92 protein-coding genes (1 of these 92 running past the window's edge) are annotated in these 103,682 nt (G+C 53.5%); 63 read left to right on the plus strand and 29 right to left on the minus strand.

Translation table 11 applies throughout. The features are described 5' to 3' along the window. Positions 1-360, plus strand: partial view of a phosphodiesterase gene (gene yfcE, locus ACLJZ5_RS18485; RefSeq protein WP_000772458.1) — the 3' portion only. It extends 192 nt beyond the left edge of the window; 360 of the gene's 552 nt are visible here — the last part of the coding sequence; its start codon lies beyond the left edge, outside the window; its stop codon occupies positions 358-360. A gap of 56 nt (positions 361-416) precedes the next feature. Continuing rightward, positions 417-971, plus strand: coding sequence for an NUDIX hydrolase YfcD (gene yfcD / locus ACLJZ5_RS18490; RefSeq protein ID WP_031617859.1), 555 nt, complete (start codon positions 417-419; stop codon positions 969-971). A gap of 5 nt (positions 972-976) precedes the next feature. Here yfcD and ACLJZ5_RS18495 read toward each other — a convergent pair whose 3' ends face one another. Next, positions 977-1,996, minus strand: a complete 1,020-nt coding sequence (locus ACLJZ5_RS18495; protein ID WP_000026949.1) for a LacI family DNA-binding transcriptional regulator — start codon at positions 1,994-1,996, stop codon at positions 977-979. A gap of 252 nt (positions 1,997-2,248) precedes the next feature. On the opposite strand from ACLJZ5_RS18495, the gene ACLJZ5_RS18500 reads away from it, so the two are divergent. The 5 genes from ACLJZ5_RS18500 (at position 2,249) to ACLJZ5_RS18520 (ending at position 6,230) form a co-directional block, all read left to right on the plus strand. After that, positions 2,249-2,692, plus strand: a complete 444-nt coding sequence (locus tag ACLJZ5_RS18500) for a PTS sugar transporter subunit IIA (RefSeq protein WP_024798164.1) — start codon at positions 2,249-2,251, stop codon at positions 2,690-2,692. An 80-nt stretch (positions 2,693-2,772) separates the two neighbouring features. Then, positions 2,773-3,045 (plus strand): PTS sugar transporter subunit IIB, encoded by a 273-nt coding sequence (locus ACLJZ5_RS18505; RefSeq protein ID WP_000699818.1) that lies wholly within the window; start codon positions 2,773-2,775, stop codon positions 3,043-3,045. Between the two features lie 20 nt (positions 3,046-3,065). Further along, positions 3,066-4,457, plus strand: coding sequence for a PTS ascorbate transporter subunit IIC (locus tag ACLJZ5_RS18510; RefSeq protein WP_001522266.1), 1,392 nt, complete (start codon positions 3,066-3,068; stop codon positions 4,455-4,457). Continuing rightward, positions 4,454-5,284 carry a transketolase gene (locus ACLJZ5_RS18515; RefSeq protein WP_024798165.1) on the plus strand — a complete coding sequence of 277 codons (831 nt, stop codon included), beginning with the start codon at positions 4,454-4,456 and terminating at the stop codon, positions 5,282-5,284. Before ACLJZ5_RS18510 ends, ACLJZ5_RS18515 begins: the two co-directional genes overlap by 4 nt. Continuing rightward, positions 5,277-6,230: a transketolase family protein gene (locus tag ACLJZ5_RS18520; RefSeq protein ID WP_410959003.1), complete on the plus strand. Its 954-nt coding sequence runs from the start codon at positions 5,277-5,279 to the stop codon at positions 6,228-6,230. Before ACLJZ5_RS18515 ends, ACLJZ5_RS18520 begins: the two co-directional genes overlap by 8 nt. 48 nt (positions 6,231-6,278) lie before the next feature. Here the strand turns inward: ACLJZ5_RS18520 and yfcC are convergent, their stop codons facing one another. From yfcC to ackA, 3 genes are all read right to left on the minus strand, one after another. Beyond that, a complete protein-coding gene (gene yfcC, locus ACLJZ5_RS18525) occupies positions 6,279-7,799 on the minus strand; it encodes a putative basic amino acid antiporter YfcC (RefSeq protein ID WP_031617860.1) in 1,521 nt (506 codons plus the stop codon). A gap of 217 nt (positions 7,800-8,016) precedes the next feature. Beyond that, positions 8,017-10,161 (minus strand): phosphate acetyltransferase, encoded by a 2,145-nt coding sequence (pta, locus tag ACLJZ5_RS18530; protein WP_000086692.1) that lies wholly within the window; start codon positions 10,159-10,161, stop codon positions 8,017-8,019. Positions 10,162-10,237: 76 nt separating this feature from the next. Beyond that, a complete protein-coding gene (ackA, locus tag ACLJZ5_RS18535; RefSeq protein ID WP_000095692.1) occupies positions 10,238-11,440 on the minus strand; it encodes an acetate kinase in 1,203 nt (400 codons plus the stop codon). A 339-nt stretch (positions 11,441-11,779) separates the two neighbouring features. Between ackA and yfbV the strand changes: the two genes are divergently transcribed. From yfbV to ACLJZ5_RS18555, 4 genes are all read left to right on the plus strand, one after another. After that, positions 11,780-12,235: a terminus macrodomain insulation protein YfbV gene (gene yfbV / locus ACLJZ5_RS18540; protein WP_000106617.1), complete on the plus strand. Its 456-nt coding sequence runs from the start codon at positions 11,780-11,782 to the stop codon at positions 12,233-12,235. 82 nt (positions 12,236-12,317) lie between these two features. Further along, entirely contained in the window at positions 12,318-12,812 is a 495-nt protein-coding gene (locus ACLJZ5_RS18545) for a YfbU family protein (RefSeq protein WP_023196166.1), read from the plus strand. Beyond that, on the plus strand, positions 12,805-13,482 hold the full coding sequence (locus tag ACLJZ5_RS18550; RefSeq protein ID WP_001555201.1) for a sugar phosphatase: 678 nt from the start codon (positions 12,805-12,807) through the stop codon (positions 13,480-13,482). The genes ACLJZ5_RS18545 and ACLJZ5_RS18550 overlap by 8 nt, the downstream gene beginning before the upstream one ends. A gap of 76 nt (positions 13,483-13,558) precedes the next feature. Continuing rightward, positions 13,559-15,385, plus strand: a complete 1,827-nt coding sequence (locus ACLJZ5_RS18555; protein ID WP_001012857.1) for an SLC13 family permease — start codon at positions 13,559-13,561, stop codon at positions 15,383-15,385. A 91-nt stretch (positions 15,386-15,476) separates the two neighbouring features. Here the strand turns inward: ACLJZ5_RS18555 and yfbR are convergent, their stop codons facing one another. Then, positions 15,477-16,076, minus strand: coding sequence for a 5'-deoxynucleotidase (yfbR, locus tag ACLJZ5_RS18560; protein ID WP_000813882.1), 600 nt, complete (start codon positions 16,074-16,076; stop codon positions 15,477-15,479). A 93-nt stretch (positions 16,077-16,169) separates the two neighbouring features. Beyond that, on the minus strand, positions 16,170-17,384 hold the full coding sequence (gene alaA / locus ACLJZ5_RS18565) for an alanine transaminase AlaA (protein ID WP_000074540.1): 1,215 nt from the start codon (positions 17,382-17,384) through the stop codon (positions 16,170-16,172). 931 nt (positions 17,385-18,315) lie between these two features. Between alaA and lrhA the strand changes: the two genes are divergently transcribed. The 15 genes from lrhA (at position 18,316) to nuoN (ending at position 35,025) form a co-directional block, all read left to right on the plus strand. Beyond that, positions 18,316-19,254, plus strand: coding sequence for a transcriptional regulator LrhA (gene lrhA / locus ACLJZ5_RS18570; RefSeq protein WP_000606288.1), 939 nt, complete (start codon positions 18,316-18,318; stop codon positions 19,252-19,254). A 79-nt stretch (positions 19,255-19,333) separates the two neighbouring features. Continuing rightward, positions 19,334-19,486 (plus strand): hypothetical protein, encoded by a 153-nt coding sequence (locus tag ACLJZ5_RS18575; protein WP_031617861.1) that lies wholly within the window; start codon positions 19,334-19,336, stop codon positions 19,484-19,486. A 394-nt stretch (positions 19,487-19,880) separates the two neighbouring features. Beyond that, on the plus strand, positions 19,881-20,324 hold the full coding sequence (gene nuoA / locus ACLJZ5_RS18580; protein ID WP_000062993.1) for an NADH-quinone oxidoreductase subunit NuoA: 444 nt from the start codon (positions 19,881-19,883) through the stop codon (positions 20,322-20,324). 15 nt (positions 20,325-20,339) lie between these two features. Beyond that, positions 20,340-21,002 (plus strand): NADH-quinone oxidoreductase subunit NuoB, encoded by a 663-nt coding sequence (gene nuoB, locus ACLJZ5_RS18585; protein ID WP_000386728.1) that lies wholly within the window; start codon positions 20,340-20,342, stop codon positions 21,000-21,002. Positions 21,003-21,088: 86 nt separating this feature from the next. After that, positions 21,089-22,891, plus strand: a complete 1,803-nt coding sequence (gene nuoC, locus ACLJZ5_RS18590) for an NADH-quinone oxidoreductase subunit C/D (RefSeq protein WP_000247855.1) — start codon at positions 21,089-21,091, stop codon at positions 22,889-22,891. A 2-nt stretch (positions 22,892-22,893) separates the two neighbouring features. Next, a complete protein-coding gene (gene nuoE / locus ACLJZ5_RS18595; protein WP_000545038.1) occupies positions 22,894-23,394 on the plus strand; it encodes an NADH-quinone oxidoreductase subunit NuoE in 501 nt (166 codons plus the stop codon). Further along, entirely contained in the window at positions 23,391-24,728 is a 1,338-nt protein-coding gene (gene nuoF / locus ACLJZ5_RS18600; protein WP_000800048.1) for an NADH-quinone oxidoreductase subunit NuoF, read from the plus strand. The genes nuoE and nuoF overlap by 4 nt, the downstream gene beginning before the upstream one ends. Positions 24,729-24,758: 30 nt before the next feature. After that, on the plus strand, positions 24,759-27,485 hold the full coding sequence (gene nuoG, locus ACLJZ5_RS18605) for an NADH-quinone oxidoreductase subunit NuoG (protein WP_001518099.1): 2,727 nt from the start codon (positions 24,759-24,761) through the stop codon (positions 27,483-27,485). Then, a complete protein-coding gene (nuoH, locus tag ACLJZ5_RS18610; protein WP_000118515.1) occupies positions 27,482-28,459 on the plus strand; it encodes an NADH-quinone oxidoreductase subunit NuoH in 978 nt (325 codons plus the stop codon). Before nuoG ends, nuoH begins: the two co-directional genes overlap by 4 nt. A gap of 14 nt (positions 28,460-28,473) precedes the next feature. Next, entirely contained in the window at positions 28,474-29,016 is a 543-nt protein-coding gene (gene nuoI / locus ACLJZ5_RS18615) for an NADH-quinone oxidoreductase subunit NuoI (RefSeq protein WP_000172747.1), read from the plus strand. A gap of 10 nt (positions 29,017-29,026) precedes the next feature. Continuing rightward, positions 29,027-29,581, plus strand: a complete 555-nt coding sequence (gene nuoJ, locus ACLJZ5_RS18620) for an NADH-quinone oxidoreductase subunit J (protein ID WP_000393522.1) — start codon at positions 29,027-29,029, stop codon at positions 29,579-29,581. Further along, positions 29,578-29,880 (plus strand): NADH-quinone oxidoreductase subunit NuoK, encoded by a 303-nt coding sequence (gene nuoK, locus ACLJZ5_RS18625; protein ID WP_000612687.1) that lies wholly within the window; start codon positions 29,578-29,580, stop codon positions 29,878-29,880. The genes nuoJ and nuoK overlap by 4 nt, the downstream gene beginning before the upstream one ends. After that, entirely contained in the window at positions 29,877-31,718 is a 1,842-nt protein-coding gene (gene nuoL / locus ACLJZ5_RS18630; protein WP_001056582.1) for an NADH-quinone oxidoreductase subunit L, read from the plus strand. Before nuoK ends, nuoL begins: the two co-directional genes overlap by 4 nt. Before the next feature lie 313 nt (positions 31,719-32,031). Continuing rightward, positions 32,032-33,561, plus strand: a complete 1,530-nt coding sequence (gene nuoM / locus ACLJZ5_RS18635; RefSeq protein WP_000926428.1) for an NADH-quinone oxidoreductase subunit M — start codon at positions 32,032-32,034, stop codon at positions 33,559-33,561. Positions 33,562-33,567: 6 nt separating this feature from the next. Then, entirely contained in the window at positions 33,568-35,025 is a 1,458-nt protein-coding gene (gene nuoN / locus ACLJZ5_RS18640) for an NADH-quinone oxidoreductase subunit NuoN (protein ID WP_000156669.1), read from the plus strand. Between the two features lie 140 nt (positions 35,026-35,165). Here nuoN and ACLJZ5_RS18645 read toward each other — a convergent pair whose 3' ends face one another. Together ACLJZ5_RS18645 and rbn are read right to left on the minus strand one after the other, a co-directional pair. Further along, complete coding sequence (locus tag ACLJZ5_RS18645; protein ID WP_000368564.1) at positions 35,166-36,170, minus strand: chemotaxis protein; 1,005 nt, start codon at positions 36,168-36,170, stop codon at positions 35,166-35,168. Between the two features lie 65 nt (positions 36,171-36,235). Next, positions 36,236-37,153: a ribonuclease BN gene (rbn, locus tag ACLJZ5_RS18650; RefSeq protein ID WP_024798231.1), complete on the minus strand. Its 918-nt coding sequence runs from the start codon at positions 37,151-37,153 to the stop codon at positions 36,236-36,238. Positions 37,154-37,213: 60 nt separating this feature from the next. Here rbn and ACLJZ5_RS18655 point away from each other — a divergent pair, with 60 nt between their 5' ends. The 9 genes from ACLJZ5_RS18655 (at position 37,214) to pmrD (ending at position 45,495) form a co-directional block, all read left to right on the plus strand. Further along, entirely contained in the window at positions 37,214-37,675 is a 462-nt protein-coding gene (locus ACLJZ5_RS18655; RefSeq protein WP_000568156.1) for a GNAT family N-acetyltransferase, read from the plus strand. Positions 37,676-37,729: 54 nt separating this feature from the next. Then, complete coding sequence (gene elaB, locus ACLJZ5_RS18660) at positions 37,730-38,035, plus strand: stress response protein ElaB (RefSeq protein WP_001522308.1); 306 nt, start codon at positions 37,730-37,732, stop codon at positions 38,033-38,035. Positions 38,036-38,135: 100 nt separating this feature from the next. Then, entirely contained in the window at positions 38,136-39,431 is a 1,296-nt protein-coding gene (gene menF / locus ACLJZ5_RS18665; RefSeq protein WP_000555674.1) for an isochorismate synthase MenF, read from the plus strand. Between the two features lie 85 nt (positions 39,432-39,516). Then, positions 39,517-41,187 (plus strand): 2-succinyl-5-enolpyruvyl-6-hydroxy-3-cyclohexene-1-carboxylic-acid synthase, encoded by a 1,671-nt coding sequence (gene menD, locus ACLJZ5_RS18670; protein ID WP_000116395.1) that lies wholly within the window; start codon positions 39,517-39,519, stop codon positions 41,185-41,187. Then, positions 41,184-41,942, plus strand: a complete 759-nt coding sequence (menH, locus tag ACLJZ5_RS18675; protein WP_024798232.1) for a 2-succinyl-6-hydroxy-2,4-cyclohexadiene-1-carboxylate synthase — start codon at positions 41,184-41,186, stop codon at positions 41,940-41,942. Before menD ends, menH begins: the two co-directional genes overlap by 4 nt. 14 nt (positions 41,943-41,956) lie before the next feature. Beyond that, entirely contained in the window at positions 41,957-42,814 is an 858-nt protein-coding gene (gene menB, locus ACLJZ5_RS18680; protein WP_000640013.1) for a 1,4-dihydroxy-2-naphthoyl-CoA synthase, read from the plus strand. Continuing rightward, the gene (menC, locus tag ACLJZ5_RS18685; protein WP_001255563.1) at positions 42,814-43,776 is read left to right on the plus strand and encodes an o-succinylbenzoate synthase; all 963 of its coding nucleotides are present in this window, start codon (positions 42,814-42,816) and stop codon (positions 43,774-43,776) included. Before menB ends, menC begins: the two co-directional genes overlap by 1 nt. After that, positions 43,773-45,140 carry an o-succinylbenzoate--CoA ligase gene (gene menE, locus ACLJZ5_RS18690; RefSeq protein WP_024798233.1) on the plus strand — a complete coding sequence of 456 codons (1,368 nt, stop codon included), beginning with the start codon at positions 43,773-43,775 and terminating at the stop codon, positions 45,138-45,140. The genes menC and menE overlap by 4 nt, the downstream gene beginning before the upstream one ends. A gap of 97 nt (positions 45,141-45,237) precedes the next feature. Next, positions 45,238-45,495 carry a signal transduction protein PmrD gene (pmrD, locus tag ACLJZ5_RS18695; RefSeq protein ID WP_000455132.1) on the plus strand — a complete coding sequence of 86 codons (258 nt, stop codon included), beginning with the start codon at positions 45,238-45,240 and terminating at the stop codon, positions 45,493-45,495. On the opposite strand, the gene arnF is transcribed toward pmrD, so the two are convergent. Genes arnF through arnB form a run of 7 tightly spaced genes read right to left on the minus strand, consistent with a single transcriptional unit; the run spans position 45,490 to position 52,842 of the window. Next, positions 45,490-45,867, minus strand: a complete 378-nt coding sequence (gene arnF / locus ACLJZ5_RS18700) for a 4-amino-4-deoxy-L-arabinose-phosphoundecaprenol flippase subunit ArnF (protein ID WP_000538692.1) — start codon at positions 45,865-45,867, stop codon at positions 45,490-45,492. The genes pmrD and arnF overlap by 6 nt on opposite strands. Beyond that, the gene (arnE, locus tag ACLJZ5_RS18705) at positions 45,867-46,202 is read right to left on the minus strand and encodes a 4-amino-4-deoxy-L-arabinose-phosphoundecaprenol flippase subunit ArnE (protein ID WP_000580685.1); all 336 of its coding nucleotides are present in this window, start codon (positions 46,200-46,202) and stop codon (positions 45,867-45,869) included. Before arnE ends, arnF begins: the two co-directional genes overlap by 1 nt. Continuing rightward, positions 46,199-47,845, minus strand: a complete 1,647-nt coding sequence (arnT, locus tag ACLJZ5_RS18710) for a lipid IV(A) 4-amino-4-deoxy-L-arabinosyltransferase (RefSeq protein WP_031617862.1) — start codon at positions 47,843-47,845, stop codon at positions 46,199-46,201. Before arnT ends, arnE begins: the two co-directional genes overlap by 4 nt. After that, on the minus strand, positions 47,842-48,741 hold the full coding sequence (gene arnD / locus ACLJZ5_RS18715; RefSeq protein ID WP_024798133.1) for a 4-deoxy-4-formamido-L-arabinose-phosphoundecaprenol deformylase: 900 nt from the start codon (positions 48,739-48,741) through the stop codon (positions 47,842-47,844). Before arnD ends, arnT begins: the two co-directional genes overlap by 4 nt. Next, complete coding sequence (arnA, locus tag ACLJZ5_RS18720; protein WP_024798551.1) at positions 48,738-50,720, minus strand: bifunctional UDP-4-amino-4-deoxy-L-arabinose formyltransferase/UDP-glucuronic acid oxidase ArnA; 1,983 nt, start codon at positions 50,718-50,720, stop codon at positions 48,738-48,740. Before arnA ends, arnD begins: the two co-directional genes overlap by 4 nt. Then, a complete protein-coding gene (arnC, locus tag ACLJZ5_RS18725) occupies positions 50,717-51,700 on the minus strand; it encodes an undecaprenyl-phosphate 4-deoxy-4-formamido-L-arabinose transferase (RefSeq protein WP_000458893.1) in 984 nt (327 codons plus the stop codon). Before arnC ends, arnA begins: the two co-directional genes overlap by 4 nt. Positions 51,701-51,702: 2 nt before the next feature. Continuing rightward, a complete protein-coding gene (gene arnB, locus ACLJZ5_RS18730; protein WP_001279284.1) occupies positions 51,703-52,842 on the minus strand; it encodes a UDP-4-amino-4-deoxy-L-arabinose aminotransferase in 1,140 nt (379 codons plus the stop codon). A gap of 298 nt (positions 52,843-53,140) precedes the next feature. Here arnB and pmrG point away from each other — a divergent pair, with 298 nt between their 5' ends. Further along, the gene (gene pmrG / locus ACLJZ5_RS18735) at positions 53,141-53,746 is read left to right on the plus strand and encodes a lipopolysaccharide core heptose(II)-phosphate phosphatase PmrG (protein WP_000879258.1); all 606 of its coding nucleotides are present in this window, start codon (positions 53,141-53,143) and stop codon (positions 53,744-53,746) included. 44 nt (positions 53,747-53,790) lie between these two features. Here pmrG and nudI read toward each other — a convergent pair whose 3' ends face one another. After that, on the minus strand, positions 53,791-54,216 hold the full coding sequence (gene nudI / locus ACLJZ5_RS18740; protein WP_024797703.1) for a nucleoside triphosphatase NudI: 426 nt from the start codon (positions 54,214-54,216) through the stop codon (positions 53,791-53,793). Between the two features lie 278 nt (positions 54,217-54,494). Between nudI and ACLJZ5_RS18745 the strand changes: the two genes are divergently transcribed. The 7 genes from ACLJZ5_RS18745 to ACLJZ5_RS18775 all read left to right on the plus strand — a co-directional run bounded on the left by ACLJZ5_RS18745 (position 54,495) and on the right by ACLJZ5_RS18775 (position 60,955). Beyond that, on the plus strand, positions 54,495-55,037 hold the full coding sequence (locus ACLJZ5_RS18745; protein WP_001670658.1) for a YfaZ family protein: 543 nt from the start codon (positions 54,495-54,497) through the stop codon (positions 55,035-55,037). Between the two features lie 114 nt (positions 55,038-55,151). Continuing rightward, positions 55,152-56,348 (plus strand): nicotinamide mononucleotide deamidase-related protein YfaY, encoded by a 1,197-nt coding sequence (locus ACLJZ5_RS18750; protein ID WP_024797704.1) that lies wholly within the window; start codon positions 55,152-55,154, stop codon positions 56,346-56,348. Positions 56,349-56,597: 249 nt separating this feature from the next. Continuing rightward, the gene (locus tag ACLJZ5_RS18755) at positions 56,598-57,380 is read left to right on the plus strand and encodes an IclR family transcriptional regulator (RefSeq protein ID WP_000894173.1); all 783 of its coding nucleotides are present in this window, start codon (positions 56,598-56,600) and stop codon (positions 57,378-57,380) included. Between the two features lie 13 nt (positions 57,381-57,393). Continuing rightward, on the plus strand, positions 57,394-58,599 hold the full coding sequence (gene rhmD, locus ACLJZ5_RS18760; RefSeq protein ID WP_001530644.1) for an L-rhamnonate dehydratase: 1,206 nt from the start codon (positions 57,394-57,396) through the stop codon (positions 58,597-58,599). 55 nt (positions 58,600-58,654) lie between these two features. Next, positions 58,655-59,944, plus strand: coding sequence for an MFS transporter (locus tag ACLJZ5_RS18765; protein WP_024797705.1), 1,290 nt, complete (start codon positions 58,655-58,657; stop codon positions 59,942-59,944). 25 nt (positions 59,945-59,969) lie between these two features. After that, positions 59,970-60,773: a 2-keto-3-deoxy-L-rhamnonate aldolase gene (yfaU, locus tag ACLJZ5_RS18770; RefSeq protein WP_024797706.1), complete on the plus strand. Its 804-nt coding sequence runs from the start codon at positions 59,970-59,972 to the stop codon at positions 60,771-60,773. A 5-nt stretch (positions 60,774-60,778) separates the two neighbouring features. Beyond that, positions 60,779-60,955 (plus strand): hypothetical protein, encoded by a 177-nt coding sequence (locus ACLJZ5_RS18775; RefSeq protein ID WP_001112765.1) that lies wholly within the window; start codon positions 60,779-60,781, stop codon positions 60,953-60,955. Positions 60,956-61,064: 109 nt separating this feature from the next. Here ACLJZ5_RS18775 and sseL read toward each other — a convergent pair whose 3' ends face one another. The 4 genes from sseL to glpA all read right to left on the minus strand — a co-directional run bounded on the left by sseL (position 61,065) and on the right by glpA (position 66,577). Further along, a complete protein-coding gene (gene sseL, locus ACLJZ5_RS18780) occupies positions 61,065-62,087 on the minus strand; it encodes an SPI-2 type III secretion system effector deubiquitinase SseL (protein ID WP_024797707.1) in 1,023 nt (340 codons plus the stop codon). Between the two features lie 425 nt (positions 62,088-62,512). Further along, positions 62,513-63,703 (minus strand): anaerobic glycerol-3-phosphate dehydrogenase subunit GlpC, encoded by a 1,191-nt coding sequence (gene glpC / locus ACLJZ5_RS18785; protein WP_001285726.1) that lies wholly within the window; start codon positions 63,701-63,703, stop codon positions 62,513-62,515. Further along, positions 63,700-64,959 (minus strand): glycerol-3-phosphate dehydrogenase subunit GlpB, encoded by a 1,260-nt coding sequence (gene glpB / locus ACLJZ5_RS18790; RefSeq protein ID WP_000667152.1) that lies wholly within the window; start codon positions 64,957-64,959, stop codon positions 63,700-63,702. The genes glpC and glpB overlap by 4 nt, the downstream gene beginning before the upstream one ends. Beyond that, positions 64,949-66,577, minus strand: a complete 1,629-nt coding sequence (gene glpA / locus ACLJZ5_RS18795) for an anaerobic glycerol-3-phosphate dehydrogenase subunit A (protein WP_000857205.1) — start codon at positions 66,575-66,577, stop codon at positions 64,949-64,951. Before glpA ends, glpB begins: the two co-directional genes overlap by 11 nt. A gap of 272 nt (positions 66,578-66,849) precedes the next feature. On the opposite strand from glpA, the gene glpT reads away from it, so the two are divergent. Beyond that, the gene (gene glpT, locus ACLJZ5_RS18800) at positions 66,850-68,208 is read left to right on the plus strand and encodes a glycerol-3-phosphate transporter (RefSeq protein WP_000948739.1); all 1,359 of its coding nucleotides are present in this window, start codon (positions 66,850-66,852) and stop codon (positions 68,206-68,208) included. A gap of 4 nt (positions 68,209-68,212) precedes the next feature. Then, positions 68,213-69,283 carry a glycerophosphodiester phosphodiesterase gene (gene glpQ / locus ACLJZ5_RS18805; protein ID WP_000858952.1) on the plus strand — a complete coding sequence of 357 codons (1,071 nt, stop codon included), beginning with the start codon at positions 68,213-68,215 and terminating at the stop codon, positions 69,281-69,283. 115 nt (positions 69,284-69,398) lie between these two features. Here the strand turns inward: glpQ and ACLJZ5_RS18810 are convergent, their stop codons facing one another. Then, positions 69,399-70,277: a LysR family transcriptional regulator gene (locus ACLJZ5_RS18810; protein WP_000176719.1), complete on the minus strand. Its 879-nt coding sequence runs from the start codon at positions 70,275-70,277 to the stop codon at positions 69,399-69,401. Positions 70,278-70,438: 161 nt separating this feature from the next. Here ACLJZ5_RS18810 and ACLJZ5_RS18815 point away from each other — a divergent pair, with 161 nt between their 5' ends. Then, positions 70,439-71,629, plus strand: coding sequence for an MFS transporter (locus ACLJZ5_RS18815; RefSeq protein WP_000660247.1), 1,191 nt, complete (start codon positions 70,439-70,441; stop codon positions 71,627-71,629). Between the two features lies 1 nt (position 71,630). On the opposite strand, the gene yfaE is transcribed toward ACLJZ5_RS18815, so the two are convergent. The 5 genes from yfaE to ACLJZ5_RS18840 form a co-directional block, all read right to left on the minus strand. Next, positions 71,631-71,885, minus strand: coding sequence for a ferredoxin-like diferric-tyrosyl radical cofactor maintenance protein YfaE (gene yfaE / locus ACLJZ5_RS18820; RefSeq protein WP_000533921.1), 255 nt, complete (start codon positions 71,883-71,885; stop codon positions 71,631-71,633). After that, complete coding sequence (nrdB, locus tag ACLJZ5_RS18825) at positions 71,885-73,015, minus strand: class Ia ribonucleoside-diphosphate reductase subunit beta (RefSeq protein WP_000332026.1); 1,131 nt, start codon at positions 73,013-73,015, stop codon at positions 71,885-71,887. The genes yfaE and nrdB overlap by 1 nt, the downstream gene beginning before the upstream one ends. 112 nt (positions 73,016-73,127) lie before the next feature. Further along, positions 73,128-75,413, minus strand: a complete 2,286-nt coding sequence (gene nrdA, locus ACLJZ5_RS18830; protein ID WP_001076491.1) for a class 1a ribonucleoside-diphosphate reductase subunit alpha — start codon at positions 75,411-75,413, stop codon at positions 73,128-73,130. Between the two features lie 355 nt (positions 75,414-75,768). Continuing rightward, on the minus strand, positions 75,769-76,497 hold the full coding sequence (ubiG, locus tag ACLJZ5_RS18835; RefSeq protein WP_024798085.1) for a bifunctional 2-polyprenyl-6-hydroxyphenol methylase/3-demethylubiquinol 3-O-methyltransferase UbiG: 729 nt from the start codon (positions 76,495-76,497) through the stop codon (positions 75,769-75,771). 82 nt (positions 76,498-76,579) lie between these two features. Next, complete coding sequence (locus tag ACLJZ5_RS18840; RefSeq protein ID WP_000944714.1) at positions 76,580-77,464, minus strand: GntR family transcriptional regulator; 885 nt, start codon at positions 77,462-77,464, stop codon at positions 76,580-76,582. Between the two features lie 49 nt (positions 77,465-77,513). On the opposite strand from ACLJZ5_RS18840, the gene ACLJZ5_RS18845 reads away from it, so the two are divergent. From ACLJZ5_RS18845 to rcsC, 4 genes are all read left to right on the plus strand, one after another. Beyond that, positions 77,514-78,839 (plus strand): MFS transporter, encoded by a 1,326-nt coding sequence (locus tag ACLJZ5_RS18845; RefSeq protein ID WP_024798086.1) that lies wholly within the window; start codon positions 77,514-77,516, stop codon positions 78,837-78,839. A gap of 14 nt (positions 78,840-78,853) precedes the next feature. Continuing rightward, positions 78,854-80,056 (plus strand): mandelate racemase/muconate lactonizing enzyme family protein, encoded by a 1,203-nt coding sequence (locus tag ACLJZ5_RS18850; protein WP_000705581.1) that lies wholly within the window; start codon positions 78,854-78,856, stop codon positions 80,054-80,056. Between the two features lie 399 nt (positions 80,057-80,455). Then, positions 80,456-83,092, plus strand: a complete 2,637-nt coding sequence (gyrA, locus tag ACLJZ5_RS18855; protein ID WP_001281271.1) for a DNA topoisomerase (ATP-hydrolyzing) subunit A — start codon at positions 80,456-80,458, stop codon at positions 83,090-83,092. Between the two features lie 117 nt (positions 83,093-83,209). Continuing rightward, positions 83,210-86,056, plus strand: a complete 2,847-nt coding sequence (rcsC, locus tag ACLJZ5_RS18860) for a two-component system sensor histidine kinase RcsC (protein WP_000876084.1) — start codon at positions 83,210-83,212, stop codon at positions 86,054-86,056. Between the two features lie 102 nt (positions 86,057-86,158). Here rcsC and rcsB read toward each other — a convergent pair whose 3' ends face one another. Continuing rightward, a complete protein-coding gene (gene rcsB / locus ACLJZ5_RS18865; RefSeq protein WP_001061919.1) occupies positions 86,159-86,809 on the minus strand; it encodes a response regulator transcription factor RcsB in 651 nt (216 codons plus the stop codon). A gap of 16 nt (positions 86,810-86,825) precedes the next feature. Further along, on the minus strand, positions 86,826-89,495 hold the full coding sequence (gene rcsD, locus ACLJZ5_RS18870) for a phosphotransferase RcsD (protein WP_000083205.1): 2,670 nt from the start codon (positions 89,493-89,495) through the stop codon (positions 86,826-86,828). 728 nt (positions 89,496-90,223) lie between these two features. Between rcsD and ACLJZ5_RS18875 the strand changes: the two genes are divergently transcribed. The 5 genes from ACLJZ5_RS18875 to ACLJZ5_RS18895 all read left to right on the plus strand — a co-directional run bounded on the left by ACLJZ5_RS18875 (position 90,224) and on the right by ACLJZ5_RS18895 (position 96,041). Continuing rightward, positions 90,224-91,360, plus strand: coding sequence for a porin OmpC (locus ACLJZ5_RS18875; protein WP_000865526.1), 1,137 nt, complete (start codon positions 90,224-90,226; stop codon positions 91,358-91,360). Between the two features lie 114 nt (positions 91,361-91,474). After that, on the plus strand, positions 91,475-92,527 hold the full coding sequence (apbE, locus tag ACLJZ5_RS18880; protein ID WP_000784313.1) for an FAD:protein FMN transferase ApbE: 1,053 nt from the start codon (positions 91,475-91,477) through the stop codon (positions 92,525-92,527). Positions 92,528-92,607: 80 nt separating this feature from the next. Continuing rightward, a complete protein-coding gene (gene ada / locus ACLJZ5_RS18885) occupies positions 92,608-93,669 on the plus strand; it encodes a bifunctional DNA-binding transcriptional regulator/O6-methylguanine-DNA methyltransferase Ada (protein WP_000975970.1) in 1,062 nt (353 codons plus the stop codon). A 2-nt stretch (positions 93,670-93,671) separates the two neighbouring features. After that, the gene (gene alkB, locus ACLJZ5_RS18890; RefSeq protein WP_000884991.1) at positions 93,672-94,322 is read left to right on the plus strand and encodes a DNA oxidative demethylase AlkB; all 651 of its coding nucleotides are present in this window, start codon (positions 93,672-93,674) and stop codon (positions 94,320-94,322) included. Positions 94,323-94,397: 75 nt separating this feature from the next. Next, the gene (locus ACLJZ5_RS18895) at positions 94,398-96,041 is read left to right on the plus strand and encodes a multidrug ABC transporter permease/ATP-binding protein (protein ID WP_024798088.1); all 1,644 of its coding nucleotides are present in this window, start codon (positions 94,398-94,400) and stop codon (positions 96,039-96,041) included. 208 nt (positions 96,042-96,249) lie between these two features. Here ACLJZ5_RS18895 and eco read toward each other — a convergent pair whose 3' ends face one another. After that, positions 96,250-96,744, minus strand: a complete 495-nt coding sequence (gene eco / locus ACLJZ5_RS18900) for a serine protease inhibitor ecotin (protein ID WP_023138044.1) — start codon at positions 96,742-96,744, stop codon at positions 96,250-96,252. A gap of 413 nt (positions 96,745-97,157) precedes the next feature. On the opposite strand from eco, the gene napF reads away from it, so the two are divergent. From napF to ccmA, 8 genes are all read left to right on the plus strand, one after another. Further along, positions 97,158-97,649, plus strand: a complete 492-nt coding sequence (gene napF / locus ACLJZ5_RS18905; RefSeq protein WP_000228070.1) for a ferredoxin-type protein NapF — start codon at positions 97,158-97,160, stop codon at positions 97,647-97,649. Then, positions 97,639-97,902 (plus strand): chaperone NapD, encoded by a 264-nt coding sequence (gene napD, locus ACLJZ5_RS18910; protein WP_023218378.1) that lies wholly within the window; start codon positions 97,639-97,641, stop codon positions 97,900-97,902. The genes napF and napD overlap by 11 nt, the downstream gene beginning before the upstream one ends. Then, positions 97,899-100,385 carry a nitrate reductase catalytic subunit NapA gene (gene napA, locus ACLJZ5_RS18915; protein ID WP_000778097.1) on the plus strand — a complete coding sequence of 829 codons (2,487 nt, stop codon included), beginning with the start codon at positions 97,899-97,901 and terminating at the stop codon, positions 100,383-100,385. Before napD ends, napA begins: the two co-directional genes overlap by 4 nt. Before the next feature lie 6 nt (positions 100,386-100,391). Continuing rightward, positions 100,392-101,087, plus strand: a complete 696-nt coding sequence (napG, locus tag ACLJZ5_RS18920; RefSeq protein WP_024798089.1) for a ferredoxin-type protein NapG — start codon at positions 100,392-100,394, stop codon at positions 101,085-101,087. Further along, the gene (gene napH, locus ACLJZ5_RS18925) at positions 101,074-101,943 is read left to right on the plus strand and encodes a quinol dehydrogenase ferredoxin subunit NapH (RefSeq protein WP_001727140.1); all 870 of its coding nucleotides are present in this window, start codon (positions 101,074-101,076) and stop codon (positions 101,941-101,943) included. Before napG ends, napH begins: the two co-directional genes overlap by 14 nt. Positions 101,944-102,058: 115 nt before the next feature. Beyond that, positions 102,059-102,508 carry a nitrate reductase cytochrome c-type subunit gene (gene napB / locus ACLJZ5_RS18930; protein ID WP_000835182.1) on the plus strand — a complete coding sequence of 150 codons (450 nt, stop codon included), beginning with the start codon at positions 102,059-102,061 and terminating at the stop codon, positions 102,506-102,508. 9 nt (positions 102,509-102,517) lie between these two features. Further along, complete coding sequence (gene napC / locus ACLJZ5_RS18935) at positions 102,518-103,120, plus strand: cytochrome c-type protein NapC (RefSeq protein WP_000431778.1); 603 nt, start codon at positions 102,518-102,520, stop codon at positions 103,118-103,120. Between the two features lie 20 nt (positions 103,121-103,140). Beyond that, positions 103,141-103,682 (plus strand): cytochrome c biogenesis heme-transporting ATPase CcmA (gene ccmA / locus ACLJZ5_RS18940; RefSeq protein WP_410959006.1); only part of this gene is annotated, 542 nt, incomplete at its 3' end.

The following is a 103,682-nucleotide window of genomic DNA, read 5'->3' on the forward strand; positions in this document are numbered from 1 at the left end:
CAAATCATTGCCGTGCGCGGCAACTGCGATAGCGAAGTGGATCAGATGCTGCTGCATTTTCCGATAACTGCGCCGTGGCAGCAAATATTGACGCAAGAGAGGCGGCTATTTTTAACGCATGGGCACCTCTTCGGGCCGACGAATCTGCCCGCTCTGCATACTGGCGATGTGTTGGTCTATGGTCATACGCATCTGCCGGTGGCGCAACAGCAGGAAGGACTGTATCACTTTAATCCTGGGTCAGTGAGCATCCCGAAAGGCGGGTATGCGGCAAGCTACGGTATTCTGGATGATAATGTGTTGAGCGTAATCGCACTCAATGATCAAAGTATCATTGCGCAGGTTGCAATTAACTCGTAATTTACCTCACAAACGTAAATGCGCCGTAAGAGCGCCAGAAATAAGAAGGTTTCCTGATGGTGGAACAGCGTCGTTTGGCAAGTACGGAATGGGTGGATATTGTGAATGAAGACAATGAAGTCATTGCACAGTCCAGCCGGGAACAGATGCGTGCGCAACGCTTACGGCATCGTGCGACGTATATCGTCGTTCATGATGGTATGGGTAAAATTCTGGTGCAGCGTCGTACCGAAACAAAAGATTTTTTGCCCGGTATGTTAGATGCTACCGCAGGCGGCGTGGTCCTGGCTGATGAGCAGCTACTGGAATCTGCCCGCCGCGAAGCGGAAGAAGAGTTGGGTATTGCAGGCGTGCCGTTTGCCGAACACGGTCTGTTTTACTTTGAAGACCCACATTGCCGGGTTTGGGGCGCGCTGTTTAGCTGCGTTTCCCACGGGCCTTTCGCGCTTCAGGAAGATGAAGTCAGCGAAGTGTGTTGGCTGACCCCGGAGGAGATCACCGCGCGCTGTGATGAATTTACGCCGGACTCGCTCAAAGCGCTGGCGCTGTGGATGACCCGCAACGCCAAAAACGAAGCCGCGCTCCAGGAGAAACCGGAAGAGACGGAATAAGCGTTTTAGCAGCTTTCCCGCATACATAAACTGGAGGCGATGGATTTTCGATCGCTCCAGTTTCCCTGATTTAACCTTTCCAACAGCGCCCGTCCGGCTTCACTGCCAATCTTACGGTGCGGTACGGCCATTGTGGTTAACGGCGGCTGGCAGACCCGGCTGACATCGCTATCGCCAAACCCGACCACCGCTAAATCGTCCGGAACTTTGATCCGCCGTCGTTGGCACTCGTATAACGCGCCGCAGGCCAGCTCATCCGATACGCATACCAGCGCGTCCAGCTCCGGCCACGCCAGTAAAAACTCCGGCAGCTGCGACGCGCCGGTAGAAAAATTGGGCGGCAAGGCGGCATTAATCACCCGGTTTGGCGACATATGGTGGCGAAGCATCGCTTTGTACCACCCGTGCAGATGTTGCTGAAAAATCCACTGCTCCTGATTGGCGCATAGCAGCCCGATATTCTGATAACCGCGCTGAATCAGCATTTCCGTCAGCTCATACATTGCCGCAACGTTATCAATACCGATATTCATATCAATAGGATCGCTGCGAATCGCGCCCATCTCCATCACCGGGATAGAGGCATTTTTCAGCCACTGGCGCACGGTAGTGCTATGTTCGACGCTAAGCAGAATCGCCGCGGCAATGTTGGAGGCCAGCAGCGTTTCGAGCAGCTTCTCCTCTTGTTCCACGCGATGCTGCGATTCCGCCAGCATAATCTGGTAGCCAGCGGGCTGTAAAATTTGTTGCAGCCCGGCGAACATTTCAGAACACCCCGCTTCCGCAAGGTTCGGTACGACCATTGCGATGGTGTGCGAGGAGGCAGACGCCAGCGCGCTGGCGGCGAGATTAGGCATATAGCCCAGCTCATGCACTGCCGCTTCGATTTTTTCCCGGAGTTTATCAGAGACCTGTTCCGGCGTGCGTAAGGCTCGTGATACGGTCATCGTGCCTACACCGGCAAGTTGGGCTACATCGGCGATAGTCACTTTACCGGTACTGCGCCGTTTACGGGGTATCGACATACAAATTCCTGCGTCATTACAACATGTTGAGATGCTTTTTTATTGTCGTTCTTTGCTTCGCATGACTGGCAGTATACGCCTTAAATCCGCTTTTTTGCTGTGATTTCACACCATGATTTTAATTTGATAGCGCTATCACAATTCTGAGTAATAGTCGCTGGTAGCGCTATCTTTGTGATAACGATCGCAGCTAATATCGAATGGCTTGAATAAAGTTTGTTCATAATTTCATACACCGTGGGGGCGAATAACATGCTGGGAACCTGGTTATCTGACGCAACCATCACGCTACGGGAGAGCGTGGAAACGTGGCCGCAGGCGCTGGAAATTTGCGGCAAACCCCTGCTGGACGCAGGTGTTATCGCACCGGAATACCTTACGGCGATTGTTCAGCAGCACCAAAAGCTTGGGCCGTATTATGTATTAGCGCCAGGGTTAGCGATGCCGCATGCGAGGCCGGAAGAGGGGGCGAAAGGGTTAGGTTTATCGTTACTGAAACTACAGCGCGGCGTTTCATTTGGCGCAGACGAATTTGATCCGGTTGACATCATTATTATGCTGGCGGCGCCTGATAAGCACAGTCATATCGAAATGATATCGGCGCTGGCGGAATTATTTTCCAGTGATGTAGATATGGAAAAATTACATCAGGCAAAAAACCTGGAGGACATTAAAGCGATTATTGACCGTTTTTGATTTTATTCCATTTTCTTGCGGTAAATAACATTACGCCCGTGCGTGATGCAGACCAACTCTACTTTTAAAAGGTGATAATAATGAAAATCATGGCAATTTGCGGTTCCGGCCTGGGTAGTAGTTTTATGGTAGAAATGAACATTAAAAAAGTATTAAAGAAACTCAATATTGACGCTGAAGTGGAACACTCCGATCTCTCATCGGCCACGCCCGGGGCCGCCGATCTTTTTGTAATGGCCAAAGATATTGCGGCCAGCGCCAGCGTGCCGGAAAGCCAACTGGTGGTGATCAATAACATCATCGACATCAACGAACTGGAAACGCAGCTGCGCGCATGGTTCGCTAAACAATAATTATTGCTGGCGAGGTGGATATGTTTATCCTTGAAACGCTGAATTTTGTTGTTGATATTTTAAAAGTGCCATCGGTGCTTGTAGGATTAATTGCGCTGATTGGTCTGGTGGCGCAGAAAAAAGCGTTTTCCGATGTGGTAAAAGGCACGATTAAAACCATTTTAGGTTTTATTGTGCTTGGCGGCGGCGCAACCGTACTGGTGGGTTCATTAAACCCGCTAGGGGGTATGTTTGAACACGCTTTTAATATTCAGGGCATTATTCCTAATAATGAAGCGATAGTTTCAATCGCGCTGGAGAAATATGGCGCGTCCACGGCGTTAATTATGGCATTTGGTATGGTGGCCAATATTGTCGTGGCGCGCTTTACGCGTCTTAAATATATCTTTTTGACCGGGCATCACACCTTTTACATGGCCTGTATGATTGGCGTAATCCTGACCGTGGCGGGGTTTGAGGGCGTAGGGCTGGTCTTCACCGGATCGCTAATCCTGGGACTGGTGATGGCCTTCTTCCCGGCGTTGGCCCAACGTTATATGAGGCGGATTACCGGTACCGATGACATTGCGTTTGGTCACTTCGGTACCCTGGGATATGTGCTTTCCGGCTGGATTGGCAGCCTGTGTGGTAAAGGCTCCCGCTCCACGGAAGAGATGAACCTGCCGAAAAACCTCAGTTTTTTACGCGACAGTTCTATCTCGATTTCGCTGACCATGATGATTATCTATCTGATCATGGCAGTCAGCGCAGGGCGTGAGTATGTCGAAGCGACGTTTAGCGGCGGGCAAAACTATCTGGTGTACGCCATCATCATGGCAATCACCTTCGCCGCCGGCGTATTCATCATTCTGCAAGGCGTCCGTCTGATTCTGGCGGAAATTGTTCCGGCCTTTACCGGCTTTTCAGAAAAACTGGTGCCAAACGCGCGTCCGGCGCTGGACTGCCCGGTGGTGTATCCCTATGCCCCTAACGCGGTACTGATTGGCTTCCTGTTCAGTTTTCTCGGTGGGCTGGTGGGTCTGTTCCTGCTTGGACAGATGAAGCTTGTGTTGATCCTGCCAGGCGTTGTGCCGCACTTCTTTACCGGCGCGACCGCAGGCGTCTTTGGCAATGCCACCGGCGGTCGCCGCGGGGCGATGATCGGCGCATTTGCTAATGGTCTATTAATCACTTTCCTGCCAGTGCTGTTACTGCCGGTTCTCGGCGCGATCGGCTTCGCCAATACCACGTTCTCGGATGCTGACTTTGGCGTAATCGGTATTTTGCTGGGTAACCTGGCGCGTTATCTGTCGCCGATGGCTATCACGGGGCTGGTGGTGGCGCTATTCGCGCTACTGGTGGCGTACAACGTGTTGGCCAAAAACAAAAAAGCGACTGCCGAAGTGCAGGAAAATAGCGGAGCGAAAGAATGAACGTAACCGAAATCACCCAACTGGCGCGCGACATTCGCGTCGCCACGCTCAAATCCTTAAACCATCTTGGCTTTGGTCATTATGGCGGCAGCATGTCGGTAGTGGAAACGCTGGCGGTTCTGTACGGCGCGGTGATGAAAATCGACCCTGCCGACCCGGACTGGCCGGAGCGCGATTACTTCGTGCTGTCGAAAGGCCATGCGGGCCCCGCGTTGTACAGTACCCTGGCGATTAAAGGCTATTTCCCGCTCGAAGAGCTGAATACGCTTAACCAGAACGGCACCCGTCTTCCCAGCCATCCGGATCGGCTAAAAACGCGCGGCGTGGACGCCACGACCGGCTCACTGGGACAGGGCATCTCTATTGCGGGCGGAATGGCTTTGTCGCATAAACTGGCGCGGCGATCCAACCGGGTATTTTGCATTGTCGGCGATGGCGAGCTGAATGAAGGGCAGTGCTGGGAGGCGTTTCAGTTTATTGCCCACCACCGCCTGAATAATCTGACCGTTTTCATTGACTGGAACAAACAGCAGCTTGACGGTGAGCTGGAGGAGATTATCAATCCGTTCGATCTGGAAGGGAAATTCCGCGCGTTTGGTTTCGATGTCGTCACCGTCAAAGGCGATGATATCGCCGGACTACTGGCGGTGGTTCAGCCTGTGCCGCCCGCCGATGCCCAGCCACGGGTAGTGATCCTTGACAGCATTAAAGGGCAGGGGGTGCCATGCCTGGAGCAGTTAACGAATTCTCACCACTTACGCCTGACGGATGGCATGAAGCAGACGCTCAATGAGGCCATTCATCAACTGGAGGTCATGCATGATTAAGCTTGCGCCCGCAGGGCTTAAAGACGATATCGAAATGCGCAAAGTTTACGCCGGTTTTGTCGCTGGGCAGATTGAGGCCGGAAGCCCAATTATTGCGCTTGAGGCTGATTTAATGAGCTCAATGGCGATGGACAGCGTGGCGCGTGACTACCCGCAGCATGTCATTAACTGCGGTATTATGGAGGCGAATGTGATTGGCACTGCGGCGGGGCTGGCGCTGACCGGTCGCAAACCGTTTGTGCATACTTTTACCGCTTTTGCCAGCCGTCGCTGTTTTGATCAGCTCTTCATGGCGCTGGATTATCAGCGTAACAACGTCAAAGTGATCGCCTCCGATGCCGGAGTGACGGCGTGCCATAACGGCGGCACCCATATGTCTTTTGAAGATATGGGGATTGTTCGCGGGCTGGCGCACTCCGTAGTACTGGAGGTGACGGATGCGGTGATGTTCGCGGATATTTTACGCCAGCTAATGGATCTGGACGGTTTTTACTGGCTGCGTACCATCCGTAAGCAGGCGCGGAGTATCTATGCGCCAGGCTCTACCTTTACCATTGGCAAGGGCAACGTACTGCGTGAGGGCGGTGATATTACGCTTATCGCCAACGGCATTATGGTGGTGGAGGCGCTGGAGGCGGCGCGCCAACTGGAGCAGGAAGGTGTGAGCGCCGCGGTCATTGATATGTTCACCTTAAAGCCTATCGATCGCATGTTGGTGAAAAACTATGCGGAAAAAACGCGGCGTATCGTCACGTGTGAAAACCACAGCATCCATAATGGACTAGGGTCAGCGGTGGCGGAAGTGCTGGTGGAAAACTGCCCGGTGCCGATGCGCCGTGTTGGCGTCAAAGAGCGTTATGGGCAGGTAGGAACGCAGAATTTCTTACAACAAGAGTACGGACTCACCGCCGAAGCGATTGTAGAAGCCGCGAAATCACTGCTTTAATCATGGAGATATTGCCGGATGGCGCTGATGCTCATCCGGCATTTTGGATCAATGATATCCCATCATCTGCGCGCCAATGACGACCACGCTGGACATAATAAACAGTAGCCCCAGCAGCGACGCCCCCACTTTCAGCCAGTTGCGAAAATCGACCCGGCACACGCCCAGCGTGGCCATCAGCGAGGCCGATGTCGGATAGATAATATGGCTGAAGCCATCGCCAAACTGGAAGGCCAGAACAGTCACCTGACGGTTAACGCCGACCAGATCGCCGAGCGGCGCCAGTAATGGCATGGTTAACGCCGCCTGACCCGAACCGGACGTGACAAAGAAATTAAATACCGCCTGGAAGAGCAGCATAAACCAGGCGGCGATAGCATTATTAAGCCCGCTGATGCCATGAGCGATACTGTTAAGCAACGTATTGAGCACGCTGGGTTCCCCGGCTTCGCCGTTGCCGACCAGCAGCAGAATGCCTTTGGCAAAACCCACCAGCAAGGCGGGCGCGATCATCATCCTCGCCCCTTCGGTGAATGAGGACGCCATCACGTTGATCGTCATACCGTTGAGGCGGAAGATAACGCCGATGAGGCCGATCACCACGCCCATGGTGAAAAACTGGCTGGCGATCTCCGGAATAAACCAGGCGTGGACAATCACGCCCCAGACGACCCAAATCATTACGCCGGTCAGGACCAGCAGTACCAGCCAGTCGCCGAAGGTGAAAGGGCGCTGGACGACTTCATCCTGCTGTTCGCGGAAATAGCGATCGGATTCGTGGACGCGGGACAGCAGCGGATTCTTTTTCACGCGTGAGGCGTAGACCAGCGTAAAAACCAGCCCAATCAGCGTGGCGACAATCCAGACCACAATACGCAGCCCGGAGCCGGAAAGTACCGGCACGCCGGCAATCCCCTGGGCGACGACTACGCAGAAAGGGTTCATCCACGAACTGGCAAAGCCAATTTGGGTGGCGATATAGGTCACCAGGACGGTGGTAATGCTGTCATAGCCCAGCCTGACCATCAGCGGGGCTATGATAATTGCAAAGGCGACCGCCTCTTCGCCCATGCCAAATACGGCGCCCCCTAACGAAAAGAGGACAAATAGCACCGGAATAAACAGGACTTCGTTGCCCCGCGTGTGGCGAATAAGCGCCAGAATGCCGTTATCCACGGTGCCGGTACGCATCACGATGCCGAATGCGCCGCCAATCACCAACATAAACATAATGATGCCGACGGCAGTGCCGAATTTCGATCCGGATGTTAACCCTTCAAACGGAAAATTCATCAGCCCTGGTCTTTCATCGCCGGTAGTGAAAAATTGTACGCGATGATACTGCGCTTCCCCGGCCTCATTGGTCACAATGCGAAAAGAGTGCGGGTCGACGACCTTGCGGGTTTTTGTCTGACCATCGACCTGATACTGCACTTCCTGGCTATCAAACATCCCAACGGGGACGACCCAGGTGGCGATACAGGTTAAAATGGCGACAAAAAAGATGATGACCAGCGTATCGGGCATTGCCCATTTTCTGGCTGTTTTTGATTCTGTAACGACAGACATGACAGACTATCCCTGTTGCAAAGCAAAGAGGCTAAGTATGAGAAGAAGGGAATAGTTATTCATTGATGCAGCGCAGTTAAGCAAAAAATTCCGCTTTGCAGGGTAAATAGCAGAATGCCGGATGGCGATGCTAACGCGTCTTATCCGGCCTACAACGGTATCTCACCTGTAGGCCGGACAAGGCGTTCACGCCGCCATCCGGCATTAGCTTTTACTGTTACTGCTGCTGTTGAGAAGCCTGGATTGCCGTCAGGGCGATGGTATAGACGATATCGTCAACCAGCGCGCCACGGGACAGGTCGTTCACCGGCTTGCGCATACCCTGCAGCATCGGCCCGATGGAGATCAGGTCGGCAGAACGCTGTACCGCTTTGTAGGTGGTGTTACCGGTGTTCAGATCCGGGAAAATGAACACGGTAGCGCGACCCGCAACCGGCGAGTTCGGCGCTTTGGATTTCGCTACGTCAGCCATGACCGCGGCGTCGTACTGCAACGGACCGTCGATCATCAGGTCAGGACGTTTTTCCTGCGCCAGACGCGTCGCTTCACGTACTTTCTCTACGTCGCTGCCCGCGCCAGAGGTGCCGGTGGAGTAGGAGAGCATTGCCACACGCGGTTCGATGCCGAAGGCAATGGCGGAATCCGCAGACTGAATCGCGATTTCTGCCAGCTGCTCTGCAGTCGGGTCTGGGTTGATTGCGCAGTCGCCGTAAACGTAAACCTGCTCCGGCAGTAGCATAAAGAACACAGAAGAGACCAGGGAGCTACCCGGCGCCGTTTTAATAAGCTGCAGCGGCGGACGGATGGTGTTGGCGGTGGTATGAACCGCGCCGGAAACCAGGCCGTCGACTTCGTCTTGCTCCAGCATCAGCGTGCCGAGCACCACGTTGTCTTCCAGCTGTTCGCGGGCAACCGGTTCGGTCATGCCTTTGCTCTTACGCAGCTCAACCAGGCGAGCGACATAGCTTTCACGCACCACTTCCGGATCGACGATTTCAATACCTGCGCCCAGCTCAACGCCCTGAGATGCCGCGACGCGGTTGATTTCATCCGGGTTGCCCAGCAGTACGCAAGTGGCGATGCCGCGTTCAGCGCAGATTGCCGCCGCTTTGACGGTACGCGGTTCGTCGCCTTCCGGCAGCACTACGCGTTTACCGGCTTTACGCGCCAGCTCGGTCAGTTGGTAGCGGAACGCCGGCGGAGAGAGACGACGGCTACGCTCGGAAGTGGCGGTCAGCGACTCGATCCACTCAGCGTTAACGTAGTTCGCGACGTATTCCTGAACTTTCTCGATGCGCTCATGGTCATCAACCGGGACTTCCAGATTGAAGCTTTGCAGGCTCAGCGAAGTCTGCCAGGTGTTGGTGTTCACCATAAAGACCGGCAGACCGGTGGCGAATGCGCGTTCGCACAGTTTAGAAATGCGTGCGTCCATTTCATAGCCGCCGGTCAGCAACAGGGCGCCGATTTCTACGCCGTTCATCGCGGCCAGGCAAGCTGCGACCAGTACGTCCGGACGGTCAGCGGAGGTCACTAACAACGATCCTGCGCGGAAATGTTCCAGCATATGCGGAATACTACGCGCGCAGAACGTAACGGATTTAACGCGGCGGGTTTTGATATCGCCTTCGTTAATGATGGTGGCGTTCAGGTGACGCGCCATATCGATAGCGCGGGTCGCAATCAGGTCGAAGCTCCACGGCACCGCGCCCAGAACCGGCAGCGGGCTGGATTCCTGCAGTTTAGCAGGATCGATTTTGATCACCTGCGCTTTGGAAGAGTCGTCAAAGATCTCCGACAGATCCGGGCGAGTACGACCTTGTTCATCAACCGGCGCATTCAGTTTGTTGATGATAACGCCGGTGATGTTGGTGTTTTTCGCGCCGCCGAAGCTGCTGCGCGTCAGTTCGATACGCTCGTTAAGCTGTTCTGGCGTGTCGGTCCCCTGAGACATGACAAAAACGATTTCCGCATTCAGCGTTTTCGCGATTTCATAGTTCAGAGACTGAGCGAACTGATGTTTACGGGTCGGAACCAGACCTTCAACCAGCACCACTTCCGCGTCTTTGGTATTCGCATGGTAGTTCGCGATGATCTCTTCCATCAGCACGTCTTTCTGGTTGCTGGAGAGCAGAGATTCAACGTGGCTCATCTTCAGCGGTTCAGCCGCCGGCAGGGTAGAGTTCGCGCGAACGATAGTGGTGGTCTGGTCAGGCGCATCGCCGCCAGCGCGAGGCTGGGCGATAGGCTTAAAGACGCTCAGACGAACGCCTTTGCGTTCCATAGCACGGATGACGCCGAGGCTGACGCTGGTCAGGCCGACGCTGGTTCCGGTAGGGATCAGCATAATAATACGGGACACGGTTTATCCTCTTTCGTTACCGTCTTTTGGGGACGGGTTACAAAACAGCACCGCCAGCGAGGCTGGCGGTGTGAAATCAGGCAGTCAGACGGCTCGCGTCCTGCGCGATAACCAGTTCTTCGTTGGTTGGGATCACCACCGCCGGACGGGTACCTTCTTTGTTGATGAAACCAGATTTGCCGAAGCGGGCCGCCAGGTTACGTTCGTGGTCGACTTCAAAGCCCAGCACGCCCAGTTTACCCAGAGACAGTTCGCGAACCATCGCGGCGTTTTCACCGATACCGCCGGTGAACACGACTGCATCCAGACGACCGTCCATCAGAGCGGTGTAAGAACCGATGTACTTCGCCAGGCGGTGGCAGTAAACATCCATCGCACGTTTTGCGTCTTCTTTGGTGGTGTAGTTGTCTTCAACATAACGGCAGTCGCTGGTCACTTCAGTCAGACCCAGCAGACCGGACTCTTTGGTCAGCATTTTGTTGATCTGATCCACGCTCATGCCCAGAGTGTCGTGCAGGTGGAAGATAATCGCAGGGTCGATATCGCCGGAACGGGTACCCATGACCAGGCCTTCCAGCGGGGTCAGACCCATAGAGGTATCCACGCATTTACCGTTACGGATAGCGGAAACAGAACCGCCGTTGCCCAGGTGGCAGGTGATAATGTTCAGTTCTTCTACCGGCTTGTTCAGCATTTTTGCCGCTTCCTGAGTTACATAGAAGTGGCTGGTGCCGTGTGCGCCATAGCGACGAACGCCGTGTTCTTTATACAGGCTGTACGGCAGGGCATACAGGTAAGATTCTTCCGGCATGGTCTGATGGAAGGCGGTGTCGAATACTGCAACGTTTTTATCTTTCAGCTGCGGGAAAGATTTCAGCGCTTCGGCGATACCAATCAGGTGAGCCGGGTTATGCAGCGGTGCGAAAGAGGCGGAATCTTTGATGCCCTGAATGACGGACTCATCAATGACTACGGAGCTGGTATACTTCTCGCCGCCGTGTACGATACGGTGACCAATTGCAGTTAACTGCGCAGACAGTTCTGGTTTTTGTGCCAGAATAGTGTTAACGATAAAGTTCAGCGCTTCACTGTGAGCGGCGCCTGCACCTAAAGCCGCTTCTTGTTTACTGCCGTCCATTTTCCATTTGATGCGTGCTTCTGGCAGATGGAAACATTCGGCTAAACCAGAAAGGTATTCATCACCATTAACTGCATCAATAATTGCAAATTTCAGTGAAGAACTACCGCAGTTCAGAACCAGTACTAACTTACTCGACATGGAAGTACCTATTTATGATACGTGGCTAAAAAAACGTCAGTGAGCCATAGAGCGTAGCGCATGATAGCCCTGACATTTATGATTAACATCATGCGCAGGAGTTTTTTTGGGCATGATGGAAGAAATACCTTTGAGTCTATGCCATTTTGCGTATTTTTCAGCCAATGGCATACTATGTGTAATATTGACGACTCAATGATTTTAAACTACCGGCCTTTGACAGGCCGACACAGGATACCTGATAGTGGGTATCGAAGACAAAATGTTTTGAACGTTGTCCCTCGCAGTTGTTGTTTTGCACAAATTTTTTAAATTTTATATGTGAAGTTGAGGTAGGCCATGTCGACACCGGATAATCGCTCCGTAAATTTTTTTAGCTTATTTCGCCGGGGGCAGCACTACGCGAAGACGTGGCCGATGGAAAAGCGGCTGGCGCCCGTTTTCGTCGAAAACCGCGTCATTCGTATGACGCGCTATGCCATACGATTTATGCCGCCTGTCGCCGTCTTTACATTATGCTGGCAGATAGCGCTGGGCGGTCAGTTAGGTCCGGCCGTGGCGACCGCCCTGTTTGCCCTGAGCTTGCCTATGCAGGGATTATGGTGGTTAGGGAAACGTTCCGTGACGCCGTTGCCGCCTTCAATCCTTAACTGGTTTTACGAAGTTCGCGGTAAATTGCAGGAGGCTGGACAAGCGCTGGCGCCGGTAGAAGGAAAGCCGGATTACCAGGCATTAGCTGACACGCTTAAGCGCGCCTTCAAACAACTGGATAAAACTTTCCTGGATGATTTGTAATTGACCCCGGATTACGCATATAAAAGAAGGCATACCAATGCCTTCTTTTTTTCATCGCTATAGCGTGATACAGGAGTTCAAAATGGAAATGACCAACGCGCAACGTCTGATTTTGTCTAACCAGTACAAAATGATGACGATGCTCGATCCCACCAACGCCGAGCGTTACCGTCGCTTACAAACAATTATTGAACGCGGCTACGGCCTGCAGATGCGCGAGCTGGATCGCGAGTTTGGCGAGCTGACGGAAGAGACCTGTCGTACCATCATCGATATTATGGAGATGTACCATGCGCTGCACGTCTCCTGGACCAACCTCAAAGATACGCAAGCCATCGACGAACGTCGCGTCACCTTCCTGGGGTTTGACGCCGCGACGGAAGCGCGCTACCTCGGCTATGTCCGTTTTATGGTGAATATAGAAGGACGCTACACTCACTTTGACGCCGGGACACACGGCTTTAATGCCCAGACGCCGATGTGGGAAAAATACCAGCGGATGTTGAATATCTGGCATGCCTGCCCGCGTCAGTACCACCTGAGCGCGAATGAAATCAATCAAATCATTAATGCCTGAGGAGGCTCGCGTGCAGTGTAAAGGTTTTCTGTTTGATCTGGATGGAACGTTGGTTGACTCATTACCTGCCGTCGAACGCGCGTGGTGTAGCTGGGCCGATCGTTTTAACCTTGCTCATGATGAGGTGCTGGGCTTTATTCATGGCAAACAGGCGATCACCTCGTTGCGGCATTTTATGGCGGGTAAATCGGAGGCGGAAATTGCCGCTGAGTTTACGCGCCTGGAGCAAATAGAAGCCACTGAAACCGCAGGGATCACCGCGTTGCCGGGGGCAGTCGATTTACTCAATCACCTGAATAAAGCGGGCATTCCGTGGGCTATCGTCACCTCCGGTTCAATGCCGGTCGCGCGTGCGCGCCATCAGGTCGCGGGCCTTCCAGCGCCAGAGGTGTTTGTCACCGCCGAACGAGTCAAACGCGGCAAACCGGAGCCGGATGCGTATTTGCTGGGCGCACAACTGCTTGGCCTGGCCCCTCAGGAGTGCGTCGTAGTAGAAGATGCCCCGGCTGGCGTGCTGTCCGGACTGGCTGCGGGCTGCCACGTCATTGCGGTCAATGCGCCGGCCGACACGCCGCGTCTGGCGGATGTTGATTTTGCGTTGGATAGCCTGACGCAATTATCGGTCGCTAAACAACCAAACGGCGATGTGGTGGTGTTAAGAAAGACCTGATCATGATATCGCCCCGCTTTGGCGGGGCATATTTATGGCAGAATCGCGTTATCTTCTCATCTGACAAGGATATGTTGTGAACGGTGAATTGATTTGGGTTCTCTCTTTACTGGCGATTGCCGTCGTGTTGTTTGCGACGGGCAAAGTACGTATGGATGCGGTGGCTTTATTCGTCATTGTTGCTTTTGTCCTTAGCGGTACCTTGACCCTTCCGGAAGCCTTCTCCGGCTTTAGCGATCCGAATGTCATTCTTATCGCCGCCTTATTTATTATTGGCGACGGCCTCGTGCGCACCGGCGTTGCGACGGTGGTCGGTACCTGGCTGGTTAAAATGGCGGGCAGCAGTGAAATCAAAATGCTGGTTTTACTGATGATCACCGTCGCCGGACTTGGCGCTTTCATGAGTTCAACCGGCGTGGTGGCGATCTTTATCCCCGTTGTTCTTAGCGTTTCTATGCATATGCAAACCTCGCCTTCGCGCCTGATGATGCCGCTGAGTTTTGCCGGGCTTATCAGCGGAATGATGACGCTGGTGGCGACGCCGCCGAACCTGGTGGTTAACAGTGAACTGCTGCGTGAAGGCCTGCACGGGTTCAACTTTTTTAGCGTGACGCCGCTGGGGATAGTGGTGTTGGCGCTCGGCATTGTTTATATGCTGGTGATGCGCTTCATGCTAAAAGGCGATGCGCCCGGACAACAGGCCGGTAAGCGGCGCACTTTCCGCGATCTTATCCGCGAGTACCGTCTGACGGGGCGCGCTCGCCGTCTGGCGATTCGCCCCGGTTCGCCAATGGTGGGACAGCGGCTGGACGACCTTAAACTGCGCGAACGTTACGGCGCCAATGTCATCGGCGTTGAACGCTGGCGGCGCTTTCGGCGGGTTATCGTCAATGTGAACGGCGTATCGGAGTTTCGCGCTCGCGACGTTCTGCTGATTGATATGTCGGCGGCGGAGGTTGACCTCAGAGAGTTCTGCGCCGAGCAACTGCTGGAACCGATGGTATTGCGTGGAGAATATTTTTCCGATCAGGCGTTGGATGTCGGGATGGCGGAAATTTCGCTTATTCCGGAGTCTGAACTGATTGGCAAGTCGGTGCGTGAAATCGCTTTCCGTACACGTTACGGGCTGAATGTGGTCGGCCTGAAACGCGACGGCGTCGCGCTGGAAGGGTCGCTGGCCGATGAGCCGTTATTGATGGGCGATATCATTCTGGTCGTGGGGAACTGGAAGTTAATCAGCCTGCTGGGGCAAAAAGGCCGCGACTTTGTGGTGCTGAATATGCCGGTCGAGGTCAGCGAAGCCTCTCCTGCGCACAGCCAGGCGCCGCACGCCATTTTCTGCCTGGTATTGATGGTGGCGCTGATGTTGACCGATGAAATTCCCAACCCGATCGCGGCGATTATCGCCTGCCTGCTGATGGGAAAATTTCGCTGTATTGATGCTGAAAGCGCATATAAAGCGATCCACTGGCCGAGCATTATCTTGATTGTGGGTATGATGCCGTTTGCGCAGGCGTTGCAAAAAACCGGCGGCGTCTCTCTGGTCGTGCAAGGGTTAATGAATATCGGCGGCGGCTATGGGCCATATATGATGCTGGGATGCCTGTTCGTGCTGTGTGCCGTCATAGGACTGTTCATTTCTAACACGGCAACGGCGGTGCTGATGGCGCCGATTGCGCTGGCGGCGGCGAAATCGATGGGGGTGTCGCCCTATCCGTTTGCGATGGCGGTGGCGATGGCGGCATCCGCCGCCTTTATGACGCCGGTTTCATCGCCGGTCAATACTCTGGTTCTGGGGCCGGGAAACTATAGCTTTAGCGATTTTGTGAAGCTTGGCGTGCCGTTCACGCTTATTGTGATGGCGGTTTGTATTGTGATGATTCCGATGTTGTTTCCGTTTTAACCCCAGACAGGAAAAGGCCTGATGGCGCTACGCTTATCAGGCCTACGGGAAGAACGGTAGGCCGGATAAGGCGTTAGCCGCCATCCGGCAACTAAAGCGGTGAATCCTGGCTTATCTCGTCAAGAGAGAGATGGAAACTTGGTACGAACACCGCCATAAAATAGTCCATCTCCTGGCTGCGACGTAATTCCAGCGTTTTTTCCAGCCGCGTTTTTGCCAGGCCAAACTCATTGTTTCCCGCTGAGAGCTCCTCCAGGCATTTCAGGTAGGCGCAAAGCGCATCGGCCTGTTTTACGATTGCCTGTTCTTCTTCGCTCCAGGCATTCTCATCAATAAGCGGTGCGAAAATATCGCGTAATTCATCCGGCGCCATATCAACCAGCTTTTGCTGGGCGATTTTTTCGATCGCTTTATATTCCTGGGCTATCTGGGAATTAAAATATTTTACCGGCGTCGGCAGATCGCCGGTCAGTACTTCCGAGGCATCATGATACATCGCCAGAAGCGCGATGCGTTCAGCATTGAGCTGACCGCCAAATTTACGGTTTTTTATCGCCGCCAACGCATGGGCGACCATCGCCACCTGCAGACTATGTTCGGAGACGTTTTCCGTACGCACGTTACGCATCAGCGGCCAGCGGTTAATCAACTTCATGCGGGAGAGATGGGCGAAAAAATGGCTCTGCTTCATAGATTACCTTTTGTTTTCACTGCGGCAGACTTCATTGTGCGGGGAGGGGGATGAAGATGCAATTCAGGCTACCGAAGTAGCCTGAATTTAAGATTATTGATGGTAACCTGAGAGGAAACGCCCAAAGCGGTTGATGGCCATCTCCAGGTCATCTTCACGCGGTAGCGTCACAATGCGGAAGTGATCCGGCCACGGCCAGTTAAAGGCGGTACCTTGCACCAGCAGCACCTTTTCCTGTAGCAGGAAGTCCAGCACCATCTTCTGGTCGTCGTGAATATTAAAACGTTTAGCGTCGATCCTGGGGAACATGTACAACGCGCCGCGCGGTTTTACGCAGGAAACGCCGGGAATATCGTTAATCAACTCCCAGGCTCGGTTACGCTGTTCATACAGTCGACCGCCCGGCAGAATAAATTCGCTAATGCTTTGATAGCCGCCGAGCGCGGTCTGAATAGCATGTTGCGCCGGGACGTTGGCGCACAGGCGCATTGAGGCTAACATCTCCAGCCCTTCAATATAGCCTTTCGCATGTTTTTTCGGCCCGTTCAGCACCATCCAGCCCTGGCGGAAGCCGGCGACGCGATAGGTTTTAGACAAACCATTAAAGGTGATGGTCAGCAGATCAGGCGCCAGTGCGGCGATAGAGTGATGCTCGGCATCGTCATAGAGAATCTTGTCATAAATTTCATCGGCGAAGATGATGAGATTATGCTCGCGCGCAATGTTGACAATTTCCATCAACAATTCTTTAGAATAGACGGCGCCAGTAGGGTTGTTTGGATTAATAATGACAATACCACGCGTACGTGGGGTGATTTTGGCGCGGATATCGTCAAGGTCCGGGAACCAGTCGGAAGATTCATCGCAAAGATAATGTACCGCCTTGCCGCTGGAGAGCGATACCGCCGCTGTCCATAACGGATAATCGGGCGCGGGAACCAGCATTTCATCGCCACTGTTAAGCAACGCCTGCATCGCCTGAACGATCAGCTCGGAAACGCCGTTACCGATATAGATATCTTCCACGGTTACATCGCGCATTCCACGGGCCTGATAATGCTGCATAATCGCTTTACGGGCGGAATAAAGCCCTTTCGAGTCGCAATATCCTTGCGCCGTCGGCAAATTACGAATGACATCGACCAGAATTTCGTCCGGCGCTTCGAATCCGAAGGGGGCGGGGTTGCCGATATTCAGTTTAAGAACTTTATTACCTTCTTCCTCAAGGCGTTTCGCTTCTTTCAGAACGGGGCCACGAATGTCATAACAGACATTTTCGAGTTTGCTGGATTTTTCAATGGGGGACATGAATCTTGACCTTTTAGCTGTTATTGCCACTCCCTGCCGTGGAAGTCAGCACGAAACAATGTACTCCCACGACGGTGAGTTTTGAAGAGTGAACAGAAGAAGATTTTGTTTATTTTTAACGCGCTTTCGTGCTGTTTAAAACTTCATAAAATCATTTGGTTAGATGCATTTTCTATTTTTGTCTGTATGTATAGTGTTTTATTCTATATGATTGCGCGTAATGTGGTTTTTTATGTTGTCAGAAATTATCTGTTTTATGAGAGATAAGCATTCATCATTAGTGTCGCGCTGGCTATTTCGGAAATACTGAGTATTAAAGGTAAAATGAGAAGGTTAGACCTTTCCGGCGGCGGGGGGTGTGAAACTATTGTTAAGTATAATTAATGAATGGTAGAAATCTTAATTAATTATTATTTAATATTTAAAAAGCATTTACTAAAGTCGTAATAATATCTTTCTGGTCCGATTAGTATAACATATCCAAGGTTAAGATTATTCGTAATAATACTTATAAATATAGCGGTTTTAGGTTAAGATAATGATCCGAAACGGGGGCGTAGTCTGCGTTGTCTGCTAATTATCATGACGCGATTTTATACATAACCTATTGTTCAATATATTGTTTTTGTATCTGTGCGTCTCGGTAAACTATTTGACGCTGTTACAAGATTTACACGTCCATCATTAGCAGAAATCTGTAGACGCCTAAAGGTATGACACATTCTCTTTGATATATCCCGATCAGTTGCATTTGGTATTATATCAGTAAGTAAGAGAAGTGTTTTGGTCGTATTTTCAATTACATTCTAACATTTACCTGGGTAACCAGGCGGTACTGCGAAGGATGCACATTACAAATGGAATTGCTTGTTTCTGAATGCACAGCATTAACCAGGTCAGCCCGATATGACCCGCCAGTAAGTGAAAAATTATGATAAATGCAAATCGTCCGATAATTAACCTCGATCTCGATCTGCTGAGAACGTTCGTGGCCGTTGCCGATCTGAACACCTTCGCCGCGGCGGCGGCGGCGGTATGTCGTACTCAGTCTGCGGTCAGTCAGCAAATGCAGCGTCTTGAGCAACTCGTGGGAAAGGAATTGTTCGCCCGCCATGGTCGTAACAAGCTTTTGACCGAACACGGTATCCAGCTTCTGGGGTACGCCAGAAAAATCCTGCGTTTTAATGATGAGGCGTGTTCATCATTAATGTTCAGTAATCTTCAGGGAGTGTTAACAATTGGCGCTTCTGATGAATCAGCTGATACTATCCTGCCTTTTTTGCTTAGCCGAATCAGCTCGGTTTATCCGAAACTCGCGCTTGATGTACGGGTAAAACGCAACGCCTATATGGTGGACATGGTTAAATCGCAGGAAGTAGATTTGGTGGTGACGACTAACCAACCTCATTCGCTGGACTGTCTGAATTTGCGGACCTCGCCCACCCATTGGTATTGTGCGGCTGAGTATGTTTTGCAAAGGGGAGAGCCCGTACCATTAGTCCTGCTGGACGATCCCAGCCCATTCCGCGATATGGTGCTGGAGACGCTAAATGCAGCGGGTATTCCCTGGCGGCTGGCCTATGTGGCGTCTACATTACCGGCGGTACGCGCGGCCGTTAAAGCCGGTCTTGGCGTAACGGCTCGACCTGTCGAAATGATGAGTCCCGACCTTCGCGTGCTGGGCGCCGCAGACGGATTACCGCCTTTGCCGGATACGGAATATCTGTTGTGCCGCGATCCCAATAGCCAGAACGAGCTGGCGATGGTGATTTTCCATGCGATGGAAAGCTATCAAAACCCATGGCATTACAACCAGTTTTCTGCAGAGGGCGGAGATGATCCGCTGATGGTGGAAGGGGGTTTTGAGTAGCTCGCAGGCAAAAGGCGCTAAGTCGTAAATGTAAAAAAGAGCCGCTGGCGATGAAAAAACGCTCAGTGGCTCTTTTTTTGTGCCCATCTGTACGCGCTTAACCGTACAAATTGTAAAAGTTGCGGTAAATCAGCCAGTAGCGATTCGCAGTTCAATGTGGGTAAAAAATAACCAGAACATCCATTTTATGAATTTGCATGTTAAAAAACTAGAGAAATTGTTGCTGTTTTAGGGGGTGAATTAACAAAAGCGTGTCACAGATCAAGAAAATACTCCCATTTAGGGGGAGGCATCTTCACAAATTCCTGTCAAAATAGGTGTGTGTTATTTCTTTTGCTTCACAACGGACACGATTCAACAACATAAAATCTCCCCTGGCCGAAGAGTCATTTTCTCCAGGATGGCACTTAATGTTAATGGTGATGAATTGATGTAAATTAATGTGAAGGAACTTTTGTTAAAGTTGACAAAAGGTTATAGAAAGGAGTAAAAAACCACATCAATTAGCTGTTTTTATCATTTTCTACAGTAATTGTAGGGTTTTTTTTATTCCTCCCCATGAATCGATGTGGCGCCCATCTGCCGTAAAGAGCAGAGAAACTGGCGCTACTTTTGATGAGTAAGCAATGAGTATGTCAACATCCACTGAAGTCATCGCTCATCACTGGGCATTCGCTATCTTTCTTATCGTTGCCATTGGCCTGTGCTGCCTGATGCTGGTAGGCGGTTGGTTTTTGGGCGGTCGCGCACGCGCGAGGCACAAGAACGTTCCGTTTGAATCAGGTATCGACTCGGTCGGCACCGCCCGCTTACGCCTGTCTGCCAAGTTTTACCTGGTAGCCATGTTCTTCGTTATCTTCGACGTTGAAGCGCTGTATCTGTTCGCATGGTCGACTTCTATCCGCGAAAGCGGCTGGGTTGGCTTTGTGGAAGCTGCAATTTTTATTTTTGTGTTACTGGCTGGTCTGGTTTATCTGGCGCGTATTGGCGCGTTGGACTGGACGCCCGCGCGTTCACGCCGCGAGCGTATGAACCCGGAAACGAACAGTATCGCTAATCGTCAACGCTAACCGCGAGGCATTAAGATGGATTATACGCTCACCCGCATAGATCCTAACGGTGAGAATGACCGTTACCCCCTGCAAAAACAGGAGATCGTAACCGACCCCCTGGAGCAGGAAGTTAACAAAAACGTGTTCATGGGCAAACTGCATGACATGGTTAACTGGGGCCGTAAAAACTCAATTTGGCCCTACAACTTCGGCCTTTCTTGCTGCTATGTAGAGATGGTGACCTCTTTTACCGCAGTGCATGACGTTGCCCGTTTCGGCGCGGAAGTGCTGCGTGCGTCGCCACGTCAGGCTGACCTGATGGTGGTGGCCGGTACCTGCTTTACCAAAATGGCCCCGGTTATTCAGCGTCTGTATGACCAAATGCTGGAGCCAAAATGGGTCATTTCTATGGGTGCCTGCGCCAACTCCGGCGGCATGTACGATATTTATTCGGTAGTGCAGGGCGTTGATAAGTTTATCCCGGTGGATGTGTATATCCCTGGCTGTCCGCCGCGTCCGGAAGCGTATATGCAGGCGTTGATGCTGCTGCAAGAATCGATTGGCAAAGAGCGCCGTCCGCTCTCATGGGTGGTGGGCGATCAGGGCGTGTATCGCGCCAATATGCAGCCAGAACGCGAACGTAAACGCGGCGAGCGTATTGCCGTCACGAACCTGCGTACCCCGGACGAGATTTAATTTGCGCCTGTCGGCAGCAGCACTTCACTTCGCTAATCACTATTTTAATAGCGCGAAGCACTGCCGACCACCACGGACCATTTGCAATGGTGAACAATATGACCGACTTAACCGCGCAAGACGCTGCATGGAGTACCCGCGATCATCTTGATGATCCGGTTATCGGCGAACTGCGCAACCGTTTTGGGCCGGATGCCTTTACCGTTCAGGCGACCCGCACCGGTATCCCCGTTGTTTGGGTCAAGCGTGAACAACTACTGGAGGTTGGCGATTTCTTAAAGAAACTGCCGAAACCTTACGTCATGCTGTTTGACTTACACGGCATGGATGAACGCCTGCGTACGCACCGTGACGGGTTACCCGCCGCGGATTTTTCCGTTTTCTACCACCTGATTTCCATTGAGCGTAATCGCGATATCATGCTCAAGGTGGCGTTGTCTGAAAACGACCTGCGCGTGCCGACCTTCACTAAACTTTTCCCTAACGCCAACTGGTACGAGCGTGAGACCTGGGAGATGTTTGGTATTGATATCGAAGGCCACCCGCACCTGACGCGCATCATGATGCCGCAAACCTGGGAAGGCCATCCGCTGCGTAAAGATTATCCGGCGCGCGCGACCGAATTCGACCCGTTTGAGCTGACCAAAGCCAAGCAGGATCTGGAGATGGAAGCGCTGACCTTTAAGCCGGAAGACTGGGGGATGAAGCGCGGGACTGACAACGAGGACTTTATGTTCCTCAACCTCGGCCCGAACCACCCGTCTGCGCACGGTGCGTTTCGTATTATCCTGCAACTTGACGGTGAAGAAATCGTCGACTGCGTGCCGGATATCGGCTATCACCACCGCGGCGCCGAAAAAATGGGCGAGCGCCAGTCCTGGCATAGCTACATTCCCTATACCGACCGTATCGAATACCTCGGTGGTTGCGTCAATGAAATGCCGTACGTGCTGGCGGTAGAAAAGTTGGCAGGGATCACCGTCCCGGATCGTGTGAACGTCATCCGCGTGATGCTCTCCGAACTGTTCCGCATTAACAGTCATCTGCTGTACATCTCGACCTTTATTCAGGACGTCGGCGCGATGACCCCGGTCTTCTTTGCCTTTACCGACCGGCAGAAAATTTATGACCTGGTGGAAGCCATTACCGGTTTCCGTATGCACCCGGCCTGGTTCCGTATCGGCGGCGTCGCGCACGACTTGCCGCGCGGTTGGGATCGCCTGCTGCGAGAGTTCCTTGAGTGGATGCCGAAGCGTCTGGATTCTTACGAGAAAGCCGCGCTGCGTAACACCATTCTGAAAGGGCGTTCGCAAGGCGTTGCCGCTTACGGCGCGAAAGAGGCGCTGGAGTGGGGCACCACCGGCGCAGGGCTGCGCGCGACCGGGATCGACTTCGACGTACGTAAATGGCGTCCATACTCTGGCTACGAAAACTTTGACTTTGAAGTGCCGGTGGGCGGCGGCGTTTCCGACTGCTATACCCGCGTGATGCTGAAAGTGGAAGAGCTGCGCCAGAGTCTGCGCATTCTTCAGCAGTGCCTCGATAACATGCCGGAAGGCCCGTTCAAAGCGGATCACCCGCTGACCACGCCGCCGCCGAAAGAGCGCACGCTGCAACATATCGAAACCCTGATCACCCACTTCCTGCAGGTCTCCTGGGGCCCGGTAATGCCGGCGCAGGAGTCCTTCCAGATGGTGGAAGCGACTAAGGGGATTAACAGTTACTACCTGACCAGCGACGGCAGCACTATGAGCTACCGTACCCGCGTGCGCACGCCGAGCTTTGCGCACCTGCAGCAGATTCCCTCGGCGATCCGCGGTAGCCTGGTTTCCGACCTGATTGTCTATCTGGGTAGTATCGATTTTGTTATGTCAGATGTGGACCGCTAATTATGCACGAGAATCAACAACCACAAACCGAGGCTTTTGAGCTGAGTGCGGCAGAGCGTGAAGCGATAGAGCACGAGAAGCACCACTACGAAGACCCGCGTGCGGCGTCCATTGAAGCGCTGAAAATCGTTCAGAAGCAGCGTGGCTGGGTGCCGGACGGCGCGATCTACGCTATTGCCGATGTGCTGGGTATTCCGGCGAGCGACGTCGAAGGCGTCGCCACATTCTACAGCCAGATCTTCCGTCAGCCGGTCGGTCGCCACGTGATTCGCTACTGCGACAGCGTGGTGTGCCATATCACCGGCTATCAGGGGATTCAGGCCGCGCTGGAAAAAAATCTCAACATCAAACCGGGGCAGACGACCTTTGATGGTCGCTTTACGCTGCTGCCGACCTGCTGCCTGGGGAATTGCGATAAAGGGCCGAACATGATGATTGATGAGGATACTCACAGCCATCTGACCCCGGAAGCCATTCCTGAACTACTGGAGCGGTATAAATGAAAAACGTTATCCGTACTCCCGAAACCCACCCGCTGACCTGGCGTCTGCGCGATGACAAACAGCCGGTCTGGCTGGATGAATATCGTAGCAAAAACGGCTACGAAGGCGCGCGTAAGGCGCTGACCGGCCTGTCTCCGGATGAAATCGTCAGCCAGGTAAAAGACGCCGGTCTGAAAGGGCGCGGCGGCGCGGGCTTTTCCACCGGTCTGAAGTGGAGCCTGATGCCGAAAGATGAATCCATGAACATCCGTTACCTGCTGTGTAACGCCGATGAAATGGAGCCGGGCACCTATAAAGACCGTCTGCTGATGGAACAGCTGCCGCACCTGCTGGTGGAAGGTATGCTGATCTCCGCGTTCGCGCTGAAAGCGTATCGTGGTTACATCTTCCTGCGCGGCGAATATATCGAAGCGGCTGTACATCTGCGCCGTGCGATTGCTGAAGCAACCGAGGCCGGGCTGCTTGGCAAAAATATCATGGGCACCGGGTTCGACTTTGAACTGTTTGTCCACACCGGGGCAGGGCGTTACATCTGTGGTGAAGAAACGGCGCTGATTAACTCCCTCGAAGGCCGCCGCGCGAACCCACGCTCCAAGCCGCCCTTCCCGGCGACCTCCGGCGTATGGGGCAAGCCGACCTGTGTGAATAACGTCGAAACGTTGTGCAACGTCCCGGCAATCCTCGCCAACGGCGTAGAGTGGTACCAGAACATCTCGAAAAGCAAAGATGCGGGTACCAAGCTGATGGGCTTCTCGGGCCGCGTGAAGAATCCGGGCCTGTGGGAATTACCGTTCGGCACCACCGCGCGCGAGATCCTCGAAGACTACGCGGGCGGTATGCGCGATGGCCTGAAATTCAAAGCCTGGCAGCCGGGCGGGGCGGGAACCGACTTCCTGACCGAGGCGCATCTTGACCTGCCGATGGAGTTCGAAAGCATCGGTAAAGCAGGCAGCCGTCTGGGCACCGCGCTGGCGATGGCGGTAGACCACGAAATCGGCATGGTGTCGCTGGTGCGTAACCTGGAAGAGTTCTTTGCCCGCGAATCCTGCGGCTGGTGTACGCCATGCCGCGACGGGTTGCCGTGGAGCGTGAAAATTCTACGCGCGCTGGAGCGTGGCGAAGGCCAGCCGGGGGATATCGAGACACTTGAGCAACTGTGTCGTTTCCTCGGACCGGGTAAAACCTTCTGCGCGCATGCGCCGGGCGCGGTTGAGCCACTGCAAAGCGCAATTAAGTATTTCCGCGAAGAATTCGAAGCTGGCATCAAGCAGCCGTTCAGTAATACCCATTTAATCAATGGTATTCAGCCGAACCTGCTCAAAGAGCGCTGGTGAGTTAACGATTTTTAATTTGGAAGCATGCTAATGGCTACGATTCATGTAGACGGCAAAGAATACGAGGTCAACGGCGCGGACAACCTGCTACAGGCATGTCTGTCCCTCGGCCTTGATATTCCGTATTTTTGCTGGCACCCGGCGCTGGGAAGCGTCGGTGCTTGCCGCCAGTGTGCGGTGAAGCAATACCAAAACGCGGAAGATACGCGTGGTCGCCTGGTGATGTCCTGTATGACGCCAGCCACCGACGGTACCTTTATCTCTATTGACGACGAAGAAGCGAAACAGTTCCGTGAAAGCGTGGTGGAGTGGCTGATGACTAACCACCCGCACGACTGTCCGGTTTGTGAAGAGGGCGGTAACTGCCATCTTCAGGATATGACCGTGATGACGGGTCACAGTTTCCGTCGCTACCGTTTCACCAAACGTACCCACCGCAACCAGGATCTGGGGCCGTTCATCTCTCACGAAATGAACCGCTGCATCGCCTGCTACCGTTGTGTGCGTTACTACAAAGATTATGCCGACGGCACCGATCTGGGCGTCTATGGCGCGCATGACAACGTCTACTTCGGGCGTCCGGAAGACGGTACGCTGGAAAGCGAATTCTCCGGTAACCTGGTCGAGATTTGCCCGACCGGCGTTTTCACCGATAAAACGCACTCCGAGCGTTACAACCGTAAATGGGACATGCAGTTTGCGCCGAGCATCTGCCAGCAGTGCTCCATCGGCTGTAACATCAGCCCGGGCGAGCGCTATGGCGAACTGCGCCGTATCGAAAACCGTTACAACGGTACCGTTAACCACTACTTCCTCTGCGACCGCGGTCGTTTCGGCTATGGCTATGTGAACCTGAAAGACCGTCCGCGTCAGCCGGTTCAGCGCCGTGGCGATGACTTTATTACTCTCAACGCCGAGCAGGCGATGCAGGGCGCGGCGGATATTCTGCGCCAGTCGAAGAAAGTGATCGGTATCGGTTCGCCACGCGCCAGCATTGAGAGCAACTTTGCGCTGCGTGAGCTGGTTGGTGCGGAAAACTTCTACACCGGTATCGCGCGCGGCGAGCAGGAGCGTCTGCAACTGGCGCTGAAAGTGTTGCGTGAAGGCGGAATTTACACCCCGGCGCTGCGGGAGATCGAATCTTATGACGCGGTACTGGTCTTGGGCGAAGACGTTACCCAGACCGGCGCGCGCGTTGCGCTGGCGGTACGCCAGGCGGTGAAAGGTAAAGCGCGTGAAATGGCGGCGGCGCAGAAAGTGGCCGACTGGCAGATTGCGGCCATCCTTAACATCGGCCAGCGTGCCAAACATCCGCTGTTCGTGACCAACGTGGACGACACCCGTCTGGATGATATCGCCGCCTGGACCTATCGCGCGCCGGTGGAAGATCAGGCGCGCCTGGGCTTTGCGATTGCCCATGCGCTGGACAATACAGCGCCTGCGGTTGACGGTATCGACAGCGACTTACAAAACAAAATTGATGTCATTGTGCAGGCGTTGGCCGGCGCGAAAAAACCGCTGATTATCTCCGGCACTAACGCCGGTAGCAGTGAGGTGATTCAGGCGGCCGCCAACGTGGCGAAAGCGCTGAAAGGCCGTGGCGCCGATGTCGGTATTACTATGATTGCCCGCTCCGTGAACAGCATGGGGCTGGGCATGATGGGCGGCGGTTCGCTTGACGATGCGTTGGGTGAGCTGGAAACCGGCAGCGCGGACGCGGTGGTGGTGCTGGAAAACGATCTCCACCGTCATGCAAGCGCTACGCGCGTGAACGCCGCGCTCGCCAAAGCGCCGCTGGTGATGGTGGTTGACCATCAGCGCACGGCGATTATGGAAAACGCGCATCTGGTGCTTTCCGCGGCAAGCTTCGCCGAAAGCGATGGTACGGTCATCAACAACGAAGGCCGCGCGCAGCGCTTCTTCCAGGTTTATGATCCGGCCTACTACGATAACAAGACGATTATGCTGGAAAGCTGGCGCTGGCTGCATTCGCTGCACAGCACCGTCGAAAACCGCGAAGTGGACTGGACACAGCTTGACCATGTGATCGACGCGGTCATTGCCGCCATGCCGCAATTTGCCGGCATTAAAGACGCCGCGCCGGATGCGACCTTCCGCATTCGTGGGCAGAAGCTGGCGCGCGAACCGCATCGTTACAGCGGTCGTACGGCGATGCGCGCCAATATCAGCGTGCATGAACCACGTCAGCCGCAGGATAAAGACACCATGTTCGCCTTCTCGATGGAAGGGAATAACCAACCGACTGCCCCGCGATCTGAAATTCCGTTCGCCTGGGCGCCGGGCTGGAACTCCCCGCAGGCGTGGAACAAATTCCAGGATGAAGTGGGCGGCAAACTGCGTCACGGCGATCCGGGCGTGCGTTTGATTGAAGCGACTGAGGGCGGTCTGGATTATTTCACTACCGTGCCGGCAAGCTTCCAGGCGCAGGACGGTCAGTGGCGTATTGCGCCGTATTACCACCTGTTTGGCAGCGACGAATTGTCTCAGCGTTCTCCGGTCTTCCAGAGCCGTATGCCGCAGCCGTATATCAAACTTAATCCGGCGGATGCTGCGAAGTTGGGCGTCAATGCCGGGACGCGCGTCTCCTTTAGCTACGATGGCAATACGGTGACGCTGCCGGTTGAAATCTCTGAAGGGTTAGCGGCAGGGCAGGTAGGTCTGCCGATGGGTATGCCTGGCATCGCGCCGGTTCTGGCTGGCGCGCGTCTTGAGGATCTGCGGGAGGCGCAACAATGAGTTGGATTACACCGGATCTGATTGAGATCCTGCTGAGCATTCTCAAAGCGGTGGTGATTCTGCTGGTGGTCGTCACCTGCGGGGCCTTCATGAGCTTTGGCGAACGTCGTCTGCTGGGTCTGTTCCAGAACCGTTATGGACCAAACCGCGTTGGCTGGGGCGGCTCGCTCCAGCTGGTCGCGGATATGATCAAGATGTTCTTTAAAGAAGACTGGATCCCGAAATTCTCGGATCGCGTCATCTTTACCCTGGCGCCGATGATCGCGTTTACTTCGCTGCTGCTCTCCTTCGCCATTGTGCCGGTTAGCCCTAATTGGGTGGTGGCCGATTTAAACATCGGGATTTTGTTCTTCCTGATGATGGCCGGTCTGGCGGTTTACGCGGTGCTGTTCGCCGGTTGGTCGAGCAACAACAAATACTCGCTGCTGGGCGCGATGCGCGCGTCTGCCCAGACGGTGAGCTACGAAGTGTTCCTTGGTCTTTCCCTGATGGGCGTGGTGGCGCAGGCCGGTTCATTTAATATGACCGATATCGTCAATAACCAGGCGCATCTGTGGAACGTGATTCCGCAATTCTTTGGGTTTGTTACTTTCGCCATCGCGGGCGTAGCGGTCTGTCACCGTCACCCGTTTGACCAGCCGGAAGCCGAGCAGGAACTGGCGGACGGTTACCACATCGAATATTCCGGTATGAAATTCGGTCTGTTCTTCGTGGGGGAGTACATCGGCATAGTCACCGTTTCCGCGCTGATGGTAACGCTGTTCTTCGGTGGCTGGCATGGCCCGTTCTTACCGCCATTCGTCTGGTTCGCGCTGAAAACCGCGTTCTTCATGATGATGTTCATTTTGATTCGTGCGTCGTTACCGCGTCCGCGTTATGACCAGGTAATGTCCTTCGGCTGGAAAGTTTGCCTGCCGCTGACGCTCATCAACTTGCTGGTAACGGCGGCTGTCATTCTGTGGCAGGCGCAATAAGGGACACAAAGACCATGACCTTAAAAGAATTATTAGTAGGTTTCGGCACTCAGGTACGCAGTATCTGGATGATCGGCCTGCATGCGTTCGCCAAACGCGAAACGCGGATGTATCCGGAAGAGCCGGTCTATTTACCGCCCCGTTACCGTGGCCGTATCGTGCTCACGCGCGACCCGGACGGTGAAGAGCGCTGCGTCGCCTGTAACCTGTGTGCGGTAGCCTGTCCGGTAGGCTGTATCTCTCTGCAAAAAGCGGAGACCAAAGATGGCCGCTGGTATCCGGAATTTTTCCGCATTAACTTCTCACGCTGCATCTTCTGCGGCCTGTGCGAAGAAGCGTGCCCGACCACGGCGATTCAGTTGACCCCGGACTTCGAACTGGGCGAATACAAACGTCAGGATCTGGTGTACGAAAAAGAGGATCTGCTGATTTCCGGTCCGGGCAAATACCCGGAATATAACTTCTACCGGATGGCGGGTATGGCAATCGACGGCAAAGATAAAGGCGAAGCAGAGAACGAAGCCAAGCCTATCGACGTCAAGAGCCTGTTACCGTAAGGAGAGGGCAATGGAATTCGCTTTTTATATCTGTGGCCTGATAGCCATCCTCGCGACCCTGCGAGTGATCACCCATACCAATCCGGTACACGCGCTGTTGTATCTGGTGATATCGCTACTGGCGATTTCCGGGGTGTTCTTTTCGCTGGGCGCTTATTTTGCCGGTGCGCTGGAAATTATCGTCTACGCAGGCGCCATCATGGTGCTGTTTGTGTTTGTGGTGATGATGCTCAACCTCGGCGGCAGCGAAATCGAACAGGAACGCCAGTGGCTGAAGCCGCAGGTGTGGATTGGTCCGGCGGTTTTGTCGGCCATTATGCTGGCGGTCATTGTGTACGCCATTCTGGGCGTTAACGACCAGGGCATCGACGGCACGCCGATTAGTGCGAAAGCGGTGGGCATTACGCTGTTCGGGCCTTATGTTCTGGCGGTCGAACTGGCGTCTATGCTGCTGCTGGCAGGCCTGGTGGTGGCGTTCCACGTCGGTCGTGAAGAGCGTGCGGGCGAAGTGCTAAGCAACCGCGCCGATGACCGCGCGAAAAGAAAAACGGAGGAGCGCGCATGATCCCCTTAACACACGGACTGATCCTCGCTGCGATTTTATTCGTCCTGGGTTTAACCGGTCTGGTTATCCGCCGCAATCTGCTGTTTATGCTGATCGGGCTGGAAATCATGATTAACGCCTCCGCGCTGGCCTTTGTGGTCGCCGGGAGCTACTGGGGCCAGACCGATGGTCAGGTGATGTACATTCTCGCCATCAGCCTTGCGGCTGCGGAAGCGAGTATTGGACTTGCGCTGTTGCTGCAACTCCATCGCCGTCGCCAGAACCTGAACATCGATTCAGTAAGTGAGATGCGTGGATGAACATGCTTGCCTTAACCATTATTCTGCCATTGATTGGCTTTGTACTGCTGGCGTTCTCTCGCGGACGCTGGTCGGAAAATCTCTCCGCGACCATTGGCGTGGGCTCCGTTGGTCTGGCGGCGTTGGTGACAGCGTTTGTCGGGATGGATTTCTTCGCCAACGGCAAACAGGCGTTCAGCCAGCCGCTGTGGACGTGGATGTCGGTCGGTAACTTCAACATCGGTTTTAACCTGGTGCTGGACGGCCTGTCGCTGACCATGCTCTCTGTGGTCACCGGCGTCGGCTTCTTGATCCACATGTTCGCCTCCTGGTACATGCGTGGGGAAGAGGGTTACTCCCGCTTCTTCGCTTATACCAACCTGTTTATCGCCAGCATGGTTGTTCTGGTGCTGTCCGATAACCTGCTGTTGATGTACCTCGGCTGGGAAGGCGTGGGCCTGTGCTCTTATCTGTTGATCGGCTTCTATTACAGCGATCCGAAGAATGGCGCAGCGGCAATGAAAGCCTTCGTGGTGACCCGTGTCGGTGACGTGTTCCTCGCCTTCGCGCTGTTCATCCTCTACAACGAACTGGGCACGCTGAACTTCCGCGAAATGGTCGAGCTGGCGCCAGCGCACTTTGCTGACGGCAACAACATGCTGATGTGGGCGACGCTGATGCTGCTGGGCGGCGCGGTCGGTAAATCTGCGCAGCTACCGTTGCAGACCTGGCTTGCCGACGCGATGGCCGGTCCGACGCCGGTCTCCGCGCTGATCCACGCCGCTACCATGGTGACCGCCGGTGTCTACCTGATCGCTCGTACCCATGGTCTGTTCCTGATGACCCCGGAAATTCTGCATCTGGTGGGCATTATCGGGGCGATTACGCTGGTAATGGCAGGTTTCGCCGCGCTGGTGCAGACCGACATCAAACGCGTGCTGGCCTATTCCACCATGAGCCAGATTGGCTACATGTTCCTGGCGCTGGGCGTACAGGCGTGGGATGCGGCGATTTTCCACCTGATGACGCACGCCTTCTTTAAAGCGCTGCTGTTCCTGGCCTCCGGCTCGGTAATTCTGGCCTGCCATCACGAACAGAACATCTTTAAGATGGGCGGTCTGCGTAAGTCCATTCCACTGGTGTATGCCTGCTTCCTGGTGGGGGGCGCGGCGCTGTCGGCGCTGCCGCTGGTCACTGCGGGTTTCTTCAGTAAGGATGAGATCCTGGCCGGCGCGATGGCTAACGGTCATATCAATCTGATGGTGGCGGGTCTGGTCGGCGCGTTCATGACCTCGCTGTACACCTTCCGGATGATTTTCATCGTATTCCACGGTAAAGAACAAATTCATGCTCATGCAGGGAAGGGGATTACCCATCATCTGCCGCTGATTGTCCTGATGATCCTGTCTACCTTTGTTGGCGCGCTGATTGTGCCGCCATTGCAGGGGGTGCTGCCGCAGACAACTGAACTGGCGCATGGTCGCGTCATGACGCTGGAAATTACCTCTGGCGTAGTGGCGATTGCCGGCATCCTGATTGCCGCATGGCTGTGGCTGGGTAAACGCACGCTGGTGACGTCGATCGCCAACAGCGCGCCGGGCCGTCTGCTGGGGACCTGGTGGTATAACGCCTGGGGCTTTGACTGGTTGTACGACAAAGTATTCGTCAAGCCATTCCTCGGTATCGCCTGGCTGCTGAAGCGCGACCCGCTTAATGCGTTGATGAACATTCCGGCTATCCTTTCCCGTTTTGCAGGCAAAGGCCTGGTACTGAGCGAGAACGGTTATTTGCGCTGGTATGTGGCATCCATGAGCATCGGCGCGGTTGTGGTGCTGGCGCTGCTGATGGTACTGCGTTGAGTTTGTTGGCTGGATGAACGACTGCCGGATGGCGCAGTGCTTATCCGGCCTACAAACCCAAAAATAATTTTTAGAATTCGTTGAAAATCTGTTCCTGAAGTACAGGCGTCATCGGCGAAGTCAGACCGGATACCGCCAGCGCACAGCAACCGGAGCGTACTGAAGTACGTGAGGATGATTCGCGAAGCTCACCCCTACGGGGCCGTCCTTACGGACGTTCAAAACGCGCTGCGTTTTGTGTGAGCACTGGCAGGATTTGGGCTGACGAGTGAGATAGCCTGAGCAGGAGTAAATATAAGGGACATACTTAGCTATGTTATTACCCTGGTTGATATTAATCCCCTTTATCGGCGGCTTTCTGTGCTGGCAGACCGAACGCTTTGGCGTGAAGGTGCCGCGCTGGATAGCGCTGATTACCATGGGGCTGACGCTGGCGCTCGGTCTGCAATTGTGGTTGCAGGGCGGCTATTCACTGACGCAATCCGCCGGTATTCCGCAGTGGCAATCTGAATTTGTTCTGCCGTGGATCCCGCGTTTTGGCATCTCTATCCATCTGGCGCTCGACGGACTGTCGCTGCTAATGGTGGTGCTGACCGGCCTGCTCGGCGTTCTGGCGGTGCTTTGCTCCTGGCGAGAAATCGAAAAATATCAGGGCTTCTTCCACCTGAACCTGATGTGGATCTTAGGCGGCGTTATCGGCGTGTTCCTGGCCATCGACATGTTCCTGTTCTTCTTCTTCTGGGAAATGATGCTGGTGCCGATGTACTTCCTGATAGCGCTGTGGGGCCACAAAGCTTCTGACGGGAAAACGCGTATCACGGCGGCGACCAAGTTCTTCATCTACACCCAGGCGAGTGGTCTGGTGATGCTGATTGCCATCCTGGCGCTGGTCTTTGTGCACTACAACGCGACCGGCGTGTGGACTTTCAATTATGAAGAGCTGCTGAACACGCCGATGTCCCACGGTGTGGAATATCTGCTGATGCTGGGCTTCTTCATCGCCTTCGCGGTGAAAATGCCGGTGGTGCCGTTGCATGGCTGGCTGCCGGATGCGCACTCCCAGGCGCCGACCGCCGGTTCCGTCGACCTGGCCGGTATCTTGCTGAAAACCGCCGCTTACGGTCTGCTGCGTTTCTCCCTGCCATTGTTCCCGAACGCGTCGGCGGAGTTTGCGCCCATCGCCATGTGGCTGGGCGTTATCGGCATTTTCTACGGCGCGTGGATGGCCTTTACCCAATACGACATCAAGCGCCTGATTGCTTATACCTCCGTTTCGCATATGGGCTTCGTGCTGATCGCTATCTACACCGGCAGCCAACTGGCGTACCAGGGCGCGGTGATTCAGATGATTGCGCACGGTTTGTCCGCAGCCGGTCTGTTCATTCTGTGTGGCCAGTTGTACGAACGTCTGCATACGCGTGACATGCGTATGATGGGCGGCCTGTGGGGCAAAATGAAATGGTTGCCTGCGCTGTCCATGTTCTTTGCGGTGGCGACGCTCGGGATGCCGGGCACCGGTAACTTTGTCGGCGAATTTATGATTCTGTTCGGCAGCTACCAGGTGGTGCCGATGATTACCGTGATCTCCACCTTTGGGTTGGTATTCGCCTCTGTATACTCGCTGGCGATGCTGCATCGCGCTTACTTTGGTAAAGCGAAGAGCCAGATTGCCAGCCAGGAACTGCCAGGGATGTCGCTGCGCGAGCTGTTTATCATTCTGTTGCTGGTGGTGCTTCTGGTACTGCTTGGCTTCTATCCGCAGCCGATTCTGGATACCTCGCATTCTGCGATGAGCAACATCCAGCAGTGGTTTGTTAATTCTGTTACTACTACAAGGCCGTAAATCGCCATGACAATAACTCCACAACACCTGATTGCGCTGCTACCGCTGCTGATCGTCGGCTTGACGGTGGTGGTTGTGATGCTCTCCATTGCGTGGCGACGCAATCACTTCCTCAATGCCACGCTGTCGGTCATTGGGCTTAACGCTGCTCTGGTTTCGCTTTGGTTTGTCGGCCAGGCCGGGGCAATGGACGTCACGCCGCTGATGCGCGTTGACGGCTTTGCGATGCTCTACACCGGGCTGGTGCTGCTGGCGAGCCTCGCCACCTGCACCTTTGCCTACCCGTGGCTGGAAGGCTATAACGATAACCAGGAAGAGTTCTACCTGCTGGTGTTAATCGCCAGCCTGGGGGGAATTCTGCTGGCGAATGCCAACCATCTGGCGGCGCTGTTCCTCGGTATTGAACTGATCTCGCTGCCGCTGTTCGGCCTGATTGGTTATGCTTTCCGCCAGAAGCGCTCGCTGGAAGCCAGTATCAAATACACCATCCTCTCCGCCGCCGCCTCGTCTTTCCTGCTGTTCGGGATGGCGCTGGTCTATGCGCAGTCCGGCAACCTGTCTTTCGAAGCGCTCGGTAAGAGCCTCGGCGATGGTATGCTGCACGAGCCGTTGCTGCTGGCGGGCTTTGGCCTGATGATTGTCGGTCTGGGCTTTAAACTCTCTCTGGTGCCGTTCCACCTGTGGACGCCAGACGTTTACCAGGGCGCGCCTGCGCCGGTTTCCACCTTCCTGGCGACGGCGAGCAAAATCGCTATCTTCGGCGTGGTGATGCGTCTGTTCCTCTATGCGCCGGTAGGCGACAGCGAAGCGGTACGCGTGGTGCTGGGCATTATCGCCTTTGCCTCTATCATCTTCGGTAACCTGATGGCGCTGAGCCAGACCAACATCAAACGTCTGCTTGGTTACTCTTCTATCTCTCACCTCGGCTATCTGCTGGTGGCGCTGATTGCCCTGCAGAGCGGCGAGATGTCGATGGAAGCGGTTGGCGTTTACCTGGCCGGTTATCTGTTCAGCAGCCTCGGCGCGTTTGGCGTGGTCAGCCTGATGTCCAGCCCGTTCCGCGGCCCGGATGCCGATTCCCTGTACTCTTACCGTGGTCTGTTCTGGCACCGTCCGGTTCTTGCCGCGGTGATGACGGTGATGATGCTGTCGCTGGCAGGTATCCCGATGACGCTGGGCTTTATCGGCAAATTCTACGTGCTGGCGGTCGGCGTTCAGGCCAGCCTGTGGTGGCTGGTCGCCGCCGTGGTGGTGGGTTCCGCGATTGGTTTGTACTACTACCTGCGCGTTGCGGTGAGTCTCTACCTGCACGCGCCGCAGCAACCGGGACGCGACGCGCCGACAAACTGGCAGTACAGCGCGGGCGGGATCGTGGTGCTGATCTCCGCGTTGCTGGTGTTGGTACTGGGCGTCTGGCCGCAGCCGCTGATTAGCCTTGTGCAGTTAGCGACGCCGTTGATGTAAGCAATAAGTAAAAACGAAAAACCCGCTTCACGAAGCGGGTTTTTTATTATCTGATGTAATGCGTTGAAATAACTATGGATTGTAGGCCGGATAAGGCGCTTGCGCCGCCATCCGGCAGGTAAGGTCTCAGCGACCGGAATTTAACTTAGCAACTGCCGGCTTACCAACGGGCCGCTGACGTTTTGCGCCGCGCGCTCCATCACTTCCTGTATCACTGAAGAGAGTTCATTGATTTCAAATTTGGCGACGTAGCCGTCGGCCTTCACCTTACGCACATGATCTTCGTTGGCGCTGCCGGAAAGGGAAGAGTGAATAACGACCGGGATCTTTTTCAGCCGTTCATCGGTTTTAATTTTACGCGTTAACGTAAAGCCATCCATTTCCGGCATCTCAAGATCTGTCAGAACCAGCGCGATTTTCTCGCTAATTGGCTTACCTTCGGCCTCCGCTTCCTGCGCCAGTTGCTGGATTCTCTCCCATGCATCCTTGCCGGTCACATGCATCTGATGCGGAATTCCCATTGCGTTCAGCCCTTTTTCCAGCATCGCGCGGGCGACTTTGGAGTCTTCCGCCACAATGGCTACCGCGCCTGGGGTAATATAAAATTTATTGGTCTTCAGATTGGTGGCGCGCAGATCGTGGCTGGAGGGGACAATATCATAAAGGATCTGCTCAACGTCGAGCACCAGCGCCAGGTTGTTGGTTTCTTTGTTGTCATCCAGGCAGGCAATACTGGTGATGTAGCGACCGTTGACGGCTTTCTCGGCGGTATGCACCTGCTGCCAGTCAAGACGCATAATATTTTCCACCGACTCGACGGCAAATGCCTGTACGCTGCGCGCATATTCGGTGATCAGCAAAATATTCAGCCCGGTTTCCGGCTTGCAGCCCGCTACCGCTGGCAAATCAATCACCGGAATGACCTGATCCCGAATATTGACCATGCCCAATAGCGGCGCTTTCATGCCTGCCGGGCGCGTAAAGGCGGGCATCGGTACGATTTCGCGCAGCTTAAATACATTGATGCCGAACAGCTCTGACTTCTGTTCATGCAGCGATGTACCAAGACGGAATAACAGCAGCTCAAAACGGTTTGACAGGGTTAAATTCGCCCTGTCATCAATATCTTTCTGAAAATTGTCCATCCTCACCTCATTATGAAAGCCTGCCTTTTTTAGTGTTATCGGCAATGAGGACAAAAAATGGAGCGCTAAACCGGGAAAACAGAAAAATCGTAAGCCAGTTCCGTCTCCGGGAAAATAGCGCGGCATTCCGCCAGTAAGCGCTGACAGCCTTTATCGTCATAGCGTGAGCTAATATGGGTCATGATCAGCCGACCGACGGCAGCTTCCCGCGCCAGCGTCGCGGTTTGACGGGTGGAGCTGTGTCCGCGAGCGTTGGCTTTCTCCTCCATTGACGCATCCAGCGTGGTTTCATGTACCATCACATCCACGCCTTGCGCCAGCGCGAGGGCGGCCTCGCAGGGCGCGGTATCGCCGAAAATCGCCACTGATTTCCCGACCACGGCGGGAGCAAGGTAGTCGGCGCCATTGATCTGCCTTCCATCGGCAAGCGTGACGGTTTTTCCTGCCTTCAACGCCTGAAACAGCGGGCCGGGCGTAACGCCTGCGGCTTTTAACGCCCTGGCATTCAGCGCGCCAGGCTTGTCATGTTCAACAACGCGATATCCGTAGCACTCCAGTGGATGCTCCAGCCTGAACGCGGTCACTTTACGCAGACCGTCGTCAAGAATATCGCCTGCGCTAATTTCTTCAATTTGCAACGGAAAATCGGTCCATGAACCGCTAAGGCGCAGTGTGGTTGCAATAAACTCACGCACGCCTTGAGGCCCGTATACGGTTAGCGGATGGGGGTTCCCCGCCATCGACCGGCTGCATAGCAGACCCGGCAGGCCAAACAGATGATCGCCGTGAAGATGGCTGATAAAAATGCGCTCAAGCTTACCGGGATGAAACGCGGTATTAAGCATTTGATGCTGTGTCCCTTCGCCGCAATCAAAAAGCCATACTCCCGGCTGCGTTGGATGTTGCAGATGTAATAAAATTGCCGTTACATTGCGTGAGCGCGTGGGAACGCCTGCGGACGTACCTAAAAAAATTAATTCCATCTTGTCCATACACGTTTGGTTATCGTTTAACCCAAGATTACCACAACACAGGAGCGCATCATGATTGACTGGCAGGATCTCCACCATAGCGAACTTACCGTTCCTCAACTTTACGCGTTACTCAAATTGCGCTGCGCGGTCTTTGTGGTAGAACAGCGCTGTCCTTACCTGGATGTGGATGGCGATGATTTAGTCGGCGACAATCGGCATATTCTGGGCTGGCATCAGGATGAACTGGTGGCGTATGCGAGGATTCTGAAAAGCGATAACGAATCAGACCCGGTTGTCATTGGCCGGGTGATCGTCAGCGATGCCTGGCGAGGGGCGAAACTGGGCCAGCAATTAATGGCGAAAACGCTGGAATCTTGTGGGCGGCGCTGGCCGGATAAGCCGCTATATCTGGGGGCGCAGGCGCATCTACAACCTTTTTATGCGCGGTTTGGTTTTATTCCGGTTACCGATGTTTATGACGAAGACGGCATTCCGCACCGGGGAATGGCGCGGGAGGTTCATCAGGCATAAACCGAAACCGTTGACTATAGTTAGGAGCAGGTGTTAACACAACGGAGAATGAGAATGTCATATCAATTTGGTGAATCACGTGTTGATGATGATCTGACTTTGCTCAGCGAAACGCTGGAAGAGGTTTTACGTTCCTCAGGCGATCCCGCCGATCAAAAATACATTGAGCTGAAAGCCCGCGCGGAACAAGCGCTGGAAGAGGTGAAAAACCGCGTAAGCCATGCGTCGGATAGCTATTATTACCGGGCAAAGCAGGCCGTTTATAAAGCGGATGACTACGTTCATGAAAAACCCTGGCAGGGTATTGGCGTAGGCGCGGCGGTAGGACTGGTACTTGGACTGCTGCTGGCGCGGCGCTAAATCCCCCCACTGAACAGAATTGCAACCCTCCCTAAATGAGGTACTGCTTTTTTAGGGCAGTACCCCGTATAATGTGGGGTTTTTAACAGGGAGGGTCCGCGTGCATTCTATTACTACTGCGCTGGAAAATCTGACGCGTCAGCTATCGCAAGAGATACCGGCGACGCCAGGGCTTTGCGTTTTCGATGCGCCTTTCCCTTTAAACGATGCCTTCGATGCATTGAGCTGGCTGGCCAGCCAGTCATCCTTTCCGCAATTCTACTGGCAACAGCGTAATGGCGACGAAGAGGCTGCCGTTCTCGGGGCAATCACCGTTTTTTCATCGCTCGATCTGGCGCAACGGTTTTTACGTCAGCACGCGCAGCCTGACCTGCGTATTTGGGGGCTGAATGCGTTCGAGCCGAAAGAGGGCTACTTATTGCTGCCGCGGCTGGAGTGGCGACGTAGCGGGGGTACGGCGACCTTACGCTTACATCTGCACAGTGACGTTTCGCTACGCGATGATGCGCGTCAGGCGAAAGCGTTTCTCGCTTCTCTGGTCGGTATTAAGCCTGTTCCGGCGCTGCGCCTTTCGCTCACGAGCGAACAACACTGGCCGGACAAAGACGGTTGGGTGAAGCTGATTCAGCAGGCCACCCACACCATTGCGCAAGAGGCGTTTGATAAAGTTGTGCTGGCGCGGGCCACCGACTTACAATTCTCCCGTCCGGTCAATGCCGCCGCGATGATGGCGTCCAGTCGTCGTTTAAATCTCAACTGCTACCACTTTTTTATGGCTTTTTCCGCCGATACCGCCTTTTTGGGATCATCGCCGGAGCGGCTCTGGCGGCGGCGTGAAACGGCGCTGCGTACCGAAGCGCTGGCCGGGACGGTGGCGAACCATCCGGATAACCATAAAGCCTGGCAGCTTGGCGAATGGTTAATGAAAGACGATAAAAACCAGCGAGAAAATATGCTGGTTGTCGAAGACATCTGCCAGCGACTGCAAAACTGCACCCACTCGCTGGATGTGCTGCCGCCGCAGGTGCTCAGACTGCGCAAGGTACAGCATTTGCGCCGCTGTATCTGGACGGCGCTTAATCAGGCGGACGACACGCTCTGCCTGCACCAGTTACAGCCTACCGCAGCGGTCGCCGGGATCCCTCGTGAACCCGCGCGTTGTTTTATAGAACAACATGAGCCGTTCGAACGTGAATGGTATGCCGGGTCGGCAGGCTATCTCTCCACGCGGCAAAGTGAGTTTTGCGTGACGTTACGTTCAGCCAAAGTGACGGCCAATGTGGTGCGATTGTATGCCGGCGCGGGAATCGTCCGCGGCTCCGATCCGGAACAGGAATGGCAGGAAATAGATAATAAAGCGGCCGGGTTACGTACCTTATTGCAGATGGATGCGTAATGAGTCACATATTCCCGACCCATATCAATAATCCATTTTTGCAGCTCTTTATACTTAGTCCCAATGATTGATACCGGACAAACTCATGTCAGTAAGTGCATTTAACCGGCGCTGGGCGGCGGTCATCCTGGAAGCCTTAACCCGTCATGGCGTCAGGCATGTTTGTATCGCCCCTGGTTCCCGTTCCACGCCGCTCACGTTGGCGGCGGCAGAGAATCCTGCTTTTATTCACCATACGCACTTTGATGAGCGTGGGCTTGGTCATCTGGCGTTAGGGCTGGCGAAAGTCAGCCAACAGCCGGTTGCCGTTATTGTCACTTCAGGTACCGCCGTGGCGAACCTCTATCCGGCGCTGATTGAGGCGGGGCTGACGGGCGAGAAGCTCATTTTACTTACCGCCGATCGCCCGCCGGAGCTGATTGACTGCGGCGCCAACCAAGCGATCCGTCAGGCGGGGATGTTTGCCTCGCACCCCTCCCAAACTCTGTCGTTGCCGCGTCCCACGCAGGATATTCCGGCGCGCTGGCTGGTGTCGACCATCGATAATGCGCTCGCCATGCTTCATGCGGGCGCGCTGCACATTAACTGTCCTTTTGCCGAACCGCTGTATGGCGATATGAATGACACCGGCCTGGTCTGGCAGCAGCGTCTCGGTGACTGGTGGCAGGATGAAAAACCCTGGCTGCGCGAAGCGCGTCGACTGGAAAGCGACAAACAGCGCGACTGGTTCTTCTGGAGACAAAAACGCGGCGTTGTCGTCGCCGGGCGTATGAGCGCGGAAGAAGGCAAAAAAGTGGCGCAGTGGGCGCAAACTCTGGGATGGCCATTAATTGGCGACGTATTGTCGCAAACCGGGCAGCCGCTGCCGTGCGCCGACCTGTGGCTCGGCAACGCCAAAGCGGTGACCGAACTGCAGCAGGCGCAGATTGTCGTCCAGCTTGGCAGTAGCCTTACCGGAAAACGCTTACTGCAATGGCAGGCAACCTGCGAGCCGGAAGAGTATTGGGTAATCGACAATATTGAAGGTCGTCTGGACCCGGCGCACCATCGTGGACGCAGACTGGTAGCGAAAATCGCCGACTGGCTGGAGATGCATCCGGCGGAAAAACGTAAACCGTGGTGTGTAGAGATCCCGCGTCTGGCGGAACTGGCGTGGCAACGGGTGGTCGCGCAGCGAGACACCTTTGGCGAAGCGCAGCTGGCGCACCGTATCCGCGACTATCTGCCGGAGCAGGGGCAATTGTTCGTGGGCAATAGTCTGGTGGTACGTCTGATCGACGCGCTGTCACAGTTGCCGGCCGGCTATCCGGTATACAGCAATCGCGGAGCGAGCGGCATTGACGGCCTGCTTTCCACGGCGGCGGGCGTGCAGCGCGCCAGCGCCAAATCGACGTTGGCTATCGTCGGCGATTTATCCGCGCTGTACGATCTTAACGCGCTGGCGTTACTACGTCAGGTATCCGCGCCGTTTGTGTTGATTGTGGTCAACAATAACGGCGGGCAGATCTTTTCCCTGCTGCCGACGCCGCAAAGCAAACGTGAGCGCTTTTATTTGATGCCGCAAAACGTCCATTTTGACCATGCGGCCGCCATGTTTAACCTGCGCTATCATCGCCCGGAAAACTGGGAAGAACTGGAATCTGCGCTGGCTGGCGCGTGGCGAACCCCGGCGACGACGGTGATCGAGCTGGTGGTAAACGATACGGACGGCGCGCAGACGTTGCAGCAACTTTTGGCTCAGGTAAGCCATCTATGATGTTGCACGCGCAGCACATGCCCGGACAGCCTGGGGCGCCCTCGCTGGTTTTCCTGCACGGTTTTTCTGGCGATTGCCGCGAATGGCAGCCGGTTGGTGAACAGTTTCACGGCTGTTCGCGGCTTTATATTGACTTACCAGGACATGGCGGATCTGCGGCTATTCCGGTCGGCGGCTTTGCCGATGTCATCAGATTGCTGCGCGCTACGTTAATTAGTTACAACATACTAAAGTTTTGGTTGGTGGGATACTCTCTTGGCGGCCGGGTGGCGATGATGGCAGCCGGCCAGGGAATACCAGGCCTGTGCGGCCTGGTGGTCGAAGGCGGTCATCCGGGGCTGCAAAATGAACAGGCGCGCGCTGAAAGACGATTGTCCGACGGGCGCTGGGCAGAGCGTTTTCGTCGTGAACCCCTGACTGAGGTTTTTCACGACTGGTATCAGCAGCCGGTGTTCGCCTCGCTGACGGCGCAGCAAAGGCAGGCGCTGACGGCGCTGCGTAGCCAGAATAACGGCGAAACGCTGGCTGCGATGCTGGAGGCGACATCGCTTGCCGCCCAGCCGGATTTACGCGAGGCGCTCAACGCGCTGGCATTTCCGTTTTATTATTTATGTGGCGAACGCGACAGCAAATTCCGCGCCCTGGCGCAGGAAGTGGCAGCGACATGCCATGTTATTCGTAACGCCGGACACAACGCGCATCGGGAAAACCCCGCTGGCGTGGTAGACAGTCTGGCTCAGATTCTGCGTCTCTGACTAAAGGACACACTATGATCTATCCTGATGAAACAATGCTTTACGCACCGGTAGAATGGCACGACTGCTCGGAGGGTTACACCGACATTCGTTATGAAAAATCCACCGACGGTATTGCAAAAATCACCATTAATCGTCCGCAGGTGCGCAATGCATTTCGTCCGTTGACCGTCAAAGAGATGATTCAGGCGCTGGCGGATGCCCGCTACGACGACAACGTGGGCGTGATTATTCTGACCGGCGAAGGCGATAAAGCATTTTGCGCGGGCGGCGACCAGAAGGTGCGCGGCGATTACGGCGGTTATCAGGATGACTCCGGCGTGCATCACCTGAACGTGCTGGATTTCCAGCGCCAGATTCGCACCTGTCCAAAACCGGTTGTCGCGATGGTCGCGGGGTATTCCATCGGCGGTGGTCATGTGCTGCACATGATGTGCGACCTGACCATCGCGGCGGAAAACGCCATCTTCGGCCAGACCGGTCCGAAAGTCGGCTCCTTTGACGGCGGCTGGGGCGCTTCGTATATGGCGCGTATCGTTGGTCAGAAGAAAGCGCGTGAAATCTGGTTCCTGTGCCGCCAGTACGATGCGCAACAGGCGCTGGACATGGGGCTGGTTAACACCGTTGTTCCGCTGGCGGATCTGGAAAAAGAGACCGTGCGCTGGTGCCGCGAAATGTTGCAAAACAGCCCGATGGCGCTGCGCTGCCTGAAAGCCGCGCTGAACGCTGACTGTGACGGTCAGGCCGGGCTGCAGGAGCTGGCCGGCAACGCTACCATGCTGTTCTACATGACCGAAGAAGGGCAGGAAGGCCGTAACGCCTTTAACCAGAAGCGTCAGCCTGACTTCAGCAAATTCAAACGGAACCCATAATGCGTAGCGCGCAGGTATACCGCTGGCAGATCCCCATGGACGCGGGGGTGGTTCTGCGCGACAGGCGGTTAAAAACTCGTGACGGGCTGTATGTTTGTCTGCGTGACGGCGAGCGTGAGGGATGGGGAGAGATCTCTCCGCTGCCGGGGTTCAGTCAGGAAACGTGGGAAGAGGCGCAGACGGCGCTACTAACATGGGTGAACGACTGGCTTCAGGGGAGCGAGGGATTACCGGAGATGCCTTCGGTCGCGTTTGGCGCAAGCTGCGCGCTGGCGGAACTGACTGGCGTCTTGCCGGAGGCGGCGGACTATCGCGCTGCGCCGTTATGCACTGGCGATCCTGACGATTTGGTGCTGCGGCTTGCCGATATGCCCGGCGAGAAAATCGCTAAGGTCAAAGTGGGTCTCTATGAAGCGGTACGCGACGGCATGGTGGTTAATTTGCTGCTGGAGGCGATCCCGGATCTGCATCTGCGTCTGGATGCGAATCGCGCCTGGACGCCGCTAAAAGCCCAACAGTTCGCAAAGTATGTTAATCCGGACTACCGCGCTCGTATCGCCTTTCTCGAAGAACCGTGTAAGACGCGGGATGATTCCCGCGCCTTTGCCCGTGAAACCGGCATCGCGATTGCCTGGGACGAAAGTCTGCGCGAAGCGGATTTCACCTTTGAAGCCGAAGAGGGCGTCAGGGCTGTGGTTATCAAACCTACGCTGACCGGATCGCTTGATAAAGTGCGTGAGCAAGTCGCTGCCGCCCATGCGTTGGGACTGACGGCGGTCATCAGCTCTTCGATCGAGTCCAGCCTCGGCCTGACGCAACTGGCGCGGATTGCCGCCTGGTTGACGCCGGGAACGCTGCCCGGACTGGATACCTTGCATCTGATGCAGGCGCAACAGGTTCGCCCCTGGCCCGGTAGCGCGTTGCCTTGTCTGAAGCGTGATGAGCTGGAACGACTGTTATGACATTCACGGACTGGCCGTGGCGCCACTGGCGTCAGGTTCGCAGTCAGGCGCCCGCTCTGCGCCTGAACGATGAAGTGCTAAGCTGGCGCGCCCTCTGTGAGCGTATTGATGCGCTGGCGGGCGGGTTTGCCGCGCAGGGCGTACGGGAGGGGGACGGTGTCCTGCTGCGCGCCGGGAATCAGCCGCGCACTCTGTTGGCATGGCTTGCGCTGATGCAGTGCGGCGCGCGGGTTCTGCCCGTCAACCCGCAGTTGCCCCAGACATTGCTGGAGGCGCTGGTGCCGAAGTTAACGCTGCGTTTTGCGCTGACACTGGAAGGCGAAAACGCGTTTTCCGGATTAACCGCGTTGCAGATACAAAAGAGCACAGCGGCGTATGCCGTGGCCTGGCAACCGCAGCGTCTGGTTTCTATGACGCTGACATCGGGTTCCACAGGATTGCCAAAAGCGGCTGTACATACGTGCCAGGCGCATCTTGCCAGCGCGCAGGGGGTGCTTTCGCTAATGCCGTTTGGCCCTCAGGATGACTGGCTGCTATCGCTGCCGCTGTTTCATGTATCCGGGCAGGGTATTATGTGGCGTTGGCTCTTCGCCGGGGCGCGCATGACGGTACGCGATAAGCAACCGCTGGAGCAGATGCTGGCAGGGTGTACTCATGCTTCGCTGGTGCCGACGCAGCTATGGCGGCTGCTGGCGAATCGGGCGGCGGTGACGCTGAAAGCCGTTTTGCTCGGCGGCGCGGTGATTCCGGTTGAACTCACCGACCAGACCAGCAAACAAGGGATTCGTTGCTGGTGCGGGTATGGGCTAACGGAGTTCGCGTCTACGGTATGCGCCAAAGAGGCCGATGGTTCGGATGATGTTGGCGCGCCGCTCCCCGGAAGAGAGATCAGGATCGTCGATAATGAAGTCTGGCTGCGCGCCGCCAGTATGGCGGAAGGTTACTGGCGTGATGGCAAACTGATCCCGCTGGTTAATGACGAGGGTTGGTTTGCCACGCGCGATCGCGGCGAGCTGAACCACGGCAGGCTAACCATCGCCGGGCGGCTGGACAACCTGTTCTTTAGCGGCGGCGAAGGCATTCAGCCGGAGGAAGTCGAACGCGTTATTAACGCGCATCCGCTGGTGCAACAAGCCTTCGTCGTGCCGGTAGAAGATAAAGAGTTTGGTCATCGTCCCGTTGCGGTTGTGGAGTATGCATCGCAGGCCGGAGACGTGAACCTCGCTGAATGGGTTCGCGATAAGCTGGCGCGTTTTCAGCAGCCGGTTCGCTGGTTGACACTGCCGTCAGAACTGAAAAACGGAGGGATTAAAATATCTCGCCGTGCGCTCCAGCAGTGGGTGTGTGAGAGCTGTAAAAATTAATGTTAGGTTAATATACAACCATTCCATCGCTATTGCCGTTTTGTTTATCCGTTGATGTGTAACGTGTTATGAACAATCAGCGTGAAACGGGGGCGCTATGGAATGGTTGGTTAAGAAATCGCATTATGTCAAAAAGAGGGCGTGCCATGTTCTGGTGCTGTGCGATAGCGGCGGTTCGCTAAAAATGATCGCCGAGGCGAATTCCATGATATTACTGAGTCCCGGCGATATCCTGTCGCCTTTACAGGATGCGCAGTATTGTATTAATCGGGAAAAACACCAGACCTTAAAAATCGTTGATGCACGCTGTTATTCCTGCGACGAATGGCAGAGGTTGACGCGCAAGCCTTCATGATCTGGCGGGCAGAAAAATCAGCATTACCCCCGCCATAATACACAATACGCCGAGCATCGCTTTTAGGCTGAAAGCGCCTTGCAAACCGGGTAACAGCATTGAGGCTACCCAGACAAGCACATAGCTGAGACTCAGTAGCGCATAGGCTTTGCTGAGCGCGAGCGTGTGTAATGTTTTATGCCAGCAGAAGACGGAAACCAGATACCCCGCCAAACCGGCGAATAGCGCCAGGGTCGCGGCATTAAATGCGCCCAGTCCGGAAATAAACGCCAGTGGATGCGCTATCGATGGCAGCCGCATCATGGCGAATCCTAAACTCAACTGGGCGAGGGAGGCAATCGCAACGCTTATCAGTCCCCACATTACGCCCATTATGCCGCACTCCCCAGAATGATAATGCCGCTGATAATCAATGCGACGCCCAACCAGTGGCGGGGCGGAACCTGTTCATGCCAGATTTTCCATGCCGCCAGCGTGACCCAGACAAAATTCAGACTCAACATCGGGTAAGCAATTCCCACCGGCAGGGTTTGTAGCACCAGCAGCCACAGCACCATCGCTGCGCCCATGCATATTAGTGCCAGGCCCAGCCACAGCATCAGGTGACGGCGGCGTCCGCCCGCCGTCAATGGCCGTGTCGCTTGCTTCTGGCAGAGCTGACCGCCAACGCTGAGCAGACTGGCAAGCACCAGAACGACGCCGATCATTTAGGCCGATACTGAATTAACACCAGACGCCCCTGATAATCAATATTGTCCGCAGGGGGAAGGGAAAGAGCGCTGATGTCTTCATCTTTGGCTATTGAAAGTACTAGCGTAATAATGCCCTCCTGACGATGCTGGTTGAGCCAGGCGTTAAAATCGTCGGCTTTAACGAATTTATCCTGCACATCAGGATAGCTAAGACCATACCTGAGTTCGCCCGCGTGTCCGTAGAGCATAATATCGTCTCGTTTCAGACTCCAGGCCAGCCCGGCGGCGACGCCCACGTTGTCGGCAAGAATATAGCGGCTTGATGCCAAAGGCGCCTGGGTCATTTCGACAAAAAACTGTGGCTGTTTGGACTCCATCACCCTGTCGGGGATGGAAAAGCCGAACAGCAGCGCCAGTCCCAGCGGACAAAACGCGGGTAATAGGTATTTTTGGCTATGACAGAGGCTATACCAGCCCACAAACGCCCAAACAGTAAAGACGCCCCAGACGCAAAACACTTTATAGGTTTCGATATGCGTCCACACCGGCGATTTCAGCGGGCCCCATGAGGAGACGACAAACGCTGCGACGATCCCGACTAACCCGAACACCAGGTTGATCCCGCCGTTGACACGTAGCGCGGCGACGCCTTCTTTTACGTTATGCAGGACGAAGCGCGCCATGAGTATCGCTATCGGTGCGAAACAGGAAAGAACATAGGTGGGCAGTTTCCCTTTCGCAATGCTGAAAAAGAGAAGCGGCATGATCGTCCATCCGAGCAAATAGAATGCGCCGTTTCGCTCGCGCCAGCCCAGTTTAAGCGCGCCAGGCAGTAACCCCAGCCACGGTAAACTTCCCGCGAGCAGTACCGGCAGATAGTACCAGAAAGGGGCTTTATGCTGGGCATCGCTCATGGCGAATCGCTGGATATGCTCCACCCAGAAAAAGTAATGCCAGAAATCGGCTTCGCGTCGCGCAATGGCGATCGCCCAGGGAAGGACAACCACAAAGCAGCTCAAGACCGCCAGCCAGCCGTATAGCAAAAAGTCCTTCCAGCGTTTCTGGACAATGACCCACGGCAGCACGCTCACTACCGGTACGGCCAGGGCGAGGAAGCCTTTAGTTAATACACCCAGACCGCAGGTTGCACCCAGTAGCAAAAACATCCCAATCTTGCCCGTTCGGGTCGTGGCCTGCATCCCCTGCCAGAAACAACACATCCCGGCCGTAAGCCAAAGCGCGATCATCGGGTCGAGTACCGCATACGTCCCGATACTGTAAACGGCAAAGAGGGAGAGAAAGATAACGGAGGCGAGCAACGCGGTACGTTTATCCCGCCATAAGCGGAATGTCAGCCACGCCACCAGCGCTGCGGCCAGTAATGTCGTTAAAATAGCACCAGCCCGCACGCCAAAATTGGTAGCGCCAAAAAGCCACTGACCCAGACTGTTTATCCAGTAACCGGCTATCGGTTTTTCAAAATAACGTAATCTCAGAAAATGCGGCACGATCCAGTCGCCAGACGCCAGCATCTCCCGACTTATTTCGGCATAGCGCGTTTCATCCGGCTGCCAGAGCAGGCGGCTATTGACAGGAATAACATAGTAGAGCGCAATAAACGCGGCGAAAGCCAGATAATAGCGTATCGATTTCATCATGAGGCGCTCGCTGCCTGTTGGCACCCCAGCCAACCTTCACGGCCAGGGATGTGTCCACGTACAATTTGCCCCAACGGCAGAGACTCAGGCGATGTCGGCAGCAGTTCGCCCAGAGGACAAAAGGTGATTCCCGCGTCACGTGCACGAACGAGCAAATCTTCAAACAGCGTCTGATAGACAATACCTTCGACTTCCGCATGGATGGTATATACCGGCGTGCCTTTGTCCTGCAACATACGGGAAATAATCCAGGTATTGAACGACTGCGCCTGAACCGCGGGGCCGATAACCTCATCCCACGTGGGTAAGGTGACCGGGATTTGCGGCGTCCCTGTCTGGCCCGGCATCAGTAGCGGACGGAATAAGGTGGTTCCACGGCAATCGCTGTTATACCGCAGGTTGAACGGTTCTTTCGCACGAACAACGCGCCCATCCGCTCGCCAGCCGGCCGCGGCTGAGCAGGTGACGGGTTTTCCGATAATGGCCTCAAGCGCCGTTATGCCGCGCGCGATATCTTCTTCAAGCTGGCGGATACTCCAGTGGCCGCTGTGAGTCTGCCACGCATGGTGATCCCAGGCATGTAGTCCCGTCTCATGGTATGTTGCCGTTTCACGAATAATCCCGGCATTGGCGTTGCCGATATTTTTTCCCGGCCAGGCAGTACCGGCCAGCAGAATATCCCAACCGTAGAGCGAAGCGGCGTTTGAACGTAGCATTTTCCATAAAAATCGCGGTTTTATCAGACGCCAAAGATGACGTCCCATATTGTCCGGCCCGACGCTGAAGAAAAAGCTGGCCTGAACGCCGTGGCGATGCAATGTCGCCAGCAGCCGGGGGACACCTTCACGCGTTCCTCGCAAGGTATCAACATCAATGCGTAAACCGACTTTCGTCATGATGCGCGTTCCGCGACATCTACGCTGCGCAGGAAGAAGTCCAGCGTTTCTTCAACCGTATCACGCATCGCAATAGACGGTTCCCAGTCCAGACAGCGCCTGGCATTGTCGATACTGGGTTTCCGGTGTGCGACATCCTGATAACCCTTGCCGTAATAACTACGGCTTTCGACGACCTGGAAACCGGCAAACGGTGGGAAATGGCAGCGCAGCGGATGCTTATCAAAACTGTCGAGCAACAGCGTCGCCAGTTCCTGAATACTGGCTTCGTTGTCAGGATTGCCGATATTAATGATTTTGCCATCGCACCGATCACCCTCATTCACAATAATGCGGAATAAGGCTTCGATCCCGTCACGAATATCGGTGAAACAGCGCTTCTGCTGACCGCCGTCGATAAGCTTGATCGGCGTCCCTTCTACCAGGTTCAGAATCAACTGCGTTATCACGCGTGAACTGCCGATACGCGCCGCGTTCAGGCTATCCAGCCGCGGCCCCATCCAGTTAAAGGGACGGAAAAGCGTGAAGCGCAATCCCTCTTTTTCGCCATAAGCCCAAATCACCCGGTCGAGAAGCTGTTTGGAAACGGAGTAAATCCAGCGTGGCTTATTCACCGGCCCGACGATCAGATTCGATTTGTCCTCGTCAAAAGAGGCGTCCGTACACATGCCGTACACTTCAGAGGTAGACGGGAAAACCACGCGTTTACGGTATTTCACGCAATAACGGATAATCCGCAGGTTTTCTTCAAAATCAAGTTCAAAGACGCGCAGCGGGTTGCGGGTGTATTCAATCGGGGTAGCAATTGCTACCAGCGGCAGTACGACATCGCATTTTTTGACATGATATTCGATCCATTCTGAGTGGATGCTGATATCTCCCTCCACGAAATGAAAGCGAGGGTGGAGCAGGAATCGGCTAATGGCGTTGCTGCCGATATCCATACCGTAGACCTCGTAATTCTCTTCATTCAGTAACCGTTCGGTCAAATGATTGCCGATAAAACCGTTGACGCCGAGGATGAGAACGCGAATGCGACGTTTACCGCTGGTCGCTGGTGGACGATTCAAACGCGCGCCCGCCACCAGACCAAGCGTCTGTGCAAGCTGCGAGCCCTGTACAGTAATACCGTCTCCGGCCTGGCCGGTAATAATCTCCAGCGCGCCATCGGCGCAGGCGACCCGCAGCGGAGAGACCGAAATTACCGAGCCGGGAAGCGTGCCCTGCGCATCCGGACAAATTCGGGAAGACCAGATAGTGAATTTTTGCGAGCCGTTATAGCTGAACGCGCCGGGCCAGGGGGCGGCTACCGCCCGCACCAGGTTATGCACCGTGGAAACCGGTTTGTGCCAGTCGATAAGGCCATCTTCCGGCCTGCGGCGACCATAATATGTAGCGTCAGACTCACGCTGAGGAACAGAAGGTATATCGCCGCATTTCATGGTGGGCAGGATGCTATTAAGCAACTGGCGCGCGGCCTGACATAGCTTATGATGCAGGGTAAGCGCAACATCGTCCTGCGCAATAGCGACGCGTTGACTGGCGACAATCTCTCCGGCGTCGGCACGTTTGACCATACGATGCAGCGTTACGCCCGTTTCGCTTTCGCCGTTAACCAGAACCCAGTTTAGCGGCGCACGGCCACGATAGGCAGGCAATAGAGAACCGTGCAGATTGAACGCGCCAGCCGGGGCGAGGTGCAGAATTTCTTCGCTTAACAGGTTGCGGTAATAGAACGAAAAAATAATATCCGGCGCAAGCTCAGCGATGCGGTCGACCCAGATAGGATGGTTTACGTTATCCGGTGCATAAACCGGAATCCCTAATTCTGCCGCCAGCCGGGAGACGGAGCCAAAAAAGGTGTTTTCCGCAGGATTGTCGGCATGAGTAAAAATCGCGGCAATCTCATACCCGGCATCCAGTACGGCCTGCACGCCCTGACATCCCATATCGTGATAGGCAAAAATAACGGCTTTCATTGGTGACTTTCCTCAGTAAACGGCGTGCTTTCCGGGTAGATAACTTGTTGAACAAAATAGCGGGGGCGGGCGCGGACATCGTTATAAATGCGACCGATGTATTCGCCCAGCAGCCCCATACCGATGAATTGCGCGCCGATGAAGGTAAACAGGACGGCAAAGAGCATAAATACGCCTTCCGCCGCCCACTGCGGTCCCAGCGCCAGGCGAAGTACAATAAGCAATACCGACAGGCTAAACCCGCCGATGGCGATAACGCTGCCCAGCAGACTCAACAGGCGCAGCGGCGTCGTCGTCAGGCAGGTCACCAGGTCATACATCAGGTTAATGAGACGCATAAAACTGTATTTAGAGTCGCCAAATTCACGTTCAGCGTGATGCACCGGGATCTCGGTAGCCCGACGAGCGAAAATGTTGGCCAGAATAGGGATAAAGGTGCTGCGTTCATGGCAGCGCAACATAGTATCGATAATAGGGCGGCGATAGGCGCGTAACATGCAGCCGTAATCGCCCATCGCTTTGCCCGTTGTGCGCTGGATCAGCAGATTAATGATTTTTGACGCCGATTTGCGAAACAGGCTGTCCTGTCGGTTCTGGCGCACGGTGCCTACCACATCGAACCCTTCATCGGCTTTCGCCACCAGACGTGGGATCTCTTCCGGCGGGTTTTGCAGATCGGCATCCAGCGTAATGATAAGATCGCCGCTTACATGGCTAAACCCCGCCATAATTGCTGCATGTTGACCGTAGTTACGGTTGAGTAAAATAGAGATGATATGGCTATCGGCCTCCTGGGACGCCTTAACCATCAGCTCCGCCGAGCTATCGCTGCTACCATCATCTATCAATAAAATCTCCCACGCTTTGCCCAGACTCTCGCAGGCGGTGGTGGTGCGTCTTATCAATTCCGGCAGGCTTTCCTGTTCGTTATAGACAGGAATAACCACCGAGACTTTTTTTATGGGGGCGGCGTCAAACATGCTTATTGTCCTGCTATCTGATGAAGGGCGGTAATGACCCGATCAAAGTCACTCTCGGTCATGTCCGGGAAGAGCGGCAGTGAGCAGATCCGCTCGCTGTTCCACTCGGTGTCAGGCAGCGTGAGCGTTGGGAAACGTTCGCGATAATATTTTTGCGTATGCGCGGCGCGGAAATGCAGCCCTGTGCCGATGCCTTTCGTTTTCAGCGATGCCATCAGAGCATCCCGGGTAATACCGCAGCGGGCTTCATCGACCCGGATAATGAATAAATGCCAGGCGTGAATATGTTCCCACGACGGAAGGCTCAGAGGCTGAAAAGGCAGGTCTGCCATTGCCTGGTGGTACTGCGCTGCGATGGCGGCGCGGCGAGCGTTAAGCGCATCCAGTTTCTGTAACTGAGCAAGCGCGATAGCGGCGTTGAGATCAGGCAAATTATATTTGTAGCCCGGCGCCAGGACTTCCGCTTGTGGCGCGCGTCCCCCGCTCTGTCGATCCCAGGCATCAACGCCAAGCCCGTGAAACTTGAGACTGCGCAGTTTATCGGCGAATTGCGGGTTATCCGTGACGACGATACCGCCTTCAGCGCAGGTAATGTTCTTAATGGCGTGGAAGGAGAAAATCGCGGTGCCCCTGGCGCCAATGTGGCGACCTTTGTAGCTGGTTCCTGTCGCGTGCGCCGCGTCTTCAATCACTGGAATGCCATAACGCTCGCCAAGAGCGTAAATAGCGTCCAGATCGGCGGGCGCGCCAGCGTAGTGGACGGGGATAATTGCTTTGGTTTGTGGCGTAATCGCGGCTTCGATATGTTCAGGCGTGACCATCAGCGTATCGCGATCGACATCGACCATGACGGGGTTCGCGCCGAGTAAAACGATCATATTTAGCGTAGAAACCCACGTCATTGACGGTGTAATGACCTCGTCGCCTTCACCAATGCCCAGCGCCATCAACGCGATGTGCATACCGGCAGTGGCTGAACTGACGGCAACGGCATATTGATTGCCTGTTAGCCGACAAAACGCCGCTTCCAGTTCCTGATTTTTCGGGCCAGTTGTTATCCAACCTGAGTCCAGTACGGTCTTAACGGCAGCGAGCTCTTCCGCGCCCATCGCCGGACGGGAGAAAGGCAAAAAGTCCGACATCATTTTTCCTTCAGCCATTGAAAGCCGCTTTTCAAATATTTCGGCAATAGAAAAGGGCTTATTTTTTAACGCATTTAGCTGAACCCTACTGGATGAATATTAAATTAACATTAAGAAATTAAGGTGAAGTAAAAAGATAATTTTTAACGGAATTATGCTTTGCTTTCGCCGAAAGTTTAAGGCATTTTATGCATGCCCAAAAGCTGTTTTTATGTTTCTGGCCTGGTCTTCCGTTGCGGAATTTCATTTTAATCGTATTGCTATTAAGTTAGCTGCACTGTCTGCCTGAGAGGTTAATGTGCTGGCATTTACCCTACGCTTTATTAAAAACAAACGCTATCTCGCGACTCTGGCGGGGGCGTTGGTTATTATCGCCGGGTTGACCTCACAACATGCCTGGAGTGGTAACGGTCTACCGCAGATTAACGGTAAAGCGCTGGCGGCGCTGGCGAAGCAGCATCCGGTAGTCGTGTTATTCCGCCATGCCGAGCGGTGCGATCGTTCCGATAATACCTGCCTGTCAGACAGTACGGGGATTACGGTCAACGGTGCGCAAGATGCCAGAGCGCTGGGTAAAGCCTTCAGTGCCGATATACAAAATTACAATCTCTATTCCAGTAATACGGTGCGCACCATCCAGTCGGCAACCTGGTTTTCTGCGGGCAGGTCGCTTACGGTGGATAAAAAAATGATGGATTGCGGCAGCGGTATTTATGCTTCAATCAATACGTTACTGAAAAAGTCGCAGAATAAAAATATAGTCATTTTTACCCATAATCATTGTTTGACGTATATTGCAAAAAATAAGCGCGGCGTAAAGTTTGATCCGGACTATCTTAATGCGCTCGTTATGCATGCGGAAAACGGAAAACTCTTTTTAGATGGTGAATTTGTTCCCGGCTAGCCGCATGTTAAAAGCGTAAAGACAGCCTGAAGCGGCTGTCGTTATTATAATAACCCTTTCAATGCTAATGTGTGGCGTGTCGCTACATTCAAATCATACAGCGCCAGTTCTTCTGGCTTGACCCAGGCGTAGTCCTGAAATTCGTCGTTAATACATATATCGCGATTAGCGGAAACACAGTCGAAGATGAGATAAATCATATAAATCTCTTCTTGTCTGCCATCAGCGTAGGTTTTAACACGGATATCGTCGCGGAAGGTCCATGGCGTAATATCGTTCAGAATCAGTTGTTCGCCGAGTTCTTCCCGAACCTCCCGACGCAGCGCCTCTTCAATGCGTTCGCCCGGCTCGACCCCGCCGCCCGACAGCGCCCACTGACCGGGAAAGACGCCGCGGTTGTCGGCCATTTTGCACAGCAGATAACAGCCATCATTTTGAATTAATGGGCAAACTATAGTTCGTTGACGCATAAGTCGCTTCCTTAAACCACCAGGTCATCAGCTTAACAAATCGTTCTGCGAAATTCTTTGTGAAAAATGGAAGCGATAACGCAGACTGCGTTTTTTGTTAATCCTGTTGATGCAGGCGTCGCCATGTGATGGCGCAATGATGCGGCATGGCGAAAGTAGTATTTCGTTACAATATGTTTTTGGAATGGTTTTTTAGTGCATTGATTCCTCAGCGTCTGGCAGTACAATTCTGCCGTTTTGGGGAGTTTTTCTTTATGTGCTTGCTGGAAAGGGTAAAAATGAAAAAAAGCATATTATTAGGTTTTGCCGGAATGCTGTTCGTTTCTGCATCGGCGCAGGCCATCAGTATTAGCGGCCAGGCGGGCGAAGATTACACCAACATTGGCGTGGGTTTTGGTACGGAATCGACGGGGCTGGCGCTAAGCGGCAACTGGATGCACAACGATGATGATGGCGACGCTGCGGGCGTGGGTCTGGGGCTAAACATTCCGGTGGGACCGCTGCTGGCGACGGTCGGCGGTAAAGGTATTTATACCAATCCGAAAGACAGCGATGAAGGCTATGCGGCGGCTGTCGGCGGTGGGCTACAATGGAAAATCGGCAACAGCTTCCGTCTGTTCGGCGAGTATTATTATTCACCAGATTCGCTGTCCAGCGGTATCGACAGTTATGAAGAAGCGAATGCAGGCGCGCGTTTCACCATTATGCGCCCGCTGAGCATTGAAGCCGGTTATCGTTACCTGAACCTGGCGGGTAAAGACGGCAACCGCGATAATGCGATTGCTGACGGCCCTTATGTTGGCGTAAACGCCAGCTTTTGATGCTAACGGCGCGGCAATCGTCGCGCCATATTCCTCCTGTTCCCGTCATTCTTCTTTCCACGTCATATTCGTCTTTGCGTTATAGTGTTTTCATCATAAGAGCAGGAGAACACAATGCTAAATGTGGAAATGCTATCCACCGGGGATGAGGTGTTGCACGGACAAATCGTTGACACCAATGCCGCCTGGCTGGCTGATTTTTTCTTTCATCAGGGCGTTCCGTTATCACGGCGAAATACGGTAGGCGATAATCTGGACAGTCTGGTCGCTATCTTGCGTGAACGCAGTCAACATGCTGATGTTTTGATTGTTAATGGCGGGTTAGGGCCGACCAGCGATGATTTAAGCGCGCTCGCCGCGGCAACGGCAAAAGGCGAAGGATTAGTACTGCACCAGGCGTGGCTGACCGAAATGGAACGTTACTTTCAGCAGCGTGGTCGCGTGATGGCGTCGAGCAACCGTAAACAGGCGGAACTGCCTGCCAGCGCGGAGTTTATTAATAATCCGGTCGGCACTGCCTGTGGATTTGCGCTACAGCTCAACCGCTGCCTGATGTTTTTCACCCCCGGCGTACCGTCGGAATTTAAGGTTATGGTGGAGAAGGAAATCTTACCGCGGTTACGCGCGCGTTTTTCGCTGCCGGAGCCGCCGCTTTGCCTGCGGTTAACGACTTTTGGACGTTCAGAAAGTGACCTCGCGCAGCGTCTCGATTCACTGCCGTTGCCGCCCGGCGTGACGATGGGGTATCGCTCATCAATGCCGATCATTGAACTGAAATTGACCGGCCCGGCGACGCAACGGGAGGCGATGCTGGCGTTATGGCCAGAGGTCAAACGGGTCGCCGGACAGAACCTGATTTTTGAAGGTACGGAAAATCTGCCGGCGCAAATAGCCCGCCGCCTGCAGGAAAGGCAGTTGAGTCTGACGTTGAGCGAGCAATACACCAGCGGCTTACTGGCGCTACAGCTTTCCCGCGCCGGGGCGCCTGTTCTTGCCAGCGAAGTCGTTCCTTCTCAGGAAGAGACGCTGGCGCAAACGGCGCACTGGACGACAGAACGGCGCAGCAATCATTATGCCGGTCTGGCGCTGGCCGTGTCGGGGCTGGAAAACGAACATCTTAATTTCGCGCTGGCGACGCCGGATGGCACGTATGCCTTACGCGTGCGTTTTAGCGCCAATCGGTATAGTCTGGCAATACGTCAGGAGGTCTGCGCGATGATGGCGCTAAATATGCTGCGCCGTTGGCTTAATGGCGAGGACATTACCAGCGAGCATGGCTGGATAGATGTGGTTGAATCATTGACATCATAATCCCTTTCTCTTATCTGCGATGGGAACGACATCGTGAGCCGGATAAGGCCGCTATGCCATTATCCGGCAATATTATCTGCTTTTTTGTCCAGCCAATTGTACTGAATACAAAGTAATACGTGCGTTAATTCACATTTATATGGTTAACCCTTCCACTCCGTTGGAAGGCGGATAAGCTTTGACGCGCTTCACAATTTTTTCCCTGCTGACCTTTCACACTGATTCCAGTGTCTCAGACTGGAGTCCAATATGTTGGAATCAAGTAAAGTCCCGGCTCTTACTCGCGCAATCGACATCCTCAATTTGATCGCGCGTATTGGCCCATGCAGCGCGGCAATCATTATTGAAACGCTGCGTATTCCAAAAAGCACCGCGTACCTGCTGTTGAATGAATTAAAACGTCAGCGATTTATTAGCCTCGATCATCAGGAGAACTACTGCCTGTGGACTAAGCTCGTTGAATTGTCGGGTCATGCGCTCAGCAAGATGGATCTGCGGGAGCTGGCGCGTCCTCGTCTAACACAACTGATGGATGAAACCGGGCTGCTGTGTCACTTGGGGATCATCGACCACGAAAATGCGTATTACATACTGAAAGTGGAATCCTCATCCACTATCAGCGTGCGCTCGCATGAGGGGAAAAGCCTCTCTCTTTATCGTTCCGGCATCGGCAAATGCCTGCTGGCATGGCAGCCGGCCGCCGTACGCAAAGCCATTATTGAAAAAATGGTATGGGAGCGAGCCACGCTGACCACCATCACCGAGCCGCAACAATTGAATGATGAGCTGGAACGCATTCGCCAGCGTGGATGGAGCTTTGATAACGGGGAGGATTATCCGGATGTCCGCTGCGTTGCCGCACCGGTATTTAATGCCAGAAACGAACTGACCGCGGCAATTTCAGTGGTCGGCACGCGCCTGCAAATCAACGAAGAGAATCTTGATTATTTGGCCGGTAAAGCTATTGCCTGTGCCAAAGATATTTCACGCCTGTTGGGATGGAAAAGTCCCTTCGACTCACTCGCATCTTAAAATGGAGAATATTATGACTCTTCCTAAAATTAAACACGTTCGAGCCTGGTTTATTGGGGGCGCTACCGCAGAGAAAGGGGCTGGCGGCGGGGATTATCACGACCAGGGAGGAAATCACTGGATTGATGACCATATCGCCACTCCCATGAGCAAATATCGCGACTATGAGCAGTCTCGTCAGTCTTTTGGGATCAACGTGTTAGGGACGCTGATTGTCGAAGTAGAGGCGGAAAATGGGCAGACGGGGTTCGCCGTTTCGACAGCAGGGGAGATGGGCTGTTTTATCGTAGAAAAACATCTTAACCGGTTTATTGAAGGCAAATGCGTAAGCGATATCAAACTTATTCACGATCAGATGCTCGGCGCGACCATGTACTACTCCGGTTCCGGCGGTCTGGTGATGAACACGATTTCCTGTGTGGATCTGGCGCTGTGGGATCTGTTTGGCAAGGTGGTTGGGCTGCCGGTTTATAAATTGCTGGGCGGAGCGGTGCGCGATGAAATTCAGTTTTACGCCACCGGCGCACGCCCGGATCTGGCTAAAGAAATGGGCTTTATCGGCGGTAAAATGCCGACTCACTGGGGACCGCACGATGGTGATGCGGGGATCCGTAAAGATGCCGCGATGGTGGCGGATATGCGTGAAAAGTGCGGGCCGGATTTCTGGCTGATGCTCGACTGCTGGATGAGTCAGGATGTGAACTATGCGACTAAACTGGCTCACGCCTGTGCGCCATTTAATCTCAAATGGATTGAAGAGTGTCTGCCGCCGCAGCAGTATGAAGGCTATCGCGAATTAAAACGCAACGCGCCTGCAGGGATGATGGTTACCAGCGGCGAACACCATGGTACGCTGCAATCCTTCCGCACTCTGGCAGAAACCGGCATTGATATTATGCAGCCGGATGTTGGCTGGTGCGGCGGATTAACCACGCTGGTTGAGATCGCCGCGCTTGCCAAATCGCGCGGGCAACTGGTGGTGCCGCACGGTTCGTCTGTCTATTCGCACCATGCAGTTATTACTTTCACTAATACCCCTTTCAGCGAGTTCCTGATGACCAGCCCGGACTGCTCCACCCTGCGTCCGCAATTTGACCCGATTCTCCTGGATGAGCCGGTGCCGGTGAATGGACGCATCCATAAATCAGTGCTGGATAAGCCGGGCTTCGGCGTCGAGCTTAACCGTGACTGTCACTTGAAACGCCCTTATAGCCACTAATAACTCGTGCGTTGCCTTTGTACGGCAACGCCCTCATCCTGTTGAGGATATTGCTATGAGCATCACTTTACTTGACGGCGTAGTGAAGAAAAACCGCGCACGTTTAATTCCTTTTATGTTGGCACTGTATGTACTGGCGTTTCTGGATCGTTCAAATATTGGTTTTGCCAAAGAGACCTATCAGATAGATACCGGGCTAAGTAATGAAGCCTACGCGCTAGGGGCCGGTATTTTCTTTGTGGTTTACGCTTTCCTTGGCGTACCGGCTAACCTGCTGATGCGCAAATTTGGCGCAAGAACCTGGATCGGCACGACTACCCTGCTGTGGGGCTTTCTCTCTGCTGCGATGGCCTGGGCGGATAGTGAAGCAAAATTCCTGATAATCCGCACGCTATTGGGCGCGGCGGAGGCTGGATTTTTCCCCGGCATGATCTATCTCACTTCACAATGGTTCCCGCAGAGTAACCGTGCCAGCATTATGGGGCTATTTTATATGGGCGCGCCGCTGGCGTTAACGTTGGGTTCGCCGCTCTCCGGCGCTCTGCTGGAGATGCATGGTTTTATGGGGCACCCGGGATGGTTCTGGATGTTCGTTATCGAAGGCCTACTGGCGATTGGCGCAGGGATATTCACCTTTTTCTGGCTTGATGACACTCCGCAGCAGGCGCGTTTTCTTAGCCTGGAAGAAAAGAACGCGCTTATCAGGCAACTGGCGAGCGAAGAAGAGAAAAAGGTCACGTCAAGGCTTGCGGATGCGCTGCGTAATGGACGCGTCTGGCAACTGGCTATTATTTATCTGACGATTCAGGTGGCGGTATACGGACTCATCTTTTTCCTGCCGACCCAGGTTGCCGCGCTATTGGGCACTAAAGTGGGCTTTACCGCTTCGGTGGTAACAGCGGTTCCCTGGGTGGCGGCTTTGCTTGGCACATGGCTTATTCCTCGCTACTCCGACCGTACCGGCGATCGCCGTAACGTTGCGGCAGTGACGTTACTGGCTGCGGGTATTGGCATTGGCCTGTCAGGTCTGGTTTCTCCGGTGCTCGCTATTCTGGCGCTCTGTGTTGCAGCAGTAGGATTTATTGCCGTTCAGCCCGTATTCTGGACCATGCCGACGCAGCTACTTTCCGGTACGGCTCTGGCGGCAGGAATTGGTTTCGTTAATCTGTTTGGCGCTGTGGGCGGTTTTATTGCCCCAATTCTGCGCGTAAAAGCGGAAACGTTGTTTGCCAGCGATGCGGCGGGCCTGCTGACGCTGGCCGGAGTCGCCATCATTGGCTCATTAATTATCTTCACGCTGAGCGTTAATCGTCCGGTGGCGCAATCCGGCGCTGCGCATCATTAATCTTATCTACGTTGTAAGGATCGCTATGAACGCATTGTTATCAAATCCTTTTAAAGAAGGATTACGTAAAGGGGATACGCAAATTGGTTTGTGGCTCAGTTCAACCACCTCTTATATGGCGGAGATTGCGGCGACGTCGGGTTATGACTGGTTGTTAATAGATGGCGAGCACGCGCCTAATACGGTGCAGGACTTGTATCATCAGTTACAGGCCATCGCCCCATACGTCAGCCAGCCGGTGATTCGCCCGATCGAGGGAAGTAAAGCGCTCATTAAACAGGTACTGGACATCGGGGCGCAAACGCTACTGATCCCGATGGTTGACACCGCAGAACAGGCGCGCCAGGTCGTTTCCGCTACCCGATACCCGCCGTTGGGGCAACGAGGCGTTGGCGCGAGCGTGGCGCGTGCGGCGCGCTGGGGGAGAATCGACAACTATATGGCACAGGCCAATGAGTCGCTCTGCCTGTTGGTGCAGGTTGAAAGCAAAATGGCGCTGGAAAACCTTGACGCGATTCTGGAGGTTGAAGGCATTGATGGCGTCTTTATCGGTCCGGCAGATCTCTCTGCTTCATTGGGTTACCCCGATAATGCCGGACACCCGGAAGTGCAGCGGATCATTGAAGCGTGTATTTATCGTATTCGCGCCGCCGGAAAAGCGGCGGGTTTTTTGGCGGTCGATCCGGCAATGGCGCAGAAATGTCTGGCGTGGGGCGCGAATTTTGTCGCGGTCGGGGTAGATACGATGCTCTACACCGAGGCGCTGGACAGCAGGTTGGCGATGTTTAAATCTGTTCAGTCAGTAAGCACGGCAAAACGTAGTTATTGAGAAAAATGCCGGATGGCACGTATGCCTTACGCGTGCGTTTTAGCGCCAATCGGTATAGTCTGGCAATACGTCAGGAGGTCTGCGCGATGATGGCGCTAAATATGCTGCGCCGCTGGCTTAATGGCGAGGACATTATCAGCGAGCATGGCTGGATAGACGTGGTTGAATCATTGACGGCATAGAACTTTTAGTGGGAAGGTCTGGCCTTCCCACCCTTATATACTTATAAATTCTTCGCAGAGCATCATTTCAGGATAAGAGCCTAATGGGATAGGCTCTAAGTACTCACCATTACTGGAGACTGTATTCATATATTTGTCGCCGGGTTTGGGTGTTAAATAGTGTTTGTTCCTCTATTGAAAGCGTTAAGAACTTTTCCGCAAAATCTCGTAGTGTGGTAGCAGGATCGTCTTGTCCGGCATTCGATAAGAGTTGAATTGTATGGTAACAAAATAGACCACAGCCGTTGGGTACATTATTTTGTAAATTCATTTCAATAAAATCAATATCTTCTTTTTCTGATATGCCTGCAATTGTTGCTGCTTCTATAATCTCTTGCTTAGTATTTTCATTTAAATCATGATAAGTATTAAATATAAGGCATTTTATTTTTTCTGCAAGTTTATAGAATAAACAGATAAGCCAGTGATCTCCTGTATTTATCAGAAAGACTTCATTTTCAGATAATCCTGATTGAGCCATCTTTTCAAGTAGCTGAGTGCGTAATATATTTTCTTTGGTGGTAGGATGAATAAGCCCAATAGGATAGTTTACCGAGAGAAAAGGTGATTCTTGAACCAGGCCTTGCGTTGCAGCTGCCAGCTCATCTGACGACAACATTCGCGCACTACACCAAAGATTTTCAACTCCTACCTGTTCTTGATCTGTCTGAGCGAACTGGTCGCCCATAATTTTATGTGCTATTCCTATTTTTTTAGAAAGGTCGGTTGTCGCGGAACCGGCCATATAAAGTAATCTGGAAGGGGCATGTAGCTTTTTCCACTCAGTGTTATTTTTTGTTATATCGTTATTGGCGATTTGATGTAATACAAGGCAAGCCTGATTGATTTTTTTGTCTATATCTGGTGATCCCGACCTTTTTCCGCTAAAGAGATCAAAAAGAAATTTCTCAAGTCTATGTCCCAGGTCATCGTTGCGTAACGCAAGATTGCATAACAGATCAATACAATTCTGATCACCGTTCTCTACGGCGCTAAACAACAACGCAAGCGTCTCATCGCTCACCTCTTCTGCATATAAGCTGTGAAATTGCGGTATGCTCAATCGGTAAAGTGAATTTACACATATATTCATTTTGCTCTGTTTCCTGGTAGGTGAAAGTAGCGAATATGATGTAATTTATAATTATTTGTAAAAATATTATTGTTAGTGGGGGATATATTAAATCAGGCATAGACCTGATTTTATTATTATTCACATAACACTCAATTATTATTGGAGATATTCAGTTATCCCCCTCTTTAAAGGAGGCTGGTAACGCGTCGATACAAGAGATATTGCTCTATAAACAGTAACGTCGTTATCTGTCATGCCACCGTGGGTTAGCGGTCATGGTTAACCAAATAGGGCAGGTTATTGCAAAGAGACATCCGCGTTTATACCCAAAATAATCCGTAGCCAACACATAAGCAACTTGAAGTATGAAGGGTATATGTCTGATGGAAAATCGGTCCCGGTTAGTAGGGTAATGGCGCCGGAGGGGCTCCGGCGCTTTTTACTTAGCCGAGCGCCTGGGCGAGTAGCGTAATGGGGTGTTCGCAGCGCTTGCTTGTAGACATCTCAATTTGCCACTTACAGGTTTCACAATCGGTGACGACAATGTCGGCGCCGCTCTCTTCAATCTGGCGGAACAGCGGCGCGCCGATGGACTGTGATGTCGGATAGTTTTCCTTTTTAAATCCATACGTACCGGCAATGCCGCAGCACTGTGAATCAAGTACCGTCAATTCAAGCCCCGGAATTTGCCGCAATAATTCAAGCGTGTAAAGCGTCCAGCCCATTTTTTCCATATGACACGGCGTATGGTAGACCACTTTCAGCGGCAAAGGATTAAGCGGCAGCGTTTTCCCGGCATCCAGTTTGCGCCATAGCCAGCGGGTGGCCAGCTCGATATGTTCGCGCAGCCCGGCGTTGTCCACGTCCAGCACTTCAGGATATTCATCGCGCAACGCAAACGTACAGGTGGATGACGTGGCGATGACCGGAATACCTTTGACGGCAATCGCCTCGCGTAGCGACTCCACATTGCTGATAGCCTGTTTGCGAGCTTTATCCGTAAAACCGTTAGCGATCAGCGGTACGCCGCAACACTTCTCTTTACTCAGTAACTGTACGCCAGTACCCATTGCGTTCAGCACCTTAATCAGATCTTTTCCGAGCTGCGGATGGTTGTAATTCACAAAACAGCCATGGAAAAAGGCGACCTGATCTTTGTATTTAGCCTGCTGCGCCGCCACGCTACGATACCAGCGGCGGAAGGTGCCGAAAGAGTATTTTGGTAAGGTGCGGCGATGATCGATTTTGAGCGCATAATCAAGCAACTGGCGCACTGGCTTTAATGCGGTGGCGGTATTGACCACCGGCGCGAACGGCGTTGAAACGCTGCCCATCAGATCGGTATGGCTGAGAATAAAGTTACGCAATGACGGGCGCGTCGTATCGTATTTCGCGCGGGCGCGCTGGATGATATCGCCAATCTTCACGTCCGATGGACAGGCGACCTCACACCGTTTGCAGTTAATGCAATATTTCAGCGCCTCATCATACAGTGCGCCGTCTTTCAGACGCAGGCGTTCGCCATCCGGTCCGGCCTGTTTAGGGCCAGGGTAGCCAGGATTAACGCGGCTGACCGGGCACGCGGTGGTGCACACCGTACATTTAATACAACTTTCAAAACGTGTGTCGCTCATTGCTGTTCTCCTGCACGCTCAGCGATATGGTGCGCGGCCTGGAGGGCGCTGACTGCGCAGACGCCGCCGCCGCATCCCTCAGCTATAGGATCGAATCCCGCCAGCACAGAACCTATTGCATACAGATTTTCTACCGTGTTGCCCGCAAGGGAGGGGCGGAAAGCGTCATCCGTCACGACGCCAAACTGCTGCCAGGGCTGTGGGTCGAAGAAATGTTGTTGATACCATTCGGCGCGGGTGGCCGTTTGCTGTACGTCGAGCCCTAAAATAGGTTCGCGGATCCCTTCGCGCTCGGCAACCAGACCGCTACTAAAGAAGCTACCGCTGGCAAGTACGGCAAAACGCGGGCGCAGTGGGATATCGGCATGGTTGCGGGTCCATATTTCGCTCACGGTACCGCGACGGCAGGTGACTTTCTTCACTTCATCGCCCGGCATCCAGATGCCGCCCTGACGGACAAACTGGCGCTGGAGTTGATTGTGCAGACGAATACCGAGCACCGATGGCGGCAGCGTCGGCAGCAGCGTGAGCGCGCAGGGCAGACGTTCGTTAAGCCAGCGCCACAGCGTATCGTTCGCCAGCCCGAAACAGGCGGGCATGATGATCATGTCGCAGTTTGTCGCTATTGGCGACAGCGCGTCGTACAGCAGTGGCCATTTTTCTTCGTTATCAAGTAGACGCGCAATATTGACCGCGCGAAATTCCGTCGGGTTATCACGCAGTACGTCCAGTTCCGGAAGGTCGATTTCTGCGGTTTCCACGTTGAGGTCGCGTTGGCGCAGCGACGCTGCCGCAAGGTGCGCCTGGAAATCCAGTAATCCGCTAACGCCGACGACGCAAATTCGCTGTGCGGATAACGGCCAGACCGGTACTTCCGGCGAGCTAAGCCAGGTTGAACGCAATGTGCCAAGCGGCGTGACACGCTGGTGCGCCTGCTGTACGTCGCCGTATAACTGCGCGCCGCTGGCGTTAAGTAGCGTTTGCGCCTGTTGCGCCAGCGTAAGGACTTTTTGCGCGCCTAAACGCGAATAAGGATGTTCAGGTGCCTGGCGGCGCAGCGCATCAAGCCCGGCGGTAATGTCGGTCACCGGTTGGCCGTCGGGCAGGGCGCTGAGCAGATCCAGCGAGCCGGAGGAAAAATGCAGCGCGCTTTGTCCGCGGGTGACGATGGCGCAGCGTAATCCATGCTGCTGGAGTTGCAGTCCGCACAGCAAACCGGCGAGACCGCCGCCCATAATAACCGTATCAAATTTCATCCTGGTGCTCCTTCTCCAGACCGCATAATCCCTGATAAACCCAGCGCGTGAATTCGCTTTCGCGCAGCGCGTCTCCCCAGGCGACAGGTTGTACGCCTTTCCAGCGCTCATTCAGAAATTCAGAGAGTTGCGTAATAGATTGCGCCGCGGTCGTCACATTAAAACGCTGCAATAGCCCGGCCGCGCGGCAGGCGCATAGCTCGCCCTGGCAAGTGCCCATCCCTACGCGGGTGCGACGGCGCAGATCCAGCAGGCTATTCACGGTTAGGTTTTCGACGGCATACTGCACTTCCCCCGCCGTGACGGCCTCGCATTCACAGACCAGGCTACGGTGTTGGCGGCCTTCGCTCAGCCACCCCGGCGTGCGATCGCCATGCCGATAAACCGCCGATCCGCGTAGCGGCGCGGGAAGCGAGATAATGCGTTTCAGCGTATGTTCCGTAGACTCTTTTGAGCCAGGCAACGGCGTATCCGCCGTGATGCAGGGGCGAGTATTGCCCAACTTGCGGCATACGGCGTCGGTCGCCCATTCCGCCATCAGGCGGTAAGTCATTAGCTTCCCGCCGGTAATGGTAATGAAGCCATCAAGCCCGTCGCGTTCGGCGTGGTCGAACAACACAATACCGCGGCTGACGTTACGACCGCTGGGATCGTCATCGCTGGCCACCAGCGGGCGGACGCCGGAATACGCGCGCAGAATACGCGTCTTCGCCATGACAGGGGCCAGTTTTTCCCCTTCACGCAGCAGGATATCGACTTCATCTGCGGTGACGCGGTTGCTGTCTATCTCATTGTAATCAATATGGGTAGAGGTGGTGCCGATCAGTGAAATCGTATCACCAGGTACCAGAATGTCGGCATCCGATGGTTTCCGGCAGCGGTTAATGACATGCTGGTTGATCCGATGGTCCATGATCAACAGCGAGCCTTTCGCCGGGAACATGCGAATACTCAGGTCGGCGTATTCGGCGATCCGTTGCCCCCAGATGCCTGCCGCATTGACCACCACCGGCGCGTGAAGCGTCTGGGTTTCGCCAGTGAGATGGTTGCGCACATGGACGCCGCAGACCGTTGCGCCTTCACGAATGAGCCCGGTCACTTCATGCGCCGTTAACACGATTGCGCCATGTTCTCTGGCATCCAGCATATTGGCGGCGGTAAGGCGGAAGGGGTCCACGGTGCCATCCGGCACTTTTACCGCACCGATGAGCGCAGGGTTAACGGAGGGTTCGATGATGCGAGCCTGCTGCGGATCGATGGCTTCAGCGCGAATGCCTGCCGCTTCACAGGCGCGAATAAAGGTGGCCTGAAACGCAAGATCATCTTCCGGCAACGTAATAAACAGACCATCCGTCGGTTCGACGCAATGGCGGGCGATCCGTTTTAAAATCTGGTTTTCACTAATGCACTCGCGCGCGGATTCCGCGTCGGTAACCGCATAACGAGCGCCGCTGTGCAGCAGTCCGTGGTTACGCCCGGTCGCGCCGGTCGCTATATCATGCCGTTCCACCAGAATGACACGTAAACCGCGCAGCGCGCAGTCGCGGGCGATCCCTGCGCCTGTTGCTCCACCGCCAATGATAATCACGTCACTTGCTTGCGAGTCGCGAGTTTTCATTGTTTTTCCTCACAGTTCGTTTTTTATCATTTAGCCATACAAATCATATGGAATGTTTGATTTCGCGCATAATCGCTCACTATTCGAAAATGAAACGTGATTTCGTGCGCCTTTCTGAACATTGGTCATAAAACTGTAACAATATGTGCTGTAATTCACATTAACGTGACGTATCTTTACTTAACATCGCGGCCACACTGGGAGCAGCGGGGTTGTGTGAACAAACTGCGGTGTTTACCTCTAAATAAAATACGGGCCACGGAGGCTACAATATGTTGAGTATTTTTAAACCAGCGCCGCATAAAGCGCGCTTGCCAGCGGCGGAGATTGATCCGACCTATCGCCGATTACGCTGGCAGATTTTCCTGGGGATATTCTTTGGCTATGCCGCGTATTATCTGGTGCGCAAGAACTTTGCCCTCGCGATGCCCTACCTGGTAGAACAGGGTTTTTCACGCGGCGATCTGGGCTTTGCGCTGTCCGGGATTTCCATCGCTTATGGTTTTTCGAAATTTATAATGGGTTCGGTGTCCGATCGCTCGAATCCGCGCGTTTTCCTGCCGGCAGGGTTGATTCTGGCCGCAGCAGTCATGTTGTTTATGGGCTTTGTACCGTGGGCGACATCCAGCATCGCCGTGATGTTTGTACTGTTGTTCCTTTGCGGCTGGTTCCAGGGGATGGGGTGGCCGCCGTGCGGACGTACGATGGTTCACTGGTGGTCGCAGAAAGAGCGCGGCGGCATTGTGTCGGTCTGGAACTGTGCGCATAACGTCGGCGGCGGGATCCCGCCACTGCTGTTCCTGCTGGGGATGGCGTGGTTTAACGACTGGAAAGCGGCGCTCTATATGCCAGCCTTTGGCGCGATTGTGGTGGCGCTGTTCGCTTTCGCAATGATGCGCGATACGCCGCAATCCTGCGGTCTGCCGCCTATCGAAGAGTATAAAAACGACTATCCGGACGACTACAACGAAAAAGCGGAAGAAGAGCTGACTGCGAAGCAGATCTTCATGCAGTACGTACTGCCGAACAAATTACTGTGGTATATCGCTATCGCCAACGTGTTCGTCTACCTGCTGCGCTACGGTATCCTCGACTGGTCGCCGACCTACCTGAAAGAAGTGAAGCATTTCGCACTGGATAAATCCTCCTGGGCCTACTTCCTGTATGAATACGCGGGTATTCCGGGCACGCTGCTGTGTGGCTGGATGTCGGATAAAGTCTTCCGCGGCAACCGTGGCGCGACCGGCGTGTTCTTTATGACCCTGGTGACTATCGCGACCATCGTTTACTGGATGAACCCGGCAGGAAACCCGAACGTTGATATGGCTTGTATGATTATCATCGGCTTCCTGATCTACGGCCCGGTAATGTTGATCGGTCTGCACGCGCTGGAACTGGCGCCGAAAAAAGCGGCGGGTACGGCGGCGGGCTTTACCGGTCTGTTTGGTTACCTGGGCGGTTCTGTCGCTGCAAGCGCCATTGTGGGTTATACCGTTGACTTCTTCGGTTGGGATGGCGGCTTTATGGTGATGATTGGCGGCAGCATTCTGGCGGTAATCCTGCTGGTGGTCGTGATGATTGGTGAAAAACGCCATCATGATGAGCTGCAGTTAAAACGCAACGGAGGCTAATAACATGAAAACCACACTGAAAAACCTTAGCGTGGCGTTAATGTTGGCAGGAATGACCATCGGAAGCGGCGCCGTGGCGGCTGAAAAAGTCGTTATCGCCCACCGTGGCGCCAGCGGTTATCTGCCGGAGCATACGCTACCGGCGAAAGCGATGGCGTATGCGCAAGGGGCAGATTATCTGGAACAGGATTTAGTGATGACAAAGGACGACCATCTGGTCGTCCTCCATGACCACTACCTTGACCGGGTGACTGACGTCGCTGACCGTTTTCCGGACCGGGCGCGTAAAGATGGGCGCTATTACGCTATCGATTTTACGCTGGATGAAATTAAATCCCTGAAGTTTACCGAAGGGTTTGATATTGAAAACGGCAAAAAAGTACAAACTTATCCGGGCCGTTTCCCGATGGGAAAATCTGATTTCCGCATTCATACCTTTGAAGAGGAAATTGAATTCGTTCAGGGATTAAATCACTCTACCGGTAAAAATATCGGTATTTATCCGGAAATTAAAGCGCCGTGGTTCCATCATCAGGAAGGGAAAGATATTGCCGCGAAAACGCTGGAAGTGCTGAAGAAGTATGGTTACACCGGCAAGCAGGACAATGTCTATTTGCAGTGTTTTGATGTCGCTGAGCTGAAACGTATTAAGAATGAACTGGAACCCAAAATGGGGATGGATCTCAATCTGGTTCAACTTATTGCGTATACCGACTGGAATGAAACACAGCAGAAACAGCCGGACGGTCGTTGGGTAAATTACAACTACGACTGGATGTTTAAGCCGGGCGCTATGAAGCAGGTGGCGGAATATGCGGACGGTATTGGTCCGGATTACCATATGCTGGTTGCGGAAGGCTCAACGAAAGGGAATATCAAGCTGACTGGAATGGTGCAAGACGCGCATCAGAATAAGATGGTAGTGCATCCTTACACTGTGCGTGCCGATCAATTGCCGGACTATGCCACAGACGTCAATCAGTTGTACGACATCCTGTATAACAAGGCGGGCGTCGACGGGCTGTTCACTGACTTCCCGGATAAGGCGGTCATGTTCCTGCAAAAAAATGACTAAAGGTTTGCCATAGTCGAAGTGACGCGCCGGATGAGGGCATAAACGCCTCATCCGGCCTGGCGCAACGTTTGCCAGCGTAAGTCTGGTAAACGCAATGCCATCAGGCGGGGTTGTTTTATAGCAACCCCTCATCGGTCAGTGTTTCCATACATTTTTGTAATAAAAATAGCGGACTTCCTTCTACCGGCGGTTCTTTTGCTAACAGGGAAATTTGTCGATAAAAGGTGGGTTCCAGCGCCACGGAGCATAATTTTCCTGTCGTGGCTTTTAAGGTTAATTCTGGCAATAAGGCGATACCTAATCCCTGGCGAATAAAATTCAGCGCAGTATCGGGATGGTTAAATTCATATTTAAATATCGGCTCAATACCCTTTTCTTTAAACAACGCCATAATGCTTAATTCATAACGACCTTTACTGACAATAAGTGGTTCGTCCATCAGTTCTTCGACCGTTACCGTACTATTGGCCGCCAGGGGATGATTTTCAGGCACCACTACGGTGAATTTATCCCGGTAAATGGGGACGCAATACATACCGTTGACCGGAAAAGGAACGAAACCGGCATCAATACTTCCGTCCTGCAGCGAATCAATAATAGCCGTACTGTTCTCTTCATAGGGGATAATTTTTACATTTGGATGATGGCTTTCAAAATAGCGAATGACGCCGGGTAAAATGCAGGCGCAGGCGCTGGGAAAACAGCCAATCCGTAGCGTACGGGCCGGGTTCTTTTTTTCTTGTTCGGCAATCTCTTTTACCGCGTTGACGTCGCGCTGGATCGCGCGTAAGTGCCTGACGATGCGGCTACCGGCGGCGGTAAGCTCAATCTCTTTACGACGCTCACGAATCAATATGTCAACGCCGAGCTCCTCCTCAAGCGCGGAGATGGCCTGGCTGACGGCGGATTGCGTCATGTATAGCCGTTTGCTGGCTTCGGTAAATCCGCCGTACTCCAGTACGGCAAGCAGGGCGTGGATTTGGGTTAGCGTCATTAGTAAAACCTAATCAATATGATTAAAACGATTAATTTTTCTAATAGAGTGCACTTGTTTATACTGTGATTCTATCGAATACATCACATTTTGACGCACCTGATAGGTGTTCAGTTGAGCTGAGCGTTGCCTGCGTGCGCCATCTGAACGGGTCGTTAAGAATGAAAGAAAAATTATGGACGAAGGATTTTTGGGCAATCACCATAGTCAGTTTTATTATCTTTTTTGTTTTTTATGTACTGCTAACTTTATTACCCATTTATATCGCTGACCGCCTGCATGCTTCTGCAGATAAGGCCGGGCTGTTAGTGACATGTTTCCTGGCCGCGGCAATTGTTATTCGGCCATTTGCCGGACAATGGGTGGGAAAATATTCGAATAAAAAGATTCTGGTGCTCTCTTCTCTGGCTTTTTTGGTGATTACCGCGCTGTATCCGGTTTGCCATTCTATCGAGTCGCTGCTCTTTATCCGCGTACTTCATGGGATTACGTTTGGTGTTATTACCACGGTAAAAGGAACTATTTCAGCGCGGTTAATTCCGGCCTCCCGACGTGGAGAGGGCATCAGCTTTTTCTCTTTAGCGATGGGCCTGGCGATGGTCGTCGGACCGTGGATCGGTTTGAATATGGCCCGCTGGAACGCGTTCACTGCCGCATTCTGGCTTTGTTCCGCTGTAGCGGCGTTAGGGATTGTGCTTTCCCTGATTGTGACGGTCCCTCCGGTAATTCGTCATGCCGATGGTTCGAAACCGAATCTGGGTTTTGCCGCGATGTTTGACCGCGCCGCCTTGCCTTTTGCGCTGGTCACCTTTTTTATGACTTTCTCCTATGCCGGCGTGTCGGCTTTCCTGGCGCTGTATGCGCGTGAGCTGGATTTAATGGCGGCGGCCAGTAATTTCCTGCTGTGCTACGCGATTTTCCTGATGATATGCCGTACCTTCACCGGGAATATTTGTGATAAAAAAGGGCCGAAATATGTTGTTTTCCCATGCCTGTTGGCTTTTACCATCGGTCTGGTGGCGCTGGGCTACACCAATGGCAGCATCATGATGATTATTTCCGGCGGTCTCATCGGTATCGGCTACGGTTCGGTCACGCCGGTTTTCCAGACGCAAATTATCAGCTCGGTTGAACCGCATAAAATCGGCGTGGCGAATTCACTGTTCTTTAACGCGATGGATGCCGGAATGGCGATTGGCGCCTTTATCATGGGAATGATGGTTGAGTCGGTTGGCTATCGTATGATTTATGTCGCTGGCGCGGTGCTGGTGGTACTCGCTGGCGCACTGTATGCCGTGCAGATGAAAAAACGTGGCGTGATGCCTTTGGTTTCCACCAGCGAGTTGCACTGAGTTACATCTCGATTTCGATATCGCCTTTTGCCCTGCAGCAGCAGGGCAAAATCTCTCCCGGCTGGATAAACGCTAAAGGTTCCGTAATCCAGTCAACCTGACCGGCAACCAGCCGGGTACGACAGGAGCCGCAATATCCTTCGCGGCACTGATACTCCACCTCAACGTTATGCGATTCCAGCGCGGCCAGCAGAGAAGGGTGTTCATCCTGGCACAGCAGCTGTGTGCCAGTGATACGCAGCGTGACGCGTCCCATCAGAGCTGGAAATTACTCAGATCGTCGGTATCGACTTCCGAATCGATTTGTCCGACCAGATAAGAGCTAACTTCCACTTCCTGTGGCGCGACCTGAACGTTATCGGACACCAGCCAGGTATTGATCCACGGGATTGGGTTGGAGCGGGTCTGGAACGGCAGATCCAGCCCTACCGCCTGCATACGAATATTAGTAATATATTCAACGTATTGACACAGGATATCTTTATTCAGGCCGATCATCGAACCGTCGCGGAACAGATAGTCCGCCCACTCTTTTTCCTGCTGCGCCGCCTGCACGAACAGGTCATAACATTCCTGTTTACACTCTTCGGCGATTTCCGCCATCTCCGGGTCGTCCACGCCGCTACGCAACAGGTTCAGCATATGTTGCGTGCCGGTCAGATGCAGAGCTTCGTCACGGGCGATCAGACGGATAATTTTGGCGTTGCCTTCCATCAGTTCACGCTCGGCAAATGCGAAAGAGCAGGCGAAGCTGACGTAGAAGCGAATGGCTTCCAGCGCGTTCACGCTCATCAGGCACAGATACAGTTTTTTCTTCAGCTCACGCAGATTCACGACAACCGTTTTGCCATTAACGGTATGGGTGCCTTCACCGAGCAGATGCCAGTAACTGGTCATCTCAATAAGTTCGTCGTAGTAGGCGGAGATCCCTTCGGCGCGCTTCTGAATTTGCTCATTGGTCACGATATCGTCAAAAACGACCGCCGGATCGTTGACGATGTTACGAATAATGTGGGTGTAGGATCGTGAGTGAATCGTCTCAGAAAACGCCCAGGTCTCTACCCACGTCTCCAGCTCCGGGATGGAAATGAGCGGCAGCAGGGCGACGTTCGGGCTACGTCCCTGAATGGAATCCAGCAGCGTCTGGTATTTGAGGTTGCTGATGAAGATATGTTTTTCGTGCTCCGGCAACGCCTGATAATCGATACGATCGCGGGAGACGTCGACCTCTTCCGGACGCCAGAAGAAAGAGAGCTGTTTTTCGATCAGTTTTTCGAAGATGTCATATTTCTGCTGGTCATAGCGTGCAACGTTGACCGGCTGGCCAAAGAACATGGGTTCCTTGAGCTGATCGTTTTTCGTCTGTGAAAAAGTGGTGTATGCCATTGAAGTGAATCCTTTATGGGATGAGCGCCGGATGGCGGCGCAAGCGCCTTATCCGGCCTACAAACCGTACAATCGTAGGCCGGGTAAGCATAGCGCTACCCGGCACTATTTATCAGATCTTACAAGCGCCGCTTTCGCAGCCATCGTCCTGAATAGAAGGCGCCAAATCGTCCTGCGCATCTTCCGCGCCGTCGCGGGTATTTTGATAGTACAGAGTTTTCACGCCAAACTTATACGCGGTGAGCAAATCTTTCAGCAGTTGCTGCATCGGCACTTTTCCTGACGGGAAACGTGACGGATCGTAGTTGGTATTGGCGGAAATCGACTGATCGATAAACTTCTGCATGATACCCACCAGTTGCAGATAACCGTCGTTGTTCGGCATCTCCCACAACAGTTCGTAAGCGTCTTTTAGATGCTCATAATCCGGCACGACCTGACGCAAAATACCGTCTTTCGAGGCCTTGATGCTGACGTAGCCGCGCGGCGGCTCAATGCCGTTAGTGGCGTTGGAGATCTGGGACGACGTTTCCGATGGCATTAGCGCCGATAGCGTGGAGTTACGCAGACCGTGGGTTTTGATCGACTCACGCAGCTGTTCCCAGTCGTAGTGCAGCGGTTCGTTGACGATCGCATCCAGATCTTTTTTGTAGGTGTCGATCGGCAAAATGCCTTTTGCATAGGTGGTTTCGTTGAACCATGGGCAGGCGCCTTGCTCTTTCGCCAGTTCGTTGGACGCTTTAAGCAGATAGTATTGAATGGCTTCGAAGGTTTTATGCGTCAGATTATTGGCGCTGCCGTCGGAATAACGTTTACCGTTTTTCGCCAGCCAGTAGGCGAAGTTAATCACGCCAATGCCCAGCGTACGACGGCCCATTGCGCCGCGTTTGGCAGCCGGAATCGGGTAATCCTGATAATCGAGCAGAGCATCCAAAGCGCGTACTGCCAGAATAGCCAGTTCTTCCAGCTCGTCCAGAGTTTTAATGGCGCCCAGGTTGAATGCAGACAGCGTACACAACGCAATTTCGCCGTTTTCATCGTTGACATCGTGCAGCGGTTTGGTCGGCAGGGCAATCTCCAGACACAGGTTAGACTGGCGTACCGGGGCGACAACCGGATCGAACGGACTGTGAGTATTGCAGTGGTCAACGTTCTGGATATAGATACGACCGGTAGAGGCGCGTTCCTGCATCATCAGCGAGAACAGTTCGACCGCTTTCACACGCTGTTTGCGGATGCTGTCGTCGTTTTCATATTTCACGTACAGGCGTTCGAATTCGTCCTGGTCGGCGAAGAACGCATCGTATAGTCCGGGTACATCAGACGGACTGAACAGCGTAATGTCGCCGCCCTTCAGCAGGCGGGTGTACATCAGTTTGTTGATCTGTACGCCGTAATCCATGTGACGTACGCGGTTGCCTTCCACGCCACGGTTGTTTTTCAGCACCAGCAGGCTTTCCACTTCCAGGTGCCACATCGGATAGAACAGTGTCGCCGCGCCGCCGCGCACGCCGCCCTGCGAGCAGGATTTCACCGCCGTCTGGAAGTGCTTGTAGAACGGGATGCAGCCGGTGTGGAACGCTTCGCCGCCACGAATCGGGCTGCCCAGCGCACGAATGCGTCCCGCGTTGATGCCGATACCGGCGCGCTGAGAAACGTATTTCACGATAGCGCTGGAGGTGGCGTTGATGGAATCCAGACTGTCGCCACACTCGATCAGTACGCAGGAGCTAAACTGACGGGTCGGGGTACGCACACCGGACATGATGGGCGTCGGCAGCGAGATTTTGAACGTAGAGACCGCATCGTAAAAACGTTTTACATAGTCAAGACGCGTTTCACGCGGGTAGTTCGAGAACAGGCAGGCCGCTACCAGAATGTAGAGGAACTGTGCGCTTTCATAGATTTCGCCGGTCACGCGGTTTTGCACCAGATATTTCCCTTCCAGCTGCTTAACGGCAGCGTAGGAGAAGGTCATATCGCGATCGTGAACGATAAACGAATCCATCTGCTTGAACTCTTCTTCCGTGTAGTCTTCCAGCAGATGATTGTCGTATTTGCCAAGCTCAACCATTTTTACCACATGGTGGTAAAGTGCGGGCGGCTCAAACTGGCCGAAGGCTTTCTTACGCAGGTGGAAAATCGCCAGACGCGCAGCCAGGTATTGATAATCCGGCGCATCGCGAGAGATCAGGTCTGCGGCGGCCTTAATGATAGTTTCATGGATATCGGAGGTCTTAATCCCATCATAAAACTGAATATGCGAGCGTAGCTCGACCTGAGAAACCGATACGTTATTCAGTCCTTCTGCCGCCCAATCAAGCACGCGATGAATTTTGTCGAGATTGATGCGCTCAGTACGGCCGTCACGCTTTGTCACCAGCAGACTCTGATTCATGTGGTTTTCTACCTGTTTACCTGTCCGTGAAAGAAAAATATCCCCCCGCTTATCCACAACGCCACGTTGTGACTAACTCTGTGGATAAATACTATATATAGGGGGTAATCGATAAGTGAAACGCTATATGGTGAGTATTCTAGTAGGGATTCTTTTGAGTACAAGAGTTGATTTTGGCGTTAAATTGCGGTTGCAAAAGCGTAAGAATCGCTAAATGCGCGTCTGATAAGGCCTGGAGAGGATGTCAACAATTCATAAAAAAAAATCAAAATTTGATCGAATGCTGATTTCTTCATCGAAGAGAAAGGTTGCGCCCGATGATCTAACGCAACCCTTATAGGAAAATTCTTTGATGTCAGGCTTTTTTAGCGCGGGTATGCAACATGTAGTTAACGTCTACTCCGGGAGCGAGTTTGAAAGTATTGGTTATCGGGTTGTAGTGCAGCCCGGTGATATGTTGCTCTTTCAGGACGGTTTCATCTACCCAGCTTAACAGTTCAGCAGGCTTAATGAATTTCTTCACGTCGTGCGTGCCTTTTGGCACCATGCGCAGAATATACTCAGCGCCTACGACCGCCATCAGCCAGGATTTCCCATTGCGGTTCAACGTTGAGAAGAACACCTCACCGCCGGGTTTAACCAGTTGGGCGCAGGCGTGGACGACCGATTGCGGATCGGGGACGTGCTCCAGCATTTCCATACAGGTGACGACGTCGTATTGCTGGGCGTGTTTTGCCGCATGTTCCTCAACCGTCTCCTGCACGTACTCTACCTCAATGCCGCTTTCCAGCGCATGCAGTTTGGCGACCTGCAAAGGCTCAAAGCCCATATCCAGCCCGGTGACGGTTGCGCCTTCGCGTGCCATACTTTCCGCCAGAATGCCGCCGCCGCATCCGACGTCGAGTACCTTTTTACCAAACAGGCCGCCTGAGCGCTCAGTAATGTAGCCAAGGCGTAGAGGGTTGATGCGATGCAATGGCTTGAATTCGCCCTCCAGATCCCACCAGCGCGACGCGACGGCTTCGAATTTGGCGATTTCATTATGGTCAACGTTGTGAGCTACCGACGGTTTTTCAGTGTTCATGAGTACATGAGATTCCGCTATTGATCTATCGGGGCAGTATAGCAGGTGCAAAGTCGCTGCGTTATATCTACTGCCGTCTTTATTACGCTTTCAGCGCAAGAAGTTTTCTTGCGCGTTCTGTAAAACCGCTACCGATGTGGTGCGTGATAAAATTACAGACGCCCTCGACGTTGTTGTTTTTTAACATATCCAAAATAGTGGCATGTCCACGGTTAGAGCTGGTGATATATTCAGCGGTAAAATCCAGTCTGTAGCGAATTGCCAATAAACGTGCTGAGATCAACAGGTGTGCTTGTGAAATGTATTTATTATCGGCATATTTCACAAAAACATAATGAAAATCATGATCCAGTTTGAGGTAAGCTTGCGTATCTCGCTCTGCATTAATTTTTGCTGACTTCGATAAAATATTGCTTAATTCGACTATGACATTGTTAGCATTTTTCTCCATCGCTTCACGAATTGCGCCCTGTTCAAGGATAACCCTCATTTTGATGAGATCATTGATATCCTCGTCGGTGACAGAAAAAACAAATGTCCCACTGCGGGGAATGATGTTGACCAGGTTTTCATTATAGCTCAGCCAAATAAAAGCTTCACGAATTGGTGTTTTACTTACCATCAGAATATTTGATAGTTCATTTTCACTGATCGCTTGCCCAAGATCGAAATCGCCATGGATAATCATCTCCCTTATTTTCTCTTTAATCACCTGGGTGATGGATTTGGGTATTTCAATTGATATGTGACTAAAGTCACGCTTTAATCTATTTTTCATTTTCTTCTCCTCCATGGTTAAACCCGGCTCCATTGTAATTAATTTATTCAAAATTAACGGATCTAATATATCAGATATAAGAAAATTTACATACTTTATTGTTGTTATTGTATATTTCATTAAGTTTGCTTGCTGATATATCAGATATGACACATTAGCTTTTGAATTGTATTGTTTTTTACGTAACATCGATTCCGGTCAATACCCTTATTCATTGAATCATAAAAGGTGATGCAAAATGAGTAGTCCACAAGAAAATTTATACGATGCAATTCGTATTGTAAAAAGGAAAATCATTCCTTTGGCCTTTATTCTTTACTTTTTTAACTATATGGATCGTGTCAATATTGGGTTTGCTGCATTACGCATGAATGAATCTCTCGGTATTACGCCTGAGGATTTCGCTAATATTTCTTCTATATTCTTCATATCATATTTAGTCTTTCAAATTCCGAGTAGCATTGGCTTGCAAAAGCTTGGTGCAAGAAAATGGATTAGTTCCATTATTATCGGCTGGGGAGCGGTAACTGGGCTGATTTTTTTTGCTAAAGATACTCAACATATTTTGCTGGCTCGCATTTTTTTGGGGGTATTTGAAGCTGGATTTTTCCCGGGCATGGTTTATTATCTTGCATGCTGGTTCCCGGCTCGTGAACGCGGAAAAGTCAATAGTTTCTTCATGTTATCTATTGCTGTAGCATCGGTATTGGCTGCACCGATGTCTGGTTGGATCATCGAGCATTTGAATACCCCGGATTATGAAGGCTGGCGCTGGCTTTTTGCTATTGAAGGTATCCCTACCGTATTCCTTGGCATCCTGACATTTTATTTACTGCCTGACAGTCCAGAAAAGGCTAAATGGCTTACGCCACAGCAGATATCGGCCTTAGTTAATAAATTACGCACTGACAATGAAACCGCAGCGGCATTAAATAAAAATACCAACTCATCCTTTCTTTCAGTAATCAAAAATCCAGTTTTGCTTCAGCTTTCTTTCGCCTACATGTTGATTCAGGCGGCTGCTCTGGCGGCAAACTACTGGTTGCCGGGGTTGGTGAAGGGATTTTCAGCTGATTTTACGGATACTGACGTTGGTTTAATCATGAGTATTCCGTTTATTTTCGCTATGTTCAGCATGCCCTGGTGGGGCTGGCATTCCGATAAAAAGAATGAACGAAAATGGCATGCTGCATTCCCCATGTTTCTGGCAGGCTGTGGTTTTCTGATGATTGCTCTTGTCCCCTCAATGTCGTTGAGAATGCTGGGGCTAACGTTCTATGGTGTTGGGATCCTCAGCTATTACGGACCTTACTGGGCGCTGCCTTCTGCATTATTGTCGCCGTCAGGGTTGGCTATCAGCATTGCGTTTATTAACTCATGTTCAAGTCTTGGCGGATTCCTGATTAATAAGTCACTGGGATTCGTTTCTACTCATTATGGTGCGACAGGAATATTTATTGTAGAGGCAATACTTTGCTTCGCTGCGGTAGCCGTTTTGGCGTTAATGAAAATTGATGTGAAAAAAGAAAAAAGCCAACAAACAAATGTTGTATCACGAACCTGATAAATGGAGAAATTATGAAAATTACGTCTATTGAAGTTTTTGACTGTGAATTAAAAAAAAGAGATCAAACGATGTCCTCCTATAATCCAGTACTTATCCGGGTGAATACCGACTCAGGATTAAGTGGTATTGGCGAAGTAGGACTGGCCTATGGCGCAGGCGCTAAAGCTGGCGTAGGGATCATCAGAGATCTGGCGCCATTGATTGTGGGTGAAGATCCACTAAATATCGAAAAAATTTGGGAGTTCTTTTTCAGAAAGACTTTTTGGGGGATGGGGGGCGGAAACGTTTTTTATGCCGGAATGAGCGCTATTGATATTGCTCTTTGGGATATCAAAGGTAAATATTTAGGTGTACCTGTTTATCAGCTCCTTGGCGGGAAAACTAATGAAAAATTAAGAACCTATGCTAGTCAGTTACAATTTGGTTGGGGGGATAAACGCCAGATATTAGTGACACCTGATGAATATGCTGAGGCGGCGCGTGCGGCTCTTGACGATGGATATGATGCGATTAAAGTGGATCCACTCGAAATCGATCGTAATGGCGATGACTGTGTTTTTCAGAATAAAAATCGTAACTATTCAGGATTGTTACTGGCCGATCAATTAAAAATGGGGGAAGCGCGAATTGCCGCTATGCGTGAAGCAATGGGGGATGATGCTGATATTATCGTGGAAATCCATTCTCTTCTCGGTACAAACTCAGCTATTCAATTTGCGAAGGCGATAGAAAAGTATCGTATCTTTCTTTATGAAGAACCGATTCATCCATTAAATTCTGATAATATGCAGAAAGTTTCCCGTTCAACAACGATTCCAATCGCCACTGGCGAGCGTTCCTACACAAGATGGGGATACAGGGAATTACTGGAGAAGCAGTCTATTGCCGTAGCGCAACCTGATTTGTGTCTCTGCGGCGGAATTACCGAAGGAAAGAAAATCTGTGACTATGCTAATATTTATGACACCACTGTACAGGTGCATGTTTGCGGCGGTCCTGTTTCCACGGTAGCCGCGCTGCATATGGAAACAGCAATTCCCAACTTTATTATTCATGAGCATCATACCAATGCGATGAAAGCATCTATTCGGGAACTTTGTACCCACGATTATCAGCCGGAAAATGGCTATTATGTCGCGCCGGAACAGCCCGGATTGGGTCAGGAATTAAACGATGAGGTAGTGAAAGAATACCTGGCCTATGTGATTAAATAGCATCTGGTGATACTGATTATGGTTTACGCCTCCTGGCATATCCCCTAAATAATTCGAGTTGTAGGATAAAACGGTTAACTGTCTTGAACAGCGCTTGCGCTAACCGCGACGGGGAGAGGCCCAGGGATGGGCCGAGTAACTCGCCGCCAACGCACATGAAACTTGAAGTATGACGGGTATACACGGGAGGTATTGATTTTCTAACCCAGGCCCCGATCTCCCCTGTGTCGCCTCTGAAGCCGATCGCCAATAAACGCCGAGACCACGCTTATAAATGAAGAGAGCATGCGGCACCCGAATAAAGCATTGTCTGGCTGCATTCCGTTTACCAGTACGTGGGCGAATGTGTTATAATTTGCGACCTTTGAATCCGGGATACAGTAGAGGGATAGCGGTTAGATGAGCGACCTTGCGAGAGAAATTACACCGGTCAACATTGAGGAAGAGCTGAAGAGCTCCTATCTGGATTATGCGATGTCGGTCATTGTTGGCCGTGCGCTGCCGGATGTCCGAGATGGCCTGAAGCCGGTACACCGTCGCGTACTTTACGCCATGAACGTATTGGGCAATGACTGGAACAAAGCCTATAAAAAATCTGCCCGTGTCGTTGGTGACGTAATCGGTAAATACCATCCCCACGGCGATTCCGCAGTGTATGACACCATCGTTCGTATGGCGCAGCCATTCTCGCTGCGTTACATGCTGGTGGATGGTCAGGGTAACTTCGGTTCTATTGACGGCGACTCCGCGGCGGCAATGCGTTATACGGAGATCCGTCTGGCGAAAATCGCCCACGAACTGATGGCCGATCTCGAAAAAGAGACGGTGGATTTCGTGGATAACTATGACGGTACGGAAAAAATTCCGGACGTCATGCCGACCAAAATTCCGAATCTGCTGGTGAACGGTTCTTCCGGTATCGCAGTAGGTATGGCGACGAATATCCCGCCGCACAACCTGACGGAAGTGATTAACGGCTGCCTGGCGTATATCGACAACGAAGACATCAGCATTGAAGGGCTGATGGAACATATTCCGGGTCCGGACTTCCCGACCGCCGCGATCATCAACGGTCGTCGTGGTATCGAAGAAGCCTACCGTACCGGTCGTGGCAAAGTGTACATTCGCGCCCGCGCGGAAGTTGAAGCTGACGCGAAAACGGGCCGTGAAACCATCATCGTCCATGAAATTCCCTATCAGGTGAACAAAGCGCGCCTGATCGAGAAAATCGCCGAGCTAGTGAAAGATAAACGCGTGGAAGGCATCAGCGCGCTGCGTGACGAATCCGACAAAGACGGGATGCGCATCGTGATTGAAGTGAAACGCGATGCGGTGGGCGAGGTGGTGCTTAATAATCTCTACTCCCAGACCCAGCTACAGGTTTCCTTCGGTATTAACATGGTGGCGCTGCATCACGGCCAGCCGAAGATCATGAACCTGAAAGATATCATTTCAGCGTTCGTGCGCCACCGCCGTGAAGTGGTGACGCGTCGGACTATTTTTGAACTGCGTAAAGCCCGTGACCGCGCGCATATCCTTGAAGCTCTGGCGATTGCGCTGGCCAACATCGACCCGATTATCGAACTGATTCGCCGCGCGCCAACGCCGGCGGAAGCAAAAGCGGCGCTGATTTCGCGTCCGTGGGACCTGGGCAACGTTGCTGCGATGCTGGAGCGCGCCGGTGATGACGCCGCGCGTCCGGAATGGCTGGAGCCAGAATTTGGCGTGCGTGACGGTCAGTACTACCTGACTGAGCAGCAGGCGCAGGCGATTCTGGATCTGCGGTTGCAGAAACTGACCGGCCTGGAGCATGAAAAACTGCTCGACGAATACAAAGAGTTGCTGGAGCAGATTGCTGAACTGCTGCACATTCTGGGCAGCGCCGATCGCCTGATGGAAGTGATCCGCGAAGAGATGGAGTTAATTCGCGATCAGTTCGGCGATGAGCGTCGTACCGAAATCACCGCCAACAGCGCCGATATTAATATCGAAGATCTGATTAGCCAGGAAGATGTTGTCGTGACGCTGTCTCACCAGGGTTACGTCAAATACCAACCGCTGACGGATTACGAAGCGCAACGTCGTGGTGGGAAAGGTAAATCTGCCGCGCGTATTAAAGAAGAAGACTTTATCGACCGCCTGCTGGTGGCCAACACCCATGACACTATCCTCTGCTTCTCCAGCCGGGGCCGTCTGTACTGGATGAAGGTCTATCAGTTGCCGGAAGCCAGCCGTGGCGCGCGCGGTCGTCCGATCGTTAACCTGCTGCCGCTGGAAGCCAACGAACGTATCACCGCGATTCTGCCGGTTCGTGAGTACGAAGAAGGCGTCAACGTCTTTATGGCGACCGCCAGCGGTACCGTGAAGAAAACGGCGCTGACCGAATTCAGCCGTCCGCGTTCCGCCGGTATTATCGCGGTGAACCTCAACGACGGCGACGAGCTGATTGGCGTTGACCTGACTTCTGGTTCTGACGAAGTCATGCTGTTCTCGGCTGCGGGTAAAGTGGTGCGCTTCAAAGAAGACGCCGTCCGTGCGATGGGGCGTACCGCGACCGGTGTGCGCGGTATTAAGCTGGCGGGAGACGATAAAGTAGTCTCTCTGATCATCCCACGCGGCGAAGGCGCTATTCTGACCGTAACGCAAAACGGCTACGGGAAGCGTACCGCAGCGGACGAGTACCCGACCAAGTCTCGTGCGACGCAGGGCGTTATCTCTATCAAAGTGACCGAGCGCAACGGTTCCGTTGTCGGTGCGGTACAGGTAGACGATTGCGACCAGATCATGATGATCACGGATGCCGGTACTCTGGTGCGTACCCGTGTGTCCGAGATCAGCGTAGTGGGACGTAATACCCAGGGCGTTATCCTTATCCGCACGGCGGAAGATGAAAACGTGGTGGGTCTGCAACGCGTTGCTGAACCGGTAGATGACGAAGAACTCGACGCTATCGACGGCAGCGTGGCGGAAGGGGATGAGGATATCGCCCCGGAAGCGGAAAGCGATGACGACGTTGCGGATGACGCTGACGAGTAATGTTATTACTGTGCGAGGGCCGGATATCCGGCCCTTTTTCTTTGCCGTTGCGGGCTACGTCATTTACCGCTACCTTAGTCACACTCTATTTACATCCTGAGGCGGAGCTTCGCCCCTTTGAAATACCTTGCTTCCTTTCGAACTACGCTGAAAGTCTCGCGCTACTTATTCAGAGCGTTAGCGTTACTCATTTGGCTCTTAATCGCCTTTGTTTCGGTGTTTTACATCGTCAATGCCCTGCACCAGCGGGAGTCTGAAATTCGTCAGGAGTTCAACCTTAGCTCCGATCAGGCGCAGCGTTTTATCCAGCGCACGTCGGATGTGATGAAAGAGCTCAAATATATTGCCGAGAACCGTTTAACGGCGGAAAACGGCGTTATGTCGTCGCGTGCGCGTGATGACAAAATGGTGGTGCCGGACTTTGAACCGCTATTCGCCGACTCAGACTGTGCGGCGATGGGCTCCGCCTGGCGCGGATCGCTGGAGTCGCTGGCCTGGTTTATGCGTTACTGGCGCGACAACTTTTCAGCGGCGTATGATCTTAACCGCGTTTTCCTGATTGGCAGCGATAACCTCTGTATGGCGAATTTCGGCCTGCGTGAAATGCCCGTGGAGCGCGATGATGCGTTAAAAGCGTTACATGAGCGGATTATGAAATACCGCAACGCGCCGCAGGAAGAAAGTGGGAATAACCTTTTCTGGATAAGCCAGGGCGCGCGTCAGGGCGTGGGCTACTTTTATGCGCTGACGCCGGTGTATCTGGCCAATCGTCTGCAGGCGCTGCTGGGCGTCGAGCAGTCCATCCGCATGGAAAATTTTTTCACGCCGGGCAGTTTGCCGATGGGCGTCACTATTATTGATGAGAACGGCCATTCGCTGATTTCGTTGACCGGTCCTGACGGCAATATTAAAGCAGAGCCGCGCTGGATGCAGGAGCGATCCTGGTTTGGTTATACGCCAGGTTTTCGCGAACTGGTACTCAAAAAAAGCCTGCCGCCATCCTCGCTCAGTATTGTCTATTCTGTGCCTGTAGATTTAGTCCTGGAGCGTATTCGTATTCTTATCCTGAATGCTATCCTGCTAAACGTGCTGGTGGGCGCAGGGCTGTTTACGCTTGCGCGGATGTATGAGCGGCGAATTTTCATTCCGGCGGAGAGCGATGCCCAGCGTCTGGAAGAGCATGAACAGTTCAACCGTAAAATCGTTGCCTCCGCGCCGGTGGGGATCTGTATTCTGCGCACTATCGATGGTGTCAATATTCTGAGTAACGAACTGGCGCACACCTACCTGAACATGCTCACGCATGAAGACAGACAGCGCCTGACGCAAATCATTTGCGGCCAGCAGGTTAACTTCGTTGATGTATTGACCAGCAATAATACCAATTTGCAAATTAGCTTCGTCCATTCCCGCTATCGCAATGAAAACGTCGCGATTTGCGTGTTGGTAGATGTGAGTACGCGCGTCAAAATGGAAGAGTCGCTGCAGGAGATGGCGCAGGCGGCGGAACAGGCAAGCCAGTCTAAATCCATGTTCCTTGCGACGGTCAGCCATGAATTGCGCACACCGCTGTACGGTATCATTGGCAATCTCGATCTGCTGCAAACCAAAGAGCTGCCAAAAGGCGTGGATCGGCTGGTCACGGCGATGAATAACTCCTCCAGTCTGTTGCTGAAAATTATCAGCGACATTCTCGACTTCTCGAAAATTGAGTCGGAACAGCTAAAGATTGAGCCGCGCGAATTTTCACCGCGAGAGGTGATGAACCATATCACCGCCAATTATCTGCCGCTGGTGGTGCGTAAGCAGCTCGGCCTGTATTGTTTTATTGAGCCTGACGTGCCGGTATCTCTGAACGGCGACCCGATGCGTTTACAGCAGGTCATTTCAAACCTGTTGAGCAACGCCATTAAGTTTACCGATATTGGCTGCATCGTGCTGCATGTGCGCTGTGATGGGGATTATCTCAGCATTCGCGTGCGGGATACCGGCGTCGGTATTCCGGCAAAAGAGGTGGTTCGCCTGTTCGATCCCTTCTTCCAGGTGGGAACCGGCGTACAGCGTAACTTTCAGGGGACCGGTCTGGGGCTGGCGATTTGCGAAAAATTGATCAGCATGATGGACGGCGATATTTCCGTCGATTCGGAGCCGGGCATGGGAAGCCAGTTTACGCTGCGCATCCCGCTTTATGGCGCGCAATACCCTGTGAAAAAGAGCGTGGAAGGACTCGCCGGAACCTGCTGTTGGCTGGCGGTGCGCAATACTTCTTTGTGCCAGTTTATTGAGACCAGTCTGGCGCGTAGCGGCGTTCATACGCAGCGTTATGAAGGGCAAGAACCCGCCGCGGACGATATTTTGATTGTCGATGACGCGCTGGAGCATACCTGGCAGGGGAGGGCGGCGGTCGTCTTTTGCCGCCGTCATATCGGGATTCCGTTGGAAAGAGCGCCGGGCGAGTGGGTGCATAGTGTGGCGTCGGTGCATGAGTTGCCCGCACTGTTGGCGCGTATTTATAGTATTGAGCTGGATAGTGAAGCGCTTTCCAGCGCATTGCCGACGACGGATAAAACCGCAGATTCAAATGACGACATGATGATTCTGGTCGTTGACGATCATCCGATCAATCGCCGCTTGCTGGCCGATCAACTGGGATCGCTGGGATATCAGTGTAAGACAGCCAATGATGGTGTGGACGCTCTGAATGTTCTGAGTAAAAATGCTATCGATATTGTTCTGAGCGATGTGAACATGCCGAACATGGACGGCTATCGCCTGACGCAGCGTATCCGTCAGCTTGGGCTGACGCTGCCGGTCGTCGGCGTGACGGCGAACGCGCTGGCGGAAGAGAAACAACGTTGCCTGGAGTCCGGTATGGACAGCTGTTTGTCGAAGCCTGTGACGCTGGATGTGTTGAAACAGACGCTGGCGGTGTATGCCGAGCGGGTACGTAAAACGCGGGCATAAAAAATGCCGGATGGCGGCGTCGCCTGTCCGGCCTGTAAAAGATGAGTCGACTGGTAGGCCTGATAAGCGTAGCGCCATCAGGCTGGGTAACATAAAAGCGATTTATTCTTTGTCTGTCGGACTCAGGGTGACGGAAGAGAGATAGTTGAGCAGCGCGATATCATTCTCTACGCCCAGTTTCATCATCGCCGATTTCTTCTGGCTGCTGATGGTCTTAATGCTGCGGTTGAGCTTCTTGGCGATTTCGGTGACCAGGAAGCCCTCGGCGAACAGGCGTAATACTTCGCTCTCTTTTGGCGACAGGCGCTTATCGCCGTAACCGCCTGCGCTGATTTTCTCCAGCAGACGAGAAACGCTTTCCGGGGTGAATTTTTTGCCTTTTTGCAGCGCGGCCAGCGCCTTAGGCAGATCGGTTGGCGCACCCTGCTTGAGTACGATCCCTTCAATATCAAGATCCAACACGGCGCTCAGGATCGCCGGATTGTTGTTCATGGTCAGAACGATAATAGACAGGCTCGGAAAATGACGCTTGATGTACTTGATCAAGGTGATCCCATCGCCGTATTTGTCTCCCGGCATGGAGAGGTCAGTGATCAACACATGCGCATCTAATTTCGGCAGGTTGTTGATCAATGCTGTGGAATCTTCAAATTCGCCGACAACATTCACCCACTCGATTTGTTCAAGTGATTTGCGAATACCGAACAGTACAATCGGGTGGTCATCGGCAATAATTACGTTCATATTGTTCATGTATTGGGCTACCTTGCTACAGCAAGCTTTTGACGTAGGCGTCAATGTCGCTGATATATTTTTCTATACCTGGAGCATCTTTCTCACGAATCAGATGTTCCAGCGTTTCACATAACTGCTTGCCGGGTACCAGATTAAGCATGGCAAACACCCCTTTCAGGCGGTGGGCCGTTTGGGCCAGCGCAGCGAAATCGCTGGTTGCCGCCTCAGTATACAACCTCTTAACATCATCCGGTACTGTGTCTACAAATAGCGCATAATAGCCGCTGGCATGAAGCTCGGCATTTTCATCTCCGCCGAGCGGGGAGGCGGGAATCTCTTCCTGCGCCAGCTGCTCTTCGATAAGTTGTAGTACAGCTTCCTGCATAGCATTGCTCATATTAAAGTTGACGCGCAACTGACCCGGGCCAATTTTCCGCACGCCTGACTCATCATCGCTTAAAAGCAAGCCCGAGGCAGTAAGATTAGACGGATTATCCGTTAAAAAGAGATCATATTCTTGACTTATCTGCCTTTCATCCGGCGTGATGCAGGTGGCGCCCCAGTTTTCTAACTGACGCAGCACAATCGCGCGAACCTCGTTGGACGTCACATCGACCATCACGCTCACGTCGTCCAGCAGGCGCTCTTCGACCTGAGTATGCTGATCGTGAGGAAGCATTTTGACATGAACGGTATAGCGCGTGCCCAGCGTTTCTCGCGCTTTAATGTTGAGATGACCGCCCAGTTTGCGCGCCAGTTGATTGCACAGCCAGAAGGTGAGCGGATTCGCTTTGCCGTAACGATCGCCCTGCGTTTCATTCATATACGGGAAATGCAGATTATCAATCTCGTTTAACGTTACACCTTCGCCCGTATCCAGAATACGGAAAGTCAGACGCTCCGCGATAGATTCATCCTGCTCGACTTCAAGCGTAATTTTACCCATAGCGGTCGTCGTGACGGCATACTGAATCAACAGCAGCAAAATCCGGCGCAGGGCGTCGCGATCGCCCCAGCGTTCATCGTTGCCGCTAAGATGGTTATTAATCAGCAGTTGCAGCCCTTTACGCTTAATGGCGGGCAGTACTTCCGGCACGACTTCGTCAATAAGATCCTGCAGGGAGAACAGCGTTGCTTCGCTTTTCCATGCGTCATTTTCCAGCATATTCGCCAGTTGGATTTCATCGATCATACGTACCAATACATCCGCCTGATCCGCCAGTTTCAGGCTTTCCGGCGTGGTGACTGCCGCGGCGTTAACCGCCAGTTGGCGTACGGGCTCTTTAAGCGTGTTGCTGATATTTTGCATAAAGGCGGCGCGGCCCTGCTGATTCTTCTCATACAAACGCTGCGCCTGTTTAAGCTTCTTATTCACCAGCACTTCCCGGTCCTGATCGCGGATAATAAAGATCTGCGTGCGGGGGGCGATCTGGCTGCGAAACAGACGGATCTCATACAGTTCGTTATTAATTGTCGCCTGAATCACGCCCTGATGCTGTTCCGCCATGCTGGTAATATTTTGCAGGTTAAGATGCGGCAACAGATGATCGGCGATTTTATTGCTGATCACGGTGCGGTTTCCTTCCTGATCGTAGACCAGCAGACCCAGCGGCAGCAGAGAAACGATCTCTTCATTAATAGCGCGTAAGACGCGAAGCTCGTTATTCGCCGCGTTGCCGGATGTCGATTCCGTCGTCCGTCCCGGCTGATGACGGAACGTAGCGTAGCCAAATAACGCCAACGCCAGCAGCCCGATGTTCAGCAGTAAAGGCAGCAAAATATTTTGCAACGTATCAAGCAAAAGCGTACCGAACGGTACCTGCCAGATCAGGCGCATTCCGGTAGAGTTAAGCGCTGAGGAGATCTCTATTTTTGAACCGTTAAAGCTAATCGTGACGCTATCAGGCGCTTCCTTTTCACTGCTTCGCCCCGTCGCCTGGGTTGCGTCAGGCTCTATCCGAAAACTGTCCAGCGGCATTCCCGGCGGGATTAAATCATTAATGGGCAGATCAAACGCCACCACGGTCGCCAGATGTCCTGGCTGATTGAAGGTCGTGCGTAGCGTAAAATAGTGACCGTTTTGCCAGGCCAGTTTTCGCAATGAGGAGAAACTTTCGCGCTCATCCAGCGCATTCGCCTGTTGCAACATCTCTGCCCGGCGGGAATCGACGATATTGCCAATAGTGGACTCTTTAAAGCCGGAAGAGAGATCTTTCAACGGTAGGGTAGAGATAAGAATCAGGCTGTTATCCTGTCCGTTGAGGTAATACATTGACCACGGCACGTTTTCCGCGCCCCACAGCGTATCCAGATAGGTTGACATACGCTGCGTCATTTCCAGCGTGGCGCTGTCATGGGAACCGAAAATCAGCGCTTCAGTTTTACGTCGCGGCTTTTCAAGATAATACACATCCTGCTTCAGACGCGTTTCCTGAAGTCCTTCACCTGTCGATGGCGTAGTGGTCGCGGCGATGTTGTCATAAATTTGCCAGGTAACATACCGCCAGGTATCCACGCGTTTATGAATAGCGTGGGTGATATCGACAATTTGATAGCTTTTGTCTTTCAACCAGGCGTTGACGGCGCTCTGTACCATAACGCCCATCGTTACCAGCAGCACAATGATCAGCAATAAGAAGAAACGGGTAATGCTTCCCGGTAGAAGGGAGAATCGGGTAGAGACCGTTGTGTCAGACTGACTCATTTATGTTTACGACCTGTAAAAGCAACGCTGAAGGTGAAGGGCAGTATAAAGGGTAATGAATGAATTTCCAGACTCTTACGTCATGCCGGGCAACTTAACACGCGCTCCGTCGGCGGGACGGGAAAAGCGTACAACCTTCGCAGAATGGTACAAATATAAAGACTACTTATAAATGTTTAGCACTAAATATCAAGAAATTATTTGCTAATGTCTTACGAACGGTCGAGCAGGGGAGGGTAGTGAATAACCGTGATAGTTTTAGGCAGGTAGCATAAATCAGCCGGGTGTGTCTGAAAAAGGGTAAAAAAAACCGAATGCGAAGCATCCGGTTGAAATAGGGGTAAACAGACATTCAGAAGTGAATGACGGTAATAAATAAAGTTAATGATGATAGCGGTCACTATTTTAGTTGCGAATGAAGATTCTGTTTTATCATTCAGTGCTATGAATTTCATCAATTTAACCCGTTGATTTTAAAAGTTTCGTGAATATATTTTGTCTATTTGTGCTTATTTTTACTTGATTTTTGCTTTAAAAAAGTTCCGTAAAATTCATATTTTGAAACATCTATGTAGATAACTGTAACATCTTAAAAGTTTTAGTATCATATTCGTGTTGGATTATTCTGTATTTTTGCGGAGAATGGACTTGCCGACTGGTTAATGAGGGTTAACCAGTAAGCAGTGGCATAAAAAAGCAATAAAGGCATATAACAGAGGGTTAATAACATGAAAGTTAAAGTACTGTCCCTCCTGGTACCAGCTCTGCTGGTGGCGGGCGCAGCGAATGCGGCTGAAATTTATAATAAAGACGGCAACAAATTAGACCTGTTTGGTAAAGTTGATGGCCTGCACTACTTCTCTGACGACAAAGGCAGCGACGGCGACCAGACCTACATGCGTATCGGCTTCAAAGGCGAAACGCAGGTTAACGATCAGCTGACCGGTTATGGCCAGTGGGAATATCAGATTCAGGGCAACCAGACTGAAGGCAGCAACGACTCCTGGACGCGTGTGGCGTTTGCGGGTCTGAAATTCGCTGACGCAGGTTCCTTCGATTATGGTCGTAACTACGGCGTAACCTATGATGTGACCTCCTGGACCGACGTTCTGCCGGAGTTCGGCGGCGACACCTACGGCGCTGACAACTTTATGCAGCAGCGTGGTAACGGCTATGCCACCTACCGTAACACCGACTTCTTCGGCCTGGTGGATGGTCTGGATTTCGCGTTGCAGTATCAGGGCAAAAACGGCAGCGTGAGCGGTGAAAACACCAACGGTCGCAGCCTGCTGAACCAGAACGGTGACGGTTACGGCGGATCGCTGACTTATGCAATCGGCGAAGGCTTCTCTGTCGGTGGCGCTATCACCACGTCTAAACGTACTGCCGATCAGAACAACACCGCTAACGCTCGCCTGTATGGTAACGGCGATCGCGCCACGGTTTACACCGGCGGCCTGAAATACGATGCGAACAACATCTATCTGGCAGCGCAGTATTCTCAGACCTATAACGCAACCCGTTTTGGTACCTCTAACGGTAGCAACCCGTCCACCTCTTACGGTTTTGCCAACAAAGCGCAGAACTTTGAAGTGGTTGCTCAGTACCAGTTCGACTTTGGTCTGCGTCCGTCTGTGGCTTACCTGCAGTCTAAAGGTAAGGACATCAGCAACGGCTACGGCGCCAGCTATGGCGACCAGGACATCGTAAAATACGTTGATGTCGGCGCGACTTACTACTTCAACAAAAACATGTCCACCTATGTTGATTACAAAATCAACCTGCTGGATAAAAACGACTTTACCCGCGATGCGGGCATCAACACCGACGACATCGTAGCGCTGGGTCTGGTTTACCAGTTCTAATCAGCAAAAGATGTTGCTAAAGGGCCTGCGGGCCCTTTTTTCATGCCTTATTCCGGCGTACAAATACGACGTTTTGATATACGCTTGCGTCCATTCGAATGAGGATAAACAGCGATGAAAATGACTTTTTGCCGGGCCGTGTGTCTGGCGGCGGCTTTTTTACTTATGGGCTGCGATGAGGCTCCCGAAACGACAACAGCGTCACCTGCCGCTCAGGTGCTGGAAGGTAAAACGATGGGGACCCTCTGGCGGGTGAGCGTGGTTGGTATCGATGCGAAACGCGCCGCAGAGTTACAGACTAAAATCCAGACTCAGCTTGATGCTGATGATTGGTTGCTTTCTACCTATAAAAATAACTCCGCGTTGATGCGTTTTAACCATTCACGCAGCCTTGCGCCCTGGCCGGTCAGCGAAGCCATGGCGGATATCGTGACCTCGGCGCTGCGTATTGGCGCGAAGACGGATGGCGCGATGGATATCACCGTGGGCCCGCTGGTCAATCTGTGGGGGTTTGGGCCGGATCGGCAGCCGCTGCATATCCCAACACCAGCACAAATCGATGCGGCAAAAGCGAAAACAGGCCTGCAACATTTGCAGGTTATCGACAGGGCTGGACATCAGTTTTTGCAAAAAGATCTGCCGGATCTTTATGTTGATCTCTCCACGGTCGGGGAGGGCTATGCGGCGGATCATCTGGCGCGACTGATGGAGCAGGAGGGCATTGCGCGTTATCTGGTCTCGGTGGGGGGCGCATTAAGCAGCCGCGGGATGAATGCGCAGGGGCAGCCGTGGCGCGTCGCGATTCAGAAGCCGACCGACCGGGAAAACGCGGTGCAGGCGATTGTGGATATCAACGGGCATGGCATCAGCACCTCCGGCAGCTACCGTAACTATTATGAGCTGGATGGCAAGCGTGTCTCGCACGTTATCGATCCGCAAACGGGGCGCCCCATTGAACACAACCTGGTATCGGTTACGGTCATTGCGCCAACGGCGCTGGAAGCGGACGGCTGGGACACCGGCCTGATGGTGCTTGGTACGCAAAAGGCGCAAGAGGTCGTGCGGCGGGAAGGGCTGGCGGTCTTTATGATCATGAAAGAAGGTGAAGGCTTTAAAACCTGGATGTCGCCGCAGTTCAAAACGTTCCTGGTGAGCGATAAGAATTAAAACGCAAGATTACGGGTTTTTGTGGGCGGATTTACGGACACACTGCATGTAAGCAAGCACTATGCTTAATGAAGGAGTCTATGATGAAAAAAGCGTTACTTACCGATGATGAATGCTGGCTGCGGGTGCAGGCGCGCGATGCCAGCGCGGATGGGCGTTTCGTTTTTGCGGTGCGAACCACCGGCGTTTTTTGCCGCCCTTCTTGTCGCTCGAAGCGGGCGTTACGTAAAAATGTTCGCTTTTTTGCCAACGCGCAGCAGGCGCTGGACGCCGGTTTTCGCCCCTGCAAGCGCTGTCAGCCGGATAATGCGCGCGCGCAGCAACGGCGGTTGGATAAGATTGCCTGCGCCTGCCGTTTGCTTGAGCAGGAGACGCCGGTAACGCTGGCGTCTCTGGCGCAGGCGGTGGCGATGAGCCCGTTTCATCTGCACCGTCTGTTTAAAGCGAGCACCGGAATGACGCCGAAAGGGTGGCAGCAGGCGTGGCGCGCCCGGCGGCTGCGTGAGGCGTTGGCGAAAGGAGAGCCGATCACGGCGGCTATTTACCGCGCTGGCTTCCCGGATAGCAGTAGCTACTACCGTCATGCCGACCAGACGCTGGGCATGACGGCAAAACAGTTTCGCAAAGGCGGCGATAATGTCTCCGTTCGCTATGCGCTGACGGACTGGGTTTACGGACGGTGCCTGGTGGCGGAGAGCGAGCGGGGGATTTGCGCGATTCTCCCCGGTGATAGCGACGACGCGCTACTGGCTGAATTACACACCCTTTTCCCGGCGGCCCGCCACGAACCTGCTGACGCGCCTTTTCAGCAACGGGTGCGGCAGGTTGTCGCGGCTATCAACACACGCGATGTGCTGCTCTCGTTGCCGCTGGATATCCAGGGAACCGCGTTTCAACAGCAGGTCTGGCAGGCGTTATGCGCGATTCCCTGCGGCGAAACCGTAAGCTATCAACAGCTTGCCGCGACTATCGGTAAACCCACGGCGGTACGCGCGGTCGCCAGCGCGTGCGGCGCGAATAAACTGGCGATGGTGATCCCGTGTCATCGGGTCGTGCGTCGCGATGGCGCGCTCTCCGGTTATCGTTGGGGCGTGCGTCGAAAAGCGCAGCTATTAAAGCGAGAAGCGCAAAAAGAGGAGTAGCAATGCTGGATCTATTTGCTGATGAAGCGCCCTGGCAAGAGCCCCTGGCGCCTGGCGCGGTGGTGTTGCGCCGCTTTGCGTTTCGCGCGGCGCAGTCGCTATTAGACGATATCGGGTTTGTCGCCAGTCAGTCTCCGTTTCGTCAGATGGTGACGCCGGGCGGCTACACCATGTCGGTGGCGATGACCAACTGCGGCGCGTTAGGGTGGACTACCGATCGTCACGGTTATTGTTATGCCGTGCGCGATCCGTTGACCGATAAACCCTGGCCTGCGCTGCCGTTATCGTTTGCCAGCGTATGTCGTCAGGCGGCAATCGCGGCAGGGTATGCGAGCTTCCAACCGGACGCCTGCCTGATCAATCGCTACGCGCCCGGCGCAAAACTGTCGCTGCATCAGGATAAAGACGAGCCGGATCTGCGCGCGCCTATCGTCTCAGTTTCGTTGGGGGTGCCGGCGGTTTTTCAGTTTGGCGGCCTGCGTCGCAGCGATCCGCTCCAGCGGATCTTACTGGAGCATGGCGATATCGTGGTCTGGGGCGGCGAGTCCCGGCTGTTTTATCATGGTATCCAGCCGCTTAAAGCGGGCTTTCATCCCATGACCGGTGAATTTCGTTACAATCTCACCTTCCGTCAGGCGGCTGAAAAAGAATAAAAATAAGAATTATTATTGCTGTGCAGGTGGAGTTAGTTAAACTGCGGGCTGTTATTATCGGTCCGGGTTGTATGCATGGAACTTCTTATTCTTGTCTGGCGGCAGTACCGCTGGCCATTTATTAGCGTGATGGCGCTGAGCCTCGCCAGCGCGGCGCTGGGGATTGGCCTGATCGCGTTTATCAATCAGCGCCTGATTGAAACGGTGGACACCACCGTCATGGTGCTGCCGGAATTTCTCGGTCTGCTCCTGTTACTAATGGTCGTCACATTAGGTTCCCAACTGGCGCTCACCACTCTGGGACACCATTTCATTTACCGCCTGCGCAGCGAATTTATCAAGCGCATTCTGGATACACACGTTGAACGCATTGAGCAACTGGGCAGCGCCTCTTTACTGGCCGGTCTGACCAGCGATATTCGCAATATTACTATCGCCTTTGTGCGTCTGCCTGAGCTGGTGCAGGGCATTATCCTCACCGTCGGCTCGGCGGCGTATCTGGCGATGCTATCGACAAAAATGCTGCTGGTTACGGCTATCTGGATGGCGGTCACTATCTGGGGCGGATTTGTGCTGGTGGCGCGGGTTTACCAGCATATGGCGACCCTGCGCGAGACCGAAGATAAGCTGTACAACGACTATCAGACGGTGCTGGAAGGACGCAAAGAGCTGACGCTAAACCGCGAGCGTGCGGAGCAGATTTTTCAGCAATGTTATACCCCGGACGCCAAAGAGTACCGTCATCACATTATCCGTGCCGATACTTTTCACCTGAGCGCCGTCAACTGGTCGAATATCATGATGCTGGGAGCGATAGGCCTGGTCTTCTGGATGGCGAATAGTCTCGGCTGGGCGGATACCAACGTCGCGGCGACCTATTCACTGACGTTGCTGTTCCTGCGCACGCCGCTGCTGTCTGCGGTGGGGGCGTTGCCAACGCTACTGACCGCCCAGGTGGCGTTTAATAAACTGAATAAATTCGCGCTCGCCCCGTATAAGCCTGATTTTCCACAGCCGAAAGCCTTTCCCGACTGGAAGACGCTGGAGCTGCGCAACGTGGTTTTTCACTATCAGGATAACGCGTTTTCCGTGGGGCCCATCAACCTGACGATTCACCGCGGCGAACTGCTGTTTTTAATTGGCGGCAACGGTAGCGGGAAATCGACGCTGGCCATGTTATTGACCGGATTATACCAGCCGCAATCGGGAACGATTTTACTTGATGGTCAACCTATTGCCGCCGGACAGCCGGAAGATTATCGCAAACTGTTTTCTGCGGTGTTTACCGATGTGTGGTTATTCGACCGCCTGCTGGGGCCGCAGGGGAAACCCGCCAATCCCGCGCTGGTCGAAAAGTGGCTTGAGCACCTGAAAATGACGCACAAGCTGGAGCTAAACGACGGGCGCATTTTGAATCTTAAACTGTCGAAAGGGCAAAAAAAGCGCATTGCGCTGCTGCTGGCGCTGGCGGAAGAGCGCGATATTATTTTGCTGGATGAGTGGGCCGCCGATCAGGACCCGCATTTCCGCCGGGAATTTTATCAGGTACTGTTGCCGTTAATGCAGGAAATGGGCAAAACCATTTTCGCCATCAGCCATGATGATCACTATTTTATTCACGCCGATCGTCTGCTTGAAATGCGTAACGGACAGCTAACCGAACTCACCGGCGACGAACGTGACGCCGCCTCGCGTGATGCGGTTGCGCGTACTGCGTAATGGACTATGGCGCCGGATGAACCACCTGATGGCAGCCCTACGTCCGCACGCGGGTAGGCCTGATAAGATGCCACGCGTCGCCACCAGGCATCGGGTTATTTCTTGCGGCGGGCGAGCGGGGCTCCAGACGTGTTTTAAAAAGAACCCCGGAGCGCTGCGTGAGTCGACATGTTCAGATGCCCGGTAAGTGTGACCGGGCAGCGTAACATTATCGCGCGACGGCGTTCTGTACGTTAGCGTCCGCTTTCCAGATGCGGTATTTCACGTCCACATTCGCCGGGGTATACACCACGATCGGCAGCTTGCTGTTGTAGCGCAGCATCCCGTCTTCACCCAGCCAGGCGGTGACGAATTTTTGCTCTTTCTTACCGTCAGGGCAGGCCATCATGGTTGATACCGGAGAGGTGACGTTATCAAAGACATAATAGTCATAGCCCCAGCCTTCCAGCGTTTTTGTTTCCAGCGTGCCGCCGAGGCGATGCTGGTTACAATCCACATTCAGCGTTTGGCCAATCAACAGTTCCACTTTTAGGGTTGATTCATCCTGCTGAGGGGTAAGGGTTATCACTTGCCGCTTCATTCCTTTTTCCGCCTGCGGATAGGGGGCGATTTTTTCCAGCGGCTGGGCGGTATCACCATTGTTAGCCCAGGCAGAGGCGCTGGCGAGGGCGGCGAAGACAACGGCAGGGACAAACATCTTCATTTGATTGTTCACAGTATTTCCTTTCTGCTGTTTTCGGTATGCACGGACAACAGATTAACACATTCATATTATCTATTAATCTGTATTTACTCATATTTTCAAGATTATTAATAAAATAGCGTCTTTTTATATAGTGGAATATTCCGATATTGATAATGTAAATGAAATTATCAACTATTAGTGATTTTCGTTATATAAGCATCTATATAACTCATTGAAATGTGAGAAAAAGCACGTTTACGGGTCTTTACCCGGCACTCTTTTGATCCGGCAACAGCATTTACCTCTATCGGGGTATGCATCTCTTACACATCCTGAAATATCTTATTTACAAAAACAACTACTCATAAATTGTACGGTTTTTATTGGTATTCACTCCCTATGGAAGCGTGTCGTTATGGAAGGGCGATATCATGGTTGATTTATCCCGTCGAAGCATGTTGACCGGCAGTTGGCGCAACGCCAGCAATGGGATTCTTCCGCCGTGGGCCAGAGAAACAACCTATTTTCTCGCACATTGTCTGCGTTGCGACGCCTGCATCCAGGCGTGTGAGGCCGACATCCTGCAGCGAGGGGCGGGGGGATATCCGAGCGTAGATTTCAAACGGGGCGAGTGCAGCTTTTGTTATGCCTGTGCGCAGGCCTGTACCGAATCGCTTTTTCTTCCGCGCCACACCAGGGCCTGGGATCTGGTTTTTACGCTCACGGAAAACTGCCTCGCCAGGCAATCGGTTGAATGCCATCGCTGCCAGGACAGTTGTGAACCTATGGCCATTACCTTTCGTCCCACGCTATCCGGCATTTACCAGCCGCAGCTTGACTCGCAGGCCTGTAACGGATGTGGGGCGTGTGTGGCTATCTGTCCCGTGTCAGCCATCAAAGCGGAGAACCACCATGCGCACTAACTGGCAGGTCTGTAGCCTGGTCGTGCAGGCCAAAAGTCAGAACACCGCCGCCATTGGCACACAGTTGAATACATTGCCGGGTTGCGAAGTCGCGTTAAGCGACATTGAAAGCGGGCAACTGATCGTGGTGGTGGAAGCAGATCAGAGTGAAACGCTGATGCAAACAATTGAGTCAGTACGCAATGTCGAGGGCGTACTGGCGGTGTCGCTGGTTTATCACCAGCAGGATGAGCAAGGTGAGGAAACACCATGAAACTCAGTCGTCGTAGCTTTATGAAAGCTAACGCCGTTGCGGCCGCTGCGGCGGCTGCCGGTCTGAGCGTGCCGGGCGTCGCCCGCGCCGTTGTCGGGCAGCAGGAAGCCATCAAATGGGATAAAGCGCCGTGCCGTTTTTGCGGAACGGGTTGCGGTGTGTTGGTGGGAACGCAGCAGGGCCGTGTGGTCGCCTGCCAGGGCGACCCCGACGCGCCGGTCAACCGTGGTCTGAACTGCATTAAAGGCTACTTCCTGCCCAAAATCATGTACGGCAAAGATCGTCTGACGCAGCCGATGCTGCGCATGAAAGACGGCAGCTATCACAAAGACGGCGAGTTTACGCCGGTGAGCTGGGAACAGGCCTTCGATGTGATGGAAGAGAAGTTTAAAACCTCCCTGAAAGAGAAAGGACCAGAAGCGATCGGCATGTTTGGGTCGGGTCAATGGACCATCTGGGAAGGCTATGCCGCCGCGAAACTGTTCAAGGCTGGTTTCCGCTCTAACAACATCGACCCGAACGCGCGTCACTGCATGGCCTCGGCGGTGGTGGGCTTTATGCGCACCTTTGGCATGGATGAACCGATGGGCTGCTACGACGATATCGAGCAGGCCGATGCGTTTGTGCTGTGGGGTTCCAACATGGCGGAGATGCACCCGATTTTATGGTCGCGCATCACTAACCGCCGTTTGTCCGACCCGAATGTGAAGGTCGCTGTCCTCTCCACCTTCCAGCACCGTAGCTTTGAGCTGGCGGACAACGGTATTGTCTTTACCCCGCAAAGCGATCTGGTGATCCTTAACTATATCGCGAATTACATTATTCAGAACAACGCGGTAAATCAGGATTTCTTCACAAAGCATGTGAACCTGCGTAAAGGGGCGACGGATATCGGCTACGGCTTACGCCCGACGCACCCGCTGGAAAAAGCGGCGAAGAATCCGGGCTCCGACGCTTCCGAGCCGATGAGCTTCGACGAGTATAAAGCCTTCGTGGCGGAATATACGCTGGACAAGACCGCTGAAATGACCGGCGTGCCGAAAGATCAACTGGAACAGTTGGCGCAGCTCTACGCCGATCCGAATAAGCGCGTGATCTCTTACTGGACGATGGGTTTTAACCAGCATACCCGCGGCGTGTGGGCGAATAACCTGGTTTACAACCTCCATCTGCTGACCGGAAAAATCTCCCAGCCTGGCTGCGGTCCTTTCTCGCTGACCGGCCAGCCTTCCGCCTGCGGTACGGCGCGTGAAGTGGGAACCTTCTCACACCGTCTGCCCGCAGACATGGTCGTGACGAACGAAAAACACCGTGATATCTGCGAAAAACACTGGCAGATCCCCGCTGGCACTATCCCGGCAAAAGTGGGTTTACATGCGGTGGCGCAGGATCGTGCGTTGAAAGACGGCAAGCTGAACGTCTACTGGGTAATGTGTAATAACAATATGCAGGCCGGGCCGAACATCAATGAAGATCGAATGCCGGGCTGGCGCGATCCGCGTAACTTTATCATTGTCTCCGATCCTTACCCGACGGTGAGCGCGCTGTCTGCGGATCTGATCCTGCCGACCGCCATGTGGGTTGAGAAAGAAGGCGCTTACGGCAACGCCGAACGCCGCACGCAGTTCTGGCGTCAGCAAATTAAAGCGCCGGGCGAAGCTAAATCCGACCTCTGGCAACTGGTGCAGTTCTCCCGTCGTTTTAAAACCGAGGAGGTCTGGCCGGAGGCGTTGCTGGCCCAGAAGCCGGAGCTGCGCGGTAAAACGCTGTATGACGTTCTGTTCGCCACGCCTGCGGTCAGCAAATTCCCGCTGAGCGAGCTGAAAGAGGATCAGTTAAACGATGAGTCTCGTGAGCTGGGCTTCTATCTGCAAAAAGGGCTGTTTGAAGAATACGCCTGGTTTGGACGTGGCCACGGGCACGATCTGGCGCCGTTCGACGATTACCACAACGCGCGCGGTCTGCGCTGGCCGGTCGTCGAAGGCAAAGAGACGCAATGGCGTTACAGCGAAGGCAACGACCCGTATGTAAAAGCGGGGGAAGGGTACAAATTCTACGGTAAACCGGATGGCAAAGCGGTGATCTTCGCGCTGCCATTTGAACCCGCGGCGGAGTCGCCGGACAACGAGTACGATCTGTGGCTTTCCACCGGTCGCGTGCTGGAACACTGGCATACCGGCAGTATGACGCGCCGCGTGCCTGAATTGCATCGCGCCTTCCCGGAAGCAGTGGTCTTTATTCACCCGCTGGATGCGAAAGCGCGCGATCTGCGTCGTGGGGATAAGGTTAAAGTGTCGTCCCGCCGCGGCGAAGTGATTTCGATTGTCGAAACGCGTGGACGTAACCGTCCGCCGCAGGGACTGGTGTATATGCCGTTCTTCGATGCCGCTCAGCTAGTGAACAACCTGACGCTGGATGCGACGGACCCGCTCTCTAAAGAGACGGACTTCAAGAAGTGCGCCGTTAAGCTGGCGAAGGTGTAACGCGTTATGTCCCGTACAGCGAAACCCCAAAATGGCCGCCGCCGCTTCCTGCGTGATGTTGTGCGCACTGCGGGCGGGCTGGCGGCGGTTGGCGTGGCGCTGGGCTTGCAACAGCAAACCGCGCGCGCAACGGGCGTGCGGCTGCATCCGCCTGGCGCGCTGAATGAAAATGTCTTCGCCAGCGCCTGTGTGCGCTGCGGGCAGTGCGTTCAGGCGTGTCCATACGACACGCTAAAACTGGCGACGCTGGCCTCCGGGCTATCGGCAGGCACGCCCTATTTCGTCGCTCGCGACATCCCCTGCGAAATGTGTGAAGACATTCCGTGCGCCAAAGTCTGCCCCAGCGGGGCGCTGAATAAAGATATCGCCTCCATTGATGACTCGCGCATGGGGCTGGCGGTGCTGCTGGATCAGGAAAACTGCCTCAACTTTCAGGGGCTGCGCTGCGACGTTTGTTACCGCGAATGCCCGAAAATCGATGAGGCCATCACGCTGGAGCTGGATCGCAACATGCGCACCGGCAAACATGCGCGCTTTCTGCCCACCGTACACAGCGACGCCTGTACCGGCTGCGGCAAATGCGAAAAAGTCTGCGTACTGGAGCAACCAGCGATAAAAGTGTTGCCGTTGTCATTGGCGAAAGGGGAGTTAGGACACCATTACCGCTTCGGCTGGCTGGAGGGGAAAGATGGCAAATCGTAAACGCGACGCCGGGCGAGAAGCGCTGGCGAAAAAAGGCTGGTGGCGTAGCCACCGCTGGCTGGTGTTACGCCGTATCAGCCAGTTTATGGTGCTGGGGATGTTTCTCAGCGGCCCGTGGCTGGGCTTTTGGGTTTTGCATGGCAACTACAGCAGTAGTTTGCTGTTCGATACCCTCCCGTTGACCGATCCGCTGATTACCCTGGAAAGTCTCGCCAGTGGACATCTTCCCGCTACCGTGGCGCTGACGGGAGCAGTGATTATCGCTGTGCTGTATGCGCTGGCGGGAAAGCGATTATTTTGCAGTTGGGTTTGCCCGCTAAACCCCGTTACCGATTTGGCTAACTGGATGCGCAGGAAATTTGACCTGAACCAGTCTGCGACGATTCCACGCCATATACGGTACGTCCTTCTGGTGGTGGTGTTAATCGGTTCGGCGTTGACCGGCACGCTGCTGTGGGAATGGATTAATCCCGTGTCGCTGTTAGGTCGTAGTCTGATTATGGGATTTAGTAGCGGCGCGTTGCTGATTATTGCTTTGTTTTTATTTGATTTATTAGTCGTTGAGCACGGTTGGTGCGGGCATATTTGCCCGATGGGCGCGCTGTATGGCGTGCTGGGCAGTAAAGGCGTAGTGACCGTGACGGCCAAAAAACGTGAGAAATGTAATCGCTGTATGGATTGTTTTCATGTTTGCCCGGAACCGCATGTGCTACGTGCGCCGGTGCTGGATGAGCAAAGCCCGGCGCAGGTCACTCACCGCGACTGCATGACCTGCGGTCGCTGCGTGGATGTCTGTTCTGAGGATGTTTTTACAATAACGATACACAACATCATTCGGGATGCATCGCGGCGGTAAGCGAGGAAATCCCCGGGAGCATAGATAACGATGTGACTGGGATTTTCGAGCACAGCCAACAAAGAGGCAGCTCGAAGGATGAAGTGTAAATGCGATGGAGTTCGGGAGCGAAACAATGAAAAGCCATGACCTGATGAAAGCGCTGTGTCAATGGATGGCCACGCTTGCCCTGGTGGTAAGTGGTGCGGTTTGGGCGGCAAACGGAGTGGATCTGAGCCAGTCGCCGGAAGTATCCGGGACGCAGGAAGGGGCGATTCGTATGCCGAAAGAGCAGGAACGTATGCCGCTAAATTACGTCAACCAGCCGCCGATGATCCCGCACAGCGTCGAGGGCTACCAGGTGACGACCAATACCAACCGCTGTCTGCAATGCCACGGCGTGGAAAGTTATCGTACGACGGGCGCGCCGCGTATCAGTCCGACGCACTTTATGGACAGCGACGGTAAAGTGTCGGGCAACGTCGCGCCGCGTCGTTATTTCTGCCTGCAGTGCCACGTACCGCAGTCTGATACCGCGCCGATTATCGACAATACCTTTACCCCCTCGCAAGGTTACGGGAAATAAGAGGTCATTATGGAAAATTCTAACCGTAAACCCGGCTGGATAAAGCGCGTCTGGCGATGGTGGCGCAGCCCCAGCCGCCTGGCGTTGGGGACGCTGCTGTTAATCGGTTTTATCGGCGGCATCATCTTCTGGGGCGGCTTCAATACCGGAATGGAAAAGGCTAACACCGAAGAGTTTTGTATTAGCTGCCATGAAATGCGCAACACGGTGTATGAGGAGTATATGGAAACCGTCCACTACAACAACCGTAGCGGCGTTCGTGCCACCTGTCCTGACTGCCATGTGCCGCATGAGTGGGGGCCGAAGATGATCCGTAAGATCAAAGCCAGTAAAGAGCTGTACGCGAAGGTATTTGGGCTGATAGATACACCGCAGAAATTTGAAGCTCATCGCCTGACAATGGCACAAAATGAGTGGCGGCGCATGAAAGACAACAACTCGCAGGAATGCCGTAACTGCCACAATTTCGACTTTATGGATCTGACCGCGCAAAAAGGCGTCGCGGCGAAAATGCACGATCAGGCGGTAAAAGATGGACAGACCTGTATCGATTGCCACAAAGGGATCGCGCATAAACTGCCGGATATGCGTGATGTTAAACCAGGTTTCTGACAGGACGTTGATGAGTGGGAATGCTTGAAGCCAGAGATCTGTACTGCGAGCGGGACGAGAGGACGCTGTTTCGCGGGCTGTCGTTCACCGTGGAGGCCGGGGAGTGGGTGCAGGTCACCGGCGGCAACGGCGCCGGAAAAACCACCCTGTTGCGCCTGCTGACCGGGCTGGCGCGCCCGGACGGCGGCGAGGTGTACTGGCAGGGCGAACCCCTGCGCCGCGTGCGTGACAGCTTCCATTCCGGCCTGCTGTGGATAGGGCACCAGCCGGGGATTAAATCCCGCCTGACGGCGCGGGAGAACCTGCACTTTTTCCACCCCGGCGACGGCGCGCGCCTCCCGGACGCGCTGGCGCAGGCCGGGCTGGCGGGATTTGAGGACGTGCCGGTCGCCCGGCTTTCGGCCGGGCAGCAGCGCCGGGTGGCGCTGGCCCGCCTGTGGCTGACCCGCGCCGCGCTGTGGGTGCTCGACGAGCCGTTCACCGCTATTGACGTTAACGGCGTGGCGCGCCTCACCCGGCGGATGGCGGCGCACACGGCGCAGGGCGGGATGGTCATTCTCAC

Origin of the sequence: Salmonella sp. 5800, from assembly GCF_046558195.1 — a bacterium.
GTDB lineage: Bacteria > Pseudomonadota > Gammaproteobacteria > Enterobacterales > Enterobacteriaceae > Salmonella > Salmonella enterica.

Coding starts and splice junctions, on each gene's coding strand:
- rcsD (WP_000083205.1), bottom strand. CDS start 89,495: ATGAGTCAGTCTGACACAACGGTCTCTACCCGATTCTCCCTTCTACCG.
- arnB (WP_001279284.1), bottom strand. CDS start 52,842: ATGTCGGACTTTTTGCCTTTCTCCCGTCCGGCGATGGGCGCGGAAGAG.
- arnC (WP_000458893.1), bottom strand. CDS start 51,700: ATGTTTGACGCCGCCCCCATAAAAAAAGTCTCGGTGGTTATTCCTGTC.
- rhmD (WP_001530644.1), top strand. CDS start 57,394: ATGACTCTTCCTAAAATTAAACACGTTCGAGCCTGGTTTATTGGGGGC.
- ACLJZ5_RS18875 (WP_000865526.1), top strand. CDS start 90,224: ATGAAAGTTAAAGTACTGTCCCTCCTGGTACCAGCTCTGCTGGTGGCG.
- elaB (WP_001522308.1), top strand. CDS start 37,730: ATGTCATATCAATTTGGTGAATCACGTGTTGATGATGATCTGACTTTG.
- ACLJZ5_RS18765 (WP_024797705.1), top strand. CDS start 58,655: ATGAGCATCACTTTACTTGACGGCGTAGTGAAGAAAAACCGCGCACGT.
- menH (WP_024798232.1), top strand. CDS start 41,184: ATGATGTTGCACGCGCAGCACATGCCCGGACAGCCTGGGGCGCCCTCG.
- nrdA (WP_001076491.1), bottom strand. CDS start 75,413: ATGAATCAGAGTCTGCTGGTGACAAAGCGTGACGGCCGTACTGAGCGC.
- nuoM (WP_000926428.1), top strand. CDS start 32,032: ATGTTATTACCCTGGTTGATATTAATCCCCTTTATCGGCGGCTTTCTG.
- ACLJZ5_RS18645 (WP_000368564.1), bottom strand. CDS start 36,170: ATGGACAATTTTCAGAAAGATATTGATGACAGGGCGAATTTAACCCTG.
- napA (WP_000778097.1), top strand. CDS start 97,899: ATGAAACTCAGTCGTCGTAGCTTTATGAAAGCTAACGCCGTTGCGGCC.
- ACLJZ5_RS18895 (WP_024798088.1), top strand. CDS start 94,398: ATGGAACTTCTTATTCTTGTCTGGCGGCAGTACCGCTGGCCATTTATT.
- rbn (WP_024798231.1), bottom strand. CDS start 37,153: ATGGAATTAATTTTTTTAGGTACGTCCGCAGGCGTTCCCACGCGCTCA.
- ada (WP_000975970.1), top strand. CDS start 92,608: ATGATGAAAAAAGCGTTACTTACCGATGATGAATGCTGGCTGCGGGTG.
- apbE (WP_000784313.1), top strand. CDS start 91,475: ATGAAAATGACTTTTTGCCGGGCCGTGTGTCTGGCGGCGGCTTTTTTA.
- lrhA (WP_000606288.1), top strand. CDS start 18,316: ATGATAAATGCAAATCGTCCGATAATTAACCTCGATCTCGATCTGCTG.
- menD (WP_000116395.1), top strand. CDS start 39,517: ATGTCAGTAAGTGCATTTAACCGGCGCTGGGCGGCGGTCATCCTGGAA.
- ACLJZ5_RS18745 (WP_001670658.1), top strand. CDS start 54,495: ATGAAAAAAAGCATATTATTAGGTTTTGCCGGAATGCTGTTCGTTTCT.
- napH (WP_001727140.1), top strand. CDS start 101,074: ATGGCAAATCGTAAACGCGACGCCGGGCGAGAAGCGCTGGCGAAAAAA.
- ACLJZ5_RS18550 (WP_001555201.1), top strand. CDS start 12,805: ATGCCTGAGGAGGCTCGCGTGCAGTGTAAAGGTTTTCTGTTTGATCTG.
- napC (WP_000431778.1), top strand. CDS start 102,518: ATGGAAAATTCTAACCGTAAACCCGGCTGGATAAAGCGCGTCTGGCGA.
- gyrA (WP_001281271.1), top strand. CDS start 80,456: ATGAGCGACCTTGCGAGAGAAATTACACCGGTCAACATTGAGGAAGAG.
- arnE (WP_000580685.1), bottom strand. CDS start 46,202: ATGATCGGCGTCGTTCTGGTGCTTGCCAGTCTGCTCAGCGTTGGCGGT.
- glpT (WP_000948739.1), top strand. CDS start 66,850: ATGTTGAGTATTTTTAAACCAGCGCCGCATAAAGCGCGCTTGCCAGCG.
- ACLJZ5_RS18500 (WP_024798164.1), top strand. CDS start 2,249: ATGCTGGGAACCTGGTTATCTGACGCAACCATCACGCTACGGGAGAGC.
- menC (WP_001255563.1), top strand. CDS start 42,814: ATGCGTAGCGCGCAGGTATACCGCTGGCAGATCCCCATGGACGCGGGG.
- napD (WP_023218378.1), top strand. CDS start 97,639: ATGCGCACTAACTGGCAGGTCTGTAGCCTGGTCGTGCAGGCCAAAAGT.
- ACLJZ5_RS18810 (WP_000176719.1), bottom strand. CDS start 70,277: ATGACGCTAACCCAAATCCACGCCCTGCTTGCCGTACTGGAGTACGGC.
- alaA (WP_000074540.1), bottom strand. CDS start 17,384: ATGTCCCCCATTGAAAAATCCAGCAAACTCGAAAATGTCTGTTATGAC.
- yfcD (WP_031617859.1), top strand. CDS start 417: ATGGTGGAACAGCGTCGTTTGGCAAGTACGGAATGGGTGGATATTGTG.
- arnT (WP_031617862.1), bottom strand. CDS start 47,845: ATGATGAAATCGATACGCTATTATCTGGCTTTCGCCGCGTTTATTGCG.
- nudI (WP_024797703.1), bottom strand. CDS start 54,216: ATGCGTCAACGAACTATAGTTTGCCCATTAATTCAAAATGATGGCTGT.
- yfcC (WP_031617860.1), bottom strand. CDS start 7,799: ATGTCTGTCGTTACAGAATCAAAAACAGCCAGAAAATGGGCAATGCCC.
- nuoJ (WP_000393522.1), top strand. CDS start 29,027: ATGGAATTCGCTTTTTATATCTGTGGCCTGATAGCCATCCTCGCGACC.
- yfbV (WP_000106617.1), top strand. CDS start 11,780: ATGTCGACACCGGATAATCGCTCCGTAAATTTTTTTAGCTTATTTCGC.
- nuoK (WP_000612687.1), top strand. CDS start 29,578: ATGATCCCCTTAACACACGGACTGATCCTCGCTGCGATTTTATTCGTC.
- nuoA (WP_000062993.1), top strand. CDS start 19,881: ATGAGTATGTCAACATCCACTGAAGTCATCGCTCATCACTGGGCATTC.
- sseL (WP_024797707.1), bottom strand. CDS start 62,087: ATGAATATATGTGTAAATTCACTTTACCGATTGAGCATACCGCAATTT.
- nuoN (WP_000156669.1), top strand. CDS start 33,568: ATGACAATAACTCCACAACACCTGATTGCGCTGCTACCGCTGCTGATC.
- ACLJZ5_RS18750 (WP_024797704.1), top strand. CDS start 55,152: ATGCTAAATGTGGAAATGCTATCCACCGGGGATGAGGTGTTGCACGGA.
- ACLJZ5_RS18775 (WP_001112765.1), top strand. CDS start 60,779: ATGCCGGATGGCACGTATGCCTTACGCGTGCGTTTTAGCGCCAATCGG.
- ACLJZ5_RS18850 (WP_000705581.1), top strand. CDS start 78,854: ATGAAAATTACGTCTATTGAAGTTTTTGACTGTGAATTAAAAAAAAGA.
- rcsB (WP_001061919.1), bottom strand. CDS start 86,809: ATGAACAATATGAACGTAATTATTGCCGATGACCACCCGATTGTACTG.
- alkB (WP_000884991.1), top strand. CDS start 93,672: ATGCTGGATCTATTTGCTGATGAAGCGCCCTGGCAAGAGCCCCTGGCG.
- ACLJZ5_RS18840 (WP_000944714.1), bottom strand. CDS start 77,464: ATGTTACGTAAAAAACAATACAATTCAAAAGCTAATGTGTCATATCTG.
- nuoI (WP_000172747.1), top strand. CDS start 28,474: ATGACCTTAAAAGAATTATTAGTAGGTTTCGGCACTCAGGTACGCAGT.
- menE (WP_024798233.1), top strand. CDS start 43,773: ATGACATTCACGGACTGGCCGTGGCGCCACTGGCGTCAGGTTCGCAGT.
- napG (WP_024798089.1), top strand. CDS start 100,392: ATGTCCCGTACAGCGAAACCCCAAAATGGCCGCCGCCGCTTCCTGCGT.
- arnF (WP_000538692.1), bottom strand. CDS start 45,867: ATGGGCGTAATGTGGGGACTGATAAGCGTTGCGATTGCCTCCCTCGCC.
- nrdB (WP_000332026.1), bottom strand. CDS start 73,015: ATGGCATACACCACTTTTTCACAGACGAAAAACGATCAGCTCAAGGAA.
- nuoG (WP_001518099.1), top strand. CDS start 24,759: ATGGCTACGATTCATGTAGACGGCAAAGAATACGAGGTCAACGGCGCG.
- arnD (WP_024798133.1), bottom strand. CDS start 48,741: ATGACGAAAGTCGGTTTACGCATTGATGTTGATACCTTGCGAGGAACG.
- ACLJZ5_RS18545 (WP_023196166.1), top strand. CDS start 12,318: ATGGAAATGACCAACGCGCAACGTCTGATTTTGTCTAACCAGTACAAA.
- nuoL (WP_001056582.1), top strand. CDS start 29,877: ATGAACATGCTTGCCTTAACCATTATTCTGCCATTGATTGGCTTTGTA.
- ackA (WP_000095692.1), bottom strand. CDS start 11,440: ATGTCGAGTAAGTTAGTACTGGTTCTGAACTGCGGTAGTTCTTCACTG.
- eco (WP_023138044.1), bottom strand. CDS start 96,744: ATGAAGATGTTTGTCCCTGCCGTTGTCTTCGCCGCCCTCGCCAGCGCC.
- napB (WP_000835182.1), top strand. CDS start 102,059: ATGAAAAGCCATGACCTGATGAAAGCGCTGTGTCAATGGATGGCCACG.
- ACLJZ5_RS18655 (WP_000568156.1), top strand. CDS start 37,214: ATGATTGACTGGCAGGATCTCCACCATAGCGAACTTACCGTTCCTCAA.
- arnA (WP_024798551.1), bottom strand. CDS start 50,720: ATGAAAGCCGTTATTTTTGCCTATCACGATATGGGATGTCAGGGCGTG.
- yfaU (WP_024797706.1), top strand. CDS start 59,970: ATGAACGCATTGTTATCAAATCCTTTTAAAGAAGGATTACGTAAAGGG.
- nuoF (WP_000800048.1), top strand. CDS start 23,391: ATGAAAAACGTTATCCGTACTCCCGAAACCCACCCGCTGACCTGGCGT.
- yfbR (WP_000813882.1), bottom strand. CDS start 16,076: ATGAAGCAGAGCCATTTTTTCGCCCATCTCTCCCGCATGAAGTTGATT.
- napF (WP_000228070.1), top strand. CDS start 97,158: ATGGTTGATTTATCCCGTCGAAGCATGTTGACCGGCAGTTGGCGCAAC.
- ACLJZ5_RS18520 (WP_410959003.1), top strand. CDS start 5,277: ATGATTAAGCTTGCGCCCGCAGGGCTTAAAGACGATATCGAAATGCGC.
- glpB (WP_000667152.1), bottom strand. CDS start 64,959: ATGAAATTTGATACGGTTATTATGGGCGGCGGTCTCGCCGGTTTGCTG.
- nuoH (WP_000118515.1), top strand. CDS start 27,482: ATGAGTTGGATTACACCGGATCTGATTGAGATCCTGCTGAGCATTCTC.
- pmrD (WP_000455132.1), top strand. CDS start 45,238: ATGGAATGGTTGGTTAAGAAATCGCATTATGTCAAAAAGAGGGCGTGC.
- ACLJZ5_RS18515 (WP_024798165.1), top strand. CDS start 4,454: ATGAACGTAACCGAAATCACCCAACTGGCGCGCGACATTCGCGTCGCC.
- nuoC (WP_000247855.1), top strand. CDS start 21,089: ATGGTGAACAATATGACCGACTTAACCGCGCAAGACGCTGCATGGAGT.
- ubiG (WP_024798085.1), bottom strand. CDS start 76,497: ATGAACACTGAAAAACCGTCGGTAGCTCACAACGTTGACCATAATGAA.
- ACLJZ5_RS18505 (WP_000699818.1), top strand. CDS start 2,773: ATGAAAATCATGGCAATTTGCGGTTCCGGCCTGGGTAGTAGTTTTATG.
- glpQ (WP_000858952.1), top strand. CDS start 68,213: ATGAAAACCACACTGAAAAACCTTAGCGTGGCGTTAATGTTGGCAGGA.
- nuoE (WP_000545038.1), top strand. CDS start 22,894: ATGCACGAGAATCAACAACCACAAACCGAGGCTTTTGAGCTGAGTGCG.
- ACLJZ5_RS18815 (WP_000660247.1), top strand. CDS start 70,439: ATGAAAGAAAAATTATGGACGAAGGATTTTTGGGCAATCACCATAGTC.
- ACLJZ5_RS18755 (WP_000894173.1), top strand. CDS start 56,598: ATGTTGGAATCAAGTAAAGTCCCGGCTCTTACTCGCGCAATCGACATC.
- ACLJZ5_RS18510 (WP_001522266.1), top strand. CDS start 3,066: ATGTTTATCCTTGAAACGCTGAATTTTGTTGTTGATATTTTAAAAGTG.
- glpA (WP_000857205.1), bottom strand. CDS start 66,577: ATGAAAACTCGCGACTCGCAAGCAAGTGACGTGATTATCATTGGCGGT.
- nuoB (WP_000386728.1), top strand. CDS start 20,340: ATGGATTATACGCTCACCCGCATAGATCCTAACGGTGAGAATGACCGT.
- ACLJZ5_RS18495 (WP_000026949.1), bottom strand. CDS start 1,996: ATGTCGATACCCCGTAAACGGCGCAGTACCGGTAAAGTGACTATCGCC.
- ACLJZ5_RS18845 (WP_024798086.1), top strand. CDS start 77,514: ATGAGTAGTCCACAAGAAAATTTATACGATGCAATTCGTATTGTAAAA.
- glpC (WP_001285726.1), bottom strand. CDS start 63,703: ATGAGCGACACACGTTTTGAAAGTTGTATTAAATGTACGGTGTGCACC.
- menB (WP_000640013.1), top strand. CDS start 41,957: ATGATCTATCCTGATGAAACAATGCTTTACGCACCGGTAGAATGGCAC.
- yfaE (WP_000533921.1), bottom strand. CDS start 71,885: ATGGGACGCGTCACGCTGCGTATCACTGGCACACAGCTGCTGTGCCAG.